The organism is Geodermatophilus sp. SYSU D00742, assembly GCF_054049935.1.
In genome coordinates this window covers 1-114204 of record NZ_JBJGYJ010000002.1, presented here as the reverse complement: position 1 = coordinate 114204, position 114204 = coordinate 1, and the positions used below count along the sequence as shown (strand labels likewise).

100 protein-coding genes and 2 rRNA genes (1 of these 102 only partly in view) are annotated in these 114204 nt (G+C 75.9%); 53 read left to right on the top strand and 49 right to left on the bottom strand.

Features of this window, described 5'->3' with window-relative positions; genetic code table 11:
- A protein-coding gene (locus tag ACI78V_RS01960) for a MaoC family dehydratase (RefSeq protein ID WP_456848386.1) crosses the window boundary here: on the bottom strand, window positions 1–402 show its 5' end (the start). 453 nt of this gene lie to the left of the window's left edge; 402 of the gene's 855 nt are visible here — the first part of the coding sequence; the start codon lies at window positions 400–402; the stop codon falls past the left edge of the window.
- Window positions 402–1682 (bottom strand): acetyl-CoA C-acetyltransferase, encoded by a 1281-nt coding sequence (locus ACI78V_RS01955; protein WP_456848385.1) that lies wholly within the window; start codon window positions 1680–1682, stop codon window positions 402–404. The genes ACI78V_RS01960 and ACI78V_RS01955 overlap by 1 nt, the downstream gene beginning before the upstream one ends.
- A gap of 92 nt (window positions 1683–1774) precedes the next feature.
- Between ACI78V_RS01955 and ACI78V_RS01950 the strand changes: the two genes are divergently transcribed.
- Together ACI78V_RS01950 and ACI78V_RS01945 are read left to right on the top strand one after the other, a co-directional pair.
- Window positions 1775–2428, top strand: coding sequence for a TetR family transcriptional regulator (locus ACI78V_RS01950; RefSeq protein WP_456848383.1), 654 nt, complete (start codon window positions 1775–1777; stop codon window positions 2426–2428).
- Window positions 2425–4452, top strand: coding sequence for an acyl-CoA dehydrogenase family protein (locus ACI78V_RS01945; RefSeq protein ID WP_456848381.1), 2028 nt, complete (start codon window positions 2425–2427; stop codon window positions 4450–4452). Before ACI78V_RS01950 ends, ACI78V_RS01945 begins: the two co-directional genes overlap by 4 nt.
- Before the next feature lie 56 nt (window positions 4453–4508).
- Here the strand turns inward: ACI78V_RS01945 and ACI78V_RS01940 are convergent, their stop codons facing one another.
- Complete coding sequence (locus tag ACI78V_RS01940) at window positions 4509–6044, bottom strand: amidase (protein ID WP_456848380.1); 1536 nt, start codon at window positions 6042–6044, stop codon at window positions 4509–4511.
- 107 nt (window positions 6045–6151) lie between these two features.
- On the opposite strand from ACI78V_RS01940, the gene ACI78V_RS01935 reads away from it, so the two are divergent.
- Entirely contained in the window at window positions 6152–6883 is a 732-nt protein-coding gene (locus tag ACI78V_RS01935; protein WP_456848378.1) for a trimeric intracellular cation channel family protein, read from the top strand.
- A 53-nt stretch (window positions 6884–6936) separates the two neighbouring features.
- Here ACI78V_RS01935 and ACI78V_RS01930 read toward each other — a convergent pair whose 3' ends face one another.
- Window positions 6937–9780 (bottom strand): SpoIIE family protein phosphatase, encoded by a 2844-nt coding sequence (locus tag ACI78V_RS01930; protein ID WP_456848377.1) that lies wholly within the window; start codon window positions 9778–9780, stop codon window positions 6937–6939.
- A 177-nt stretch (window positions 9781–9957) separates the two neighbouring features.
- Here ACI78V_RS01930 and ACI78V_RS01925 point away from each other — a divergent pair, with 177 nt between their 5' ends.
- A complete protein-coding gene (locus tag ACI78V_RS01925; RefSeq protein WP_456848375.1) occupies window positions 9958–11052 on the top strand; it encodes an EAL domain-containing protein in 1095 nt (364 codons plus the stop codon).
- Between the two features lie 37 nt (window positions 11053–11089).
- On the opposite strand, the gene ACI78V_RS01920 is transcribed toward ACI78V_RS01925, so the two are convergent.
- Window positions 11090–12013 (bottom strand): aldo/keto reductase, encoded by a 924-nt coding sequence (locus ACI78V_RS01920; RefSeq protein ID WP_456848373.1) that lies wholly within the window; start codon window positions 12011–12013, stop codon window positions 11090–11092.
- A gap of 187 nt (window positions 12014–12200) precedes the next feature.
- Between ACI78V_RS01920 and ACI78V_RS01915 the strand changes: the two genes are divergently transcribed.
- From ACI78V_RS01915 to ACI78V_RS01890, 6 genes are all read left to right on the top strand, one after another.
- Window positions 12201–12485 (top strand): HU family DNA-binding protein, encoded by a 285-nt coding sequence (locus ACI78V_RS01915; RefSeq protein WP_456848371.1) that lies wholly within the window; start codon window positions 12201–12203, stop codon window positions 12483–12485.
- Window positions 12486–12696: 211 nt separating this feature from the next.
- On the top strand, window positions 12697–13953 hold the full coding sequence (locus ACI78V_RS01910; RefSeq protein WP_456848369.1) for a serine hydrolase domain-containing protein: 1257 nt from the start codon (window positions 12697–12699) through the stop codon (window positions 13951–13953).
- A gap of 150 nt (window positions 13954–14103) precedes the next feature.
- Entirely contained in the window at window positions 14104–14964 is an 861-nt protein-coding gene (gene folP, locus ACI78V_RS01905; RefSeq protein ID WP_456848367.1) for a dihydropteroate synthase, read from the top strand.
- A gap of 104 nt (window positions 14965–15068) precedes the next feature.
- Window positions 15069–15449: a VOC family protein gene (locus ACI78V_RS01900; RefSeq protein WP_456848365.1), complete on the top strand. Its 381-nt coding sequence runs from the start codon at window positions 15069–15071 to the stop codon at window positions 15447–15449.
- 66 nt (window positions 15450–15515) lie between these two features.
- Window positions 15516–15941 carry a PaaI family thioesterase gene (locus ACI78V_RS01895; RefSeq protein WP_456848363.1) on the top strand — a complete coding sequence of 142 codons (426 nt, stop codon included), beginning with the start codon at window positions 15516–15518 and terminating at the stop codon, window positions 15939–15941.
- A gap of 77 nt (window positions 15942–16018) precedes the next feature.
- The gene (locus ACI78V_RS01890) at window positions 16019–17632 is read left to right on the top strand and encodes a 4-coumarate--CoA ligase family protein (RefSeq protein WP_456848361.1); all 1614 of its coding nucleotides are present in this window, start codon (window positions 16019–16021) and stop codon (window positions 17630–17632) included.
- Window positions 17633–17673: 41 nt separating this feature from the next.
- Here the strand turns inward: ACI78V_RS01890 and ACI78V_RS01885 are convergent, their stop codons facing one another.
- The gene (locus tag ACI78V_RS01885) at window positions 17674–18660 is read right to left on the bottom strand and encodes an AraC family transcriptional regulator (RefSeq protein WP_456848359.1); all 987 of its coding nucleotides are present in this window, start codon (window positions 18658–18660) and stop codon (window positions 17674–17676) included.
- A gap of 152 nt (window positions 18661–18812) precedes the next feature.
- Between ACI78V_RS01885 and ACI78V_RS01880 the strand changes: the two genes are divergently transcribed.
- Window positions 18813–19493 (top strand): NAD(P)-dependent oxidoreductase, encoded by a 681-nt coding sequence (locus ACI78V_RS01880; RefSeq protein WP_456848357.1) that lies wholly within the window; start codon window positions 18813–18815, stop codon window positions 19491–19493.
- Between the two features lie 247 nt (window positions 19494–19740).
- Window positions 19741–20730 carry an NAD(P)H-quinone oxidoreductase gene (locus tag ACI78V_RS01875; protein WP_456848355.1) on the top strand — a complete coding sequence of 330 codons (990 nt, stop codon included), beginning with the start codon at window positions 19741–19743 and terminating at the stop codon, window positions 20728–20730.
- Window positions 20731–20960: 230 nt separating this feature from the next.
- Here ACI78V_RS01875 and ACI78V_RS01870 read toward each other — a convergent pair whose 3' ends face one another.
- The gene (locus ACI78V_RS01870) at window positions 20961–22184 is read right to left on the bottom strand and encodes a cysteine desulfurase-like protein (RefSeq protein WP_456848353.1); all 1224 of its coding nucleotides are present in this window, start codon (window positions 22182–22184) and stop codon (window positions 20961–20963) included.
- Window positions 22185–22273: 89 nt separating this feature from the next.
- Here ACI78V_RS01870 and ACI78V_RS01865 point away from each other — a divergent pair, with 89 nt between their 5' ends.
- Entirely contained in the window at window positions 22274–22828 is a 555-nt protein-coding gene (locus tag ACI78V_RS01865; protein WP_456848351.1) for a bacterial proteasome activator family protein, read from the top strand.
- 235 nt (window positions 22829–23063) lie between these two features.
- Here the strand turns inward: ACI78V_RS01865 and ACI78V_RS01860 are convergent, their stop codons facing one another.
- From ACI78V_RS01860 to serS, 3 genes are read right to left on the bottom strand one after another with little or no spacing between them, the layout of a single operon-like run.
- Window positions 23064–23867, bottom strand: coding sequence for a Cof-type HAD-IIB family hydrolase (locus tag ACI78V_RS01860; protein ID WP_456848349.1), 804 nt, complete (start codon window positions 23865–23867; stop codon window positions 23064–23066).
- Window positions 23860–24774 (bottom strand): HAD family hydrolase, encoded by a 915-nt coding sequence (locus tag ACI78V_RS01855; protein ID WP_456848347.1) that lies wholly within the window; start codon window positions 24772–24774, stop codon window positions 23860–23862. The genes ACI78V_RS01860 and ACI78V_RS01855 overlap by 8 nt, the downstream gene beginning before the upstream one ends.
- Window positions 24771–26063 carry a serine--tRNA ligase gene (gene serS, locus ACI78V_RS01850; protein ID WP_456848345.1) on the bottom strand — a complete coding sequence of 431 codons (1293 nt, stop codon included), beginning with the start codon at window positions 26061–26063 and terminating at the stop codon, window positions 24771–24773. Before serS ends, ACI78V_RS01855 begins: the two co-directional genes overlap by 4 nt.
- A 120-nt stretch (window positions 26064–26183) precedes the next feature.
- On the opposite strand from serS, the gene ACI78V_RS01845 reads away from it, so the two are divergent.
- The 3 genes from ACI78V_RS01845 (at window position 26184) to ACI78V_RS01835 (ending at window position 28407) form a co-directional block, all read left to right on the top strand.
- Complete coding sequence (locus ACI78V_RS01845) at window positions 26184–27626, top strand: GuaB1 family IMP dehydrogenase-related protein (protein WP_456848343.1); 1443 nt, start codon at window positions 26184–26186, stop codon at window positions 27624–27626.
- A gap of 10 nt (window positions 27627–27636) precedes the next feature.
- Complete coding sequence (locus ACI78V_RS01840) at window positions 27637–27984, top strand: metallopeptidase family protein (protein ID WP_456848341.1); 348 nt, start codon at window positions 27637–27639, stop codon at window positions 27982–27984.
- A gap of 93 nt (window positions 27985–28077) precedes the next feature.
- Entirely contained in the window at window positions 28078–28407 is a 330-nt protein-coding gene (locus ACI78V_RS01835; protein ID WP_456848339.1) for a GroES family chaperonin, read from the top strand.
- 16 nt (window positions 28408–28423) lie between these two features.
- On the opposite strand, the gene ACI78V_RS01830 is transcribed toward ACI78V_RS01835, so the two are convergent.
- Entirely contained in the window at window positions 28424–28891 is a 468-nt protein-coding gene (locus ACI78V_RS01830; RefSeq protein ID WP_456848337.1) for a MarR family winged helix-turn-helix transcriptional regulator, read from the bottom strand.
- Window positions 28892–28969: 78 nt separating this feature from the next.
- Between ACI78V_RS01830 and ACI78V_RS01825 the strand changes: the two genes are divergently transcribed.
- Complete coding sequence (locus ACI78V_RS01825; RefSeq protein WP_456848335.1) at window positions 28970–31099, top strand: MMPL family transporter; 2130 nt, start codon at window positions 28970–28972, stop codon at window positions 31097–31099.
- A gap of 49 nt (window positions 31100–31148) precedes the next feature.
- On the opposite strand, the gene pheA is transcribed toward ACI78V_RS01825, so the two are convergent.
- Window positions 31149–32087: a prephenate dehydratase gene (pheA, locus tag ACI78V_RS01820; RefSeq protein ID WP_456848623.1), complete on the bottom strand. Its 939-nt coding sequence runs from the start codon at window positions 32085–32087 to the stop codon at window positions 31149–31151.
- A gap of 119 nt (window positions 32088–32206) precedes the next feature.
- On the opposite strand from pheA, the gene ACI78V_RS01815 reads away from it, so the two are divergent.
- The 3 genes from ACI78V_RS01815 to larC all read left to right on the top strand — a co-directional run bounded on the left by ACI78V_RS01815 (window position 32207) and on the right by larC (window position 38039).
- The gene (locus ACI78V_RS01815; RefSeq protein WP_456848333.1) at window positions 32207–33862 is read left to right on the top strand and encodes a GGDEF domain-containing protein; all 1656 of its coding nucleotides are present in this window, start codon (window positions 32207–32209) and stop codon (window positions 33860–33862) included.
- Between the two features lie 140 nt (window positions 33863–34002).
- Entirely contained in the window at window positions 34003–36705 is a 2703-nt protein-coding gene (locus tag ACI78V_RS01810) for a diguanylate cyclase domain-containing protein (RefSeq protein ID WP_456848331.1), read from the top strand.
- 161 nt (window positions 36706–36866) lie between these two features.
- Window positions 36867–38039: a nickel pincer cofactor biosynthesis protein LarC gene (gene larC, locus ACI78V_RS01805; RefSeq protein WP_456848329.1), complete on the top strand. Its 1173-nt coding sequence runs from the start codon at window positions 36867–36869 to the stop codon at window positions 38037–38039.
- On the opposite strand, the gene ACI78V_RS01800 is transcribed toward larC, so the two are convergent.
- On the bottom strand, window positions 38024–39118 hold the full coding sequence (locus ACI78V_RS01800) for an MFS transporter (RefSeq protein WP_456848327.1): 1095 nt from the start codon (window positions 39116–39118) through the stop codon (window positions 38024–38026). The genes larC and ACI78V_RS01800 overlap by 16 nt on opposite strands.
- 348 nt (window positions 39119–39466) lie before the next feature.
- On the opposite strand from ACI78V_RS01800, the gene ACI78V_RS01795 reads away from it, so the two are divergent.
- From ACI78V_RS01795 to ACI78V_RS01785, 3 genes are all read left to right on the top strand, one after another.
- Complete coding sequence (locus ACI78V_RS01795; protein ID WP_456848325.1) at window positions 39467–40069, top strand: TMEM165/GDT1 family protein; 603 nt, start codon at window positions 39467–39469, stop codon at window positions 40067–40069.
- A gap of 122 nt (window positions 40070–40191) precedes the next feature.
- Window positions 40192–41652: a diguanylate cyclase domain-containing protein gene (locus ACI78V_RS01790; protein ID WP_456848323.1), complete on the top strand. Its 1461-nt coding sequence runs from the start codon at window positions 40192–40194 to the stop codon at window positions 41650–41652.
- Window positions 41653–41804: 152 nt separating this feature from the next.
- Window positions 41805–42185, top strand: coding sequence for a hypothetical protein (locus ACI78V_RS01785; RefSeq protein ID WP_456848321.1), 381 nt, complete (start codon window positions 41805–41807; stop codon window positions 42183–42185).
- Between the two features lie 64 nt (window positions 42186–42249).
- Here the strand turns inward: ACI78V_RS01785 and ACI78V_RS01780 are convergent, their stop codons facing one another.
- Window positions 42250–43155: a haloalkane dehalogenase gene (locus tag ACI78V_RS01780; RefSeq protein ID WP_456848319.1), complete on the bottom strand. Its 906-nt coding sequence runs from the start codon at window positions 43153–43155 to the stop codon at window positions 42250–42252.
- Between the two features lie 11 nt (window positions 43156–43166).
- Complete coding sequence (locus tag ACI78V_RS01775) at window positions 43167–43811, bottom strand: DinB family protein (RefSeq protein WP_456848317.1); 645 nt, start codon at window positions 43809–43811, stop codon at window positions 43167–43169.
- 146 nt (window positions 43812–43957) lie between these two features.
- Between ACI78V_RS01775 and ACI78V_RS01770 the strand changes: the two genes are divergently transcribed.
- Window positions 43958–44713 (top strand): MerR family transcriptional regulator, encoded by a 756-nt coding sequence (locus ACI78V_RS01770; RefSeq protein WP_456848315.1) that lies wholly within the window; start codon window positions 43958–43960, stop codon window positions 44711–44713.
- A gap of 110 nt (window positions 44714–44823) precedes the next feature.
- Here the strand turns inward: ACI78V_RS01770 and ACI78V_RS01765 are convergent, their stop codons facing one another.
- Window positions 44824–45618, bottom strand: coding sequence for a methyltransferase domain-containing protein (locus tag ACI78V_RS01765; RefSeq protein WP_456848313.1), 795 nt, complete (start codon window positions 45616–45618; stop codon window positions 44824–44826).
- A gap of 98 nt (window positions 45619–45716) precedes the next feature.
- On the opposite strand from ACI78V_RS01765, the gene ACI78V_RS01760 reads away from it, so the two are divergent.
- Together ACI78V_RS01760 and ACI78V_RS01755 are read left to right on the top strand one after the other, a co-directional pair.
- Complete coding sequence (locus tag ACI78V_RS01760) at window positions 45717–46805, top strand: aromatic acid exporter family protein (RefSeq protein ID WP_456848311.1); 1089 nt, start codon at window positions 45717–45719, stop codon at window positions 46803–46805.
- Between the two features lie 64 nt (window positions 46806–46869).
- Window positions 46870–47961, top strand: coding sequence for an FUSC family protein (locus ACI78V_RS01755; protein ID WP_456848309.1), 1092 nt, complete (start codon window positions 46870–46872; stop codon window positions 47959–47961).
- Between the two features lie 69 nt (window positions 47962–48030).
- Here the strand turns inward: ACI78V_RS01755 and ACI78V_RS01750 are convergent, their stop codons facing one another.
- Window positions 48031–49563, bottom strand: coding sequence for a glycerol-3-phosphate dehydrogenase/oxidase (locus ACI78V_RS01750; protein ID WP_456848307.1), 1533 nt, complete (start codon window positions 49561–49563; stop codon window positions 48031–48033).
- A 16-nt stretch (window positions 49564–49579) separates the two neighbouring features.
- Between ACI78V_RS01750 and ACI78V_RS01745 the strand changes: the two genes are divergently transcribed.
- Entirely contained in the window at window positions 49580–51286 is a 1707-nt protein-coding gene (locus tag ACI78V_RS01745; protein ID WP_456848305.1) for an FAD-binding oxidoreductase, read from the top strand.
- A 195-nt stretch (window positions 51287–51481) separates the two neighbouring features.
- Here ACI78V_RS01745 and ACI78V_RS01740 read toward each other — a convergent pair whose 3' ends face one another.
- Window positions 51482–52933 (bottom strand): FAD-binding oxidoreductase, encoded by a 1452-nt coding sequence (locus ACI78V_RS01740; protein WP_456848303.1) that lies wholly within the window; start codon window positions 52931–52933, stop codon window positions 51482–51484.
- Between the two features lie 174 nt (window positions 52934–53107).
- Between ACI78V_RS01740 and ACI78V_RS01735 the strand changes: the two genes are divergently transcribed.
- Window positions 53108–56503 (top strand): BTAD domain-containing putative transcriptional regulator, encoded by a 3396-nt coding sequence (locus ACI78V_RS01735; RefSeq protein ID WP_456848301.1) that lies wholly within the window; start codon window positions 53108–53110, stop codon window positions 56501–56503.
- Window positions 56504–56578: 75 nt separating this feature from the next.
- Here the strand turns inward: ACI78V_RS01735 and ACI78V_RS01730 are convergent, their stop codons facing one another.
- The gene (locus ACI78V_RS01730; protein WP_456848300.1) at window positions 56579–57202 is read right to left on the bottom strand and encodes a hypothetical protein; all 624 of its coding nucleotides are present in this window, start codon (window positions 57200–57202) and stop codon (window positions 56579–56581) included.
- A 55-nt stretch (window positions 57203–57257) separates the two neighbouring features.
- Here ACI78V_RS01730 and ACI78V_RS01725 point away from each other — a divergent pair, with 55 nt between their 5' ends.
- Both ACI78V_RS01725 and ACI78V_RS01720 read left to right on the top strand, forming a co-directional pair.
- Window positions 57258–58496, top strand: a complete 1239-nt coding sequence (locus ACI78V_RS01725; protein ID WP_456848299.1) for an arginine deiminase — start codon at window positions 57258–57260, stop codon at window positions 58494–58496.
- 295 nt (window positions 58497–58791) lie between these two features.
- The gene (locus ACI78V_RS01720) at window positions 58792–60225 is read left to right on the top strand and encodes a M20/M25/M40 family metallo-hydrolase (protein WP_456848297.1); all 1434 of its coding nucleotides are present in this window, start codon (window positions 58792–58794) and stop codon (window positions 60223–60225) included.
- Between the two features lie 81 nt (window positions 60226–60306).
- On the opposite strand, the gene araA is transcribed toward ACI78V_RS01720, so the two are convergent.
- The 8 genes from araA to ACI78V_RS01680 form a co-directional block, all read right to left on the bottom strand.
- Complete coding sequence (araA, locus tag ACI78V_RS01715) at window positions 60307–61818, bottom strand: L-arabinose isomerase (RefSeq protein ID WP_456848295.1); 1512 nt, start codon at window positions 61816–61818, stop codon at window positions 60307–60309.
- A 10-nt stretch (window positions 61819–61828) separates the two neighbouring features.
- Window positions 61829–62563 (bottom strand): L-ribulose-5-phosphate 4-epimerase, encoded by a 735-nt coding sequence (locus tag ACI78V_RS01710; protein ID WP_456848294.1) that lies wholly within the window; start codon window positions 62561–62563, stop codon window positions 61829–61831.
- Window positions 62560–64236: a xylulokinase gene (locus ACI78V_RS01705; RefSeq protein WP_456848292.1), complete on the bottom strand. Its 1677-nt coding sequence runs from the start codon at window positions 64234–64236 to the stop codon at window positions 62560–62562. The genes ACI78V_RS01710 and ACI78V_RS01705 overlap by 4 nt, the downstream gene beginning before the upstream one ends.
- 94 nt (window positions 64237–64330) lie before the next feature.
- On the bottom strand, window positions 64331–65377 hold the full coding sequence (locus ACI78V_RS01700; protein WP_456848290.1) for a LacI family DNA-binding transcriptional regulator: 1047 nt from the start codon (window positions 65375–65377) through the stop codon (window positions 64331–64333).
- 84 nt (window positions 65378–65461) lie between these two features.
- Entirely contained in the window at window positions 65462–66727 is a 1266-nt protein-coding gene (gene mmsB, locus ACI78V_RS01695) for a multiple monosaccharide ABC transporter permease (RefSeq protein ID WP_456848288.1), read from the bottom strand.
- Window positions 66724–68262, bottom strand: a complete 1539-nt coding sequence (mmsA, locus tag ACI78V_RS01690; RefSeq protein ID WP_456848286.1) for a multiple monosaccharide ABC transporter ATP-binding protein — start codon at window positions 68260–68262, stop codon at window positions 66724–66726. Before mmsA ends, mmsB begins: the two co-directional genes overlap by 4 nt.
- A gap of 171 nt (window positions 68263–68433) precedes the next feature.
- Window positions 68434–69567 (bottom strand): multiple monosaccharide ABC transporter substrate-binding protein, encoded by a 1134-nt coding sequence (gene chvE / locus ACI78V_RS01685; protein WP_456848284.1) that lies wholly within the window; start codon window positions 69565–69567, stop codon window positions 68434–68436.
- Between the two features lie 345 nt (window positions 69568–69912).
- A complete protein-coding gene (locus tag ACI78V_RS01680) occupies window positions 69913–70851 on the bottom strand; it encodes a DUF5926 family protein (RefSeq protein WP_456848282.1) in 939 nt (312 codons plus the stop codon).
- Window positions 70852–70942: 91 nt separating this feature from the next.
- Between ACI78V_RS01680 and ACI78V_RS01675 the strand changes: the two genes are divergently transcribed.
- Both ACI78V_RS01675 and ACI78V_RS01670 read left to right on the top strand, forming a co-directional pair.
- Window positions 70943–72151, top strand: a complete 1209-nt coding sequence (locus ACI78V_RS01675) for a cytochrome P450 (RefSeq protein WP_456848280.1) — start codon at window positions 70943–70945, stop codon at window positions 72149–72151.
- Window positions 72152–72233: 82 nt separating this feature from the next.
- Window positions 72234–73850 carry a long-chain fatty acid--CoA ligase gene (locus tag ACI78V_RS01670; RefSeq protein WP_456848278.1) on the top strand — a complete coding sequence of 539 codons (1617 nt, stop codon included), beginning with the start codon at window positions 72234–72236 and terminating at the stop codon, window positions 73848–73850.
- Window positions 73851–73907: 57 nt separating this feature from the next.
- Here ACI78V_RS01670 and ACI78V_RS01665 read toward each other — a convergent pair whose 3' ends face one another.
- A complete protein-coding gene (locus tag ACI78V_RS01665; protein WP_456848621.1) occupies window positions 73908–74237 on the bottom strand; it encodes a rhodanese-like domain-containing protein in 330 nt (109 codons plus the stop codon).
- A gap of 58 nt (window positions 74238–74295) precedes the next feature.
- Between ACI78V_RS01665 and ACI78V_RS01660 the strand changes: the two genes are divergently transcribed.
- Window positions 74296–74805: a PH domain-containing protein gene (locus ACI78V_RS01660; protein ID WP_456848276.1), complete on the top strand. Its 510-nt coding sequence runs from the start codon at window positions 74296–74298 to the stop codon at window positions 74803–74805.
- Entirely contained in the window at window positions 74802–76283 is a 1482-nt protein-coding gene (locus tag ACI78V_RS01655; RefSeq protein WP_456848274.1) for a PH domain-containing protein, read from the top strand. Before ACI78V_RS01660 ends, ACI78V_RS01655 begins: the two co-directional genes overlap by 4 nt.
- A gap of 117 nt (window positions 76284–76400) precedes the next feature.
- Here the strand turns inward: ACI78V_RS01655 and ACI78V_RS01650 are convergent, their stop codons facing one another.
- From ACI78V_RS01650 to ACI78V_RS01640, 3 genes are all read right to left on the bottom strand, one after another.
- Complete coding sequence (locus ACI78V_RS01650; protein WP_456848272.1) at window positions 76401–77771, bottom strand: glutamate mutase L; 1371 nt, start codon at window positions 77769–77771, stop codon at window positions 76401–76403.
- Window positions 77768–78868 (bottom strand): saccharopine dehydrogenase family protein, encoded by a 1101-nt coding sequence (locus ACI78V_RS01645; protein ID WP_456848270.1) that lies wholly within the window; start codon window positions 78866–78868, stop codon window positions 77768–77770. Before ACI78V_RS01645 ends, ACI78V_RS01650 begins: the two co-directional genes overlap by 4 nt.
- An 83-nt stretch (window positions 78869–78951) precedes the next feature.
- Complete coding sequence (locus tag ACI78V_RS01640; RefSeq protein WP_456848268.1) at window positions 78952–79638, bottom strand: response regulator; 687 nt, start codon at window positions 79636–79638, stop codon at window positions 78952–78954.
- 68 nt (window positions 79639–79706) lie between these two features.
- Between ACI78V_RS01640 and ACI78V_RS01635 the strand changes: the two genes are divergently transcribed.
- Window positions 79707–80453: a sensor histidine kinase gene (locus ACI78V_RS01635; protein WP_456848266.1), complete on the top strand. Its 747-nt coding sequence runs from the start codon at window positions 79707–79709 to the stop codon at window positions 80451–80453.
- 171 nt (window positions 80454–80624) lie between these two features.
- The gene (locus ACI78V_RS01630; RefSeq protein ID WP_456848264.1) at window positions 80625–81485 is read left to right on the top strand and encodes a manganese catalase family protein; all 861 of its coding nucleotides are present in this window, start codon (window positions 80625–80627) and stop codon (window positions 81483–81485) included.
- Here the strand turns inward: ACI78V_RS01630 and ACI78V_RS01625 are convergent.
- Window positions 81478–81624, bottom strand: coding sequence for a hypothetical protein (locus tag ACI78V_RS01625; protein ID WP_456848262.1), 147 nt, complete (start codon window positions 81622–81624; stop codon window positions 81478–81480). The genes ACI78V_RS01630 and ACI78V_RS01625 overlap by 8 nt on opposite strands.
- Here ACI78V_RS01625 and ACI78V_RS01620 point away from each other — a divergent pair.
- Window positions 81619–81849, top strand: a complete 231-nt coding sequence (locus tag ACI78V_RS01620; RefSeq protein WP_456848260.1) for a hypothetical protein — start codon at window positions 81619–81621, stop codon at window positions 81847–81849. The two genes, ACI78V_RS01625 and ACI78V_RS01620, sit on opposite strands and share 6 nt — an antisense overlap.
- Before the next feature lie 121 nt (window positions 81850–81970).
- On the opposite strand, the gene ACI78V_RS01615 is transcribed toward ACI78V_RS01620, so the two are convergent.
- Both ACI78V_RS01615 and ACI78V_RS01610 read right to left on the bottom strand, forming a co-directional pair.
- Window positions 81971–83614 (bottom strand): solute symporter family protein, encoded by a 1644-nt coding sequence (locus ACI78V_RS01615; protein WP_456848258.1) that lies wholly within the window; start codon window positions 83612–83614, stop codon window positions 81971–81973.
- Entirely contained in the window at window positions 83607–84002 is a 396-nt protein-coding gene (locus ACI78V_RS01610) for a DUF485 domain-containing protein (RefSeq protein WP_456848256.1), read from the bottom strand. The genes ACI78V_RS01615 and ACI78V_RS01610 overlap by 8 nt, the downstream gene beginning before the upstream one ends.
- 159 nt (window positions 84003–84161) lie before the next feature.
- Here ACI78V_RS01610 and ACI78V_RS01605 point away from each other — a divergent pair, with 159 nt between their 5' ends.
- Window positions 84162–85469 (top strand): Rieske 2Fe-2S domain-containing protein, encoded by a 1308-nt coding sequence (locus ACI78V_RS01605; protein WP_456848255.1) that lies wholly within the window; start codon window positions 84162–84164, stop codon window positions 85467–85469.
- Between the two features lie 16 nt (window positions 85470–85485).
- Here ACI78V_RS01605 and ACI78V_RS01600 read toward each other — a convergent pair whose 3' ends face one another.
- Entirely contained in the window at window positions 85486–86109 is a 624-nt protein-coding gene (locus ACI78V_RS01600) for a MarR family transcriptional regulator (RefSeq protein WP_456848253.1), read from the bottom strand.
- Window positions 86110–86270: 161 nt separating this feature from the next.
- Here ACI78V_RS01600 and ACI78V_RS01595 point away from each other — a divergent pair, with 161 nt between their 5' ends.
- Window positions 86271–87488 (top strand): MBL fold metallo-hydrolase, encoded by a 1218-nt coding sequence (locus ACI78V_RS01595; RefSeq protein ID WP_456848251.1) that lies wholly within the window; start codon window positions 86271–86273, stop codon window positions 87486–87488.
- Window positions 87489–87535: 47 nt separating this feature from the next.
- On the opposite strand, the gene ACI78V_RS01590 is transcribed toward ACI78V_RS01595, so the two are convergent.
- From ACI78V_RS01590 to ACI78V_RS01575, 4 genes are all read right to left on the bottom strand, one after another.
- Entirely contained in the window at window positions 87536–88177 is a 642-nt protein-coding gene (locus ACI78V_RS01590; protein ID WP_456848249.1) for an HAD family hydrolase, read from the bottom strand.
- A gap of 52 nt (window positions 88178–88229) precedes the next feature.
- Window positions 88230–89102, bottom strand: coding sequence for an Fpg/Nei family DNA glycosylase (locus tag ACI78V_RS01585; RefSeq protein ID WP_456848247.1), 873 nt, complete (start codon window positions 89100–89102; stop codon window positions 88230–88232).
- Window positions 89103–89199: 97 nt separating this feature from the next.
- Window positions 89200–90699, bottom strand: a complete 1500-nt coding sequence (locus ACI78V_RS01580; RefSeq protein WP_456848245.1) for a malic enzyme-like NAD(P)-binding protein — start codon at window positions 90697–90699, stop codon at window positions 89200–89202.
- 56 nt (window positions 90700–90755) lie between these two features.
- A complete protein-coding gene (locus ACI78V_RS01575; RefSeq protein ID WP_456848243.1) occupies window positions 90756–91220 on the bottom strand; it encodes a hypothetical protein in 465 nt (154 codons plus the stop codon).
- 26 nt (window positions 91221–91246) lie between these two features.
- Between ACI78V_RS01575 and ACI78V_RS01570 the strand changes: the two genes are divergently transcribed.
- Both ACI78V_RS01570 and ACI78V_RS01565 read left to right on the top strand, forming a co-directional pair.
- Entirely contained in the window at window positions 91247–92134 is an 888-nt protein-coding gene (locus tag ACI78V_RS01570; RefSeq protein ID WP_456848241.1) for a CPBP family intramembrane glutamic endopeptidase, read from the top strand.
- Window positions 92135–92191: 57 nt separating this feature from the next.
- Complete coding sequence (locus tag ACI78V_RS01565) at window positions 92192–95395, top strand: BTAD domain-containing putative transcriptional regulator (protein ID WP_456848239.1); 3204 nt, start codon at window positions 92192–92194, stop codon at window positions 95393–95395.
- A 25-nt stretch (window positions 95396–95420) separates the two neighbouring features.
- Here the strand turns inward: ACI78V_RS01565 and ACI78V_RS01560 are convergent, their stop codons facing one another.
- Genes ACI78V_RS01560 through ACI78V_RS01550 form a run of 3 tightly spaced genes read right to left on the bottom strand, consistent with a single transcriptional unit; the run spans window position 95421 to window position 97209 of the window.
- Complete coding sequence (locus ACI78V_RS01560) at window positions 95421–95861, bottom strand: SRPBCC domain-containing protein (RefSeq protein WP_456848237.1); 441 nt, start codon at window positions 95859–95861, stop codon at window positions 95421–95423.
- 10 nt (window positions 95862–95871) lie between these two features.
- On the bottom strand, window positions 95872–96672 hold the full coding sequence (locus ACI78V_RS01555; protein WP_456848235.1) for a class I SAM-dependent methyltransferase: 801 nt from the start codon (window positions 96670–96672) through the stop codon (window positions 95872–95874).
- 33 nt (window positions 96673–96705) lie between these two features.
- Window positions 96706–97209 (bottom strand): DUF309 domain-containing protein, encoded by a 504-nt coding sequence (locus tag ACI78V_RS01550; RefSeq protein ID WP_456848233.1) that lies wholly within the window; start codon window positions 97207–97209, stop codon window positions 96706–96708.
- A 158-nt stretch (window positions 97210–97367) separates the two neighbouring features.
- On the opposite strand from ACI78V_RS01550, the gene egtA reads away from it, so the two are divergent.
- The 9 genes from egtA to egtE all read left to right on the top strand — a co-directional run bounded on the left by egtA (window position 97368) and on the right by egtE (window position 105953).
- Window positions 97368–98642 (top strand): ergothioneine biosynthesis glutamate--cysteine ligase EgtA, encoded by a 1275-nt coding sequence (gene egtA / locus ACI78V_RS01545; protein ID WP_456848231.1) that lies wholly within the window; start codon window positions 97368–97370, stop codon window positions 98640–98642.
- Entirely contained in the window at window positions 98639–99940 is a 1302-nt protein-coding gene (egtB, locus tag ACI78V_RS01540; protein WP_456848229.1) for an ergothioneine biosynthesis protein EgtB, read from the top strand. The genes egtA and egtB overlap by 4 nt, the downstream gene beginning before the upstream one ends.
- Window positions 99940–100629, top strand: a complete 690-nt coding sequence (egtC, locus tag ACI78V_RS01535; protein WP_456848227.1) for an ergothioneine biosynthesis protein EgtC — start codon at window positions 99940–99942, stop codon at window positions 100627–100629. The genes egtB and egtC overlap by 1 nt, the downstream gene beginning before the upstream one ends.
- A gap of 16 nt (window positions 100630–100645) precedes the next feature.
- Entirely contained in the window at window positions 100646–101614 is a 969-nt protein-coding gene (gene egtD / locus ACI78V_RS01530; protein ID WP_456848225.1) for an L-histidine N(alpha)-methyltransferase, read from the top strand.
- Window positions 101615–101854: 240 nt separating this feature from the next.
- Window positions 101855–102670 (top strand): DUF4397 domain-containing protein, encoded by an 816-nt coding sequence (locus ACI78V_RS01525; protein ID WP_456848223.1) that lies wholly within the window; start codon window positions 101855–101857, stop codon window positions 102668–102670.
- Between the two features lie 25 nt (window positions 102671–102695).
- Window positions 102696–103364: a sortase domain-containing protein gene (locus ACI78V_RS01520; protein WP_456848221.1), complete on the top strand. Its 669-nt coding sequence runs from the start codon at window positions 102696–102698 to the stop codon at window positions 103362–103364.
- A gap of 44 nt (window positions 103365–103408) precedes the next feature.
- On the top strand, window positions 103409–103999 hold the full coding sequence (locus ACI78V_RS01515) for an RNA polymerase sigma factor (RefSeq protein WP_456848219.1): 591 nt from the start codon (window positions 103409–103411) through the stop codon (window positions 103997–103999).
- A complete protein-coding gene (locus tag ACI78V_RS01510; RefSeq protein WP_456848217.1) occupies window positions 103980–104762 on the top strand; it encodes an anti-sigma factor in 783 nt (260 codons plus the stop codon). The genes ACI78V_RS01515 and ACI78V_RS01510 overlap by 20 nt, the downstream gene beginning before the upstream one ends.
- A gap of 60 nt (window positions 104763–104822) precedes the next feature.
- Window positions 104823–105953, top strand: a complete 1131-nt coding sequence (gene egtE / locus ACI78V_RS01505; RefSeq protein ID WP_456848215.1) for an ergothioneine biosynthesis PLP-dependent enzyme EgtE — start codon at window positions 104823–104825, stop codon at window positions 105951–105953.
- On the opposite strand, the gene ACI78V_RS01500 is transcribed toward egtE, so the two are convergent.
- The 5 genes from ACI78V_RS01500 to ACI78V_RS01480 all read right to left on the bottom strand — a co-directional run bounded on the left by ACI78V_RS01500 (window position 105948) and on the right by ACI78V_RS01480 (window position 111442).
- Entirely contained in the window at window positions 105948–107324 is a 1377-nt protein-coding gene (locus ACI78V_RS01500; protein WP_456848213.1) for an 8-oxoguanine deaminase, read from the bottom strand. The genes egtE and ACI78V_RS01500 overlap by 6 nt on opposite strands.
- Window positions 107325–107404: 80 nt before the next feature.
- The gene (locus tag ACI78V_RS01495; protein ID WP_456848211.1) at window positions 107405–107707 is read right to left on the bottom strand and encodes a DUF4333 domain-containing protein; all 303 of its coding nucleotides are present in this window, start codon (window positions 107705–107707) and stop codon (window positions 107405–107407) included.
- A gap of 88 nt (window positions 107708–107795) precedes the next feature.
- Entirely contained in the window at window positions 107796–108911 is a 1116-nt protein-coding gene (alc, locus tag ACI78V_RS01490; protein ID WP_456848209.1) for an allantoicase, read from the bottom strand.
- Window positions 108912–108975: 64 nt separating this feature from the next.
- Window positions 108976–110289, bottom strand: a complete 1314-nt coding sequence (allB, locus tag ACI78V_RS01485) for an allantoinase AllB (RefSeq protein WP_456848207.1) — start codon at window positions 110287–110289, stop codon at window positions 108976–108978.
- Between the two features lie 7 nt (window positions 110290–110296).
- Window positions 110297–111442, bottom strand: a complete 1146-nt coding sequence (locus tag ACI78V_RS01480; protein WP_456848205.1) for an epoxide hydrolase family protein — start codon at window positions 111440–111442, stop codon at window positions 110297–110299.
- 103 nt (window positions 111443–111545) lie between these two features.
- Here ACI78V_RS01480 and ACI78V_RS01475 point away from each other — a divergent pair, with 103 nt between their 5' ends.
- From ACI78V_RS01475 to ACI78V_RS01465, 3 genes are read left to right on the top strand one after another with little or no spacing between them, the layout of a single operon-like run.
- A complete protein-coding gene (locus ACI78V_RS01475; protein WP_456848203.1) occupies window positions 111546–111908 on the top strand; it encodes a GntR family transcriptional regulator in 363 nt (120 codons plus the stop codon).
- On the top strand, window positions 111905–112819 hold the full coding sequence (locus ACI78V_RS01470; RefSeq protein WP_456848201.1) for an ABC transporter ATP-binding protein: 915 nt from the start codon (window positions 111905–111907) through the stop codon (window positions 112817–112819). The genes ACI78V_RS01475 and ACI78V_RS01470 overlap by 4 nt, the downstream gene beginning before the upstream one ends.
- Window positions 112816–113514, top strand: a complete 699-nt coding sequence (locus tag ACI78V_RS01465) for a hypothetical protein (protein WP_456848199.1) — start codon at window positions 112816–112818, stop codon at window positions 113512–113514. The genes ACI78V_RS01470 and ACI78V_RS01465 overlap by 4 nt, the downstream gene beginning before the upstream one ends.
- A 350-nt stretch (window positions 113515–113864) precedes the next feature.
- Here ACI78V_RS01465 and rrf read toward each other — a convergent pair.
- Window positions 113865–113981: ribosomal RNA gene (gene rrf, locus ACI78V_RS01460) — 5S ribosomal RNA — on the bottom strand.
- Between the two features lie 134 nt (window positions 113982–114115).
- Window positions 114116–114204: ribosomal RNA gene (locus ACI78V_RS01455) — 23S ribosomal RNA — on the bottom strand; the annotation flags it as partial.

Genomic DNA, 114204 nt, shown 5'->3' with positions numbered 1-114204 from the left:
GACCGAGGCGCACAGGTCGACCGTGGCCCCGCTGCGGTGCCGGGCGAGCCGCTCGGCCCAGACCTCGAGGTCCAGGGCCTCGCTCCGCGCGACCGGGCGCAGCGCGTCGATCCGGTTGCGCACGTGCACCAGCCCGGGCAGCGCCAGCGGGAACGAGCGGTCGGCCATGAGCGCGACCTGCAGCGGGAAGGCGAGCACGTGCGGGTGGGTCACCGGCAGCGTGTCGGTGAGCCCGAACCCGCAGACCCGCGCGTAGGCGGCCACGTCGACGGGGTCGACGACCACGCCGGTGCGGACCAGCCGGGTGTCGGGCAGCCCGCCGCCGCGCCCCCGCGCGGTCGCCGCCGCCCGCGCGAACAGCGCCGCCGTGGACGGCGCCTCCTCGAGCTCCCTGCGCGTCATCAGGACTCGAGGACCGCGACGACGCCCTGGCCGCCGGCCGCGCAGACGGAGATCAGGCCGCGCTTGCCGGGGCCCGCCTCGTGCAGCAGCTTCGCCAGCGTCGCGACGATGCGGCCGCCGGTCGCGGCGAAGGGGTGCCCCGCGGCCAGCGACGAGCCGTTGACGTTGAGCCTCGTCCGGTCGATCGGGCCGAGGGGCGCGTCGAGGCCGAGCTTCTCCTTGCAGAACGAGGGGTCCTCCCAGGCCTTCAGCGTCGAGAGGACGGTGGAGGCGAAGGCCTCGTGGACCTCGTAGAAGTCGAAGTCCTGCAGTGTGAGGCCGTTGCGGGCCAGCAGCACCGGGACGGCGTGGGCGGGGGCCATGAGCAGCCCCTCGCCGGCGTGCACGTGGTCGACCGCGGCGGTCTGGGCGTCGACGAGGTGGGCGAGAACGGGCAGCCCACGCGCGGCGGCCCACTCGTCGGAGGCCAGCAGGACGGCGGAGGCCCCGTCGGTCAGCGGGGTGGAGTTGCCCGCGGTCATCGTGCCGCCCTCGCCTCCGAAGACCGGCTCCAGCCTCGCGAGCTTCTCCACCGAGGTGTCCGGCCGCAGGTTCTGGTCGCGGGTGAGGCCCAGGTAGGGCGTCACCAGGTCGTCGAAGAAGCCCCGGTCGTAGGCGGCGGCGAGGTTGCGGTGCGAGGCGACGGCGAGCTCGTCCTGCTCCTCGCGGCCGATCCCCCACTCCTGCGCCGTGATCGCCGCGTGCTCGCCCATCGCCAGACCGGTGCGCGGCTCGGCGTTCCGCGGCCTCTCGGGCACGAACATGCCCGGCCGCACGCCGGCGAGGGCCTTCAGCCGCTGCTGCACCGTCCTGGCGCTGCCCAGCGCGATCAGCACGCGGCGCATGTCGTCGTGGATGGCCAGCGGGGCGTCGGAGGTGGTGTCCACGCCGCCGGCGATGCCGGACTCGATCTGCCCGAGCGCGATCTTGTTGGCGACCAGCACCGCCGCCTCGAGCCCGGTGCCGCAGGCCTGCTGGACGTCGTAGGCAGGGGTGGCCGCCGACAGCCGGGAGCCGAGGACGGACTCCCGGGTCAGGTTGAGGTCGCGGGAGTGCTTCAGGACGGCGCCGGCGACGACCTCCCCCACCTGCTGAGCCTGCAGGCCGAAGCGGGCGACCAGGCCGTCGAGCGTGGCCGTGAGCATGTCCTGGTTCGAGGCGGAGGCGTAGGCCCCGTTCGACCGGGCGAAGGGGATGCGGTTGCCGCCGACGATCGCGGCCTTCCGGGTCTGCGGAGCCATCAGGGACCTCCCGGGTCGTCGCTACCGGAGGGCGGGGACGGCCGTCCCCGCCCTCGTGTGCGAAACCGACGGTATCAGGTACCGTCCGTCCCATGAAGTTGGGAGACGTGGTGACGCACCGGCGGGACCGCCGGGACTCCCGGTGGGACGAGCACCGCCGCGCCCGGCGCGAGCAGCTGGTCGACGCGACCCTCGCCGCCGTCGGCCGGCACGGGGCCGGTGTGGGCATGGACGAGATCGCCGCCGCCGCCGGCACCAGCAAGGCTGCCGTCTACCGCCACTTCGCCGACCGCAGCGAGCTGCACGTCGCCGTCTGCGCCCGGGTGGCCGAGCGGCTCACCGCGCAGCTGCGCGACGCGATGGTCTCCAGTACCGGCTCCCGCCAGATGGTCGCCGCCGCGGTCGACACCTACCTGGCGTTCCTCGAGGCCGATCCCGAGGTCTACCGGTTCGTCGTCCGGCGGCCCGCCGCCGACCGCCCGCAGACGCCGGACCCGATCGGCACCCTCTCCGACCTGGTCGGCGACCAGGCCGCTGCGCTGCTGGCCGTCGCCCTCGAGCAGTCCGGCCGCGACCCCGCCGCCGCCGCGCCCTGGGGTCACGGCCTCGTCGGCCTGGTCCGCTCCGCCGCCGACTGGTGGCTGCAGGCCGACCGGCCCATGCCGCGCGCCGACCTCGCCGCCCACCTGACCGATCTCGCCTGGGCCGGCCTGTCCGGCGTCGTCCCCGAGGAGGACCCGACGTGACCTCGACCCTGCCCACCGCCGTCGACCCGGCGGCGCTCACCGAGGTGCTCGACGGTCGCTGGGCCCACGTGCGCCGCGACGCCCGCGAGAACCTGCACGACCGCGACGTGCTGCCCGTCTACGGGGAGACCGTCGCCGAGGCGCGCGCACGCGTGACCCGGGCGGCGCGCACGCTCGCCGACTCCGGCCGGGTGCACCGGGGCTTCCCCGAGGAGTACGGCGGGGAGGACGACGCCGGCGGCTCCGTGGTGTCGGTGGAGATGCTGGCCTTCACCGACCTCTCGGTCATGGTCAAGGCCGGTGTCCAGTGGGGGCTGTTCGGCGGCGCGGTCCAGCTGCTGGGCACCGAGCGGCACCACGCGGCGTACCTGCGCGACATCATGGGCTTCGACCTGCCCGGCTGCTTCGCGATGACCGAGACCGGCCACGGCTCCGACGTCCAGCAGCTGCGGACGACGTGCACCTACGACCCCGCGACGCAGACCTTCGACCTGCACACGCCGCACGAGGCCGCCCGCAAGGACTACATCGGCAACGCGGCGCAGGACGGCCGGATGGCGGTCGTCTTCGCCCAGCTGGTCACCCAGGGCCGCGGCCGCGGCGTGCACGCCTGGCTGGTGCCGATCCGCGACGAGCAGGGCCGGCCGCTGCCCGGGGTCACCATCGGCGACGACGGCCCCAAGGCCGGGCTCAACGGCGTCGACAACGGCCGGCTCGCCTTCGACCACGTGCGCGTGCCGCGGGACATGCTGCTCGACCGCTACGGCTCGGTCGCGCCCGACGGCACCTACACCAGCTCCATCGGGAACGAGACCCGCCGCTTCTTCACCATGCTGGGCACGCTGGTGCGCGGCCGGGTGAGCGTCGGCGGGTCCGCGTCGTCGGCCACCAAGCTCGCCCTCGACATCGCCGTCCGCTACGGAGAGGTCCGGCGGCAGTTCACCGCCCCCGGGGCCGACCGCGAGGTCGCCGTCAACGACTACCTGGTGCACCAGCGCACGCTGCTGCCCGCCCTGGCCGCCACCTACGCGTACTCCTTCGCGCAGGAGGAGCTGGTCGGCACGATGCACGACGTCCAGGGGGCGGACGAGGTGGACGAGCGGGCGCAGCGCGAGCTGGAGTCGCGCGCCGCCGGGCTCAAGGCCGCACAGACCTGGCACGCCACCCGCACCATCCAGCTGTGCCGCGAGGCCTGCGGCGGCGCCGGCTACCTGCAGGAGAACCGGCTGCCGCACCTGAAGGCCGACACCGACGTCTTCACCACCTTCGAGGGCGACAACACCGTCCTGCTGCAGCTGGTGGCCAAGGGGCTGCTCACCGGCTACCGCGACGCCTTCGGCTCCCTCGACGGCTGGGGCCGGATCGGGTTCGTCGCCGACCTGGTCCGCGAGACCGTGCTGGAGCGGACGGCGGCCCGCGGGCTGATCGCCCGGCTGGTCGACGCCGTCCCCGGCCGGGACGACGAGGTGCCCCTGCTCGACCGCGGCTGGCAGCTGAAGGTGTTCGAGGACCGCGAGAAGCACGTCCTGGACAGCGCCATCCGCCGGCTGCGCCGGGGCGCCGGGACGCCCGGCGCCGATCCGTTCGACGTCTTCAACGACGTCCAGGACCACGTGCTGCAGGCCGCGCAGGCGCACATCGACCGGATCGTGCTGGAGGCCTTCGTGGCCGGCATCGAGCGGACGACGGACGGCGGGGCCCGCGCGCTGCTGGACCGCCTCTGCGACCTGTACGCGCTGTCGACCGTCGAGGCGCACAAGGGCTGGTTCCTCGAGCACGGCCGGCTTTCCGCACCCCGGGCGAAGGCGCTCACCGCCACGGTGAACACGCTGCTCGCCCAGCTGCGGCCGCACATGGTCACGCTGGTCGACGCCTTCGCCATCCCGGCGGACTGGAAGCGCGCCCGCATCCTGGAGGAGGAGCCGGGGCGGCAGGAGGCCATGGCCGCCCACGACACGGTCACCCGCCACACCGGGCTGCGCGCGGGGACGGCGACGGCCGTGGAGGTCCCGCCCGCCCAGTAGAGGCCCCCTGCCCCCCGGTCACGAGCTCGCGGTGGGGGCAGGGGGCCGCGACGGGGTCAGCGGGCCGGGGGGCTCGGGAAGCCGCCGACCAGCCGCTCGAAGGCGTGCGCCACCTTCAGGCAGGTGGTGTCCTCGAACCGGCGTCCGACCAGCATCATCCCGACCGGCAGGCCCTGCGAGAGCCCGGCCGGCACGCTCGTGGCCGGGTGACCGCTGACGTCGAACGGCGCGCAGTTGACGATCATCTCCAGCGCCCTGGCCACGCGGGTCTCCAGCGGGTCGTCCGGCGCCGGGATCTCGGGGGCCACCATCGGCACGGTCGGCATCACCAGCAGGTCGACGTCGGCCAGGGCGGCGTCGTACTGCCGGCGGACCTCGACCGCCAGGTTCCGCGCCATCGCGTAGTGCCGGGTCTGCTCCTGCTCGAACGACCAGCGGCCGGCCAGTGCCACCGCGGTCACCGTCGGCGACCACCGGTCGACCACCTCGCGCCGCTGCCGGCCGTAGTGGGCGACCAGGTCCGGGTCGTAGCGGCCCTCGTAGTTCCAGCCGTAGGCGTTGCCCTCGATCATCTGCACCGTGGCGCCGTCGGTGGCGATGACGTTCCAGACGTGCAGCGCGTGCCGGTGCCACGGCAGGTCGACGTCCACGACCTCGATGCCCAGCTCGCCCAGCCGCTGCGCCGCGGCCCGGACGGTGTCGTCCACACCGGTCTCGGAGAGCTCCTCCCAGCCGAAGCCCTGCGCGACGACGCCGACCCGCAGCCCGGCGACGTCCGCACCGAGCGCGGCGGCGTACTGCTCGGGGGCGAGATCGGCCGGCTGGCGGGGGTCTTGGCCGTCCCGCCCGGCGAGGACGTCGAGCATCATGGCGGCGTCGGCGACGGTGCGGGTCATCGGGCCCAGGTGGTCGAGGGTCAGCTCGATCGGGAAGGCGCCGGTATAGGGGACCAGGCCGTGGGTGGGCTTGTGGCCGACGATGCCGGAGAACGCCGCCGGCATGCGGATCGAGCCGCCCTGGTCGCCGCCGACCGCGAGGTCGACCTCACCGGCGGCCACGAGCGCGGCGCTGCCGCTGGAGCTGCCGCCCGTCGTCCGGGACGGGTCCCAGGGGTTGCGCACCGGGCCGGTGACGGAGGTGTGGCTGCCGCCGGAGAAGCAGAGGTCCTCGCAGACGGCCTTGCCGCGGATCGTCGCGCCGGCCGCGAGCAGCCGGGTGACCACGGTGGCGTCCTCCCGGGGGACGAAGCCCTCGACGGTGTACGAGCCGTTCATCATCGGGACGCCGGCGACCTCGACGTTGTCCTTGACCGCCACCGTCCGCCCGGCCAGCGGCCCCTCGGCGGCACCGCGGATCTCAGTGGTGACGTACCAGGCGCCCAGCGGGTTGTCGGCCTCGGCCGGGCGGGTGCTCGGCCGGTCCTCCGGCGGCTGCGGGGCGATGTCGGCGTAGAGCTCCTCCACCGCGTCGTAGGAGCTGAGGAACGCGGCGACGATCGGCGTGTAGGACGCGACCTCCTCCGCGCTGGGCCTCATGCCGTAGCTGGCGGCGAGCGCGGCGACCTCGTCCTCGTCCGGCGGGCGTACGGGCACGGTGACCTCCCTGGGCAGCGGCGGGTGTGCTGGGCAAGCTAGCGACGCCGCCGCCGTCCTGTCACCGGGAACGGGACCGGCGGGTGGACCGGGGAGAATGCCCGCCCGTGGAGACGATCGCCGCGGCCGCCGAGGCGCTGCGGGTACCGGCCGCCGTGGACCTCGCCGCGATCGTCGTCGGCGCGCTCACCGGGGGCCTGCTCGCCGCACGGGAGGGGTTCGCGGTCTCCGGCGTCCTGCTGCTGGCGGTCAGCGGCGGGCTCGGGGGCGGGCTCATCCGCGACGTCCTGCTGGCCCAGGGCCCGCCCGTGGCGCTGACCAACCCGGCCTACCTGCCCACGGTGGCGATCACCGCGATGGTCACCTTCTACTTCTCCGGCTGGCTGTCGCGGCTGACCGGACTGCTGGTCGTGCTCGACGCGGTCACCCTGGGCTTCTTCACCGTCATCGGCGCGCAGAAGGCCCAGCTCGTCGGCCTCTCCAGCGCCGCGGTCGTCTTCGTCGGCACGGTCACGGCGGTGGGCGGCGCGGTGATCCGGGACGTGCTGCTGGCCCAGCGGGCCGAGATCGTGCAGCCCGGGCCCTACAACGCGGTCGCGGCGCTGATCGGTGCCACCGCGCTGACCGTCCTGGCCGGGCCGCTGGGGGTCGACCCGATCCCGGTGGCCGCGGTGGTCATCGTGCTGGTCGCCGCGCTGCGCGTGCTGTCGGTGTGGCGCGGCTGGGAGGCGCCGGTGGCCGTCGACCTGCCGGGGCGGGCGCGCAGCCGGCTGGGGCGGGTGCGCGGCGCGCGGACCCCCGGCCGTCGGACGAAGCTGCGGCGGCGCGACCGCGACTGAGACAGGCCCCCTCGCGGGCTCGGGAGGGGGCGGCAGGACCGGGGAGCCGGACGTCACGTCCCGGCGCCGGCCTCCGGGTGCACGTCGGGCGCCGGTGCGATGCCCGGGGGCACGATCTGCGGGCCGGCCTCGGCCGGCCGGGGCCGGGTCTGGGTGTGCAGGCGGACGGCGAGCAGGGCGACGTCGTCCTCCGCGTCGGGCAGGAAGAGCCGCTCGAGGACGCGGTCGCACAGCTCCTCCAGCGGCAGCCCGGCGGACTCGCGCAGGACCCCCACCAGTGCGGCGGTGCCGGCGTCCAGGTCGCGGTCGCGGCGCTCCACCAGCCCGTCGGTGTAGAGGAACACCGTCGTGCCGGCAGGGAGGACCGCCACCCGGTCCGACCGCGACCGCGACGGGTCCACGCCCAGCAGCAGGTCGGCGGGCTGCCCCTCGAGGGCCTGCACCCCGCCGTCGGGCGAGACGACCACCGGCGGCGGGTGCCCGGCACTCGACCAGCGCAGCCGGGTGCAGTCCCGCCGCAGGTCGGCGTCGCCCTGCTCCAGCCGGGCGACCAGCGCGGTGGCCACCGTGTCGAGGGCCAGCCCGCGGATCGCACGGTCCAACTCCCCGAGCACCTGCGCGGGCGTCGCTCCGCTGGAGTAGCTGATACCGCGCAGCAGGCCCCGCAGCTGCCCCATGGCCGCCGCCGCCCGGCTGTCGTGGCCGGCGACGTCCCCGATGGCCAGCACGGTGGCGCCGCCGGCCTCCAGGAAGGCGTCGTACCAGTCGCCGCCGATCTCCGCGCCCGCCGCGGCGGGGACGTACCGGACGACGATCTCGCAGTGGTCGGGCTCCGGCGGGGCGGTGAGCATGCTGTGCTGCAGGGCGTCGGCCAGCACGCGCTGCTGGCCGTAGAGCCGGGCGTGGTGCAGCGACAGCCCGGCCCGACGGCCGACCTCCACCGCCGTGTCGATCTCGGCCTGGGAGTGCGGTCCGCGCTCCGCGCCGTTGAACAGCCCCAGCGCGCCGAGGGTCTGCCCGCGGGCGACGAGGGGCACGATCACGCCGGCGGCCACGCCCAGCCGGTCCAGCAGCTGCCGGGTCGCCGCCTCCGGGAGGGCCCGCTCAATCCGCTCGGCGTCGATCTCGGGCAGCACCAGCGGCCGGCCGGTGCGGGTGACGACGTTGGCGGCGGCCTGCTCGGTCATGACGGCGACCATGGAGTGCACGTACAGCTCCAGCTCGGCCTGCAGCCCCCGGTCGCGGTGTGCCGAGGCCATCTCGTGCAGTCGCCCCTGCTCGTCGGTGACCACCAGCCAGCACCAGTCCCCGAGGGTGGGGACGACGAGGTCGGCGAGCTGGCCGACCTGCTGGGTGATGTCGAGGCTGCCCGACAGCACCCGCCCCGCGTCGGCGAGCAGCTGCAGCCGCGAGTTGGCCTCCGCCATCGCGGCGACGGCCTGGGCGCGCACCTGGTCGGCCTGCAGGCGGGACGCGGTGAGCGCGATCTGCGCGGTCAGCCCCTCGAGCAGTTCGACGTCGGACCCGGTGAAGGCGTGCTCGGTGGTCCAGGCGACGATGAAGCTGCCGATCAGCCGGCCCTCCACCCGCAGCGGCAGCGCGGCCAGCGCCCGCGTGCCCAGCACCGCGTTGACCTCGGCCATCCGCGGGAACCGCGTCTCCGCCTCGGCGGCGTCGGCGAAGAGCAGCCGCTCGCCGTGGCGGGCCACGTACTGGGTGGGGAGCGCGTCGTCCAGCGGCGTCTCGACGCCCCCAGGCGGCAGCTCGACGTCGGCCCCGCTGGCGACGGCGTCGACGATCCGCCGGGTCAGGTGCAGGTAGAGCTTGTCGTCCTGCGGGTCGAACACGGCCAGCCCGATCGACTCCGCCCCCAGGACCGCGGCGCCGCGCAGCGCGATCTCGGCCAGCTGGGTGATGCGGGTGGCGTTCGCCAGCTCCGCCGCGACCTCGGCGATCGCGGCCGCCCGCTGCACCGCCGAGATCCGCCGCTCCGACTGCTCGCGGGCGGCGGTGACGTCGACGGCGGTGCCGAGCACGCGCACCGCCCGGCCCGACGGGTCCGACACCACCCGACCGCGGGAGACCGTCCAGCGCACGGTGCCGTCGACGTGGAGGACCCGCGCCTCCACCAGGTACTCCCCGGTGCTGGTGAGGGCCTCGCGCATCGCCTCGGTGACCGCGACACGGTCGTCGGGGTGGATCCGCTCGGTCATCATGTCCTCGACCGAGTCGATCTCCACCGCGCCCTCGAGCCCGAAGATGGCCGCGCAGCGCTCGTCCCAGTACACGGCTCCGGTACGCAGGTCGCGTTCCCAGATGCCGATCGAGCTGGCCTCCAGTGCGATGTCGAGCCGGGCCAGCGAGGTGCCGATCGCCGTCCGGGCCGACGACAGCTCCAGCTCCGCGGTGACCGAGGCGGCCAGCTGCTCCAGCAGGGCGGCGTCGTCGTCCGACCACGCCCGGGGCACGGGGTCGTAGACCGCCAGGACGCCGACGACGTGCCCCGACCCCGCCACCAGCGGCACGCCCAGGTAGGCCGCGACCTGGCCGGAGGTGACCGCCGGCAGCTGGGCCACCGCGGGCAGGGCGGCGGCGTCGGGCACGACCAGCGGTGCCCCGCGGCGCACCGTGATCGCGGAGATGGCGCCGGTCAGCAGCGCGGGACCGCCGATGACGCCGGGCGGCAGGCCGTACCCGCCGACGATGGTGTCCTGGTCGGTGAACAGGGTGACCTTGGCGTGCCGGGCGCCCACCAGGCGGGCGGCCAGCGCGGAGAGCCGGTCGAAGGCCGCCGGGCCCGACACCTCGACCAGCAGCCGGCGGGCGGCGGCGATGCGGTGGGGGTCGCGCAGGACGTCGGGGTCCCCCGACGACGGGGACGGCAACGGCGACGCCATGCTCTCCCCCTCCGCTGCGCAGCGGACTCCGTGTGCTGACCGCGACACCCCATGCTGTCACGCGCGACCACCGGCACCGGACCGCCTGTCGGGCGCGTCACGGGGATTGCTCCCCCCACCGGGTGGGACGGCGCGCCCGGCGGTCGAGCACCCGCCGGGCCGGGCCGATGGGACGGCATGCCAGTTGCACGGACCAGCGACCTCCCGGACTGCCGTCCGTTGCTCGCCGGCCCCGACGACCTGACGCTGGTCTTCCAGCCGATCGTCGACCTCTCCACCGCCCGCGTCGCCGGGTACGAGGCGCTGTCCCGCTTCCCGGGCACGGCGGGGCCGGGCGTGTGGTTCGCCGCGGCCGCCGAGTGCGGCGTGGCCGCCGAGCTCGAGTCGCTGGCCGTCGTCAAGGCGCTGGCCGCTGTCCCGTCGCTGCCGGACGACACGTTCCTGAGCGTCAACGTCAGCCCCCACCTGCTGGGCTCCCGCCCGGTCCAGGAGGCGCTGGCCACGCGGCCGGACCTCACCGGCGTCGTCGTGGAGCTCACCGCGCACGCGCCGGTCGGCGACCTGGCCGCGCTGCAGCGGCAGACCCGGGCGCTGCGGGCCCGCGGTGCCCTCATCGCCCTCGACGACGCGGGCTCCGGCTGCGCCGGCCTGCAGCAGATGGCCACCGTGCGGCCGCAGCTGGTCACGCTGGACCGCGCCCTGGTGACCGACGTCGACACCGATCCGGTGCGGATGGCCCTGACCGAGGTGCTCGGCGGGTTCGCCGGCCGGATCGGTGCCCGGGTGCTGGCCGAGGGGATCGAGACGGCCGGCGAGCTGGCTGCGCTGGCGCGGATGGGCGTGCCGCTGGCCCGGGGCTGGCTGCTCGGCCGGCCGGCGCCGGGGTTCGCGCCGCTGGCGCCGGAGGTCACCCGCCTGGTGCGCGCCCAGGTCACCCGCGCCCGGCTCTCCGAGAGCGTGGCCGTCCTGCTGCGCCCGGTCCGCCAGGTCCCCGCGACCGAGCCGCTGCCCGGCGTCCCCCCGGCCGTGCTGGTGGGCCCGCTCGGCGAGCCCGTCGGCCTGCTGCTGGCCTGCCCGCGGACGACGGAGGTGTACACGGCACCGGTGTCGCTGCGGGTGCAGCCGTCGGCCGACGTCAGCGAGACCCTCCGGCGAGCGCTGACCCGGCCGCCGGCACAGCGGTTCGACCCCGTGGTGTGCACCGACCCGACCGGCGCCGTGCTCGGCCTGCTGCGCGTGGAGGACCTCGCCGCCCTCCGTGCGGCGGGGTGACCCCTGTCCCCGGCCGCCCGCGGGTCCCCTCCACGGCTCAGGACGACGCGTCGGTGAGCAGCTGCCGCTCGTCGTCGGTGAGCACGAGGTCCTGCATCGGCAGCAGGTCGGCCAGCTGGTCGACCGACCGGCCGCTGGCGATCGGCGCCACCACGGTGGGCTGGTCGGCCAGCCAGCGCAGCGCCACCGCGGCACCGGTGACCCCGTGGGTCCGTGCCACCTGCTGCAGGGCGGCCAGCACGCGGTCGCCCCGCTGTCCCACGTACGCCGCCGCTCCCCTCGCACGCGGCGAGTCGACCTGCGCCCCCGGCCGGTACTTGCCGGTGAGGAAGCCCCGGGCCAGCGCGAAGTACGGCAGCACCCCCAGGCCGCGCCCGGCGGCGACGGCGCGCAGCTCGTCCTCGTAGGCCGGCCGCTCCACGAGGTTGTAGTGCGGCTGCAGCGCCACGTAGCGGGTCAGGCCCAGCCGCTCGGAGGTGTCCAGGGCCTCGGTCAGGCGCGTCGCCGAGTAGTTCGACGCCCCCGCGTGACGGACCTTGCCCGCCTGCACCAGCTCGTCGAACGCCTGCAGCGTCTCCTCCAGCGGCGTCGACCCGTCGTCGTAGTGGGCGTAGTAGAGGTCGATGTGGTCGGTCCTCAGGCGGCGGAGCGACCGCTCCGCCGCGGTGCGGATCTCGGCCGCGGACAGCGGGTGCTCCTTCTCCAGCGGGGAGGCCTTGGTCGCCACCACCACCCGGTCACGCACCCCACGACTGGCCATCCAGTCGCCGAGGATCTCCTCCGAGCGCCCCTTGCCGTAGGACTCCGCGGTGTCGACGAACGGCGCCTGCGTGCTCGGGGTCGCGTCGGCGAAGCGGTCCAGCAGCGCGAAGGACGTCGCGTCGTCCGCCGTCCAGCCGAAGACGTTGCCGCCGAGGCACAGATCGCTGACGGTCAGGTCGGTCCCGGGCAGCCGTGGCATGCCCTCACGCTAGGTGCGCCGGACCCGCGTCGCCGTCCGATTGGGTGGGACCGATGGGGCGTGAGGGACCCGTCCGACCCCCCTCTGTGGCGGATCGTCAGACCGGCATGGCACCGTGCCCCCGGTCCGACCTCGGCCGATCCGCCGCGGTCGCACCGCCCACAGCCACTCTCCGAGAGGAAGACCGTTGAACAAGGCCGAACTCGTCTCCGCCATCGCCAAGCGCGCCGACGTGCCCCCCTCGACCGTCGACTCGGTGCTCGCCGGGCTCCAGGACGAGCTCGTCGACGCCATCACCCGGGGCGAGAAGGTCGCCGTCTCCGGCCTGCTGACCGTCGAGCGCACCCAGCGTTCCGCCCGGACCGGCCGCAACCCGCAGACCGGTGAGTCCATCGACATCCCCGCCGCCAACACGGTCAAGGTGACCGCCGGCTCGAACCTGAAGAAGGCCGCCAGCAACGTCCCCGTGTGACCGCAGGCGTCGTGGCGACGTCCCCGTGTGACCGCAGGCGTCGTGGCGACGTCCCCGTGTGACCGCAGGCGTCGTGGCGGCGTCCCGGTGTGACCGGTCCCGGTCCGTCGGGGCCGGCGACCGCACCCGTGTGGCCTGACCCACAGCGTCGTGGGCCAGGATGCGGGGCGGACGCCGCCCGACGGCGGGGGCGCCGGGGAACGGAGGGCACGTGACGACGGGACTGCAGGTGGACACCGACCCGGCCGAGGTGGGTTTCGACCCCGGCCGCCTGGTCCGCATCGACCGGCGGCTGGCCCGCTGGGTGGACGACGGCCGGCTCCCCGGCTTCCTCGTGACGGTGGCCCGCCACGGCCGGCTGGTGCACGTGGGCCGCTACGGCCACCGGGACGTCGAGGCCGGTCTGCCGGTCGAGACCGACACCCGCTGGCGCATCTACTCGATGACCAAGCCGATCACCTCGGTCGCGGCGATGATGCTGTACGAGGAGGGCGCCTTCCAGCTCTCCGACCCGATCGCCACGTGGCTGCCCGAGTTCGCCGAGACCCGCGTGTACGTGGCCGGTTCGGCGCTGAAGCCGGTGACCGCCCCGCAGACCGAGCCGATCCGGGTGTGGCACCTGCTCACCCACACCGCGGGGCTGACCTACGGGTTCCACCACGCCCACCCGGTCGACGCCATGTACCGGGCCGCCGGCCACGAGTGGGGCACCCCCGCCGGCGCCGACTCCGCCGAGGTCTGCCGGCAGTGGGCGGCGATGCCCCTGGTCTTCCAGCCGGGCTCGGAGTGGAACTACGGCGTCTCCACCGACGTCCTCGGCCGGCTGGTCGAGGTGCTCTCCGGCCAGCCGCTGGACGAGTTCTTCGAGCAGCGCATCTTCACCCCGCTGGGCATGCGGGACACCTCCTTCGGGCTGCGGGAGGGGGACGACCCCGAGGCGCTGGCCCGCCTCTACACCGCCGTCCCCGGGCAGCCCGGCGGGGCGCCCACCGGCTACGCCCCGCTCGACACGATGGGCGCCGCGGCGCTGCGCAAGCCGGTGTTCCTCTCCGGCGGCGGCGGGTTGGTCTCCACCGCCGGTGACTACCTGCGGTTCGTCGAGCTGCTCCGCCGCGGCGGCGCCCACGACGGCGGCCGCCTGCTGGGCCCGCGCACGATCGCGCACATGACCCGCAACCACCTCCCCGGGAACACCGACCTCGAGACCTTCGGCCGCCCGCTGTTCGCCGAGACCCCGCTGCGCGGGGTGGGCTTCGGGCTGGGCTTCTCGATGGTCATCGACCCGGCCCGCTACGGCGTGGTGGCCAGCGCCGGCGACTACAGCTGGGGCGGCGCGGCGTCCACCGCCTTCTACGTCGACCCGGTCGAGGACGTGACGGTCGGCTTCTACACCCAGCTGCTGCCCTCCAGCACGCTGCCGATCCGCAACTACCTGCGCGCGCTGGTCAACCAGGCCCTCGTCGACTGAGCCCGTGTGCCTCCGCGGGTGCGCCCCGTGCGCATCCGCGGAGGTGCACGGGCCCGGTCACGGGTAGCGGGAGGAACGGCCGGTGCCCTCGGCGGAGAGGTCCGCTGGTTGGCTGACTCCACCACAGAACACACGGGGACGGAGGACGCGGTGCTGCGCCTGGGAGCCCTCGACGTGCCGCCCGGGCGGTTGGTCGTCATGGCGATCGTCAACCGCACGCCGGACTCGTTCTACGACCGTGGCGCCACCTACGAGCTGGCCGCCGCGGTCGAGCGGGTGCACCGGGTGGTCGCCGAGGGCGCGGACATGGTGGACGTCGGCGGGGTGAAGGCCGCCCCCGGGGAGGACGTCGACGCCGCCGAGGAGATCCGCCGCACCGTCGACCTCGTCGCCGCCATCCGCGGGGCGCACCCGACGCTGCCGATCTCGATCGACACCTGGCGCGCGGAGGTGGCGCGCGAGGCGCTGGCCGCCGGCGCCGACGTGGTCAACGACGCGTGGGGCGGGGTGGACCCGGAGCTGCCTGCCGTCGCCGCCGAGGCGGGCGCGGGCCTGGTCTGCACCCACGCCGGCGGGCTGCCGCCGCGCACCCGGCCGCACCGGGTCACCTACGACGACGTGGTCGCCGACGTCGTCGTCCGGACGACGGCGCTGGCCGAGGCCGCCGTGGCGGCGGGTGTGGACCGGGAGCGGGTGCTGGTCGACCCCGGGCACGACTTCGGCAAGAACACCCGCCACTCGCTGGAGGCGACCCGGCGGCTGGACGAGCTGGTGGCCACCGGCTGGCCGGTGCTGGTGGCGCTGTCGAACAAGGACTTCGTCGGCGAGTCCCTCGACGTCCCCCTGGAGGAGCGGTTGACCGGCACGCTCGCGGCGACCGCGGTGAGCGCCTGGCTGGGCGCGACGGTCTTCCGGGCGCACGACGTCGCGGCGACCCGGCAGACGCTGGACATGGTCGCGGCCATCCGGGGCGACCGCGCGCCGCTGCGCACCACCCGCGGTCTGGCCTGAGGGACGACCGCTGCCCCACCCACCCGCGCACGCTCGGGGCGCTTACCCGCGAGGGGGCAGGAGGTCTAGCCTGCCCCGCACCCATCGGGCGAGGAGGTGGCCACATGAGCGGCCGGGTCGTGCACTTCGAGATCCCGTTCGACGACGGGGACCGCGCACGCAGCTTCTACAAGGAGGCCTTCGGCTGGCAGGTCCAGGAGATGCCGGGCATGGACTACACGCTGGTCACGACCGGCCCCAGCGGCGACCAGGGCCCGACCGAACCGGGCTTCGTCAACGGCGGGATGCTGGCCCGGGGCACGGCCGCGGCGACCGGCCCGGTCGTGGTGGTCGACGTGGAGAGCATCGACGTCGCGCTGGAGCGGGTCGGCGAGCTCGGCGGGTCCACCGTCGCCGGCAAGCAGCCGGTGGGCGACATGGGGTTCGCCGCGTACGTGCGCGACCCGGAGGGCAACGTGGTCGGCCTCTGGGAGACCGCCGGCTGACCGCTCCGACGACCGGGTGACCTGATCGTCGCGGGTCCCCCGAGCGCGGTCGATAGGTTCCGCGCCATGGCCGCCACCGGGTTCCACACCGCCGACGAGCTCAACGCGCTGCTGCCGGGCACCCTGCCCGGCCTGCTGGGGCTCACGATCACCGCGCACGAACCCGGCCGGCTCGAGTCGGCCCTCGACGTGCGCCCGGAGCTGCTCGCCCCCAACGGGTACCTGCACGCCGCCACCGTGGTCGGCCTGGCCGACACCTCCTGCGGGCTGGCCACCCGCGCGCTGCTGCCCGAGGGGTCGACCGGGTTCACCACCATCGAGCTCAAGAGCAACTTCCTGGGCACCGTCCGGGAGGGGCGGATCACCGCGGTGGCCACCAACGCCCACGCCGGCCGGACGACGCAGGTGTGGGACGCCGTGGTGACGGCGGCGGGCTCGGGCAGGACGATCGCCCTGTTCCGCTGCACGCAGTCGGTCCTGTGGCCCCGGTGACACGATCCGGTACCGGCGGGTAACCCCCCTGTGGCACAGGCCACTCCTAATGTGAGACTGGCGCCACACCTGACGAGATGAGGAGCTCCTCCGTGGCGCTGGCCAGCCTGTACCCCGACGTCGAGATCCCCGACCTGTCGGTCCCCGCCTACGTCCTGTCCGCCGGCGCGGCGCGCCCGGAGGCAGCGGCGCTGGTCGACGGGCTCACGGGCGACACGATCACCCACGGCCAGCTCGCCGCCTACGTCGACCGGGTCGCGGCGGCGCTGCACGCCCGGGGCCTGCGCAAGGGTGACGTCGTCGCCGTCTTCTGTCCCAACACCCCGTGGTACCCGGTCGTCTTCCACGGCATCGCCGCGGCCGGCTGCGTGATGTCGCCGGTCAACTCGCTCTACACGCCCGACGAGATCGCCTTCCAGCTGCGCGACTCCGGCGCGAAGGTGCTCATCACCGTCTCGCCCTTCCTCGAGCGCGCGATGGCCGCCGTCGACGAGGCGCCGGTCGACGAGGTCGTCGTCATGGACGGCGCGGAGGGCCACGCCTCGCTGCTCGACCTGCTCAGCAGCGACGCCCCGTCGGCGCAGGTGGACCTCGACCCGGCCACCGACCTGGTCACCCTGCCGTACTCGAGCGGGACGACCGGCCTGCCCAAGGGCGTCATGCTCACCCACCGCAACCTGGTGGCCAACGTGCTCCAGATGCGGCCGATCATGAACGCGCACGAGGGCGACGAGCGGATCATCGCCGTCCTGCCGTTCTTCCACATCTACGGCCTGACCGTGCTCATGAACCAGGGCCTGGTCGCCGGCACGGTCGTCACGCTGCCCCGCTTCGACCTCGAGGAGTTCCTGCGGGTCATCCAGGACCAGAAGATCACCCGCGCCTTCGTCGCGCCGCCCATCGTGCTCGCGCTGGCCAAGCACCCGCTGGTCGACCAGTACGACCTCTCCTCGCTGCGCACCATCACCTCCGGCGCCGCCCCGCTGGACGAGGGCTTGGCCCTGGCCGCGGAGCGGCGGCTGCGCCGGGGCGCGGACACCGGCGTGACCATCGCGCAGGGCTACGGGATGACCGAGTTGTCCCCGGTGTCCCACAGCACCCCCGACGCCGGCATGGAGCCGCCCGGCTTCGCCGGTCCGGTGCCGAAGGGCTCGGTGGGTCTGGCGGTGCCGAACACCGAGTGCCGGCTGGTGGACCCGGCCACCGGGCAGGACGTCGGCCCCGGCGAGCGGGGTGAGCTGTGGGTGCGCGGGCCGCAGGTGATGAAGGGCTACCTGAACAACCCGCAGGCCACCGCCGACACCCTGGACGACGAGGGCTGGCTGCACACCGGTGACGTCGCGGTCGTCGACGAGAGCGGCGTCTACACCGTCGTCGACCGGGTCAAGGAGCTGATCAAGTACAAGGGATACCAGGTGGCCCCGGCCGAGCTCGAGGCCGTGCTGCTCGGCCACCCGGAGATCGCCGACGCCGCCGTCATCGGGGTCAAGGACGACGAGAGCGGCGAGGAGCTGCCCAAGGCCTTCGTCGTCCGGGCCGCCGGTTCGGCGCTGACCGCCGAAGCGGTCATGGACTACATGGCCGGCAAGGTGGCGCCGCACAAGAAGGTCCGGCTCGTGGAGTTCATCGAGCAGGTGCCGAAGTCCTCGGCCGGCAAGATCCTCCGCAAGCAACTCAGGGCCGCCAGCTGACCGACCACCCCGTCCCCACCCTCGCGGGCCGGGGGCGGGCCTCACGAGGCGCCGGCCGCACCCGCTGCGGTCGGCGCCTCGCGCTGTCCCGGACCGTTCCGGACCGCGCCCGGCGACACCCCCACCACCCGCTTGTACGCGCGGGAGAACGAGGCCTCGGACTCGTAGCCGAGTCGGCGGGCGAGTTCCCCGGCCGCCGTCCCGGAGGAGAGGGCGACGGTGGCCAGGTGCATCCGCCAGCGGGCGACGTAGTGCATCGCCGGCTCGCCCGCCAGCTCGGTGAAGCGGGCCGCGAAGGCCGAGCGGGACATCCGCGCCTCGCGTGCCAGCCGTTCCACCGTCCACGCCTCGCCCGGCGAGCGGTGCACCCGGGCGACCGCGCGGCCGACCTGTGGATCGCGCAGCGCGCGCAGCCACCCGGGGCCGGTGGCACCGGAGTCCAGCCACGTCCGGACGGCGTGGATGACGACGACGTCGGCCAGCCGGGTGACCACGGCCTCGGTTCCGGGCCGGTCGTGCCGTGCCTCGTCGGCCAGCAACCCGAGCAGCACCGGCAGCCAGCCCGCGCGGGCGGCGTCGTCCCCCTCGACGTGCAGGACGGGCGGCAGCAGGTCCAGCAGGTGCGCGGCCCCGGGCCGCTCGGGCTCGACCACGCCGCAGACCAGCCCGGCCGGCGCACCGCCCCCGCCCAGCCGCATCACGGTGAAGTGCTCCCCGACGGGCTCCTGGGGCAGCACGTCGGCCCGGCCGGCGATCCGGGCGCCGGGCCCGCTGCGCAGCAGGTGCCCGCGGCCGTGCGGGACCAGGGCGAGGTCACCGGCCCGCAGGGGGTGCGTCACACCGTCCACCTCCAGCAGGCAGCTGCCCTCGGTGACGACGTGGAAGCTCATGCACCCCTCGAACGGCGGCATCTCCAGCCCCCACGGCGCGGAGGCCTCCACCCGGCAGTGGAAGGTGCCCCGGACCCGCAGGTCGAACAGCACCCGGCCGACCGGGTCGACCGGGGTCCACGGCGGAACGGTGCTCATGGCGCCACCCTCACCGGCGCACGGCCAGGCGTCCAGGGTGGCTGGACGAACGGTCACGGACGCTGGACGGGCGGGCATGGGCGGGCAGCGCGGGCCTGCACAGGATCGGTCGTGCCGGCCGGGAGGGCCGGCCCAACCGGGAGGAGCAGGTCATGCGCGTGCTGGTCGTGGGGGCCACGGGAGGATCGGGCAGGGCGGCGGTGGACGCGCTCGTCGCCCGCGGGCACGAGGTGACGGCGTTCGCGCGCCGGGCGGAGGCGGGGCTCGGTGGCCGCGCCGGGGTACGGCCGGTCGACGGGGACGTCACCGTCGCCGCCGACGTCGATCGGGCGGTGCGAGGGCAGGACGCCGTCGTCGTCACCCTCGGCATCAGCGAGCACCCGGTGCGCGTGCGCCTGCTGGGTCCCGCGGGCACGGCCCCGGACGTCCGGTCGCAGGGCACGCGGCAGGTCGTCGCGGCCATGCACCGGCACGGCGTCCGGCGGCTGGTCGTGCAGTCGTCCTACGGCGTCGGGGACACCCGGGCCCGGCTGCCGCTGTCCAGCCGGCTGGTCCTCGCCCTGCTGCTCCGTCCGCAGATCGCCGACCACGAGCGCCAGGAGCGGCTGGTCCGCGACAGCGGTCTGGACTGGGTCCTCGTGCAGCCCGTGAACCTGACCGACGGGGACGAGCCGGCGGCGGTGTCCACCGCGGGCGCGGTCGAGGAGTGGCGGGTCTCCCGCCGTGCCGTGGGGACCGTCCTCGCCGACGCGGTGGAGGGCGACCGGTGGCTGGCCGGCAGCGTCGCGGTCTCGGGCGCCGCACCGGCGCCCGCGCCGGCCGGCCGGCGGTGAACCGCTCCGGGTGCACCGGCTCGGACGGGGTCCCGCCTCGGCTCCTGGCCCCGTCCCGGGCCCCGCGCCGAGCCTGCGAGGAGTGCGCAGGACGGGTCCCGCCTCGGCTCCTGGCCCCGTCCCGGGCCCCGCGCCGAGCCTGCGAGGAGTGCGCAGGACGGGTCCCGCCTCGGCTCCTGGCCCCGTCCCGGGCCCCGCGCCGAGCCTGCGAGGAGTGGGGAGGACGGGGTCCTTCTAGGGTCGGGGCATGCGCGCGGTGACTCTCAGTGGACCGGGTGGGCCCGAGGTGCTGCAGTGGGGGGAGGTGCCCGACCCGGTGCTGCGGCCCGGCGAGGTCCTCGTCGACGTCGTCGCCACCGCGGTCAACCGGGCCGACCTGCTGCAGCGCGCCGGCAACTACCCGCCGCCCCCCGGCGCCAGCGAGATCCTCGGCCTGGAGTGCAGCGGGGTCATCAGCGAGGTGGGCGAGGGCGTGACCGGCTGGTCGGTCGGCGACGAGGTGTGCGCGCTGCTCTCCGGCGGCGGCTACGCCGAGCGGGTCGCCGTCCCCGCCGGGCAACTGCTCCCCCGCCCGGCCGGGGTCGAGCTGGCCACCGCCGCGGCGCTGCCCGAGGTCGTCTGCACCGTCTGGTCGAACGTGTTCATGCTCGCCCGGCTCACCCGCGGCGACGACTTCCTCGTGCACGGCGGCTCCAGCGGGATCGGCACGATGGCGATCCAGCTGGCCGCCCGCGCCGGCGCCCGGGTGTTCACCACCGCCGGCACCGCCGCCAAGCTCGACGTCTGCCGGGAACTCGGCGCCGACGTGCTGATCAACTACCGCGACGAGGACTTCGTCGAGTGCGTGCGCGAGGAGACCGACGGCGCGGGCGTCGACATCGTCCTGGACAACATGGGTGCCGAGTACCTGGCCCGTAACGTCGACGCGCTCGCCACCGGCGGGCGCCTGGTCTGCATCGGCATGCAGGGCGGGACGAAGGCCCAGCTCGACCTCGGCAAGCTGATGCGCAAGCGCGCCACGGTCCACGCCACGACACTGCGGGCCCGCCCCGCGACCGGCCCCGGCGGCAAGGCCGAGATCGTCGCCGCCGTGCGACACGACGTGTGGCCCGACGTCGAGCGGGGCGTCGTGCGGCCGATCGTCGACCGCCGGCTGCCGATGTCCCGGGTCGCCGATGCCCACCGGGTGGTCGACGCCAGCGAGCACGTCGGCAAGGTGCTGCTGGTCAACGACTGACCACCGGGTCACAGGGCGCCCCCACCGGCCGGGCGCCCCGCCCGTCGCCCGTCGAGCAGGACGACGGAGGGCACCGCGCCGGTGTCGACGCCGGCCCACCCCCGCGGGGCACCGCCTCCGTCGTCGTCGACCGCCACCGGCCGGCCGTGTGCTCCCTGCCGTCGCGGTCGAGGGCCACCGGCCGGCACAGCCCGTCGCGCGCCGGTCCGGCGACGGCGACGTCGGGGACCTCAGCGGAAGCGGAGCGCGGCCACCGAGTCGATGAGGTAGCCGACCTCCTCGGCGGTGTTGTAGTGCATCAGGCCCAGCTGCACCGCGCCGCCCTGCTCGTTCACGCCCAGGGCGTCGAAGAGCTCGCGGGCGTAGAAGTCGCCGTCCCAGGCGCAGATCCCGCGGCGGGCGAGCTCGACGGCGACCTGCCGCGGCCGCATGCCGGCGACGGTGAACGACAGCGTCGGTGTGGTGTCGGCCGCCGAGCCGAGGACCTGCACGTGCCGCATCGCGCGCAGCGCCTGGTCCAGCCAGGCGAACAGGTCGCCCTCGTACTCGGCGACGGCGGCCATCGAGGCGCGCAGCCGCTCGCGGCGGGACCCGGTCGCCTGGTCACCGAGGCCGGCCAGGTGCTCGACGGCGGCGGTGACCCCGGCCAGCAGCTCGAACGGCGGCGTCCCGCTCTCGAACCGGTCCGGGACCCGGTCGGGGACGGGCGCGAGCTTCTCCGGGTGCAGCTCGCCGAGCAGCGCCGGGTCGGCGACGACCGCGCCCACGTGCGGGCCGCACCACTTGTCCGCCGCGACCGCGAGGAAGTCCGCGCCGAGCGCCGTGACGTCGAGCAGGGCGTGCGGGGCGGCGTGCACCCCGTCGACGTAGACCAGCGCCCCCACCGCGTGCGCCCGCTGCGCGATCGCCGCGACGTCCGGGCGCGTCCCCAGGGCGCTGCTGGCGGCGGTGAGGCTGACCAGCCGGGTGCGGCCGGTCAGGAGCTCGTCGTACTGCCAGGCCGGCAGCTCCCCGGTCTCGATGTCCACCTCGGCCCACCGCACCGTGACGCCGTGCTGCTCGGCGAGCTGCACCCAGGGACGGATGTTGGCGTCGTGGTCGAGGCGGCTGACCACGATCTCGTCGCCGGGCCGCCACGTCCGGGCGAGGGCGCGGGCCATCGTGTAGGTCAGCGCCGTCGTGCTGGCCCCCAGGACGACGCCCGGGGAGACCCCGCCGACGAGGTCGGCGACCGCGGCACGGGCACTGGCGACCAGCCCCTCGGCGCGGGCCGACGACGGGAAGACCCCGCCGCGGTCGGCCACCGGAACCCGCATCGCCTGGGCCACGGCCAGCACGACGCTCTCGGGGAGGAGGGCGCCGGCCGGCCCGTCGGCGTGCACGAAACCGTCGGAGAGGCCGGGGAACAGCCCGCGGACGCGCGCGACGTCCAGCCGTCCCTCCCCCGGTCCCATGGCCTTCGACCCTAGACGTTGCGCACCCGGCGCCCGCGCGGCTCCCGGGTCCCCGGCGGGCGCCGACCCGTTCGGGGGAGGATGGGGACATGACCGCACCGGGAAACGGGAGTGAACGCCCTCAGCAGGTCGTCGTCGTCGGCCCCGACGGCCGGCCGGTCGGCACGATGCCCGTGCCACAGGGGCAGGACACCGACGGCGACGGCGGCGGCGAGGCCACCATCGGCGACATGGTCGAGCAGCCGGCGAAGGTCATGCGGATCGGCACGATGATCAAGCAGCTGCTCGAGGAGGTCCGGGCCGCGCCGCTGGACGAGGCCAGCCGGCAGCGGCTGCGCGACATCCACGCCTCGTCCATCCGCGAGCTGGAGCAGGGCCTCGCGCCGGAGCTGCGCGATGAGCTGGAGCGGATTACGCTGCCGTTCGCCGAGGACGAGACCCCCTCGGACGCCGAGCTGCGGATCGCCCAGGCCCAGCTGGTCGGCTGGCTGGAGGGCGTCTTCCACGGCATCCAGACCGCGCTGTTCGCCCAGCAGATGGCCGCCCGCGCCCAGCTGGAGGAGATGCGGCGGCGCGCGCTGCCCGGCGGTCACCAGCCGCCGCAGCAGCCGGACTTCCGTCCTGGTGGCGGGCAGTACCTGTAGCAGTCATCCCGTGACGCTGCGGAGCGGGCCGTTCCCCTGACGGGGTGAACGGCCCGCTCCGGTCGTTTCACCGGCACCGGCGCCGCCCACCCCCCGTGCACCGGGCCGGAGATGCCGGCCGCCGGGAGCGGAGGCGCCGGCGTGGGGGCCGTCGACGCCCGCACCCCGGGCCGGGCCGGGCGACGGCGCCGTCCCCCGCGGGGGTGGGGACGGCGCCCTCGTGCTGCCGGCGTCCTCAGAGCGACGCCAGGAAGGCAGCCACCCCGTCGTCGTCGTTGGTGCCGGTGACGTCGGTCGCCGCGGCCAGCAGGTCGGGGTGGGCGTGGGCCATCGCCACCGCACGGCCCCCGGCCTCGCGGACCCAGTCGAAGGCGGCGATGTCGTTGGGCATGTCGCCGAAGACGACGACGTCCTCCGGCCCGACACCGTGCTGGGCGGCGACCTTCGCCAGACCGGTGGCCTTGGTGACGCCCAGCGCGGAGATCTCGGCCAGCGCGTCGCTGGAGGAGTTCGTCACCGTCGCCCGGCCGTCGACCACCGTCTCGACCAGGGCGACGAACTCGTCCCGCGGCAGGTCCTCGTGGCGGGCCAGCAGCTTGGCCACCGGCGCGGCGACCAGCTCGTCCAGCGTGGCGACGGAGACACCGGGGGCGTCGACGTCCCAGCGGGGCTGGTAGACCGGCTCGTGGCGGAACTCCAGGCCGTACTCGACGGCGAACCAGGTGTCCGGCTGCTGACGGCGCAGCTCGGCGGTGACCTCCTGCAGCACCTCGGGCTCGAGGTGGTCCTCGTCGAGGATCTCGAAGCTCCCGAGGTCCAGCAGCACCGCGCCGTTGCAGCAGACGGCGGTGCCGTGCCGCAGCACCTCGCGGATGCGGGTCATCCAGCGTGGCGGCCGGCCGGTGGCCAGCACGACGGGCACGCCGTCGGCACGCCAGCGCTCCAGCTCGGCCAGGGTCGCCGCGCTGACGGTGTCGTCCCGGTGCAGCAGCGTGCCGTCCATGTCGCTCGCGATCAGCTTGGGCCGCCAGTCAGACACCGAGCACCGCCTCCAGGTAGCGGGCCACGCCGTCGGCGTCGTGCCCGCTGGTGACCAGCGGCGTCGCCGCCCGGACGTCGGCGTGGGCGTTGGCCACCGCGACCGCCCGCCCGCCCGCGGCGTGCACCGCCTCGAGCATCGGCAGGTCGTTGGGCATGTCGCCGAAGACCAGCACGTCGCCGAAGCCCACGCCGTAGCGCTCCAGCGCGATCGCCAGGCCGGTCGCCTTGGTGACCCCCGCGGGCAGCACCTCGATGAACCCGAGCCCGGCGTGGGTGACCTCGGCCTCGGCGGGGTCGACCACCGTGCGGGCGCGGGCCAGCAGCTCGTCCTGCCCGAGCGTGGAGGAGCGCAGGAAGACCTTGAGGACCGCGCCGGTGGGCAGCACCTGGTGCCGCGGCAGCAGGTGCGCCGGCTCGGGGTAGGGCCAGTCGAAGCCGTGCTGCACCCGCAGCGGGGCGTGCGCCCGGGACTCGCCCTGCTCGGCGGCGTCCTCCACGGCGACGATGAGGTCGCCGGCGACCGACTCGATCCGCTCGATGACCGCGGTGGCCTGCGCGCGGGGCAGGCCGACGGTGCGCAGCACCTCGTCACGCTCCAGGTCGACGACGAAGCCCCCCTGCGCCAGGACGGCGATGCCGCGCCCGTCGAGCGCGTCGCGCACGCTGTCGAGCAGCCGCGGACCGCGGCCGGTGACGCCGACCACCGGGATGCCGGCGTCCCAGCACGCGGTCAGCGCGGCGCGGGTGCGCGGGCTGACCTCCCCGTCGGAGTTGAGCAGCGTGCCGTCGAGGTCGCTGGCGACCAGCTTGGGCCGCCACGTGCCGACGTCCCCGAGGTCGACGACGACGTCCGAGCCGGCGTGGCCACCGAAGGACGGCAGCACCGCCGGCCGGTCAGCGCTCATGCGGGCACCGGGGCCGCCAGCGTCATGCCGGGGGTCAGCACCTCGTGGCCGCCCAGCCACGGGCGCAGCGCCACCGGGACGTGCACCGACCCGTCGGCGCGCTGGTGCACCTCGAGCAGGCAGGCGATGGTGCGGGCGATGGCGCACAGGGTGCCGTTGAGCGTGGCCGCGGTCTGGTTCCTCCCGTCGGCGTCGCGGTAGCGGATGGCCAGCCGCCGGGCCTGGAAGGTCGTGCAGTCCGAGGTGCTGGTGAGCTCGCGGTAGGTGCCCTGGCTGGGGAACCACGCCTCGATGTCGTACTTGCGGGCCGCGCTGGTGCCCAGGTCGCCGGCGGCGATGTCGACCACCCGGTAGGGCAGCTCCAGCGCCTGGAGGAACTCCTCCTCCCAGGCCAGCAGCCGCAGGTGCTCCTCGGCGGCCTCCTCGGGCCGGCAGAAGCTGAACATCTCGACCTTGTCGAACCAGTGCACGCGGATGATGCCGCGGGTGTCCTTGCCGTAGGAGCCGGCCTCGCGGCGGAAGCAGGAGGACCAGCCGGCGTAGCGACGCGGGCCCGCGGAGAGGTCCAGCACCTCGTTGGCGTGCATGCCGGCCAGCGCCACCTCGGAGGTGCCGACCAGGTACAGGTCGTCGCGCTCGACCCGGTAGACCTCCTCGTCGTGCTCGCCGAGGAAGCCGGTGCCCTCCATCGCCTCGGGCCGCACCAGCGCGGGGGCCACGACAGGGGTGAACCCGGCCGCGACCGCGCGGGTGACGGCCAGCTGGGCGAGGGCGAACTCGAGCATCGCGCCGGGGCCGGTGAGGAAGTAGAAGCGGGCGCCGGAGACCTTCGCCCCGCGCTCCATGTCGATCGCGCCGAGCGCCTCCCCGATCTCCAGGTGGTCGCGCACCGGGAAGTCGTAGGCGGGGACCTCGCCGACGGTGCGCATCGTCACCGCGTCGTCCTCACCGCCGGGCGGCACCGCGTCGTGGACGACGTTGGGGATCCGCAGGTGCGCCGCCCGCAGCGCGGCGTCGGCGGTCCGCAGCGCCTCCTCGGCCTCCTTCACCTCGGCGGCGAGGGCCTTGGCGCGCTCGAGGACGGCCGGCCGCTCCTCGGGGGTGGCCTTCTTCACCGCCTGCGAGGCGGACTTCTGCTCGGCACGCAGGTCGTCGGCGCGCTTGACCGCCTCGCGGCGGGCGGCGTCGGCGGCGAGCAGGTCGTCGACCCGGGACTCGTCGGCCCCGCGGGCGCGCTGGCTGGCCTTGACGAGGTCGGGGTGCTCACGCACGAGTCGCAGGTCGATCACTCAGCCGATGGTACGGCCGCGCCGCGCCGGGACGCCCCGCCCGGCGGGGTGACCCGCCCCTCCGTCCCGCCCGATCGGCGGTGACGCCGCGGGGGCCCTCGTGTCAGGGACACTGGGGCCATGCGTTTCCTGGGTGGCACCCGTCCGGCGACCGACCTCACCTACGCCGACGTGTTCATGGTGCCCAACCACTCCACCGTGGGCTCCCGGCTCGAGGTCGACCTGACCACGCCCGACCGGGTGGGCACGACCATCCCCGTCGTGGTCGCGAACATGACCGCGATCTCCGGACGCCGGATGGCCGAGACCGTCGCCCGCCGCGGTGGGCTCGCCGTGCTCCCCCAGGACATCCCGGTGGACGTCGTCGGCGAGGTCGTGTCCTGGGTGAAGTCCCGGCACCCCGTCTACGACACCCCGATCACGCTCGACCCGTCGTCCACCGTCGCCGAGGCGCTGTCGCTCATGCACAAGCGGGCGCACGGCGTGGTCGTGGTGGTCTCCGACGGCCGCCCGGTCGGGATCGTCACCGACGGTGCCTGCCAGGGCGTCGACCGCTTCACCCAGCTCTCCCAGGTCATGAGCGAGCCGCTGACCGTCCCGGCCGGCACCGACCTGCCCAAGATCTTCGACGTCCTGTCCGACGAGCGGGTCAACGCCGCGCCCGTCGTGGAGGGCGACCGGCTGGTCGGGATCATCACCCGCAAGGGCGCGCTGCGCTCGGCGCTCTACCAGCCGGCGGTGGACGCCGACGGGCACCTGCTCACCTCGGCCGCCGTCGGCATCAACGGGGACGTCGCGGGCAAGGCCCGGGCGCTGCTGGCCGCCGGCGTCGACGTCCTCGTGGTCGACACCGCGCACGGCCACCAGGAGAAGGCGGTGGAGGCGGTCCGCGCGGTGCGCGCGGTGGCCGCCGGGGTCGGGCGGGGGACACCGATCGTCGCGGGCAACGTGGTCACCGCCGAGGGCACCCGCGACCTCGTCGAGGCCGGCGCGGACGTCGTCAAGGTCGGCGTCGGCCCCGGCGCGATGTGCACCACCCGGATGATGACCGGGGTCGGCCGGCCGCAGTTCTCCGCCGTCGAGGAGTGCGCCGCCGCGGCCCGGGCGCTCGGCCGGCACGTCTGGGCCGACGGTGGGGTCCGCCACCCGCGCGACGTCGCGCTCGCGCTGGCGGCGGGCGCGGCGAACGTGATGGTCGGCTCCTGGTTCGCCGGCACCTACGAGTCGGCCGGCGACATCCACGACGACGGCTCCGGCCGGCAGTACAAGGAGTCCTTCGGCATGGCCTCGGCCCGCGCGGTCAAGGCCCGGACGTCGGCGCAGAGCGGCTTCGAGCGGGCCCGCGCCGGCCTGTTCGAGGAGGGCATCAGCTCCTCGCGGATGTACCTGGACCCGGCCCGCCCGGGCGTCGAGGACCTCGTCGACCAGATCGTGGCCGGGGTGCGGTCGTCGTGCACCTACGCCGGCGCGCGCACCGTGGACGAGCTGCACGAGCGCGCGGTGCTCGGCGTGCAGAGCGCGGCCGGCTACGAGGAGGGCCGGCCGCTGCCGACGAGCTGGTGACGCGACACCGGTGAAGCCGCTCCCGCTGCCGGTGTTCGAGGCGCTGGTGGCCGATGCCCTCGACGAGGTGCCGGCCGAGCTCATGGCGCTGCTGGACAACGTCGTCGTCCTGGTGGAGGACCGCAACGCCGACGAGCCCGAGCTGCTCGGGCTCTACGACGGCTACGCGCTGACCGAGCGTGGCTGGCAGTACGGCGGCGCCCTGCCGGACCGGATCATGATCTACCGCGAGGCGATCTGCGACATCTGCTCGACCGCCGAGGAGGTCGTGGAGGAGGTCACGATCACCGTCGTCCACGAGATCGCGCACCACTTCGGCATCGACGACGAGCGGCTGCACGAGCTCGGCTGGGGCTGACGGGGACCCGCTCCTCCCTGCCGCCCGCACACTCGCGGCGGGTCCCGGGAGCGGGCCGTTCCAGCAACCCACCACCGCGTAACGTGACCGGGCGTGGCTGACGTCAAGGGCTCCGGACTGCCGATCAAGATGCTGCACGACCGCATCCTGGTCGCGCTCCGCAAGGAGGACGGCGAGCGGCGCTCCACCGGCGGCATCCTCATCCCGGCGACCGCCCAGGTGGCCAAGCGGCTGGTGTGGGGCGAGGCACGCGGGGTGGGCGCGAACGTCCGCCAGGTGAAGGTCGGCGACCAGGTGCTGTTCTCCCCCGAGGACCAGCACGAGGTCGAGGTGCACGGCGAGGAGCTGATCATCCTGCGGGAGCGCGACGTGCACGCCGTCGCGGCCGAGCGGATCGAGGAGTCCTCCGGCCTCTACCTCTGATATCTCTGAGGCCCGGTCACCTCCCGGCGCGGGCGTGCTGCTCGATCACCCCGGTCATGTCCTCCAGGAACCGGCGGACGACGGCCAGCTCCTCGTCCGAGTAGCGGCCCATCGCCGCGGTGAGGTCACGCTGCAGCCCGCCGAAGTACTCGGCGCCGGCCGCCATCGCGTCCTCGGACATCTCCAGGGCGACGCGCCGCCGGTCCGCGGGGTCGCGCACCCGGCGCACGTGGCCGACGCGCTCGAGGCGGTCCACCAGCGCGGTGACCGACGCCGAGCTCAGCTCCACGGCCGAGCCCAGCGCGCCCGCGGTCAGTGCCTCCCCCCGCCGGGCGGCGTCCATGATCGCCACCAGCGCCCGGACGTCGGTGCGGTTGAGCCCGTGCAGCACGGCGAACCGCTGCCCGACCGCATCCAGCTCGACGGTCAGCCGGCGGAGGAGCAGCGCCACCTCCTGCCGCGCCCGGTCGACGTCCTCGGACACACACCACCTCCGTTGGCGCGCGGCAGCCGCCCGCCGTAATATCTCGACAATCGAGATGATCGACCATCGAAGGACATCATGCCCCGCACGAAGTCCGTCGCCCGCTGGCTCCTCCCGGCCCTCGTCACCCTCCTGTGGCTCGGGCTCGCCGGTTCCCTGGGCCCGGTCAGCGGTGAGCTGACCACCGTCCAGGAGAACGACTCCGCGGCGTTCCTACCGGACAGTGCGGAGTCCACCCGCGTCACCGAGCTGCAGGCGGGGTTCCGCACCGAGCGCAGCCTCCCCGTCATCCTGCTGTGGGAGAGCGAGGACGGCGCGCTCGACCCGACCCAGCTCGCCGAGGTCGCCGAGCGCACCGGGGAGGCGGTCGCGCTCGCCGACGAGGCCGACGCCCTCACCGGTCAGGCGTCGCCGCCGATCCCCGCGGAGGACGGCGCCGCGGTGCAGGCGGTGCTGCCGCTGCGCCCCGACCTGGGCGACGCGCTGGGCGAGGTCGTCGGGGAGCTGCGCGCCCTGCCGCCGGTGGACGGCACCACCGCCCACGTCACCGGACCGGGAGCGGCCTTCAACGACTTCCGCGAGGGCTTCTCCGGCATCGACGGCCTGCTGCTGCTCGCGGCGTTCGGCGTCGTCCTGCTCATCCTGCTGGTCGTCTACCGCAGCCCTCTGCTGCCGCTGCTGGTCATCGCCACGGCAGGGATGGCGCTGGTGGTCTCCCTCGCCGTCGCCTACGTGCTGGCCGACCGGGGGTGGATCGCGGTCAACGGCCAGAGCCAGGGCATCGCGTCGATCCTCGTCGTGGGGGCGGCCACCGACTACGGCCTGCTGCTGGTCGCCCGCTACCGCGAGGAGCTGCGCCGGGAGGAGTCCCGGTTCACCGCGATGCGGATCGCGCTGCGGCAGTCGTGGGAACCGATCGTGGCCAGCGGCGCCACCGTCGTCCTCGGCGTGCTGTGCCTGCTGTTCTCCGACCTCGGCTCCAACCGCGGCCTCGGCCCGATCTCCGCGGTCTGCATCGCCGTCGCCGTGCTGGCGGCCCTGACCTTCCTGCCGGCGGTGCTGGTGCTCCTCGGCCGGGCGGCGTTCTGGCCGTTCCGGCCGCGCCACGGCGACGAGCAGGCGCACGGGCGCGGGTGGCAGCGGGTCGCCACCGGCGTGGGTCGGCGTCCGGTCCGGGTGCTGCTGGGCAGCACCGCCCTGCTGGTCGTGCTCGCCGCGTTCACGCCGACCTTCGACGCCGGGGGCATCGCGCTCTCCGACGCCGTCCGCGGCGGCTCGCCGTCGGCCACCGGGCAGGAGGCCCTGGCGCGGCACTTCGACGCCGGCGGCGCCAGCCCGGCGGTCGTCCTCACGCCGGCCGACGACTGGCCGGCGGTCGCCGCGGCGGCCGCCGGCCTCGACGGAGTCACCGCTGTCGCGCCCTTCACCGGCGAGCAGACCGGCCCGCCCGGGGCCGGCTCGGGGCAGCCGGTCGTCGTCGACGGGCTGGTCCGGCTCGACGCCACCCTCGCCGACGCCCCAGACAGCGAGGCGGCCCAGGACGTCGTCGCCGACCTGCGGACGACGGTGCGCGACGTCGACCCCGACGCCCTGGTCGGCGGCACCACGGCCGGCGACCTGGACACCCAGGAGACCGCCGCCCGCGACCTGGCGGTCATCGTGCCCCTGGTGCTGCTGGTGATCACCGTCGTCCTCGCCGTGCTGCTCCGGGCGCTGGTCGCGCCGGTGCTGCTGGTGGCCACGGTCGCGCTCAGCGTGCTGTCGACGGTCGGGGTCAGCGCGCTGGTGTTCGACCACCTCTTCGACTTCCCCGGCAGCGACCCGCAGGTGCTGCTGATCGGGTTCGTCTTCCTCGTGGCGCTGGGGATCGACTACAACATCTTCCTCATGACCCGGGCCCGGGAGGAGTCGGTCCTCCACGGCGCGCGCGACGGCGTGCTGCGGGCCCTGGCGGTCACCGGCGGCGTCATCACCAGCGCGGGCCTGGTGCTGGCGGCCACCTTCGGCGCCCTGACCGTGCTGCCGTTGGTGATCCTCACCCAGCTCGGGTTCCTGGTCGGCTTCGGCGTCCTGCTGGACACCTTCCTGGTCCGCTCGCTGCTGGTGCCGGCCGCGGTGCACCTCGTCGGCGACCGGGTGTGGTGGCCCGGCCGGCTGGCGCAGGGACCGACGCGACCGGAGCCGGAGCGCGAGTTCCAACCCGCCTGAGGGCCGCCCGCAGGTGCCGCCGCGGGCGTGCCGGCGGTGGGGGCCCGGCTCAGACGCGGCCCTCGCGCACGGCCTGCAGCCAGCCGGCCGCCTCGGCGAAGGCGTCGTCGGCGGCGGTCGGTGGCACCGGCTTGTTCTCCCGGCCGTCGGCGCGCGGGTAGGAGCCCAGGAACCGGACGTCGTCGCACACCCGGTGCAGCCCCGCCAGCGCCTCCCCCACCCGGGCGTCGGCGGCGTGGCCCTCGCAGTCGAGCGAGAACGAGTACACGCCCAGGCGCTCCCGGGTGGGACGCGACTCGATGCGGGTCAGGCTGATCCCGCGGACGGAGAACTCGCGCAGCAGTTCCAGCAGGGCGCCGGTGCGGTCGCCGACCACCGCGACCAGCGAGGTCTTGTCGTTGCCGGTCGGGGCGGGCAGGGGCCCGGGCGGGGCGACGAGCACGAACCGGGTGACGGCGCCGGGGTGGTCGGCGACGTCGTCGACCAGCGGGGTCAGCCCGTACCGCTGCGCGGCGATCGGCGCGCAGACCGCGGCGTCGACCTCCCCCTCGGCCACCTGCCGGGCCGCGCCCGCGGTCGACGTCGCCGGCAACGGGACGATGCCCGGGAGCAGCTCGGCCAGCCGGCGGGCGGTCTGCGCGAGCGCGTGCGGGTGGCTGGCCAGGCTGCGGACGGCGGCCAGGTCGGTACCCGGCCGCACGGCGAGGACGAAGGAGACCGCCCGGAACACCTCGCGGGTGATCAGCAGGGGCGGACCGTCGGCCAGCGCGTCCATGGTCGCCGGCACCGAGCCCTCGACGGAGTTCTCGATCGGCACGAGCGCCGCGTCCGCCGCCCCCGACCGGACGGCGGCGAGCGCGGCCGGGACGCTCACCGCGGGCTGCCGGGACCCCTCGCCCGGGGGAACGACGCTGCTCAGGGCCGCTTCGGCGAAGGTACCCTCGGGCCCGAGATAGGCGAACCGAGTCGGAGGCCGCCTCGAAGGCATCGCAGGCATCCGACGAGGGTAGTGCGGGAGGGCCGGAGCGCCTGCCCCGCCCGGGAGAGCTGCGTCACTCCGCGTATCCGGGCGGCCCCCCGGTCGTTGACCCGTCGATGGAGGGATGCGTGACCGCCGGCCCGGACCGTCTCGTCGAGGAGGGTCTCGACGACGCGCTCTGGCGGCTGCTGGCGGCCAGCCACCACGACGACCCCACCGTGTTCGCCCGCGAGCACGACCGGGCCGAGCCCGCGCTCCTGGCCACCACCGAGCCGCACTGGACCGCGTGGCAGCACGCGTTCGCCGCGCAGCGGGGCCTGCTCGAGGGGGACCGGGAGGCCGCCGCGGTCGGTGTGCGGGCGGCCCGCGACGCGTTGGTCCGGTGCCCACCCTCGGCGGGGACGGCGCTGACCCTGGCCTACCTGGCCCACGTCGAGGTCGCCTCCGACCACGTCGACGCCGCGATGCTGATGGCCATCGACGCCAGCCTGATCGCCGAGAGCCCGAGCGCGGGCGGACCGTCGCGGGCGCTGCACCAGACCCACCGGTGGCTGTCGCTGACCCTCACCGCGCTGGACCTCGAGGAGCTCGCCGTCGCCCAGGCGCTGTCGGGTCACCGGGTCGCCGCGGCGCTGCCCGACCTCGCCGACCAGTGGCGGCTGCTGCAGCTGTGCGCCCAACAGCACGCCGAGCTGGCCCAGACCCTGCACCGGCGCGGCGACCTCGACCGGTCCCGCGAGCTGGCCGACGTCGCCGTCGAGTGCGCCGGGACCGCCCGTGCCCTCGACTGGGAGCCCACGCCCGCCGAGCAGGACCTGCTGGACGTCGTCCAGGCGTGGGGCCTGACCTGCCGCGGCGACCTCGACGACGCCCTCGGGCCGCTGCGCAGCGCCCACCGGCGGGTCCACCGCGACGGCGGCATCTGGCTGCGCGGGTACACCGACCTCGTCCTGGCCCGGCTGCTCACCCGGCTCTCGCGCTCCCAGGCCGGCGGCGGGCACGGCGCCGAGGCCACGGACCTGCTGGTCGACGCGGCGGGGGCCTTCGCCGCGACGGGGGACCGCCGGCGCTACCGCCAGTGCCTGCTGGAGCTGGGGCAGAGCACCGCGGCGATGGGCCGCCCCGCGGAGGCGCTGCACTGGCTGGAGGCCTACCGCGCCGACACCGGGCGGGCCCACGCCCGCGGCCGGGAGCTGTGGGCGGAGATGTTCGTGCGGCGCAGCCGGCTGCGCGAGGCCGAGCGGCAGACCGCCGTCCTCCGGCGGCACGCCATGGAGGACCCCCTCACCGGCCTGGGCAACCGGCGCAGCGCGGAGCGGCGGCTGGGCACCCTGCGCCTGGGCGAGGAGCCGCTGTCGCTGGCCGTGGTCGACGTCGACCGCTTCAAGGAGGTCAACGACGACACCTCGCACTCGCACGGCGACGAGGTGCTGCGGCGGGTGGCCGCGCTGCTGCTGGAGCACAGCCGCGCCGGTGACGAGGTGTACCGCTGGGCCGGCGACGAGTTCCTCGTCGTCCTGCCGACGGCGACCGAGAGCCAGGCGCTGGTCGCCATGGAGCGGCTGCGCGCCGCCGTGGCCGGCGCCGACTGGGAGGACCTGCAGCTGACCGAGCCGGTGACCGTGAGCATCGGGGTCGCGACCGCGGCGGGCGCCGGCGAGGAGCCGGTCCCGTGGCGCTCCCTGTTCGACACCGCCGACCTGCACCTGTTCACCGCCAAGCGCAGCGGTCGCAACCGGGTGCGCGCCCCGGGCGGGCAGGCGCCGCACGAGGACGCCTCGTGAGCACGCAGCCCGGATGGGACGGCTGTGACGAAACGGACGACGGTCGTCACAACCGTCGGCGCGCCCCACGAGCGGTGCTCGACTCCGCGGGGGACGACGTGCACAGTGCGCTCGTGCCACCGGGGACCCTGCACCGACGGGTGACCGCTGCGCTGGCGAACTGGCAGCTCGACGACGCCGAGGAGCTGCTCGCCGACGTCGAGACCGACGTCTCCCCCTACGAGGCCTCCGCCCGCGACGACGCGCCGGCCACCCTGGGCCGCGCCTGGGCCGACACGCTGCGCGCCGAGCTGCTGGTGCGGCGGCTGCGGGTCGCCGGGTTCACGCTGGTCGGCGACCCGGTGGAGCCGCCGCACGGCACCGGGAGCCCGCCCGCCCTGGACCTGCACGCCGGGGTGGCCGGGCTCCTCGACGGCCCTCCGACCGGCCCCGGGGCGGGCGAGGACGGCGACCCCCGGGCGGAGTCGGCGTCCCGCGCGGCCCTGGCGATCGCGCTGGTGCGCTCGGCCAAGGCGGCGTTCGACGCCAGCGACGACGACCTGCAGCGCGCGGCCGGCCTGGCCCGGCACGCCCGCATCGAGCTGCTGTCGCGCCGCATCGACGCCGCGATGGACGAGGCGGTGGAGGCCGCCAGCCTGCTGGACGCCGCGCTGCCGCCGTCCCCGCTGCTCATCGACACCCTCGGCACCCTCGCCGCGGTGCTCGCCGACCTCGAGCTCATGCCCCTGGCGCTGGACTACCAGCGGCGGGCGCACGAGGCCGCCGGCGCGGCCGCGGCGACGCCCGGGGTGCTGACCCCCGACGACGGCGGACCCGACGTGCTCGTGGCCCGCACCGCCACCCGGCTCGGCGAGCTGTGCGCCGAGCTGGGCGAGGCGCTGCTGGACGACGGCGTCCCCGAGGCCGCCGAGGCGCACTTCGCCGAGGCACGCGTGCTCGCCGAGCGGGCACTGGCCCTGCTGCCGCCCGAGGCCGCCGAGGCGGTCGTCGCGGCCCAGGTGGTGCACGGCTGGGCGCTGGTGGGTCTCGGCGAGCACACCGCGGCGGCCGCACCGCTGCGCGCCGCCGTCCGCGTGACCTCGGCCGACGGCGACCGCGGCCTCCTGTCGGCCGCGCTGCTGGCCGTGGGCCGCGCGCTGCGCCGCCAGGGCGACGGCCACGGCGCCGACGAGCACCTCGCCCGGGCCCTGGCCACCGCCACCGAGCACGGGCTGCCGCGGCTGCGCCGGGCCGCGCTGCGCGAGCTGTGCACGCTGCACTCGGAGCTGGACGACGCCGGCCGCGCGCTGCCCTACCTGCAGGCCTACCTCGCCGACGAGCTGGACCGGGTCGACGAGCGGCGGACCCGCTGGGTGGAGCTGTTCGGCCGGCGCAAGAGTCTGCTGGAGACCGAGCGCGCCGCCGGGCAGCTGCGCCGGCAGGCCTACGAGGACCCGCTCACCCACCTGCCCAACCGGCGCTACGCCGAGGCGCGGCTGGACGTGCTGCTGTCCTCCGGCGCCGCCCCCGCCCTGGCCGTCGTCGACGTCGACCGCTTCAAGGAGGTCAACGACACCGCCGGGCACTCGACCGGTGACGCGGTGCTGCGCACGGTGGGCGAGCTGCTGATCGCCGGCGTCCGCGACACCGACGAGGTCTGCCGCTGGGCCGGTGACGAGTTCGTCGTCCTGCTGCCCGAGACCACCGCCGAGCAGGCCGAGCGGGCGCTGGAGCGCACCCGTCGCGCCGTCGCCGCCCACGACTGGGCGAGCCTGGGTGTGGAGCTGCCCGTGACCATCAGCGTCGGCATCGCCTCGGCCACCCGCGGCGACGACCGCCGCACCCTGTTCGCCGCCGCCGACGGGGTGCTCTACGACGCCAAGCGCCGCGGCCGCGACCGCGTCGTCCGGCTGTCGGCGAAGACGCAGACCCGCGCCGGCGACCGTCCGCTCGACGCGCTCTCCGGCCCGTCGACGTCGGCTGCGACGCCTGTGACGGACGGGTCCGGAGGGGAGGACACGGCCCCCGCCGGTACCCGGGTGACGACCGTGGCGGCGCCTAGGGTCCCTGCCGTGCAGCCTTCCCCGCTGGACGACCCGGCCGGTGACCCCGGCGGCTTCGCCCCCCTCCTCGTCGAGCCCGTCGACCCGCCGCTGGGTCTGGGCAGCCCGGCCGAGCCCGCCCTCGGCCCGGTCCCGCCGGCCGCGGTGGCGGCTCCCCCGGCCGCGGCGCCGCTGCCGAGCGCCCCGGCCGAACCCGACGTCATCTGGGCCACCGGGCGCAGCACCGAGCAGGTCCTGTCGCTGGTCCGCGAGGCGCGCCGGCACTTCCCCGACCGGCCCGCGGTGGTCGTGCGGGCCACCGCCGAGACCCTGGTCGCGCTGGCCAGCGAGCACGACGCGTACACCACCGTCGACGCCGCGGCGATGTCGGCGGCGGTCGGCCCGCTGCCCGAACCCGCCGGCCGCATCGGCGTCCTCTGCGGCGCCGGCGGTGACCTGCCCGTGGCCGCCGAGGCGGCCTTCGCCGCCCGGGTCACCGGCACCGAGGTGGTGCGGGTGGACGACGTCGGCGGCGGTCGCATCCGGCACGGGCTGCCCGACCGCGCCCTGCTCGACGACGTCGACTGCCTGGTCGTCGTCGCGGGCATGGACGCCTCGCTGGCCGGCGTGGTCGGCGCGACGACCGACGTGCCGGTCGTCGCCGTCCCGACCTCCACCGGGCAGCCCGGCTCGTTCGGCGGGTTCAGCGCGCTCCTGACCATGCTGAACTCGGCGTCGCCCGGCGTCGTGGTGAGCAACATCGACAACGGTCACGCCGCCGGCGTCTTCGCCGCCCGGATCGCCCGCAGGACCCGGCGGTGACACCGTCGCCCCGCCGGGCGACGGCCGCACCCGGGCCCGGCACGGCCTTCGGCCGGGGTGGACCGGTCGCGGGGGCCGGAGGGCTCCGCACCGGGACACGTGCGGCTCCACGCACGAGGGGGACGGCACCTGGCCGCGGTGTGCTCCGGTAGGACGACAGGGTGATCGGGTGGCTCGACCTGGCTGCCGGGGCGTCGGGTGACCTGTTGCTGGGGGCGCTGGTGGACGCCGGGGTGCCGCTCGACGTCCCGGCCGCCGCGGTCGCCGCGCTGCCGGTCGAGCGCGTCGGGCTGAGCACCGAGCAGGTCACCCGGCACGGCCTGGGTGCCACCCGCGTGCACGTGCACGCCCCGCCGTCGGCCGGGCACCGCACCTGGGCCGACGTCCGTGCCCTGCTCGCCGCGGCCGACCTGGCCCCGGCGGTGCGCGAGGGCGCGCTGGCGGTCTTCGAACGGCTGGCCGTCGCCGAGGGACGGGTGCACCGGGTGGCGCCGGAGAGCGTCCACTTCCACGAGGTGGGTGCGCTGGACGCGCTGGCCGACGTCGTCGGCGTGGTCGCCGCGTTCGAGCACCTGGCGCTGGACCGGCTGACCGCCTCCTCCGTCGCCCTGGGCAGCGGCTCGGCCCGCAGCGCGCACGGTGTGGTGCCCGTCCCGGCGCCGGCGGTGCTGGACCTGCTCGCCGGCGTGCCGGTGCACGCCGGCCCCGTGCCGGCCGAGGCCTGCACGCCCACGGGCGCCGCCCTGCTGGCCGCACGGGTGGACGAGTGGACGACGCTGCCGCCGATGCGGGTACACCGCGTGGGCGTCGGCGCGGGCGCCCGCGACCCCGAGCAGCTGCCCAACGTCGTCCGGCTCGTGCTCGGGGAACCGGCGCACCCCACCCCGGCGTCCCCCGTCGTGCTCGAGGCCAACGTCGACGACCTCGACCCGCGGCTGTGGCCCGGCGTGCTGAAGGCGCTGCTGGCCGCCGGGGCCTCCGACGCCTGGCTGACACCGATCCTGATGAAGAAGGGCCGGCCGGCGCACACGCTGTCGGCGCTGTGCCCGCCGGCTGCGGTCGACGCGGTCCGGCGGGCCGTCTTCACCACGACCTCAACGATCGGCCTCCGGGTCGTGCCCGTCGGCAAGGTGGAGCTGGAGCGCGCCACGACGGCGGTCGAGCTGCTCGGCGGCCGCGTCGGGGTCAAGCTCGCTCGCGACCACGGGCGGCTGGTCAACGTCAGCGTGGAGTTCGAGGACGTCGCCGCGCTCGCCCGCGACCGCGGCCTGCCGGTCAAGGAGGTGCTGCGCGCGGCCACCGCCGCCGCCCAGGCCGCCTACCCGTCGGCCTGAGCCGGCGCGCGGGCCCGCAGACCCGCTCCGACCAGGGGGACGACGACGAGGACGACGAGCGCCACCCCGGCCAGGTCGCCCACCGCCCACGCGGCGAACACCGGCAGCGAGGCGATCTCCACACCGAGACCGGCCACCGAGGTGATCGTCGCGCGGTGCGGCCCGGTGATGCGGTGCTGCAGGCGGGCCTCGCCGACCACCAGGACGGCGGTGTACAGGCCGTAGGCCGCGGCCAGCGCCGCCAGCGCCGCCGGCCGCGCCCACAGCGCCGGGACCACCAGGAGCAGCCCCGCGAGGCCGAGCAGCGCCGGCAGCGCACGGTCGGGCAGCCGCTCGGCCCGGCCGGCCAGGGCGCCACCCAGTGCTCCCGCCAGCGCGGTGGCGAGCACCGCGAACGGCACGGCGGCGGTCGGGACGCCCCAGTCGCCGGCCAGCACCGGGAAGTACTCCTCCATCGCGTCCAGGCCACCGAGCAGCGCGACGGCGAGGACGGTGAGCCGCAGGCCCGGACGGCGCAGCGCCTCGACGACCCCCTGCCACAGCGGGACGGTCGCCTCGTCGCCCTCCTCCGCGGCCACGTGCCCGGTCTCGGGGAAACGCAGCGCGAGGGCGGCGGCGGCCAGGCACACGCCCACGCTGGCCCAGCCCACCAGGGGGTAGCCGCCGACGGCGAACAGCGCGCTGGCCGCGAACGCCGTCGGGACCTGCACGAGCAGCTCGGCGGCGGTCATCCAGCCGTTGACGCGGGCGTACGTGCCGGCCGCGCCCACCGCGGCCAGCCCCTCGTACACCAGCGCCTCGGCCGCGCCGGACACCAGCGCGGAGGACGCCCCCCACAGCACGAACCCGACGGCGAAGGCCGCGGTGGCGGGGGCGGCGGTCCACACCACGAAGCCGGCCGCCTGGAGCACGCCGCCGGCCACGACGACGCCGCGGCGCGACCACCGGTCGGCCAGGATGCCCGCCGGGACCTCGGTGAGCAGGCCGCTGACCGACCAGACGGCGAACAGCGCGGAGACCTGCGCTCCGGAGAGCCCCGTGTCGAGGAACAGGAGCGCGTAGAGCGGGTAGTAGGGCACCAGCTCCGACAGTGCGGCCCAGCCCACGGCCAGCCGCGCGACGGGCCGTGCCGCAGGGGGCAGGGAGGCCGTGGACCGGCGTCAACGGAACGGCATGCCGCGGACCGTAGCGCGGCGCCGGCCCGCCCGCACCGGGTCCGCCGGGCCCTCGGTTAGGCTCTGCGGTCGAGAAGGGGAGTAGCCCCCCGTCCGCTGGTCGACATGCTGGCGCGCCACCCCGGTGGCCGCCCGGTCAGCGGGCCCACGCCTGCGCGTGGGTGGGCGAGACCTTCGACCGGAGCAGTCCCGCACTGCCGGTCGGAGGCTGCCCGCACCCGCCCGGCAGTGCCGAGCGGAAAGAGAGTCCCCGTGCTGTCCCTGACGGTCATCGCGACCGCGTTCGCCCTCGTCCTGCCCGTCGAGCTGCCGGACAAGACCCTGTTCGCCAGCCTGGTGCTGGCCACCCGGTTCGCCCCCCTGCCGGTCTTCGTCGGCGTCGGGACGGCGTTCGGGCTCCAGGTGGCCATCGCCGTCACCGCCGGGAGCCTGCTCTCACTCCTCCCCCAGGCGCTGGTCAGCGGTGTGGTCGCGGTGCTGTTCCTGGTCGGCGCCGTCCTGCTGTGGCGCAGCGCGCGCAGCGGGCCGGAGGACGCCGGGGAGGCGGCCGAGAGGCGCGAGCAGACATCGTTCCTGCGGGCGGCGTCGATCTCCTTCGGGGTGCTGTTCGCCGCCGAGTGGGGCGACCTGTCCCAGCTGGCCACGGCCGGGCTCGCCGCCCGCCTCGACGACCCCGTGTCGGTGTTCGTCGGCGCCTGGGCCGCGCTGCTCACCGTCTCCGGGCTCGCGGTGTTCCTCGGCAAGAAGCTGGCCGACCGCCTCCCGGTCGCGCTCATCCGGCGGGTGGCGGCCGCACTGTTCCTGGTCTTCGCCGTCGTGGCCGCCGTCGAGACGGTGCGCATCCTCACCTCCTGATCCGAGACCACCCCGTCCGGGGGAGCCCCGCTCAACCGGACCGGGGGTGGCGTCGATGGGGCAGCAGGACGAGCCGAGGCGCCGTCCTGCGTCAGCACGACACCCGAGGAGCCGTGGGACCCGTGACCGAGCCGGCGGACGGACGCGCCGCAGACCGCGCCGCGCTGTTGCGCGAGCTGGAGGTCCTCGGCGTCCGCCGCGACCCCGAGGTGGACGGCGTGGTCCGGGTGGCCGCCGCGGTCACGGACGTGCCGTACGCGACGGTGCACCTGCTCGGCGGGGACGACCAGCACCAGCTGTCCCCGCACGGGTTCCCCGGTGGCGTCTCGACGCGGGACACCTCGATCAGTGCCGAGCTGGCCGGGTGGGCGCCGGGCGTCCACGCCTTCGAGGACCTCGCCGCGGACCCCCGCTTCGCCGGCAACCCGTGGGTGGACGGCCGCCGGAGCCGGATCCGCGGGTACGCCAGCGCGCACCTGGTCATCGACGGCGTCACCGTCGGGACGCTGGCCGTGATGGACGAGCGGCCGCACCGCTTCACCGACGACGAGCGCGACCGCCTCGGGGACCTCGCCGACGTGATCGTCGCGATCCTCGAGCGCCGCCGCGTCGTCCGTCAGCTGGCCGACGTCGCCGCGGCCACCACCATCGCCCGCCGGGAGGCCGAGCAGGCGCACGCCGAGCTGGTCCGCTCCGAGGCGTTCGTCCGGGCGCTGCTCGAGGCGCTCCCCGTCGGCGTCGTCGCCGCCGACGCCGACGGCCGGGTGGTCGCGTTCAACGAGGTCAGCCGGGAGTGGCACGGGGTGGACGCCGACCCCCGGATCGACGTCGCCGACCTCCCCCCCGCCTTCTCCCTCACCGAGCCCGACGGGCGTCCGCTGGCCCCGCACCGCGTCCCGCTCACCCGGGTGTTCAGCGAGGGCCGGATCGCGCACGTGGAGCTGGGGATCGCGCCGGCCGGGGGCGCCGTGCGCCGGGTGGTGGCGTCGGGCACGTCCATCCGGGACGACGACGGGACGCTGCTCGGTGCGGTCGTCGCGCTGGCCGACGTCACGGCTCAGCGCGAGCTGGAGCAGGCACTGCGGGCGGCGGCGCTGCACGACCCCCTCACCGGCCTGCCCAACCGCGCGCTGCTGATGGACCGGCTGGGCCAGCTCCTCGAGCCCACGCGGCGGGCAGCGGAGCCGCTCACGGTCCTGTTCTGCGACCTCGACGGCTTCAAGCCGGTCAACGACACCGCGGGCCACGCCGTCGGCGACGAGGTGCTGGTCCAGGCGGCCGGCCGGCTGCAGGCGGCGGTGCGCCCCGGCGACACCGTGGCGCGTCTGGGCGGCGACGAGTTCGTCGTGCTCTGCCCCGGGCTGGACCGTCCCGGCGCGGCACGGTCGGTGGCCGACCGGGTGACGGCGGCCTTCGACGCGCCCCTGACCGACGCCCGCGGCGGGGAGCACCGCGTCGGCGTGAGCGTGGGGACCCGGGTCTGCGACCGTGGGGACACCCCGGAGTCGGCGCTGGGTGCCGCCGACGCCGACATGTACCGCGTCAAGAGCGCCCGGCGCTCAGCCGGCGCCGTCCCCGCCTGAGGCGACCGGCGCCACCAGGGCCGGGCGGCAGACCGGCGCGGTGGTGAGGGAGCCGGCACGCGGGCGGCCGGGGTCGGTGGGGGCACAAAGCCACTCCACGCGCGTCGAGGGCGGCCCTAACCTCCGGCTCACGAGCTGTGGAGGAGGCTGCCGTGCCCATCATCCCCGACCTGCCGTGGAAGGCCGATGCCGTCGGTGACGGCCCAGGCGTCGTCGTGCTCACCCAGCTGCACCTGCGTCGCTTCCGCGACGTCCCCGCCTTCCTGCGGGACTCGCTGGCGATCCGGCAGCAGGCCATGCGCTCCCCCGGGGCGCGCTCTCTGTTCCTCCGGGCCCGGCCCCTGGCCCGCCACTTCACCACCGTGTCGTGGTGGGACGACCAGGCCGCGATGGTGGCCTTCGTCCGGACCGACCCGCACCGGTCGGCGATGCGGCGCTGGGGTCCGGGGATGAGGGAGTTCAGCAACCGGTCGTTCCCGGGCACCGAGGGCGTCGTCCCCACCGTGGCGGCGGCCGAGGCCCAGCCGGCCTGACCGGCAGTCCGGCCGGGGCCCGCGCCCCGCCCACGACCGGTCCGGTCGGCGGGGCCCGGACGGCTCAGCGCAGGGTCGGGAGCCAGTCGGCCAGCGCCCGGCCGATCTCGTGCGGGGAGTCCTCGGGCACGAAGTGCGCCCCGGGCACGGTCACCTCGGTCAGCGCCGCCCACTTCCGCACGAAGGCGCGGGGTCGGCCGACCAGCAGGAAACCCGGGTCGGCGTTGAGGAACAGCTTGGGCACGTCGCTGGTGCGCAGCCACTGCCCGTACCGGGCGACGACGTCGCGCACCTTGGGGGGCACGTTCTCGATCGGGATCTGACGGGGCCACTCCAGGGTCGGCCAGCGCTCCTCGGGGCTGCGGAACGGCTCCCGGTAGCGCTCGTGTGCCTCGGGGCTCAGCCCGCGGGCGACCGAGGCCGGCAGGAGCCGCTCCACGAACACGTTCTTCTCGAGCACGGCCGCCGGTCCGTCCGGCCCGCGCATCGTGCGGAAGATGTTCCGGGCCGGGGCCGGCCAGTCCGCCCAGGTCAGCGGGGTGACGATCGCCTCGGTGAAGGCCAGGGCGCGGACGGCGCCGGGGTGCCGGTGCGCCCAGTCGAAGCCGAGGGCCGACCCCCAGTCGTGCGCCACGATGGTGACCCGCTCGGTCGCGCCGACCGCGTCGAGGAAGCGCTCCAGGAAGCCGGCGTGGGCGGCGAAGGAGTAGCTGCCCGGCCCGGGGTCGGGCAGCTTGTCCGACTCCCCCATGCCGATGAGGTCGGGAGCCAGGCAGCGGCCCAGGTGCTGCACGTGCGGGAGGACGTTGCGCCAGAGGTAGGACGACGTCGGGTTGCCGTGCAGGAAGACGATCGGATCACCCTCCCCCACCTCGACGTAGGCCATCTGGAGGTTGCCGTCGGCCCGCCGGTCCACCCGCACGCGCTTGCGGGGGAAGGGGTCCTCGGGGGAGACGTCGTCGACGGCCATGCCTGCGATCCTCACCCATCCCCCGGAGGGACACCCGTCGGGCCGGTCGCACCGCCGGCGGCCTGCCGCGCGGCCGCACCGCGGGCGGCCTGCCGCGCGGCCGCCTCGATGCGGTCGCGGAAGGCCGCCCACTCCGCGTCGCTGCGCTCGGGGAGGTTCGCGTCGGCCGCGCTCATGCCGGCCACGCCGTCGATGGACTCCCGGACGACGTCGGCGTGCCCGGCGTGCCGCGCGACCTCGACGCACGTGTGCACCAGGAGGGTGTGCAGCGTCGGGTGACGGCGCTCCTGCGGCCACCACGGCACCTCGCCGACGGCGTCCAGGGGCAGCGCCTCGATGGTGGCGTCGGCGTGCGCGGCGGAGAACCGGTACAGCTCCACGACGTCCTCACGGAGCTCACCGGCGGGCACCCACATGTCGGCGTCGTCCTCGGCGCCGTCGCCCTCCCACGGGGAGGTGACGCCGCTCGGCCGGCCGAGCACCTCGCCGAAGTAGCCGAGCTGCACGTACGCCACGTGCTCGACCAGGCCGAGCAGGTTCGTGCCGGTGCGCGTCATGGGCCGGCGGACCGAGTACTCGTCGAGACCGTCGAGCTTGCCGAGCAGGTCTGCCCGGCGCCGCCGCAGGTAGGAGTGCAGCGTCGCCTTCTCGTCCATGGCCGCGCACCCTGCCGCAGACAGGACCCGCCTGCCCCCCGTGCCTCGCCGGCTCGGCGCGGGCCCCTGCAGGCGGGCCGGGATCGCGCTTGACCCTGACGCGACGTCAGGCTGTGCACTCGTCCCCGTCGGAGAGAGGAGGGACCGTGAACGTGGGAGAGGTGGCCGGCCTGGCCGGTGTCACGGTGCGCACGCTGCACCACTACGACCGGATCGGGCTGGTCTCGCCGTCCGGGCGGACGGCGGCGGGGTACCGCCAGTACTCGCCGGCCGACCTGGACCGGCTGCACTCGGTGCTGCTCTACCGCGACCTCGGTTTCCCCCTCGAGGAGATCGCGACCCTGCTGGACGACCCGTCGGCCGATCCCGCCGTGCACCTGCGGCGACAGCACCGCCTGCTGCAGGACCGGCTGGAGCGGACCCGGGCCATGGTCGCGGCCGTGGAGAAGGAGATGGAGGCGAGAGCCGTGGGGATCGACCTGACCCCCGAGGAGAAGTTCGAGCTGTTCGGCGACTGGCTGCCCGAGGAGTACGAGGCCGAGGCCGAGCAGAGGTGGGGCGACACGGAGGCGTGGGCCCAGTCGCAGCGGCGGACCCGCGCCTACACCAAGGACGACTGGGTCCGGGTCAAGGCCGAGGGGGAGGACGTCGAGTCGCGGTTCGCGACCGCGCTGCGCGACGGCGTCCCTGCCGACTCCGCGACGGCGATGGACCTCGCCGAGGAGCACCGGCAGCAGATCAGCCGGAACTTCTACGACTGCACGTACGAGATCCATGCCGGGCTCGGCCGCATGTACGTGGAGGACGAGCGGTTCACCGCGCACTACGAGCGGATCGCGCCGGGGCTGGCGCAGTACGTCAGCGACGCGATCCGGGCCAACGCCGCCCACCGAGGAGCCTGAGGCCGGCGCTCCGGTGCGTTCCACGTGCAACCGGGCACCTGGAGGACCCGGAGCACGAGGGGCGCCCCGGGAGGGGCAGGGACGGCCCCGTCCCTGCCCCTCCCGGGTGGTCAGACGCGGACGAGCAGCTCGCCGTGCAGCATGCCGAGCCAGCCGTCGTCCGCGGCGGCCCAGCGCAGCCAGGCCGCGGCGATCTCCTGGAGGTCGCCCGGCGTGGCCAGGCCGTAGGCCACCGCCTGCTCGGCGAAGGCCGACGCCGTCGCGCGCCCGGCCCACGAGGTGCCCCACCACTCCCGCTCCGCCGGGGCGGCGAAACACCAGGAGCTGGTCGTGGCCGTGACGTCGCGCAGCCCGGCGGCGTGCGCCCAGGCCAGCAACCGGCGCCCGGCGTCGGGCTCGGCGTCGTTGCGCCGGGCCACCTGCTGGTACAGCGCCAGCCACCGGTCCAGGCCCGGGTCGGCCGGGTACCAGGCGGTGACGGCGTAGTCGACGTCCCGGACGGCGACCACCCCGCCCGGCCGGCAGACCCGGGCCATCTCCCGCAGCGCGGCGACCGGGTCGGTGAGGTGCTGCAGCACCTGGTGGGCGTGGACGACGTCGAAGGACCCGTCCGCCGCGTCGACGGCGTAGACGTCGCCGACCGCGAAGGTCACGTCGACGCCCGCCGCGGCGGCCGCCGCCCGGGCCTCCCCGAGCGGCGCGGGTGAGAGGTCGAGCCCGAGGACCCGGCCCGGGGCGACGCGCGCGGCGAGGTCGACGGTGATCGTGCCCGGACCGCAGCCGACGTCGAGCAGGTCCAGCCCCGGGCGCAGGTGCGAGAGGAGGTAGCCGGCCGAGTTCTCCGCCGTCCGCCAGCGGTGGGACTGCAGGACCGGTTCGGCGTGCCCGTGCGTGTAGGTGTCCACCCCGGCAGCCTGCACCTCGTGCCCACAGGGTGGAACAGCGTTCTCGCAGAATGGGACACCGACGTCGTCCGGCCGTGGTCGTCGGGAGGCTGGTCCCCATGACTGCCCTGCGCGCACTGCTCCGCGACCAGACGGTCCAGCGCGGGGTCCGGGCGGCCGTCGCGGCCGGGCTGGCGTGGCAGGTCGCCGTCCTGCTGCCGTCCGACCTCGCCGAGTACGCGTACTACGCGCCGCTCGGCGCCATCATCGCCGTCCACCCCACCATCGCCGACGCCGCGAGCGCCTCGTGGCGCACGGTGCTGGCCATCCTGCTCGGCCTCGGCCTCGCGGTCGCCGTCCACGAGCTGACGGCCGGGCTGCCGGAGGCCCTCGTCCTGGCCCTCCTGGTGGCCCTGGCCGTCGGCCTGGAACGCTGGTCGCTGCTCGGCTCGAACGCGAGCTGGGTGAGCGTGGCCGCCGTCTTCATGCTCACCGTCGGCGCCGGGGACCCGGCCGACTTCGTCGCGGCGTACGCCGGGCTGGTGCTGCTCGGGGCGGCCGTCGGGGTGCTGGTCACCGCCCTGTTCCCGCCGCTGAACCTCACGCCGGCCCGGCGCGCGGTCGACGCCACCCGCGCCCTCCTCGCCGAGCACCTCTCCGCCACCGCCGCCGAGCTGCGGGCGGGCCGGTCCCCGACGCTGGAGGAGGAGCTGCGGCGGGCCACCGCCCGCGACGCCGTCCTCGGCCGGATGCGCGAGGCCGCGCGGACGGTCGAGCGGGCGCAGCGGGCCAACGCGCGGGCCCGCCGCTGGCAGGACGCGAGGATGCGCATCCAGGAGCAGGCCCGGGCGCTGGAGCGCGTCGCCGTCCTCCTCGACGACGTCACCGTCCTGCTGGCCGAGTACGAGCCGCACCGCCGTGGGGGCGAGCGCCCGGACCTGGGCACCGCGGTGCGGATCGCCGACGCACTCGAGGGGGTCGCCGGCGTCATCCGGACGCCGTACCACGCCGTGGACGCGACCCGGCCCGACGAGCGCGACCGCCAGGTCCGGGTCGCCGACGACGCGCTGGCCGCCCTGGTCGACCGGCTGCGGGCCACCACCCTCGACGAGGACCCCGGGTTGCTCCCGCTCAGCGCGGTGGCGGTCGGGGTGGAGCGGGCACTGACCGTGCTCGACGCCCTGCACGGCGAGGAGCGGGCGGCCTGACTGCGACCAGACTCACGTCCCCGCGTCGGCGCCGGGACCGGCGCGGCGGTCATCCTGGGTGCCCGTGGACACCCTGCTCGCGCTGCTCCGCCGTCCGGCCGTCCAGCGGGGTGTCCGGGCGGCGGTCGCCGCGGGTCTGGCCTGGCAGGTCGCCGTCCTGCTGCCGCCGATGCTGTCGGACCACGCGTACTACGCCCCTCTCGGTGCGGTCATCGCCGTCCACCCCACGATCGCCGACTCGGCCAGCGCCGCGTGGCGCAGCGTGCTGGCGATCCTCACCGGCTTCGGGCTCGCCGTCGCGGTCTACGAGCTCACCCGGGCGGTGCCCAACGCCCTGACCATCGCGCTCATCGTGGCGCTCGCGATCGCCGTCGAGCAGTGGGGCCTGTGGCGGGAGCAGGCCGGCTGGGTCAGCTTCGCCGCCGTCCTCATGATCACCGTGGGTCTCGACGACCCCGGCGCCTACGTGCTGCGCTACGCCGGGCTGACGCTGCTGGGCGCCGCGATCGGCGTGCTGGTCACCACCGTGCTGTTCCCGCCGCTGCAGCTGACCGGCGCCGTGCAGCAGATCGGCCGGACCCGCGCCGTCCTCGCCGCGCACCTCCACGACATCGCCGCGACGCTGCGCGAGGGCCGGGTGCCCGACGCCGCCGAGTGGGCCGCCCGCGCCGGGCGGCTGGACCGGGAACTCGACCGCATGCGGGCGGCCGAGGCGCGGGTCGAGCGCTCCCGCCGGGCCAACCCGCGGGCCCGGCGCTGGCGGGGCAGGGCCACCGGCATCCGCGACGAGTCCCGCGCGGTCGACCGCGTCGCCGTCCTCGTCGACGACCTCACCTCCCTCGTGGTGGAGTTCCAGCCGCACCGCCGGGGAGTCGACCTCGTCGACGCCGGCACCGGCTGGGTGCTCGCCGACGCCCTCGACGGCCTGGCCGCCGTCGTGCGCACGCCGCACCACGGCTCCGACGGGACGACCCCGGACCAGCGCGACGCCGCCATCGCCACCGCCACGGCCGCCCTCGACCGGCTGGTCGGCCTGCTGCGCACCGCGACGGTCTCCGACGACGAGGGCTTCTTCGCCCTGGGCGCGGTCGCGGTCGGCGTCCGGCGCGGACTGCTGGCCCTCGACGCCCCCCTCCGGCAGCAACCGGTCGCCTGAGGGGGGCGCCGTCCCCCTCCGCTCGGGGCGGACGACGCGACGGGGCGCGGGAGCGGTGGTCCCGCCCTGCTACAGCTCCTCGGCGAGCACCCGCGCGGCCACCGGGACCGCGCGCTCGCGGTCGGCCGGCACCAGACCGATCCGCACCCGCCGGTCCAGCAGGTCGGCGACGGTCCGCGCGCCCTCGGCGCGGACGGCGAACCGCAGCTCGCCCACCGTCTCGGGCCGCCCCTCCACCACGGGCTCGTCGCCCAGTCCGGCCACGACCGGGGCCTCGGTGCCGTACCGCGCCACCAGCCGCCGCGGCGCCTCGACGCGCTCCAGGGCCCGCCGAGGCGCGGCGCCGACCAGCGGCAGGCGCGCGGTGCACGACCGGCGGTCACCGCGGCCCAGCCGCGTGACCACGGCGTCGACGGCCTGCTCGGCCATCGCGCGGTAGGTGGTGAGCTTGCCACCCACCAGGGTGAGGACCGGTCCGTCCCACCGCAGCAGGTGCCGGCGGGAGAGGTCGGCGGTCGCGTCTCCGGGTCCGGTGCCGGCCGACGTGGGCAGCACCAGCGGCCGCAGCCCGGCGTAGGCGCCCACGACGTCGGCGCGGGTCAGCGGCTCGGCGAGCACCTCGTTCACCGTCTCCAGCAACTGGGTCACCTCGGCGTCGCCGGGCACCGGGTCCTCGTCGCCGACCGGGCCGGGCACCGGCTCGTCGGTCAGGCCCAGGTACACCAGACCGCCGGGCTGGGGCAGCGCGAAGACGTACCGCGACCGCGACCCCGTCAGCGGCACCGTGAGCGCCGCCGACGGCGAGCCCAGCCGCGCCGCCGGCACCACCAGGTGCGAGCCGCGCGAGGGCACCAGCCGCACCCCGGGTGCCAGCCGTTGCGCCCAGACGCCGGTCGCGTTGACGACCACACCGGCGCGCAGCGACAGCGCCTCGCCGTCGTCGGTCTCCACGTGCACGTCGGCGCCGTCGACGGCCCGGACCGCCGCGCCGGTCAGCACCCGCGCCCCGCACTCCGCCGCCGTCCGGGCCAGCGCCACCACCAGCCGGGCGTCGTCGCTGAGCCGGCCGTCCCAGAACACCAGTCCGCCCCGCCGCCCGCGGACCCCCGGGGTCAGCCGGGCCACCTCGGCGGCGTCCACCCGGCAGGTGCCGGGCAGCGAGCGGCGGCCACCGGGCACCGACGCCCGGACGGCGTCCCCCAGCCGCCCGCCGAGACCGGCCAGCGCGCTGACGCCGCGCCCGGCGACGTCGGGGACGAGGAAGGCGAGCGGGTGCACCAGGTGCGGTGCGGTCGCCCCCATGAGCACGGCGCGCTCGCGGGCGCTCTCCCGCGCCAGGGCGAGCTCGCCGTGCGCCAGGTAGCGCAGGCCGCCGTGCACCAGCTTCGACGACCACCGGCTGGTTCCCGCGGCGAGGTCGGTGCGCTCCAGCAGCGCGACCGAGAGCCCCCGGGCGGCGGCGTCCAGGGCCACGCCCGTGCCGGTGACCCCACCGCCGACGACCACCACGTCGACCGAACCACCGGCCACGGCGTCGAGGTCGGTGGCCCGCCGTGAGGCGGAGAGCACACCGGCGCCGTCGGCAGGTCCCCCGCGCAGCACCCGGCAGACTGTAGCCGTGCCCGGACAGCCCGAACTGACGATCCAGGGCTGGGGTGCCCCCACCAGCCCCCGCGACGCGACGGTGGCCGCCGCAGGGGAGGGCGACGACGGCACCCTCGAGCTCGCCCCGTTCCCGCCGCTGGCCGAGGTGCTGCCCAAGGCGGCGCGCAAGCACCTGGCGAGGGAGCTCGGCTGGACACCGCGGCCCACGCCGCCGGTCGCCGTCCGGGAGATCCGGCTGGCGCCGTCCCGGCTGGCCGAGGAGTGCCGGCTGCGCCTGGTCGGACTGCTCGGCGAGGAGCACGTCCGCACCGACCGCGACAGCCGGCTGCGGCACGCCGGCGGCAAGAGCTACCTGGACCTGCTGCGGCGGCGCGAGGGGGACGCCTCCGACGCCCCGGACGCCGTCGTCACCCCCGGCAGCACCGGCGAGACCGCCGCGCTGCTGGCGCTGTGCAGCGAGATGGGCGTGGTCGTGGTGCCCTTCGGCGGCGGCACCAGCGTCGTCGGCGGGCTCTCGGGCATCGACGCCGACGACCGGCCGTCGATCTCGGTCGACCTCGGCCGGATGGCGGGGGTGATCGACCTCGACGTGCCGTCCTCCCTGGTGACCGTGGGCCCCGGTATGCGCGGGCCGGCGCTGGAGGAGCACCTCGGCACGCACGGGCTCACCCTCGGCCACTTCCCGCAGAGCTGGGAGTTCGCCTCCCTCGGCGGGTACGCGGCCACCCGCTCGGCAGGGCAGGCCTCCACGGGCCTGGGCCGGTTCGACGACCTCGTGGCCGGGCTGACACTGGCCACGCCGACGGGGGTGCTGGAGCTGGGACGTCCGCCGGCGTCGGCCGCGGGACCGGACCTGCTGGGCCTGGCGCTGGGCTCGGAGGGGGCGCTGGGCGTCATCACCGAGCTGCGGCTGCGGGTGCGGCCCCGGACGCGCGCCGGGTCGTACGAGGGCTGGTCGTTCCGGTCCTGGGCGGCGGGGCTGGCCGGGCTCCAGCGGCTGGCGCGGCACGACCTGCTCCCCGACGTCGTCCGGCTGTCCGACCCCGACGAGACCCGCGCCACCCTGCTCATGAGCGGCGGTGCCGGCGCGCGGACCCTGCGCGGCTCGCTGCGCGCCCGGCGGCACGGCGAGGGCTGCCTGCTCGTGGTCGGCTGGGAGGGCCCGCCGCAGCTGGCGCGGGCGCGCCGGCGGGCCGCGGCGTCGGTGCTGCGCGACGGCGGGGCGATCCGCGTGGGCCGGCGGGTCGGGGAGTCCTGGCGCAGGCACCGGTTCGGCGCGCCCTACCTGCGCGACTCGCTGATGGACGCCGGCCTGCTGGTCGAGACGCTGGAGACCGCGGCCACCTGGACGGCGCTGCCCGGGGTCTACGACGCCGTCCGGGGGGCCCTGCGCGAGTCGCTGGGCCGCCGGGGCCGGACGCCGCTGGTGCTCAGCCACGTCTCGCACGGCTACCCCACCGGCGCCTCGCTGTACGTCACCGTGCTCGCCGACCGCGACGACGACCTGCCGATCCAGCAGTGGCTGGTGGCCAAGCGGGCCGCGACCGACGCGCTGGTGACCGCCGGTGGCACCCTTACCCACCACCACGCGGTCGGGGCCGACCACCGCCCGTGGCTGGAGCGCGAGATCGGCCCGCTCGGCGTCGACGTGTTGCGGGCGGTCAAGCAGCGGCTGGACCCGCGGGGCGTGTGCAACCCCGGCGTCCTCCTGCCCGACTGAGGGAGGCCGCCGTTCCGGGGACGGCGCCGTCAGGGGCGGCCGGCGGGCTCCTCACCGGCCGGCTCGCCGCCGTCGGCGGGAGCGTGGACGGGGTGGCCGTCCCACCCGGGCACGGGCGGCCGGCGGCGGCGGAGGTGCCTGGGGAGGCGGCGGGGCCAGGAGTCCTGGTCCCGCCGCCGCTCGTCGTCGTCCTCGTCAGCCACGGGGGTCGAGCGCGTGCCCGGAGCTGAAGACGCCCGCGGGGTCGACCTCCTGCTTGAGGGCGAGCAGCCGCTCGGCCACCGCCGGCGGGTAGGCCGCGGCCACCTCGGCGGGGCCGGCGACGTCGCCCAGGAAGTTGACCATGCACCCGGGCGCCGCCCAGGGCCGCAGCGCGGCGAGCACCCCCCGGCCGACGTGCGGCAGGACGTCGGCCAGCTCGGGCACCGCCGGGCCGAGGACCATGACCGACCAGGCGGCGTCGCGGCCGGCCACGGCGTTGGGTGATCGCGGCTGGCGGGCCAGGGCACCCCCCAGCAGCCGGAGCTCGGCCATGACCAGCGGCACCTCGACCCGGGGGCCGGCGGCGGCGAGGAACGCGTCGACGGTCTCCTCGGTGAGCTCGGCCAGCAGCATGCCCTTCTCCCACCCGGGCATGGGGTCCTCCGGGTCCATGTGGACGGCGTCCATCTCGGTGGTCAGCAGCGGGCCGATGAAGCCGAGCACGATCCGGCCGGCCGCCTTCATCGGCTCCACCAGCCGCTCCCCCTCGGCGGGGTCGTCGCCGCAGTAGGCGTAGCGCAGGTGGACGACGGTCTGCCCGCGCAGCGGCTCGGGCAGGTCCGGCAGCGGCGGCAGCCGCAGGACGGCGATCGAGGTGCCGACCTCCTCGGGCAGCGTCGGCGCCCAGGTGCGGAAGGCGTGCAGGACGGCGGCGGCGTCCTCGGCGGCGAAGAAGATGCCCCCGCCGACGAGGGAGCTCACGGGCACCAGCTCGAACTCCAGCGAGGTCACGATGCCGAAGTTGCCCTTGCCGCCGCGCACGGCCCAGAACAGCTCGGGCTCGGTCTCGGCGCAGACGGTGCGCAGCGTGCCGTCGGCGGTGACGATGTCGAAGGAGACCACGGTGTCGGCGGCGAAGCCGTACCTGCGGCCGAGCGACCCCATCCCGCCGCCGAGGGTGTAGCCGACCACCCCGACGTCGGACGACGAGCCGCACAGGCCGGTCAGCCCGTGCTCGGCCGCGGCGGCCAGGACCCTCTCCCACTTCACGCCCGCCTCCACCCGGGCGGTGCGGCGGACCGGGTCGACGGTGACGCCCTGCATGCGTCGGGTGGAGACGAACACGGTGCCGGCGGCGTTGCGCACCGGCCCGTGCCCGGTGGCCTGGACGGCGACCGGCAGGTGGTGCGCGGCCGCCCAGGAGACGGCGGCGGCGACGTCGGCGGCGCAGGTGGCCCCCACCGCGACCGCCGGGGTGTGCCGCACGGCGAGGTTCCAGGCGGCGACCTCGGCGGCGATGCCCTCGTCTCCGGCGGCGTAGACGGGGCCGTGGACGCGGCTGCGCAGCGCGTCGACGTCGGCAGCCGGGACGGCGGCCGGCAGCAGCGGGTCGGTGGCGGGGCGCGGTGCGGGGACGGTCGCGGGGCGGGCCTCGGTGACGCTCATGGCGGGGTTCCTCGGAGGGCGGTGGCGGCGGTGCCGCGGGTCGGGATCTGACGGGCCCGACCCTCGCGGCGCGGACTTGCCGGGCACTTGCAGCCGGCTTGGGTGGCGACTTGCACCGCTGCGCGCGGCCGGAGGGGTCCCGCTCCCGGCTGGGACCTGGGAGGATCCCGCCCCGTGCGCTACCGCGTCCTCGGGCCGCTCGAGGTCACGGGTCCCGACGGTCGGCCGCTGGACGTGGGTGGCGCCAAGCCGAGGGCGCTGCTGACGCTGCTGCTGGCCGAGCCCGGTCGCGCGGTGGCCGTCGACCGCATCGTCGCGACGCTGTGGGGGGACGACCCCCCGCCCACCGTCACGGGCACCCTGCAGGCCTACGTCTCCCACCTGCGGCGGGTGCTCGAACCCGACCGCGGCCCGCGTGAGGCCCCGACGGTGCTGCTCACCCGCCCACCGGGGTACCTGCTGCAGGTCGACGCCGCCGGTCTGGACAGCCTGCGCTTCGCCCAGCTCGTCGACGAGGGCGACCGGGCGGTGGACGGCGGCGACCCCGCACGCGGCGTGGCCCTGCTGGACCAGGCCCTCCAGCTGTGGCGGGGCCAGCCCCTGGCGGAGCTGGGCGACCAGCCGGCCGCGGCCACCGACCGGCTGCGGCTGACCGAGCTGCACGTGCGGGCCCGCGAGCGTCGCGGCGACGCGCTGCTGGCGATGGGCCGCGCCGACTCCGCCGTCACCGACCTGCAGCACCTCGTCGCCGAGCACCCGTTGCGCGAGCGGCTGTGGGCCCGGCTGGTCACCTCCCTCTACGCCGCGGACCGGCAGGCCGACGCGCTCGACGCGCTGCGCCGGTGCACCGGGCTGCTCCGCGACGAGCTGGGCATCGACCCGGGACCGGAGCTGCGCGACCTGGAGCGGGCGGTGCTCCGGCAGGACCCGAAGCTCACCGACCGGCTGCCCCGCCCGGTGCTGTCGGTCGTCCCGCCGCCGGCCCCCGTGCCGCCGGTGGCCCCGGGCAGCGAGGCCCTCGTCGGCCGGACGGCGGAGCTGGCCCACCTGCGGGCGGTCTCCGAGCAGGCGGCGGCGGGGCGACCCGGCATCGTGGTCCTCGGCGGGGAGGCCGGCATCGGCAAGACCCGGCTGGCCGAGGCCGCGGCCGACGCCGGGCGGGCGGCCGGGTGGTCGGTGGCGTGGAGCCGCTGCGCCGACGACGCGGGCGCCCCGGCGCTGTGGCCGTGGACGCAGGTGCTCGAGCAGCTCGGCCAGGAGCCGCTGACCCCACTGCCCGACGACGCCGGTGCCGACGCCGACGCGGCCCGCTTCGGGCTGTTCCAGGACCTGCGGGCCCGCCTCGCCGCCGCGGCCGGCCGCCCCGTGCTCGTCGTCCTCGACGACCTGCAGGGCGCGGACACGACGTCGGTGCAGCTGCTGGGCCTGCTGGCCCGTCACCTGCCGCGGGTGCCGCTGATGCTGATCGTCACCGTCCGCTCGGTCGGCGAGGACCTCCCGCCGGCGGTGGTCGACTGCCTGGCCCGGCTCAACCGGGAGCCGGCGGCCAGCCGGATCCTGCTGTCGGGGCTGGACACCGAGGACGTCGGGTTGCTGATGGCCGGCCAGCTGGGTGCGGTGGGCGGGCGGTCGCTGGCCGGCGCCGTGCACGACCGCACCGCCGGCAACCCGTTCTTCGTCGTCGAGCTCGCCCGCTGGATGATGGGTGCCCACGACCTGCACCTGGACCGTGTGCCGGTGCCGCCGTCGATCGGTGAGGTGCTGCGCCACCGGCTGGAGCGGCTGCCGGCCGGCACCCGGGAGGTGCTCGAGCTCGCCGCCGTGGCCGGGCGCGAGGTGGGGCTGGACCTGCTGGAGGCCTCCGGCACCCCGGCCGAGGAGGCGCTGGCGGCGCTGGACTCGGCGACGGCCTCCGGGCTGGTCGTCGAGGGCAGCCGGCCCTGGAGCTGGCGGTTCACCCACGCCCTCGTGCAGGAGGTGCTGTACGCGGACCTGCCGCGGCTGCGCCGGGCCCGCCTGCACGCCCGGGTGGCCGCCGCGCTGGAGCGGCGCACCACCGGCGGCCGGGCCGACGACGCGCTGGTCGAGCGGCTGGCCCACCACTTCGTCGAGGCGGTGCCGCTGGCCGGTCCGGGGCCGGCGCTGCGCTACTCGACCGCCGCCGCGCAGGCGGCCCGGGAGCGGCTGGCGCACGGCGAGGCCGCCGCGCACGTGCGGCGGGCCCTGTCGCTGCTCGACCCGGCCGGACCCGGCGCCGCCCGCACCCGTCACGACCTGCTCACCGCGCTCGGCAACGACCTCCTGCGCAGCGGCGAGCGCACCGAGGCCCGCGAGGTCGTCGCCGAGGCGATCGCGGTGGCCCGGGAGCTCGGTGACCGCCGCTGCCTCCTGGAGTCCGCGGCCGTGTGGGGCTCGCCGACGCTGTGGAACTGGCGGCCGCACGGCGTCGTCGACCACGAGATGGTCACCCTCCTGGAGGAGCTGCTCGAGCACGCCGACGAGATCGCGCCGGACGCCTCGGCCGAGGAGCGCGACCGGCTCACCGCCCGGCTGCTGGGCACGCTCGGCGTCGAGCTGGCCTTCAGCGAGGACCTCCAGCGCGGCCCCCGCCACGCCGAGCGCGCCGTCGCGCTGGCCCGCGAGGTGGGCGACCCCGAGCTGCTGGGCCGCACGCTGAACAACCACTCCCTCGCCGTGTGGGGGCGCCCGGGCGCCGCCGAGCTGCGGCTGGCGGCCACCGACGAGGCCCTGGCGCTGGCCGGACGCGGCCTGCCGCGGCGCACCGAGTTCTACGCGCGGCTGCACCGCGCGGCGATCCGGCTGCACCTGGCCGACCTGCGCGGGTTCGAGGCCGACATGGACGCCGGACGCCGGCTGTCCATCTCGCTGTCCGGGCCCGAGGTGCGGCCGCACGTGCTCTGGCAGCAGGCAGGCGCCGCCTGGCTGCGCGGGGACGCGGCTCGCGCCGAGGAGCTCACCACCGAGGCCTACGAGCTGTACCGCAAGGTCACCCCGCACGCCATGCACGCCTACGCCGCCCACCAGTTCACCCTCCGGCGCGGCGACCACCGGCTGCCCGAGGCGATCGACGTGCTGATGCGCACCGGCGACGAGGGCAACCCCCTGCTGCAGCTGATGGCGGTGCTGGCCGCCGCGGAGTCCGGGGACCTCACCGAGGCGCGGCGGCTGCGCAGGCGGTGGGGGCGCACGCACGTCCGGGACTGGGCCAGCGACGTCGGCACGCTGCTGGAGGCCGAGGTGGCGCTGCAGATCGGCGACGAGCCCGAGATCGAGACGGCCACCGTCCAGCTGCTCCCGTTCCGCGGGCGACAGGCGGTGCTCGGGACGCCGTCGTTCAGCCTGGGCGCCTACGACGAGCTGCTGGGCCGGATCGCCGAGCGCACCGGGGACACGGTCGCCGCGCGCGAGTGGTGGCGCGCGGCCCGCCGGCAGGGCGTCGCGGTCGGGTCGCCGCACCAGGTGGCGCTGGCCGACTCGCACCTCGCTCGGGTGCCCGAGCAGACGGCCACCCGCCCCCGCCGGAAGCGCCCGGCCCCCCGGTCGGCCTGAGCGCCCCCGAGGACCAGGGGACCCGACCACGGGGACCCGACCTCACGACCAGCGGTGGGGCCGGGCCCGGGACGGTCAGGTCACCTGGTCGTCGCCGTCCGCCAGCTGGACCGTCGTCGTCACCCGGGCGAGGCTCGGCTCCGGCGGCACCGAGCCGAACCCGAACGTGACCGGCGGGCGCACCGGGGCCAGCGCACCCAGGCGGACGCCGTCCCACGAGGCGTCGACCGCCGTCACCGCGTGCAGGTCCTGGACGCCGTACCACTCCGTGCGCCCGTCGCCGGCCGACCCGGTGGTGCGCAGCCCGGTCAGCACCCGCGCCGGCCGGTCGAGCACGCCCACCCAGGCCGGCGTGCGGGCCAGCGGCGGGGGGACGGCGCGCAGCAGCCACCCGAGCGCGGACCGGCGTCCCGTGACGGCCCGCAGCCGGAGGGGGCCGGCCGCGACCGTCCAGGTCCGGGCGTCCGGCCGGTGCACCGCCACCGGGGTCACCTGCACCTCGTCGAAGGTGTAGGTGCCCGCGATGAACGCGCCGGCCTCCGACGACGGGGCGAGCAGCACCCGGGCGCCGTCGTCCCGCTGCACCATGACGTCGGAGAGCGGCCCGAGCGGGGAGCGCGGCCAGTGCCCGACGACGAGGCGGGTACCCGACGCCGTCCCGACGCCGAGGATCCAGCCGTCGAACCGGAGCCGGGGCACCGTCCGAGGATGCCCGTCCGGCGGGAGGGGCGCTCCCTGTGCCAGCCTCGCCCCCATGACCGCCGTCGAGACCGCCGTCCCCGGCGCGACCAGCGAGGTCGGGCCGTTGCGGACCGTGCTGCTGCACCGCCCGGGCGCCGAGCTGCGCCGGCTGACGCCGCGCAACAACGACCAGCTGCTCTTCGACGGCGTCCCGTGGGTGCGGCGGGCCCAGGAGGAGCACGACGCCTTCGCCGCCGAGCTGACCGCACGCGGGGTGGAGGTGCTGTACCTGGACCGGCTGCTGGCCGAGGTGCTGACCGTCCCGGCCGCCCGCGCCGAGCTGATCACCGCCGCCGTCGACGACCCCCGGCTGGGGGCCACCCTCAAGCGGACCACCGCCGCCCACCTGGCCGACCTCTCCCCCGACGACCTCGCCGGCGCCCTCATCGCCGGGCTCGCGCACGACGAGCTGCCCGGCGGCCGGGGCCTCCCGTTCGAGCTGATGGGCCGCGGCGACTTCGTCGTCCCGCCGCTGCCCAACCTGCTGTTCACCCGCGACTCGTCGGTGTGGGTGGGCGACGAGGTCGCCGTCACCTCGCTGGCGATGCCGGCCCGGCACCGGGAGAGCACGGTCACCGCCGCCGTGTACGCCCACCACCCGCGCTTCGCCGGCACCGAGCAGCTCTACGACGCCTCGCTGGAGCACCTGGAGGGCGGGGACGTGCTGCTCCTGGCACCGGGGGTCGTGGCGGTCGGCGTGGGCGAGCGGACGACCCCCGGCGGCGCGGAGCGGCTGGCCCGGCGGGTCTTCGCCCGCGGGCTGGCGCACACGGTGCTCGTCGTCCCCATCGCCCAGGAGCGGGCCACCATGCACCTGGACACCATCGCCACGATGGTCGACGTCGACGCGTTCGTCATGTACCCGGCGGTCGCCGACTCGCTGGTCGCCTGGACGGTCACCCCCGGGGCGGGCGGGGCGGGCGACCTGCACGACGACGACACCACCGACCTCGCCGTCCGGGGGCCCGCCCCCTTCCTGGAGGCCGCGGCCGCCGCGATGGGGGTCGACCGGCTGCGCCTGATCGACACCGGCCTGGACCCGGTCACCGCCGAGCGCGAGCAGTGGGACGACGGCAACAACACCCTCGCGCTCGCGCCGCGGCTGACCGTGGCCTACGAGCGCAACACCGTCACCAACGCCGCGCTGGAGGCCGCCGGCATCGAGGTCGTCCGGATCGCCGGCTCGGAGCTGGGGAGCGGCCGCGGCGGCCCGCGGTGCATGTCCTGCCCCGTCGCCCGGGACCCCCTGTAGCGGCCGCCGTGACCCCGCCGAGGGGAACGCCGCCCGGCCACGAGGCCGCCGCAGCGGGAGGGCGGTCACTACGCTCCGGACCTCCGCACCACCGCCGGTGGGGCCGCGGGAGGGGACGACGGATGACGGGGACGGCGCGGGCGCGCGGACGCACCACGGGCACCGGCGGGGCCGGCCCCCGGACGACCCCGGCCGCGGCCCTTCTCGTCGCCCCCCGGCCGGCCTCCTCCGACCCGACGGACGCCGCCGACCTGCGGTCGGTCGCCCCGGCCACCACCGACCCCGGGGACCCGGCGTGAGGGGCGCGCTCGCCGCCGCGGCGTGCGGGGCGGCGGTCTCCGCGGCGGCGCGGCGGGTCGCCCGCTTCCGCCCACCCGAGGTCACCGCACCGCCTGCCGACCTCGACGGGCTGGACGCCGACGCCGCGGCCGCCCGCCTGGCCGAGCTGGTCCGCATCCCGACGGTCTCCTCCCGCGATCCCGGCGAGGTGGACGCCGCGGCGTTCGAGCGGTTCCGCGACCGGCTGACCGAGCTCTACCCCCGGACCGCCGCGACGCTGGAGCGGGAGGTCCTGGGCGACGGCGCCCTGCTCTACCGGTGGCGCAGCGGCACCGATCGGCCGCCGCTGGTGCTGATGGCCCACTACGACGTCGTGCCGGTGGCCGGCCAGGACTGGTCGCGGGACCCCTTCTCCGGGCTGGTCGAGGACGGCGTCGTGCACGGGCGCGGCGTGATCGACGACAAGGGCGCCCTGGTCGCGGTCCTCGAGGCGGTCGAGTCCCTGGTCGCCGCCGGCTTCACCCCGGCACGCGACGTCCACCTCTCGTTCGGCAACGACGAGGAGGTGTTCGGCGTCGGCGCGCAGCTCGCGGTCGAGACCCTCACCGCGCGCGGCATCCGCCCGTGGGCGGTCCTCGACGAGGGCGGCGCCGTGGTGCGGGGCGTCTTCCCCGGCGTCCCGGGCCCGACGGCGGTCGTCGGCCTGGCCGAGAAGGGCCTGCTGGACGTCGAGCTGGTCACGACCGACCCGGGCGGGCACGCCTCCGCCCCCGGCCGCGGCGGTGCCCCGGCCCGCCTGGCGCGCGCCATCCTGCGGATCGAGGAGCACCCCTTCCCGGCCCGCCTGCACGACGTCGTCCTGGGGATGGTGGACGCGCTGGGCCGGCACTCACCGATCGGCTACCGGGCGGTCTTCGCCCACGCCGAGTACCTGCGGCCCGCGTTGGCGGCGCTGCTGTCGCGAGCCGGCCGGGAGGCCGACGCGCTGGTCCGCACCACCGTGGCGATCACCCGGCTCGAGGGCAGCCGGGCGGCCAACGTGCTCGCCACCCGGGCGAGCGCGCACGCCGACATCCGGATCGCGCTCGGCGAGACCGTCGCCTCGACCGTCGAGCGGCTGCGCCGGGTCATCGACGACCCCCGCGTCGAGCTCCGGGTGGTCGCGGGCACCGACCCGTCGCCGGTCTCGCGGGCCGACAACGAGGCCTTCGCCCTGGTGGGCGCCGCCATCCGGTCGGTCTACCCCGACGCGGCCGTGGCGCCGTACGTGATGGTGCAGGCCAGCGACGCGCGGCACTTCAGCCAGGTGTGCGACAGCGTGTACCGGTTCATGCCCTTCGACCTGACGCGGGACCAGCTGGCCACGCTGCACGCGGCCGACGAGCGCATCACCGTCGCGGCACTGCACCGGAGGGCCGGCTTCTACCGGTACCTCCTCCGCCACCTGTGACGCCCCCCCACGCCGTCACTCCCCGCCGGCGCCTGCAGGGTCGCACCGCGACCCGGCGACCGGCGGGGAGCAGGGGTCCTCCTAGAGACCCTGGGCGAGGCGGTGGTAGGCGGCGCTCCAGCGCAGCTCCTTCGCCAGCGACCGGCGCGTGGTCTCGGCGTCGATGAGCACCAGCTCGGTCGAGAACACCTCGGCGAGGTCGGTGAGCTCGTCGGCGCCGATCGCCGTCGACAGCACGGTGTGGTGCGGGCCGCCGGCGGTCAGCCAGCCCTCGGTCGCCGTCGCGAAGTCCGGTCGCGGCTGCCACACGGCGCGGGCGACCGGCAGGTTCGGCAGCGGCTCGGCGGGCTCGACGACGTCGACCTCGTTGGCCACCCAGCGGAACCGGTCGCCCAGGTCGCACCAGCCCACGACGACGCCCTCGCCCGGCGCCGCGGTGAACACCAGCCGCGCGGGGTCCTCGCGACCGCCGATGGCCAGCGGGTGCACCTCCACCCGGGGCCGGTCCCCGGCGATGGTGGGGCAGACCTCGAGCATGTGCGCGCCGAGGATCTGCGGGGTGTCGGTGGCCAGGTGGTAGGTGTAGTCCTCCATGAAGGAGGTCCCGCCGGGCAGCCCGTGCGCCGCGACCTTGAGGGTGTGCAGGAGGACCGAGGTCTTCCAGTCGCCCTCGCCGCCGAAGCCGTAGCCGTCGGCCATGAGCCGCTGGACGGCGAGGCCGGGGAGCTGGCGCAGCCCGCCGAGGTCCTCGAAGTTCGTGGTGAACGCCCCGAACCCGCCGTCCTCGAGGAAGCTGCGCAGCGCGGCCTCGATCCGGGCCTGGTAGCGCACCGCCTCGTGCGTCGGGCCGCCCGGGCGGGCGTCGTCCGCGAACTCGTAGAGGTCGCCGTACTCCTGCACCAGCGCGTCGACGGCCTTCTCCTCCACGGCCTCCACCACGGACACCAGGTCGTTGACGCCCCAGGTGTTCACCGAGGCGCCGAACCGGATCTCCGCCTCGATCTTGTCACCCTCGGTGACCGCGACGTTGCGCATGTTGTCGCCGAAGCGGGCCAGCTTGAGGGAGCGCACCGCCGCCGCAGCCGCCGCGGCCCGGGCCCACGAGCCGACCCGCGCCCGCACCCGCGGGTCGGAGACGTGCCCGGCCACCGTCGTCCGCGGCATCCGCAGCCGGGTGAGGATGAACCCGTACTCGCGGTCGCCGTGGGCGGCCTGGTTGAGGTTCATGAAGTCCATGTCGATCGTCGCCCACGGCAGGGCGGCGTCGGCCTGGGTGTGCAGGTGCAGCAGCGGCTTGCGCAGCGCGTCCAGGCCCGAGATCCACATCTTCGCCGGGGAGAAGGTGTGCATCCAGGTGATGACGCCGACGCAGGCGGGGTCCTCGTTCGCCTCGCCCATCGCCCGCCGGATCGCGCCGGCGTCGGTGAGGACCGGCTTCCACACCACCCGGATCGGGACCTCACCGGCCTCGTCGAGCGCGGCGGCGACGCGCTGGGACTGCTCGGCGACCTGCTGGAGCGTCTCCTCGCCGTAGAGCCCCTGGCTGCCCGTCAGGAACCACAGCTCCTGCCCGGCGAACGGGTCCGTGCGCATCAAGCCTTCCTCACTGTCCGTAGACGTTCTGGTAGCGGGCGTACAAGGAGTCGACGTCGGCCTGGGCGATCGGCAGCGGCTCGCCGAGCTGGCGCGAGAAGTGCACGGTGCGGGCGACGTCCTCGGTCATGACGGCGGCCTTCACCGCCGCCTTCGCCGAGGGACCGATGGTGAAGACGCCGTGGTTCTGCATGAGGACGGCGGGCGAGCGGGAGCCGCGCAGCGTGGCGACGATGCCCTGGCCGATCGAGTCGTCGCCGATGAGCGCGAACGGCCCGACCGGGACGGGGCCGCCGAACTCGTCGGCCATCGCGGTGAGCACGCACGGGATCGGCTCGGCGCGGGCCGCCCAGGCCGTGGCGTACGGGCTGTGCGTGTGCACCTGGCCGTTCACCTCGGGCATGTGCCGGTACACGTACGCGTGCGCGTCGGTGTCGCTGGAGGGCTTCTTGACCCCGTCGACGGCGTTCCCGTCAAGGTCGCAGACGGTGACGCCCTCCCAGGTCAGCTCGTCGTACTCGACCCCGCTGCCCTTGATGACGAAGAGGTCCTCCCCCGGCACCCGCTCGGAGACGTTGCCCGACGTCCAGGTGACCAGCTCGTAGCGGGTCAGGTACGCGTGCAGGCGGGCGACGTGCTCGCGCTGCTCGCGGTGGGTGCCGCGCTCGGTCGGCGTGGACCCGCTGGGGTTCCCCGCGGGGACGTGGCGCGCAAGCGGGGCCTCGTGGGCTGGGGCTGGGTTCATGCCGGCTGCTCCTCGGTCAGGGCGGCGGAGGTCGTCTCGGTGTCGGCGGTCTGCGGCCCGGCCCGCCGGGAGCCGTTCCCCACGTGGTCCACGGCGGCCCGCTCGACCGGGAGTGCCGCGGTGTACCGCTGCATGAACGCGTCGAAGCCCGCGACGTCGGCCGGCTCGGGCTCGGTGGTCTCCAGCGCGGCGCCGGTGAAGACCGCGGTGTCCAGGTAGTCGGCGAGGGTCTGCTCCGGCGAGCGCCGGGTGGCGAAGGCGGCGAGGACGGCCATCCCCCAAGCGCCACCCTCGGCCGCGACGTCCCCGACGGAGACCGGCGTGTCGATCGCCGCGGCCAGGAAGCGCTGCGCCACGCCCCGGGTCTTGAACAGGCCCCCGTGCGCGAACATGCGGTCCAGCCGCACGCCCTCGGTCTTCTGCAGGACGTCCATGCCGATCCTGAGGGTGGCCAGGGACGAGAACAGGTGCGTCCGCATGAAGGTGCCCAGGTCGAACGTGCTGTCCGGGGACCGCAGGAACAGCGGCCGCCCCTCCTCGAAGCCGGTGATGGGCTCGCCGGAGAGGTAGTTGTAGGCGAGCATCCCGCCGCAGTCGCCGGCACCACCGAGCGCGGCGGTGAACAGGGTCTCGAAGACGGCCGACGGCTCGGCTGCGGCACCCAGTGCCCGGGCGAACTCGGCGAACAGCCCGACCCACGCGTCCAGTTCGCTGGCCCCGTTGTTGCAGTGCACCATGGCCACCGGATCCCCGGCCGGCGTGGTGACCAGGTCGAGTTCGTGGTGCATCCGGCTGAGCTCGTGCTCGAGCACGACCATGGCGAAGATGCTGGTCCCGGCGGAGACGTTGCCGGTGCGCGGAGCGACCGAGCCGGTGGCGACCATGCCCGTTCCCGCATCCCCCTCGGGCGGGCAGAGCGGGGTGCCGGGACGCAGCCGCCCGGTGGGGTCGAGCAGCTCGGCACCCGCGTCGGTCAGCGTGCCGGCCGGCTGGCCGGCGAGTGCGATCGCCGGCAGCAGGTCCTCCAGGGTCAGCTCCGCTCCCGCCTCGGCCGCCAGCTGGTCGAAACGGGTCAGCATCGCGGCGGAGTACCCGCCGGTGTCGCCGTCGATCGGGAACATGCCGCTGGCATCGCCGATGCCGAGCACCTTCTCCCCGGTGAGCTGCCAGTGCACGTAGCCGGCCAGGGTCGTCAGGTGGTCCAGCCGACCGACGTGCTCCTCGCGGTCCAGCAGCGCCTGGTAGAGGTGCGCGACGCTCCACCGGTGCGGGATGTTGACGCCGAACTCCGCGCTGAGCCGCTCCGCTGCCGGGCCCGTGTTGGTGTTGCGCCAGGTGCGGAAGGGCGTCAGGAGCTCACCGGCGGCGTCGAAGGCCAGGTAGCCGTGCATCATCGCCGACACGCCGAGCGCGCCGACCCCTGCCAGGTCGACCCCGTGGCGTCGCCGCACGTCGTCCGCCAGGGCCGCGACGCTCTGCCGCACGCCCGCCCAGACGGCGTCCAGCGAGTACGTCCACAGCCGGTCCACGAACTGGTTCTCCCAGTCCGAGGTGCCGACGGCGAGCGGCGCGTGGTCCGGACCGATCAGCACGGCCTTGATGCGGGTCGACCCCAGCTCGATCCCGAGGGCCGTGCGGCCTCCGGTGATCGCTGCGCCGGCATCCATCGTCATGTCGGGAGACCTCTCCGCCACCGGTGGCAGCCCTGGGCCCAGCGATCCGGTCGACCGCGGGACGGTGTCGATGTTAGCGCTAACATGTCCGTGGTCACACCGGGGCGTGGAGTGCACGGACCGGCACGGGGCCGGTGCTCCCCCGGACCAGCAGCGTCGCCGGAACGGGGTCGGGGTGCAACTCCTCACCCCGGAGCCGGGCGAGCACCAGCCGCACCCCGCGGCGACCGAGCTCGGCGAAGTCCTGGCGGACGGTGGTCAGGGGTGGGGTGAAGTAGGGCGCCTCGGGCAGGTCGTCGAAGCCGACGACGCTCACGTCACGCGGCGACTCCAGCCCCTCCTCGTGGAAGGCGGCGAGGAGCCCGAGGGCCATCTGGTCGTTGGCCAGGAACACCGCCGTCACCTCCTCACCGGCGTGCACGCGCGCGGCCAGCTCCTTGCCGGCGGCGTACCCGGACGACGGCGTCCAGTCGCCGCGCAGGTACGGCGGGACCGGTGCCCCGTGGGCGCACAGCTCCGCCCGCCAGCCGGCGATGCGGTCGCGCGCCTCCTGGGAGTCGCCGGGACCGGTGACGTGGTGGACCGTTCGATGGCCGAGGTCGAGCAGGTGCCGGGTGGCCAGCCGCGCACCGGTCACCTGGTCCACGCCCACGGCCGGCTCCTCCACCGCGCCACCGCTCTGCACGGTGATCAGCGGCAGCGGGGTGTCGATCCGGTGCAGCGCCTCGGCAGCGTCGTCGTAGGTGGCCTGCGCGACGACGGCGTCGACCGACTGCCTGACGAACCGGTCCACCGCGTCGCGCATCGCCTCGGCGGTCGCCTCGTCCAGGACGGTCACCGACAGCGAGTAGCCCGCGGTGCGCGCGGCCTGCTCCAGCCCGACCAGCGTCTGCGCCGGGCCGTACTGGTTGATGTTCACGGTGACGAAGCCGATGGTGCGGGTCGAGCCGGTGACCAGCGCCCGCGCGGCGGGGTTGGGCCGGTACCCGAGCTCCTGGATCGCCCGCTCGACGCGCTCCCGGGTCTGCGGAGCGACGTTGCGGTGCCCGTTGATGACCCGGGAGACCGTCTGGTGCGAGACCCCGGCGCGGGCCGCGACGTCCGACATGACCAGCGCTCGCGTCGCCCCCTCGGGCTCCACCGCCACCCCTCCCGTTGACGGGGCACCGTCGCCCCGTGCTGGCGAGGGCGGCCCCGCGGTGTCCCCGCGGGGCCGCCCGGCGACTCAGCGCGAGGCGCCGGCCCGCCGCTTGTTGTAGACGTCGAAGGCCACGGCCAGGAGCAGGACCAGGCCCTTGACCACCGACTGGATGGACTGGTCGATGCCCATGAGCTGCATGCCGTTGCTCATGACGGCCATGATCAGACCGCCGACCATGGCGCCGAAGACCGTGCCGACACCACCGGTGACGGCGGCACCGCCGATGAAGCAGGCCGCGATCGCGTCGAGCTCGAACATGTTGCCCGCGCTGGGCTGGGCGCCGTTGGACCGCGACGAGAAGACGATGCCGGCGATCGCGGCCAGGAAGCCCATGTTGACGAAGATCCAGAAGTTGACCGCCCGGACCTTGACACCCGACAGCGTCGCCGCGGCCAGGTTGCCGCCGATCGCGTACACCTGGCGCCCGAAGACGGTGCGCTTGGTGATGACGCCGTAGGAGATGATCAGCACGGCCAGGATGATCAGCACGATCGGCAGGCCGCGGGCGTGCGCCAGCTGCCAGGCGAAGGCCATGACGACGGCGCCGACGGCGACGATCTTGGCGACGAACAGCGGGAAGGACTCGACCGGCTGCTGGTACTTGATCCGGGCGACGCGGGTGCGGAAGTTGCTGTACGCGTAGCCGGCGACCGCGATCGCGCCGATGAGCAGGGTGAACGCGTCGTAGCCGTTGCCCCCGATGAGCCCGTTGAGGAAGCCGCTGGCGATCCGGCCGTACTCGCTGGGGAACGGGGACAGCGAGATGTTGTCGAGCACCTGCAGCGTGAGACCGCGGAACAGGAGCATGCCGGCGAGCGTCACGATGAACGCGGGGATGCCGACGTAGGCGACCCAGAACCCGTGCCAGGCGCCGATCGCCAGGCCCACGGCGATGGCGGCGAGCGCGCCCGCCCACCACGGCATGCCCTGCCGGATGACCAGGACGGCGGAGACCGCCCCGGTGAGCGCGACCACCGACCCGACGGACAGGTCGATGTGCCCGGCGATGATCACGATGACCATGCCGATGGCCAGGATGAGGATGTAGCTGTACTGCAGGACGATGTTCGTGACGTTGCCGGGGCTCAGCGAGGTGCCGCCGGTGAGGACCGCGAACAGGGCGACGATGACCACGAAGGCCACGTAGATGCCGCTCTGGCGCAGGTTGCTCGTGAGCAGGGCCCGGACGTTGCTGGTCCCGGTGTGCAGGGCGACAGCGGGGGCGACGTCCTTGGGAGCCGTGGCGGTCTGGGCCTCCGGCTCCGACGAGGGGGGAACGGTCCTGGTCATGCCGCGAGCTCCTTCTCCTTGGTCATGAGCTCCATGAGGTTCTCCTGGGTTGCCTGCGCGACGGGCACCTCACCGGTGATCCGGCCCGCCGACAGCGTGTAGATCCGGTCGCAGATGCCCAGCAGCTCGGGCAGCTCGGAGGAGATGACCAGCACCGCCTTACCGGCGGCGACCAGCCGGTTGATGATCGTGTAGATCTCGTACTTCGCACCCACGTCGATGCCGCGGGTGGGCTCGTCGAGGATGAGCACCTCGGGGTCGGTGTACAGCCACTTGCTCAGCACGACCTTCTGCTGGTTGCCACCGGAGAGCTTGCCGACGATCGAGGTGACGCTCGGCGCCTTGACGTTCATGCTCTTGCGGTAGCCCTCGGCGACCTTGATCTCCTCGTTGCCGTTGACGAAGCCCTTGCTGGCGAGCTTGTTCAGAGCGGCGGCGGAGACGTTGCGCCGGATGTCCTCGATGAGGTTCAGGCCGTAGTGCTTGCGGTCCTCGGTGGCGTATGCGATCCCGGCGTCGATCGCCTCGGAGACGTTGCGGGGCCGGACCTCCTTGCCGTGCACGAACATCCGTCCGGAGATGTTCCGCCCGTAGGCGCGCCCGAAGAGGCTCATGGCCAGCTCGGTGCGCCCGGCGCCCATGAGGCCGGCGATGCCGACGACCTCGCCGGCGCGGACGGTGAAGCTGGCCCCCTCCACGACCTTGCGGTCCTGTGTCGGGTGCCAGACGGTCCAGTCCTCGACCCGCAGGACCTCCTCGCCGGGGTGCGACTCGCGCTCCGGGTAGTAGCTCTCCAGGTCGCGGCCGACCATCCCGCGGATGATCCGCTCCTGGGTGACCTCGCCGGCGTGCAGGCTCAGCGTCTCGACCGTCTTGCCGTCGCGGATGACGGTGACGTTGTCCGAGACCGCGGTGATCTCCCCGAGCTTGTGCGAGATCATGATGCAGGTGATCCCGCGCTCCCGGAGCCGGCGCATCAGGTCGAGCAGGTGCGCGGAGTCGTTGTCGTTGAGCGCGGCGGTCGGCTCGTCGAGGATCAGCAGCCGCACGTCCTTCGACAGCGCCTTGGCGATCTCCACCAGCTGCTGCTTGCCGACGCCGAGCTGGCCGACCGGGGTGACGGGGTTCTCGGCCAGGCCCACCTCGGCGAGCAGGCGGGCGGCCTCGGCGTTGGCCTTGTTCCAGTCGATGAGCCCGCCGCGGCCACGGCGCTCGTTGCCGAGGAAGATGTTCTCGGCGATCGACAGGTAGGGCACCAGGGCGAGCTCCTGGTGGATGATCACGATCCCGACGTGCTCGCTGTCGCGGATCCCGGAGAAGCGGACCGGCTCGCCGTCGTAGACGATCTCGCCCTCGTAGCTGCCGGTGGGGTAGACCCCCGACAGGACCTTCATCAGCGTCGACTTGCCGGCGCCGTTCTCGCCGCAGATGGCGTGGATCTCGCCGCGGCGGACCTTCAGGTTCACGTCCGACAGCGCCTTCACGCCGGGGAACGTCTTGGTGATGGAGCGCATCTCCAGGATGTGGTCGTCCATGGGACCTCGTCGTCCTGTCGTCGGTACGCGCCCGGCGCGCCCGCGGGATGGTGGAGAGAGTGTGCGCCACCCCGGCGCGGGGTGGCAGGTCGTACGGGACGGACGTCCCGTGGGGCCGGCCGGGCCCGACAGCGACTGCTGCCGGGCCCGGCCGGGCTCACCTGGCGCGGGTCAGTCCGCCTGGCCGGTCTGGACCTCTTCGGCCGTCCAGTACTCGGAGTCGATCAGGACCGACTGGATGTCGTCGGCGAAGACCGTCTCGACCGGGAGCAGGTACGACGGGACGACCTTGACGCCGTTGTCGTAGGTCTCGGTGTCGTTGGCCTCGGGCTCGTTGCCCTCGGCGAACGCCGAGGCGGCCGCGACGGCCTGCTCGGCCAGCAGGCGGGTGTCCTTGAAGATCGTGGAGCTCTGGACCCCGTCGGCGATCAGCTTGACCGAGGCGATCTCGGCGTCCTGGCCGGTGACGACCGGCATCGGGTTGGCGGCGTCCAGGGTCGGGCCGTACCCGGCGTTCTGCAGGGCGGTGATGATGCCGCGCGAGATGCCGTCGTAGGGCGAGAGGACGCCGTCGACCCGCGAGCCGTCGTTGTAGGTGGAGGTCAGCAGGTCCTCCATGCGCCGCTGGGCGGTCTCCTGCTGCCAGCGCAGGATCGCGGCCTGCTCGATGTCGGTCTGGTTCGACTTCACGACCAGCGTGCCGTCGTCGATCTTCGGCTGCAGGACCGACATGGCGCCGTTGAAGAAGAAGAACGCGTTGTTGTCGTCCAGCGAGCCGGCGAACAGCTCGATGTTGAACGGGCCGGTGGCGCTGCCGGGCGAACCGTCGGGGTTCAGCACACCGAGGCCGGTCAGGAGCGCGTTGCCCTGGGCCACACCGACGGCGAAGTTGTCGAACGTGACGTAGAAGTCGACGTTCTCGCTGTCGCGGATCAGCCGGTCGTACGCGATGACCGGGATGTTGTTCGACGCCGCGTTCTCCAGCTGGCCCGCGAGCGCGGTGCCGTCGATCGCAGCGATGACGAGGATGTCGGCACCCTCGGTGATCATCTGGTCGATCTGCTGCGACTGGGTGGGGATGTCGTCGTTGGCGTACTGCAGGTCGACGCTGTACCCCTCGGCCTCCAGCTGCTCCTTGACGTTGTTGCCGTCGGCGATCCAGCGCTCGGAGGTCTGGGTCGGCATCGAGACGCCGATCGTCAGGTCCTCCGCGTCGCCGCCGCCCCCGGCGCCACCGCTGCCCCCGGCACCCTCGCCGCCGCAGGCCGCCAGCGAGAGCGCCAGGACCGCGCTCGTGGCGGTCAATCCGAGCCTTGTCCGCACTGCCATCTCCTCCTCGAGACGTCTGCCCGCCGAATGACCCGGCGCTCAGGCTCGCCCCGGGGCGAGCGCATAAGTGTGAGCGTTAACAACCGCGATGCGTCAACTCCTCGCGGACAAGAAACCGTCACGTTCTCGTAACGCCGAATTCCTCTGGGTGCACCGTGTCCCGCCGACGTCGCAGCGCGTCGCGACCACGGCCCCCTCCGTTCCCTCCCGGGCGCCCCGCCGGGTGGGGCGGCGGCCGCCCCGGACGCGCGCGTGCCCCGCCCACCGGGGTGGACGGGGCACGGAGCTCGCCGGCGTGCCGCCCGGGCGGGCGGCGGGCCGTCAACGGATGGTGATCTGGCGGGAGAGCAGGCCCGCGCGGGCCCGACGCTCGTCGGCGGTCAGCGGGTCGGTGACGGCCAGCGCCTGCTCCAGCCGCTCCCCGAACTCGCGGGCCGGACCGGCCCACTCCGCGGCCGGGGTCTCGGCCGGCAGGTCCCACACCGGGACGACCAGGCCGTGGGCGCGGAAGGCGCCGGCGTACCGCGTGCCCTCCCCGAGGGTGATCTGCTCGGCGGCACGCAGCCGGGCCAGCGCGTCGAGCAGCGGCTCCTCGGCCTCCGGCCGCACCCAGCGCAGGTGCGCCCGCTCACCGCCGGGGCGCACCCAGTAGGCCGCGCCGAGGTCGGGGAGCAGCTCGGTGGGCAGCACGGCCGCGTTGGCCTGCTCGAGGCCGGCCTGGGCGGCGGGCCCGGCGTCGGTGCCCTCCAGCCAGAAGCCGAAGTCGGGGTGCACGGTCACCTCGAGCGGGGCCTCGAGGTCCAGCAGCTCCTGCAGCCGCGGCCCCGCCGAGCCGGCACCACCGATGGGGCCCGGCTCGACCGGTGCGCCCTTCGGCGCCTCGAGGGCGGCCGCGAGCGCGGTCCCGAGGTCGCGGCTGACGTCGTCGGACGAGCCCTGCAGCTGGACGCCGAGCAGGATCTCGCCGTTGGCCCGCACCAGCGCCGGCGCCCCGCCGGGCAGCACGCTGGCGAGGGTGACGTCGCGCCCGTCGGCGGTGGTCAGCGGTGCGGTCGCCGCGGGGACCAGCTCGCGCAGCGCCACCCAGTGCGGCTCGCCCGGCAGGCCCTCGAACGGGCGGGTCACCGGCGGGGCGTAGCCGGAGCCGTGGCAGTGCTTGTACCGGCGGCCGGAACCGCAGGGGCACGGCGCCTTGGGGTTCACGCCCCCGTCGGCGGCGGGGGCGGCAGCGGGACGGCGGCGGGTCGCGGAGCGGGCCATGGGCCCCAGGCTAGGCGGCCACCGCGCAGGGTCCCGCCACGAGCCTGCGAGCGGCGGGGGCGAGGGGGTCGCCTCTCTACGCTGTGGACCCGTGACCAGCACCGCCCTCCCGCTCGACCTCACCGACCCCGCCGTCGTCGCCGACCCCTATCCGGCGTTCGCCCGCGCGCGCGAGGTCGCGCCGGTGCAGTGGCACGAGGGCCTGGGCCTGTGGCTGGCCTTCACCCACGCCGGGTCCAACGCCGTCCTGCGCGACCGGCGGCTGGGCCGGATCTGGCGCGACCGGCAGCCGGCCGAGCGGTTCGGCGACTTCAACCTCATCCACCGCAACGCCATCCTCGAGATGGAGCCCCCCGACCACACCCGGCTGCGGCGGCTGATCAGCACCGCGTTCGCCCGCGGCCACGTCGAGCGGCTGCGGCCGTGGGTGGAGCAGCTGGCCGGCCGGCTGGTCGACGAGCTGGTCGAGCGGTCCGGCGGGGTGGAGCCGGTCGACGTCCTCTCCGGCATGGCCGAGCAGCTACCGGTCGACGTCATCGCGGAGCTGCTCGGCGTCCCCGAGGCCGACCGGCCGCTGCTGCGCCCGTGGTCGAACGCGATCGTGAAGATGTACGAGTACGGGCGGACGACGGCCGTGGAGGAGGCCGCCGAGCGCGCCGCGGGCGAGTTCGTCGCCTACCTGCGCGAGCTGGCCGCCGACCGGCGGAGGGACCTCGGCGACGACCTCGTCAGCCACCTGGTCACGGTGCGCGACACCGAGGGCGACCGGCTCACCGAGGACGAGCTGGTCACCACCTGCATCCTGCTGCTCAACGCCGGCCACGAGGCGACGGTCAACGTCACCGGCAACGGGTTGCTCGCCCTGCTCCGCTCCCCCGACCAGCTGGCCCGGCTGCGGGCGGACCGGGCGCTGCTGCCGACGGCGATCGAGGAGCTCATGCGCTTCGACTCGCCGCTGCAGCTGTTCGAGCGGACCGCCACCGAGGACGTGGAGATCGGTGGCGTGACCGTGCGCGAGGGGCAGAGGATCGCCGCCCTGCTGGGGTCGGCCAACCACGACCCCGCCGTCTTCGCCGACCCGGAGGCCCTCGACGTCGGCCGCACCGACAACCCGCACATCACCTTCGGCGCCGGCGTCCACTTCTGCATCGGCGCCCCGCTGGCCCGCGTGGAGCTGCAGGCGTCCTTCGGCGCACTGCTCGACCGCACCACGCGACTGGAGCTGGGTGGCGAGCCGGTGCGGCGTCCGGAGTTCGTCATCCGCGGTCTGGCCCGGCTCCCCGTCGTCCTCTCGGGGTGACCCGGAGCGGCGGATGTGGCCGTCTCCGCCCCCCGCCCGGGACCGGTGGAGCGTGAGCGGGGTCACTGGCACGATCGGGGCCATGCGTGGGCTGATGCAGGACTACCCCCTGACCATCGATGCGATCTTCCGGCACGTCGAGCAGCACTACGGCGACGGCACCATCGCCACGGCCGGGCCCGCCGGGATCACCCGCACGACGTACGCGGAGTGGGCCCAGCGCACCAGGAGGCTGGGCGGGGTGCTGGACACGCTCGGCATCAGCGCGGACGGCCGGGTGGGCACGTTCGGCTGGAACAGCCAGCGCCACCTCGAGCTCTACTTCGCCGCGCCGTCCACCGGTCGGGTGCTGCACACCCTCAACATCCGGCTGTTCCCCGAGCAGCTCACCTACATCGCCAACCACGCCGAGGACGAGGTGGTCTTCGCCGACCGCACCGTGCTCCCGCTCCTGTGGCCGCTGATCGACACCATGAAGACGATCCGGCACGTGGTGGTCATGGACGACGGCGGCTCCAACGAGATCCCCGACGACCCGCGGGTGCTCGACTACGAGACACTCCTCGCCGAGGCCCAGCCGGTCGACTTCCACGTCGACGACGAGTGGCGGGCCGCCTCGATGTGCTACACGTCCGGCACCACGGGCAACCCGAAGGGCGTCGTCTACTCGCACCGCTCGACCTGGCTGCACACGATGGGCGTGATGGCGCCCAACGCGTTCGGTCTGGGCATCCAGGACGTCGCGATGCCGGTCGTGCCGATGTTCCACGCCAATGCCTGGGGCATCGCGCAGGCCGCCCCGGCTGCCGGCGCCTCGCTCGTCATGCCCGGCCCGATGATGCAGCCCGAGGCCCTGGCCGACCTGATCGTCGAGGAGGGCGTCACCTTCACCGCCGGCGTCCCGACGATCTGGCAGGGCGTCCTGCCGCACCTGGCCGGTCGCTCCCACCAGCTGCGCGAGATCGGCTGCGGCGGCTCGGCGGTGCCACGGGCGCTGAGCGAGGCCTACCGCGAGCAGGTCGGCCTGCCGATCCTGCAGGCCTGGGGCATGACCGAGACGCACCCGGTCGCGTCGTCGGGCATCCTGCCCCGGCGGTACGCGGACGCCGACGACGACACCAGGGCCGCCCAGCGGGCGCGCGCCGGCATCCCCTTCCTCGGCGTGGAGGCGCGCATCGTCGACGCCGAGACGTTCGAGCCCCAGCCGTGGGACGACCGGGCCACCGGTGAGCTGCAGGTGCGCGGGCCGTGGTGCGCGCAGGACTACTACAACCCCGACGCCGGGGTGGAGCTGACGACGCCGGACGGCTGGATGCGGACCGGTGACGTCGCCGCGATGGACGAGTTCGGCTCGATCCGGATCGCCGACCGCACCAAGGACCTCATCAAGTCCGGCGGTGAGTGGATCAGCTCGGTCGACCTCGAGAACGCGATCATGAGCCACCCGAAGGTCAAGGAGGCCGCGGTCGTCGGCATCCCGCACCCCAAGTGGGACGAGCGCCCGCTGGCCTGCGTCGTCCTCAGGGAGGGCGAGTCGATGACCGAGGACGAGGTCCTGGAGCACCTCAGGCCGCAGGTGGCCAAGTGGTGGCTGCCCGACGCCGTCACGTTCATCGACGAGGTGCCCAAGACCAGCGTCGGCAAGTTCTCCAAGAAGGACCTGCGCGCCCGCTTCGCGGAGATGGAACTGGACGGCTGAGCCCGCCGGGCACATCCGCGGTCGGGCTGCGTGCACATCCGCGGATGTGCACGGCGGTCAGCGCACGAAGGGAGGCCGGCCGGTCTCGCTCACCATGGGCCGGCCGGCCGCCTCCCACTGCCCCATGCCGCCGCCGACGTTCACCGCGTCGTAGCCGTTGACGTTGAGCCACGCCGCGACCCGCGCCGAGCGCCCGCCGCTGCGGCACACGACGTACACCGGGTCGCCCTCGGGCACGTCGTCGAGCCGGGCCGGGACCTCGCCCATCGCGATGTGCGTCGCCCCCTCGATGTGCCCGTACACCCACTCGTCGTCCTCACGGACGTCGAGGACGACGGCGTCCTCGGGGACCTCGCTGGCGGACACGGTGGGGACCTGCTGCGGCATCACGCACCCCATCGTGACACGGCGGCGACGGGACGCGGGGCTGCGAGGATGGGCCGCGATGAGCACCGACGCGGTCACCCCCGTGCGCGACCCCGCCTGGTCCCTGTCCCGCTCCGCGATCGGGCTGTGGGTCACCGAGGGGGTGATCGGCACGCTCGTCTACGGGGCGCTGGCAGCGGCGTTCGTCCTCTTCGTCCCCGTCGGCGGGCCCGTGCCGGTGCTGCGGTGGGTGCTGCCGGCGCTGGTGGTGGGCTACGCGGTCGTGGCGATCGGCATCCGCCCGTGGTTCCGCCACCGTGTGCACCGCTGGGAGGTCACCGACGAGGCGGTCTACACCCTCACCGGCTGGCTGACCCGCACGTGGACGCTGGTGCCGGTCTCCCGCATCCAGACCGTCGACGTCACCCGCGGGGTGCTCCAGCAGCTGTTCGGCCTGGCCACCGTCGCGGTGCTCACCGCCTCCAGCCAGGGCACCGTGCGCGTCTGGCACCTGGAGGCCGACGTCGCCGCGCGGGTGGCCGACGACCTCGCCCGCCGCGCGGAGCTCGTCCGCGACGAGGCGACGTGAGCGGGCCGGGGACCGAGGTCCCGCCCGGACGGCGGACCTCCCCGCGGATCGTGGCCGTGCACACCGCCACCTTCCGGCAGGCCCGCCAGCTGGTGCCGGCGCTGATCCCGCTCGCCGCGGTCATCGGCTTCGACGACGGGCTGAGCACGGTGGTCCTGCTGGCCACGGCGATCACCGCGGTGTCGCTGGCGGCCGCCGTGCTGAGCTGGTGGCGGTTCAGCTACGCCGACGGGCCGACGGCGGTCGTGGTCACCCGGGGCCTGCTGGCCCGGTCGGTGCGCACGGTGCCCAACGACCGCATCCGCGGCGTGGAGGTCGAGACACCGCTGCTGCACCGGGTGTTCGGGCTGGTGCGCGTGCGCATCGACGCCGCGGCGGGGTCGGTCGGCGTCAACGAGGAGGAGGTGGTCGTCGACGGTGTCCCGCGCGCCGAGGGCGACCGGCTCCGGGAGACGCTGCTGGCCCGGCGGAGCACCGCGCCGGGGGTGGCCGCCGCCCCGGCGGACGGCACCGCCGCGGGGGTCCCGGAGGAGGAGTTCGCCCGCTTCGACAACCGTTGGCTGCTGTACGCGCCGCTGGTGGGCAGCTACCTCGTCGTCCCCCTGGCCGCCGTCGGCACGCTGTTCCGGTTCCTCGACGAGCTGCCCGACCGCCTCGTGCCCGAGCTCGACGGGCCCGACCTCGCCGACGTCCAGGTGGCCGTGGCCGCGCTGCTGCTCGCGGCGGTGCTGCTGGCGCTCGCGGCGGTGGTCGGTGCGGCGGTGGTCAACTGGCGCTTCCGGCTGGTGCGGCGGGGGGCGACGCTGGTCGCCGTCCGCGGGCTGGTCACCCGGCGGCACACCGAGCTGGAGGTCGACCGCATCCGCGGCGGCACCCTCAGCGAGGGCGTCGGCATGCGCTGGGTGCGGGCGGCCCGGGTGAACGCGCTGGTCACCGGCCTCGGCCAGGCCAGCCGCCGGGGCCAGCTGCTGCCGCTGGGACCGCGGACGGCGGCCGAGGCGCTGCTGCGCCGGCTGGTCGAGGACCCGGGGCGTCTGGTGGGCCACCCGCCCGCGGCCCGGCGCCGGCGACTGGTCCGCGCCGTCGGGGCCGGCCTGCTGCTCACCGCCGCGGGCGGCGTCGCGACGGTCACCCTCGGCTGGTGGTGGGTGCTGGCCGCCGGGGTGGTGCTCACCGTGCTCGGCGTCCCGATCGGGATCGGCCGGTACCACGCCCTGGGGCACACGGCCGGCGCGCGCACGTTCAGCGTGCGCAGCGGCTGGCTGGTGCGGGAGCAGGCGGTGCTGCAGCGCCGCGCGGTCGTCGGCTGGCAGGTCCGGCAGAGCGTCGTGCAACGCCGTGCCGGCGTGGCCACGGTCGTGGCCTGCGTCGGCGCCGGCAGCGGCGGCTACGCCGCGATCGACATGGCCGCCGCGGACGTCGCCACCTTCACCGCCGCGGCGTCGTCGGGGACGTGGGCCGGGACCCTCGCGTCCTGAGGTCGGGACGCCCCACGCCCGGCGGGGGTCCGGCGGAGCGCCGAGGGTGCCGGCACGACGGCATGGCGTCCGCGCCCGGTCCCCGTGGCCCACGGCCGGCCGGCGCGCAGTCCTCGGTCACCTCCCCGCCGGCGGGCCGGCGGCTCCCGCACCGGACAGCCCGCCGACCAGGCCGGCCGCCGCCGCCGGGTGCCGGGCGGCCAGCAGCCCGGCGGCCGCCAGCACGTACCGCCGGTCGACGACGACGGTCGCCCCGGCGAGCACGCCGCCGGCTCCGCCCCGGTCGGCGGCGACCCCGGCGACCGCGGCCTCGAGCGCGGCCGGCCCGGCGTGCCGGAACACCCCGCCGGAGAGGACGACGAGCCCCGACCCCCGGGCGCCCGCGCCGCCCGATCCGTAGGCCTGCTCGGCGCGCAGGTGCCGGCGCAGCGCGATCGTGGCGGCCGCGACGCCGAGGTCCAGCGCGTCCTCGCCGGGCACCGGCACGTCCTCGGCGGCGGCGGCCGCCCGCAGCGCCGCGACGCTCGCCGCGACGCCGAGGTCACCCTCGACCGTGCGCCGCGCGGCCGGGACGCCGACCGCCTCGCGGCCCAGGCTCGCCTGCTCGGCGTCCGGGTCGGGTACGCAGTACACGTCCGTGGTCGCGCCCCCGACGTCCACCACGACCACCCCCGGTGCGGGTGCCCCGGAGCGCGCCGCCGCCAGGACGGTCACCCCCGCGAGGACGGCGTCCGGGGTCACGGTCTGCACCCACTCCCGCAGCCGGGGATCGGTGGAGAGCCGGTCACCGCCGATCACGTGCCGGAGGAAGACCGCCCGGATCGCCGCCCGCGCCGGTCCCGGGGCCAGCCGGCCGATGTCGGGCAGCACGTTGTCCGTCACGGTCACCGGCAACCCGCCGTCCCGCAGCACGGCCGCCACCTCCTCGCGGACGGCGGCGTTGCCCGCCAGCACCACCGGCACGGACCGACGCAGGACGCCGCGGCCCCCCGGCACCCGGGGAGGGACCCCCGCGTCCTCAGCACGCTCGGGGCGGGACCCGGGCGGGGACCGCCGCTCCAGCGCGGCCGAAGCAGCCAGGGCACCGGCGTTGTGCCGCAGCACCGAGGCCTCCCCGCCGTCGGTGCCGCCGACCAGCAGGACGACGTCCGGCTCCGCCGCCGCCAGCCGGGCGAGGTCCTCGCCGGCCAGCCGCCCCGCCGCCACGTGGACGACGCGGGCGCCGGCCGACAGTGCCGCCCGGTGCCCCGCCTCGGCGCTGATCAGCTCCTCGTAGCCGATCACCGCCAGCCGGAGCCCGCCACCGGCACTGGAGCAGGCGAGCACCGGGACACCGGTGAAGCCGGCGGTCGCGGCCAGCACCCCGCGGACGACGTCCTGGGGGTCGGTGGGCGCCTGCGCGGTGGCGAGGAGGTCGCCGTCGGGCAGCCCGACGAGGGCGGCCTTGGTCCAGGTCGAGCCGATGTCGACGCAGGCGACGCGGCTCATGCGCGGTGCAGCCCGGCCGCGGTGGCGCCGGCGGTCAGCGCGTCCAACCCGAAGGCCTGCACCGGACCGAGCGCGCCGACGCCGCGCAGGCCGTGCTCGGCGGCGTGCGTGGCACCCCAGGCCAGCAGCTCGGCGGTGAGGCCGTAGGGCTCGGGCCCGGCCAGCTCGACGCGGCCGAGCACCGCACCGGTGCGGTCCCGGACCTCGGCCACCGTGCGGGTGCGGGCCTCGGCGAGGGTCCGCTCCGAGGGCGCCTCCCCGACCCGGGCAGCGACCGCCGCGGCCAGCCGCTGCGTGCCCCGGCGCACCAGCGGCAACCGCCCTGCGGGCGGCACCAGCGGGGCCAGCCGGTGCGCGACCGGTGTCAGCGCGCCGAACCAGTCCAGGTGGACGCCGACCTCGCGCAGCCCGGGCGCGAGGCCCGGCAGCGTCAGGTGCTCGGCGCCGCCCACCGACAGCCCGCGCCGGGGCCGCCCGCCGGCCTCGAACCGCCACACCCGCCGGCCCGCCGCCTCCTCTCGCAGCCGGCCGCCGGTGAAGGCGAAGCCGGGTTCGAGCAGCACGCCGGCCAGCGAGACCAGCGTGCCGCGCGAGAACGCCTGTCCCGAGGTGCCGTCGAGGGCGTACCCGACGTCGACCCGGTGGGCCCGGTCGCCGGCCTCCACCAGCGCGAGCGCTGCGGCGAGCGTGCCCGGGACGTAGTCCAGACCGAAGGCGGGCACCAGCCCGGCGCCGGTGGCCGCGGCGCGCGGGCCGGCGTCCTCGAAGACCCGGCGGACGAACGGCGGCTCGCCCGTGGAGTCCAGGTAGACCGCCCCCGCGTCGACCGCGGCCTCGACCGCCGGGCCGCCGAGCCGGAGGAACGGGCCGACGGTGCTGACCAGCACGTCGCCGGCGCCGAGCAGGGCCCGCACGGACGCCGGGTCGCCGACGTCGGCCCGCACGGTCTCCAGGCCGCCGAGCCGGTCGGCCAGGGCCGCGAGGCGGACGGGGTCGCGGCCGGCGAGCACCGGGTGGGCACCGCGTACGGCCAGCGCCTGCGCGGTCCGCGAGCCCGTGTAGCCGGTCGCACCGAGGAGGACGATCCGCGCGGTCACCGGGCCGACCCTAGCCAGGCGTGTTGATCGAGGTGGTCGGGTAGCGGGCCCGCGATGCGCCCCGATCGGTTGCCTCACGCAACTCACTGCTGCGGAGCGCCGGTGCCCCTGCCCAGGTTCACCCTGCCCGCCAGCGCGGCGGCCTCCACCCGTGTGGCGACGCCGAGGCTGCGCAACAGGTGGGCGACCAGCCGCTTGGCGGTGCGCTCGGACACGTGCAGCGTCGTGGCGATGTCCATCGTGCTGGTCCCGTCGGCGACCAGCCGCCACAGCCGACGCTCGTCGGCGGTCAGCCGGTCGGCGATGGTCTGCTCGCCGGTCGGGGCGGCGTCCTCGAGCAGCCGGCGCAGCAGGTCCTCCGGCAGCACCGACCAGCCGTCCAGGACGGCGAGCAGGGGCCGCACCAGCGCCTCCGGGTCGGCGGTCTTGGGCAGGAAGCCGGCCGCGCCCGCGCGCAGCGCCTCGATGGCGCCGTCGGCCTCGGCCAGTCCCGACAGCGCCACGACCCGGACCATGGGGTCCGCGCGGCGCACCGCGGCGATCGCCCGCGTCCCGCCGGGCGGCGGCATGTGCAGGTCGATCACGGCGACGTCGGCGTGGTACCGGCGCACCAGCGCAGCGGCCGCCGAGGCGTCATCCGTCGTCCCCACGATCCGCACCCGCCCGTCACTCACCTCGGGCAGCAGCAGAGCCAGCCCCCGGCTGAACAGCGGGTGGTCGTCGACGAGCACGACGTCGACAGGACGGCGCCCAGCCCCGGCGTCGGTCAACCCGATCTCTCCCCAGACGGTCGCTGCGCCCGGCGCGCTGCTGGCCGGACCGCACGACGGAGGTGCCCATGACCCTGGCCGCCAACCCACCGACGCCGCACGCCCGCCACCGGCTCCTCGCCGACCTGTTCCACCTCGTCCGCACCCACCTGCACCGGACCGGGGTCCCCGAGGAGGCACCGGCCACCCCCGAGGACGCCGTCGTCCGGGCGCTGTGCCACGACATGCGCTCCCCCCTGGCGTCGCTGGAGGCGGCGCTCGGGTCACTCGGCCGGGGCGGGAGCGCGTCGGGGCAGGCAGCCGACCCCGCCGAGCTGCTGGAACTGGCCCGCGCCCAGACCGCGCACCTGTCGTCGATGCTGCGCACGGCCGCGGCCACGGGCGGGGCGATCGGCCGCGGCCGCGGGGCGCGCACGCTGGGCGACGTCGTCCGCGTCTCCGCCACGACCTCCGGCCTGCCCCCGCGGCAGCTGACCGTGCGCTTCGACGACGGTGCGGAGGAGGTCGGCGTCGCCGACGCCCGGGTCCAGCGGATCCTGGTCAACCTGCTGGAGAACGCACACCGCCACGGGGAGGGTGCCCCCGTCCAGGTGGTGGTCTCCCGGCGGCCCGGCTGGGCGCACCTGGCGCTCACCCAGGCCGTCGCCCGGCCCGAGCGGCTGATCGGCCACCTCGGCACCGAGCTGCCGCCCCCGGACCTGACCGGCCTGGGTCTGTGGTCGGTGCGCCGGCAGACCCGGGAGCTCGGCGGCCGGGTGGTGTGGGAGGTCGACGGCCCCGCGCTGACCCTCACCGTGCAGCTCCCCGACCGCTGAGAGAGGACCCCTCCGCCCCCCACGCCTCGCGAGTCGGCGCGGGTCCCTGCAGAGGGGGCCGGATTGGCACCGGCGGGCCACCGCTCGGCACGGGCGGGCCACCGGGCGCGGGCAGATCCGTGGTGTCACCGCATCGGCGGTGCTCGCGACGACGCCAGGGAGAACACGGACATGTTCACGCACACCCACGCCCTGCAGTACGAGGCCAAGCCCGACGGCCCCGACCCGGACTTCGCGCGGAAGATGCAGGAGATCCTCGGTGGCCAGTGGGGCGAGATGACCGTCGCCACGCAGTACCTGCTGCAGGGCTGGAACTGCCGGCTGCCCGGCAAGTACAAGGACCTGCTCCTCTCGATCGGCACCGAGGAGCTGGCCCACGTCGAGATGATCGTGACCATGATCGACCGGCTGCTCGACCACATCCCGCTCAAGCCGGACGCCGCCGACCGCACCAAGGAGGCCGCCGCCGGGTACGGCCAGCACAACCCGCAGCACCCGATCGTCAACGGCGCCGGCGCCTCGTACATGGACAGCATGGGCAACCCCTGGACCGGCGCGTACGTCACCGCCAGCGGCAACCTCATGGCCGACTTCATGTACAACGCGACCGCCGAGATGCAGGGCCGGCTCCAGGTGGCCCGGCTCTACAACATGACCGACGACCCCGGCGTGAAGGACATGCTGCGGTTCCTCATCACCCGCGACCACTACCACCAGCAGCAGTGGCTGGCCGCGTGCGAGGAGCTCAAGGACGACGGCATCGAGGGCATCCCGGTGCCCGAGGCGTTCCCGCTGGAGGAGGAGGTCGGCGACCTCGGCTACACCTTCATCGACGCCTCCGACGGCCCCGAGGCGGCGTCGGGCCGCTGGGCGTCGGGTCCGTCGGTCGACGGCCGCGGTCAGTTCTCCGCCCGGCCGATCGAGGCGACCGCGGACGCCCCGATCCTGCCCCCGGGTGACCCGCGGCTGTTCCCGACGCCGCAGCAGCCGGGGCAGTCGATGCTGCAGAAGGCCAAGGACATGCTCAAGTGAGCCGGCCCACCAGCTCACCCGGGCAGCAGAGCAGCTGACCACCCCCGTCCTGCGCCGTCGCCGCGCCGGTGACCGGGTCCTCGGTGACCCGGCCGCCGGCCGGCGGGACGCCTCCACCCCCGGAGGAAGCACCGTGCACCTGCACCTCCCCGCCGTCCTGCTGACGGTGGTCTACGCCGCGGCCGTCGCCGTGGCGGTCACCGCGCCCGGCGAGCACGCCCTCGCGGGTCTCGTCGTCCTCGCCGGCCTGGTCACCCGCTGGGCCGTCCGCCACCGCCGCGCGGGGGTCACCCCCGCCCCCGCGGCGCCCGCCGTCGACGCCGTCCTGGCGCCCGACACAGCTCCCGCCCGGGCCGCCGCCTGAGGGCCGCCCACGACGCGCGAGGCGCGCGTCCCCGTGTGGGGACGCGCGCCTCGGCCGTGCGGACCGGCCCCGTCCCGGGTCCCGCCCTGAGCGTGCGAAGGGCGGGGAGGACGGGGTCCTTCTAGTGCTGGACGGCCTTCTCCGCACCGATCCCGGTGAACGCCCGCACCTCGAGCTCGGCCCACTTGGCCTCGTCGGGCTTCTCCTTGGAGAGGATCGTGCCCAGCCAGCCGAGGAAGAACGACAGCGGGATGGACACCAGGCCCGGGTTGTTGAGCGGGAACCAGGAGAAGTCGACGCCCTGGATCAGCGAGGTGCTCTTGCCCGTCGCCTCGACGATCGGCGCGCCCGACACCACCGGCGAGAAGATGATCAGCGTGATGCACGCGATCAGGCCGCCGTACATCGACCACAACGCGCCCTGGGTGGTGAAACGCTTCCAGAACAGCGTGTAGAGGATGGTCGGCAGGTTCGCCGACGCCGCGACGGCGAAGGCCAGCGCCACCAGGAAGGCGATGTTCAGCCCGGCCTGCAGGGCCAGGATGCCCAGCCCGATGGAGATCGCGCCGATGACGACGGCGGTGATGCGGGCGATCCGCACCTCGCCGTTGGGCGGCACCTTGCCCTTCTTGATCACCGAGGCGTACACGTCGTGCGCGAACGACGCCGACGCGGTGATCGTCAGGCCCGCGACGACCGCGAGGATCGTGGCGAAGGCGACGCCGGCGATGACGCCCAGCAGGATCGTGCCGCCGAGCTCGAAGGCCAGCAGCGGCGCGGCCGAGTTGACCGCACCGGGGGCGCCGAGGATGGTCTCCGGGCCCACCAGCGCACCGGCGCCGTAGCCGATGACCAGGCTGAACAGGTAGAAGATGCCGATCAGCCAGATCGCCCACACCACCGAGCGCCGGGCGTCCTTCGCCGTCGGCACGGTGTAGAAGCGCATGAGGACGTGCGGCAGGCCCGCCGTCCCGAGCACGAGCGCCAGGCCCAGGGAGACGAAGTCCAGCTTCGAGGTGTTGGTCGCGCCGTACTGCGCGCCGGGCGCCAGGACGTCACGGCCGGCCACGGCGTTGTCGACCGACCCGCCGAGCAGCGAGGACAGGTTGAAGCCGAACTTCGCCAGCACCCACACCGTCATGACCAGCGCGCCGGCGATGAGCAGGGAGGCCTTGATGATCTGCACGTAGGTCGTGCCGCGCATGCCGCCGACGAGCACGTAGATGATCATCAGCGCGCCGACCAGGATGACGACCAGCGCCTGGGCCGCCTCGCCGGTGACCCCGAGCAGCAGGGTCACCAGCCCACCGGCGCCCGACATCTGCGCCAGCAGGTAGAACAGCGACACCGCGAGGGTGGAGATCGCCGCCGCCGTCCGGACCGGGCCCTGCCGCATCCGGAAGGCCAGCACGTCGGCCATCGTGAAGCGCGCGGTGTTGCGCATCAGCTCGGCGACCAGCAGCAGCGCCACCAGCCAGGCGACGAGGAAGCCGATCGAGTACAGGAAGCCGTCGTAGCCGAAGACGGCGATGGCGCCGGCGATGCCGAGGAAGGACGCCGCCGACAGGTAGTCGCCCGCGATGGCCAGCCCGTTCTGGGTGCCGCTGATGTTGCGCCCGGCCGCGTAGTAGTCCGCGGCGCTCTTGTTGGTGCGGCTGGCCCGGAACGTGATGACCAGGGTGACGGCGACGAACGCGGCGAAGATCGAGATGTTGACGGCGGGTTCGCCGATGGTCGCCGAGTCGGCGGCGAGGAGGTCATCCACGGGACGCACCCCCGCTGACCGAGCTGTCCGGGCCGGGCCGGCCGTGGGCGTACTCGTGGTGCTCCAGGCGGTTGCGCATCTCGTCGGCGATGGGGTCGGTCTGCTTGTTCGCGTGCGCCACGTACAGGTGCGTGATGACGAACGTCGTCAGGAACTGCGCCAGGCCGAGCAGGATGCCGAGGTTGACGTTGCCGAACACCCGGGTCGACATGAGGTCCGGCGCGTAGGTCGACAGGAGCACGTAGAGCAGGTACCAGGCGAGGAAGGCGACGGTCATGGGGAAGGCGAACCGCCGGAACCGCCGCTTGAGCTCGGTGAACTCGGGTGAGTCCTGGGCCTGGCGGTACTCCTCCGGTGTCAGCAACCTGCGTTCGTCGGGTGGTGTCACGGGGCGTCCTCCCCTGTCGGACCGGCGACCAGCGAAATCGTGATCGGGATCACTGTAGGAGGCGCCCACCGGCCCCGTCTTGTCGTCGACACCGATCCGTGTCGCACGACCGTTGCCTGCCGGTGACCGTGCGGGAACGCGGCGACGCTGCAATGGGTCATGGCTGCATCCGGAGGGACGTCGACGGGCTGGTTCCCGGTGGCGCGCGCCGTCGAGGTCGGGACGACGCCGGTGCCGGTGGGCGCCGGTGGGCGGGCGTACGTGGTGGTCCGCCTGCGACCCGGCGGGGAGGTGAGCGCCTTCCCCGCCCGCTGCCCGCACCGCCTGGTGCCGCTGGCGGCGGCGACGGTGACCGGGGGTCGCCTCCAGTGCCCGTACCACGGGTGGCGGTTCGACGGCGAGGGCCGCTGCACGTCGATCCCCTCGCTCGGCGGCGACGGCACCCCGCCCCCGCGTGCCGACCTGGCGATGCCCTGGGCGGTCGACGAGCGACACGGCTGGATCTGGCTGGCGCCCGAGCGGACCGCCGTGCCCACGCCGCCGCGGCCGACGGCCGACACCCTCGCCGAGCCGGCACCGCCGCCACCGGAGCCCCGGGGGCCGGCGTTCGGCAACCTGGCGCCCGCGCTGGAGCACGCGTGGCACCCCGTGGCCCTGTCCGGCGAGCTGCGCGCGGGCGGCTGGCTGCAGGTCCGGCTGCTGGGCCGCACCTGGCTGCTCCGCCGCACCGAGGAGGGTCTGCAGGCCGATCCCCCGGCGTTCGCGGTGCGGGAGCGGCTGGGCGTGGTCTGGTTGGCGCCGGCCGAGCCGCGGGACGTGCCCCTGGACGTGCCCGAGGACGGCGACCGGCGCTTCGTGAGCACCTGGCTGCCGCCGGTGCGCTCCCCCGGTCCGGCCGGCCCGCTGGCCGACACCTTCCTCGACGTCGCGCACGCCCCGTTCGTGCACAGCCGGATCGGTGGCCGGCCGGAGGAGGCGGAGGTCCCGCCGTTCGAGGTGACCCCGGAGCGCGGCGGGTTCCGGGCCGCGCTGGAACGGCCGTACGAGACCCCGCACCACCCGGACGGCATCGACGGCCCGCCGGTCCGGCGAGGGGCCACCTACACCTACCGGGCACCGTTCCAGCTGCGGCTGCGGCTGGACTCCCCGGAGACCGGCGCGGTCACCACGGTCCTCTGCCTGCTCCAGCCGGAGGACGCCGACTCGACCCGCGTCTACACGCGGATGCTGCTGTCCGCGGGCCCGGGCGCGCGCCTGCCCTGGCCCGACGACGTCGCCCGCGAGGTGGCCATCCAGCGGCAGGTGCTCGCCGAGGACCTCGCGGTCCAGGCCCTGCTGCCCGACCGCGGCCTGCCACTGGACCTGCGCGAGGAGCTGCACGTGCGGTCCGACCGGCTCGGCGTGGCCCTCCGGCAGGCGCTGTGCGACTTCGCCGACACGGTGCCCCGGCTCCGTGGCGTGGCCTGATCGGCTGCCCTGGGGCTCACTCCGCGGGGAGCAGCTCCCCGCACGCGGGACAGTGCGTGGGCGGGTCCTCGTCGGCCATCCGCCCGCAGGCCGGGCACACCCGCTGCAGCCAGCAGGGCGGGTCGCCGCCCTCCGGCTCGACCGGCCGGCGCGGCGCGGGGTCGGCGGCGGACGACGCCGCCCCGGGGCCGGCCGGCGCTGCCGGACCGGCCGGCCCCGGCCGCGTGCCGCCCAGCGCCCTCCCGTACTCCGACAGCGCGTCCAGGACGGCGGCGCGACGATCGGCGGGGAGCCCGTCGAGCGCCACGCGCAGCTCGGTCAGCCGCAGGTCGTCGTAGCGGTCGAGCAGCGCCCGCCCCGCTCCGGTGGGGCGCAGGACGACCTCGCGGCGGGTGTGCGGCGCCGGCTGCCGGTCCGCCAGGCCCGCGACCACCAGCCGGTCGACCAGCCGGCTGGCCGCGGACACGCCGGTCCCCAGCACGTCGGCGAGCGCGGCCAGCTTCCCGCCGTCGAGGCCGGCGAGCACGGTGAGCGCCCGCAACTGGGCGACCGGGACGCCGCCGAGCCGGCCCGCGGCGCGGGTGGAGACGCCCACGACCGCGCGGGCGAGGGTCAGCAGGACCTCGTCGTCGTCTCGCACGACCACACCATGACGATCCCGTTGCAGGACGGCAACGGTCGGCATCCGGCTCGCCGCCGAGGACCGGACCCCGGCGCCGCCGTTCGGCTCCCCCGACCCGGCCGGCGACGTCGACCCCTGACCGCCACCCCGGGGCGCGGCGGCCTGGGATGCTGGCGGTCGTGCCGTCCCCCGCCGCCCGCCGCACCGCCTTCGCCGTCGTCGCCACCCTCGTCGGCCCCGCCGTCTGGGTCGCCCGGGCCGCGTGGGGGCTGCCCACCGCCCTCGGCGCCAGCCGCCGCGAGGTGCGCTCCTACGCCGCGGGCTCCCCCCAGTTCACCGACGGCCGCTTCCACAACCGCCTGTCCACCCCGCAGCTGCCGCCGGCCAACGCCCGGCGGGGGCTGCTGCGGCAGATGCACGAGGAGCGGCACACCGGCCTGCCGGCCCGGCCGGTGCCGTTGGCCGGCCCCGAGTTCCCCGCCGAGGCCGGGGCCCTGGCGGTCACCTGGTTCGGCCACTCCAGCGCGCTCGTGGAGGTCGACGGCCGACGGGTGCTGGTCGACCCGGTGTGGGGCGAGCGCGTCTCGCCGTCCCCGCTGCTGGGACCGACCCGGCTGCACCCCGCGCCGGGACCGCTCGCCGAGCTGCCGCCGGTGGACGCGGTCCTGGTCTCGCACGACCACTACGACCACCTCGACCTGCCGACGGTCCGCGAGCTGCTGCGCACGCAGACGGCGCCCTTCGTCGTGCCCCTGGGCATCGGTGCGCACCTGCGCGGCTGGGGCGTGCCGGAGGAGCGGATCGTCGAGCTCGACTGGGACGGTTCGGCCGAGGTCGCCGGGCTGACGCTGACCTGCACCGAGGCGCGGCACTTCTCCGGCCGGTTCCTCACCCGGGACACCACGCTGTGGGCCTCCTGGGTGATCGCCGGGCCGCGGCACCGGGTGTTCTTCGGCGGCGACACCGGCTACACCCCGGCCTTCGCCGGCATCGGCGCGCGACTGGGACCCTTCGACCTCACCCTGCTGCCGATCGGCGCCTACAACGACGCCTGGCAGTACATCCACATGACGCCGGAGGAGGCCGTCCGCGCCCACGGCGACCTCGGCGGCGGGCTGCTCGTGCCGGTCCACTGGGCGACGTTCAACCTGGCCTTCCACCGCTGGGCGGAGCCGGTGCAGCGGCTGTGCGCGGCCGCCCGGCGCACGGGGGTCGAGGTGGCGGTGCCGCGGCCGGGCGAGCGGGTCGACGTGCTCGCGCCGCCGCCGCTGCGCGACTGGTGGACGCCCGTGGGCTCGCTCGCCGACGAGCCGGGTGAGGAGGGTGACGCCGGCGTGGGCAGCTCGGTGCTGGCGCGGGCGGCGTCCTGGCTGGTGGCCCGCCGGCAGGCCGACTGACCTCTCCACCTCCCGGGAGCTCGGGGCGGCCCTGCACGGGGCCGTGCTCAGCCCAGCAGCCGACCCACCTCGGCGAGGCCGGCCGCCTCGCGTCGCGGGGTCCCCCCGTCGGGGTCGAGCGTGTGGCCCGGGCGGCGCAGCCGGACGACCTCGATGCCGGCCGCCAGGGCCCCGCGCACGTCGCGGGCGGACGTCGCCACGTGCGTGAGCTGCCCGCCGGCCCGCGCCAGCGCCCGCCGGTAGATCCGGGCGTCGGGCTTGTAGGCGCGCAACCGCTCGGAGGTCAGGACGGCGTCGTCGTCGACCAGCGGCGCGACGCGGGTGCGGGCGAAGACGGCGTCGTCCACGTTGGACAGGACGCCGACCCGGTGCCGGCCGGCCAGCGCGGCCAGCCCCTCGGGGACGTCGGGCCACAGGGGCCAGTCGCCGACGGACGCCAGCAGCGCGGCGCTGTCGGCGGTGGCGTCCCGGTCGACGCCGAGCCGGGCGTAGGTGGCCGCCAGCGCGCGACGGCTGTGCTCGGCGAACGGGATCCAGTCGGACTCGTCGCGCTGGGAGGCCTTGTTGGCGGCGTCCCAGGCGTCGTAGAGCCGCCGGCCGTCCCCTCCGGTGAGGCGGGTCAGCGCGGCGGACCCGCCGGTGCGGGAGTCGATGAGCGCGCTGAACAGGTCGACGGTGAGCAGTGCCACGGCGCGGATCCTGCCCCGCTCAGCCGGGCGTGGGGCACGACGCGCGCCGGGATCAGCGCAGCAGCTTGGACAGCCGCCGGTCGGCCAGGGGCTTGCCGCCGGTCTGGCACGTCGGGCAGTACTGCAGCGAGGTGTCGGCGAAGCTGACCTCGCGCACGGTGTCGCCGCAGACCGGGCAGGGCAAGCCGGTGCGCGCGTGCACCTGCAGCCCCGACCGCTTCTCGCCCTTCATCGTCGCCGCCTGCTGGCCGACCTGGCGTGCCAGCGCGTCGGTGAGCGTTCCGCGCACCGCCTCGTACAGGCGGAGGACCTCGTCGTCGCCGAGCTTGTCGGCCATCTTGAACGGCGACAGGCGGGCGGCGTGCAGGATCTCGTCGGAGTAGGCGTTGCCGATGCCGGCGATCAGCGTCTGGTCGGTGAGCGCGCCCTTGAGCTGGCCTGAGCGGCTGTGCATCAGTGCCGCGAACGTCTCCGGGTCGACGGCCAGCGCGTCCGGGCCGAGGCGGGCGATGCCGGGAACCTCGGCCGGGCTCCGGACGACGTGGACGGCCAACCCCTTGCGCGTGCCGGCCTCGGTGAGGTCGAAGCCGGGGGCGGGCGGGTCGGAGTCGAGGGGGTCCAGGTGGACCCGGACCGCCAGCGGGCCCTTGCCCGGCTTCGGCGGCGCGGTGGGCAGCCCGGTGCGCCAGTGCAGCCAGCCGGCCCGGGCCAGGTGGACGACCAGGTGCAGGCCGGAGACGTCCAGGTCGAGGAACTTCCCGTGCCGGGCGACGCCGGTCAGCTCCAGCCCGCCGAGCGCGGACAGCGGCGGGTCGAAGGTCTTGATCGCCTGGACGGCGGCGAGGTCGATCCGCGTCACCACCCGGCCGACGGCGTTCTCGCGGAGGAACGCGACCAGCGCCTCCACCTCGGGCAACTCGGGCACCGGGTCATGATCCACCGGATCCGCGACGCGCGCCGTCCCCGATCGGGTGCAGTTCCGCGGATGGGCCCGGGGGCCCGTCCGCGGACGTGCGCGCAGCTCAGGAGACGCCGGCGTCCTCGGTGAGCGCGACGGTGGCACCGGGCTCGTGCCGCGCCTGGTCGGCGACCGCGGCGGCCACCGCGTGGGTGACCTCGGGGTCGAACACGCTGGGGATGATGTAGTTGGCGTTGAGCTGGTCGTCCTTGACCACGGCCGCGATCGCCTCGGCCGCCGCGAGCAGCATGCCGTCGCTGATCTCCCGGGCGCGCGCGTCGAGCAGGCCGCGGAAGACACCGGGGAACGCCAGCACGTTGTTGATCTGGTTGGGCAGGTCCGAGCGGCCGGACGCGACGATGGCCGCGTGCTGCCGGGCCCGCACCGGGTCGACCTCGGGGGTCGGGTTGGCCATCGGGAAGACGACGGCCCGGTCCGCCATCCGGGCGAGGTCGTCGACGTCGAGCACGTTGCCCGCGCTCACGCCGATGAAGACGTCGGCGCCCTCGAGCGCGTCGGGCAGCTCCCCGCGCACGCAGGCGGGGTTGGTGCGCTGCGCCAGGTCGCGCTTCGCGGAGGAGAGCCGCTCGTCGTCGGGGGACAGGATGCCCTCGCGGTCCCACACCAGCACGTGGCGGGCGCCGGCCTTGAGCATGAGGTGCACGATCGCCGTCCCGGCCGCACCGCCACCGGCGACGACGATCCGCACGTCCTCGAGCCGCTTGTCGACGACGCGCAGGGCGTTGCGCAGCGCGGCCAGCGCGACGATCGCCGTCCCGTGCTGGTCGTCGTGGAACACCGGGATGTCGAGCTTCTCCCGCAGCCGGGCCTCGATCTCGAAGCAGCGCGGGGCGGCGATGTCCTCGAGGTTGATGCCGCCGAAGCCGGGGGCGAGCAGTTCCACGGTGCGCACGATCTCGTCGACGTCCTGGGTGTCCAGGCAGATCGGCCAGGCGTCGATGTCGGCGAACCGCTTGAACAGGACCGCCTTGCCCTCCATGACCGGCATCGCGGCACCCGGGCCGATGTCGCCCAGACCGAGGACGGCGGACCCGTCGGTGACCACCGCGACGGTGTTGCCCTTGATCGTCAGCCGGCGGACGTCGTCGGGGTTCTCCGCGAGCGCCAGGCAGACCCGGGCGACACCGGGGGTGTAGGCCATCGACAGGTCGTCGCGGGTCTTCAGCGGCACCTTGGACGCCACCTCGAGCTTGCCGCCCAGGTGCAGCAGGAACGTCCGGTCGCTGACCTTGCGGACCTTCACCCCGGGGACGGCGCGCAGGGCGTCGACCATCTCCTCGGAGTGCGCGGCGTCGGCGGCCGAGCACGTGACGTCGACGGTGAGCCCGTCGGAGCGGGAGTCGACGACGTCGATCGCGGTGACCGCGCCGCCGGCCGAGCCGACCGCCGTGGCGATCCGGCCGATCGACGCCGGGTCGCCGTCGGCGGTGAGCCGCACGGTGATCGAGTACGAGGCCGAGGTCACCGGCCCGCGGGGCGGCGTCGCCGGCTCGCCGAGGGAGGTGTCGTCGGTGCTGGGCGTGGCTGCGGTGTCGGTGCTCATGGCGGGCTCCATGGTCCCACTCCGCCCGCCGCCGGACCCCCTTGCGGTCACAACGGTCACGTGGGTTCGAGCACGAGTTCGAGACCGCCGTCGGCGGCCAGCGCCACCCGGGCCGCGTCGTCGAGGGCCGGCCGGTGCGCGAGGTCGGCCACCGCCCGCTCCGGTCCGGCGGGGAAGGCGACCACGACCACCCGCGCCGGCCGCTCGCCCGCCCGCAGCGACCAGGCCGTACCCCGGGGGCAGACCGCCGTCCCACCGCGGGCCAGCACGCGGGGGACGTCGTCCCCCAGGGAGAGGACGGGACGACCGGCGAGGACGACGAGCACCAGGTCCGCGCGCCGCGCGCGGCACCGGCGCAGGACACGCCCCGCGGGCACCGACACGACGACGGCGCCGGGGACGTCGGGCAGCTGCATGCCGGCACGCTCGCCCACCCCGCTGGTGGGGCGCTGGTGGACGGCGACCAGCGCCCCACCAGCCCGGGACCAGCGCCGCTCCCGAGGCTCCTCGGCGACCGACATCCCCCTGCCTTGGAGCTGGAACCGAGATGACCACCACCCCGCAGTTGTCCGCGCCGGCGGCGCCGACGCGGAGCCCGTCACCGCGGAAGGAGATCGGCGTCTTCCTCGGGACGACCGCCGCCCTCCTCGCGGGCACCACCACCGTCGCGGCGTCGCAGGGTGCCGACGCCGCCCACGTGGACCAGGCGCCGCCGATGGTGCAGGCCGTCCTGTACAGCCAGGCCCTGATCCCCCTCCTCGCCGCCGTCGTCGCCCGGCTGGCGGTGACCGGCAGCCTGCGGCGGCCCGGCTGGGGCTTCCGCCGCGTCCCGCTGCGTGTCCTGGGACGTGCCTGGCTGTGGGCCCTGCTCACGACCCTGGCCGGCGGCGTGCTGCTGTGGGTCACCGGCCTGGGCGGCGTCGACTCGGGAGGCCTCGGCGTGATGCCCGTGCTGGGCCTGACGGTCCTCGTCGGGCCCTACGTGCTGCTGGCACTCGCCGAGGACGTCGGCTGGCGCGGGCTGCTGGTGACGCGGCTGGCCCAGGTGGCCGGCCCGCGCACGGTGGTGCTGGTCAGCGGTGTGGCCTGGGCGCTGTTCCACTGGCCGCTGGTGCTGTTCCTCGGCGGGGCCCCCGCCGGCCTGCCGGTGGCCTTCGCCCTGCTGTGCACGACCATCGGGAGCACCGCGCTGGGCGCCGCGCTGGCCGGCATGCAGCTGCGGTGGGGGATCTGGCCCGGGGTGCTCGCGCACGCCGTCGCCAACGCGACCCTGTACCACGTGCTGGTGCCGCTGACCGCCGAGCGCGAGCTCACCGCCTGGTTCTCGGCCGAGACGGGCCTGTTCGGCTGGCTGGTCCTGGTCGCCGGGGCAGCGGTCTGGTGGCGGCGGTACCCCCTGACGCGTGCGTCGGACGGGTCCACCGTCCCGGGCTGAGCCGCCGCCCGCGCGGGGGACGCCGGAGGACCGCTCCACCGCCTACCCTCCGCACCCGTGGACCTGCGGGTGAGCGTGCTCGGCGCGACCCGGGTGACCCGGGACGGGGAGGAGCTGGACCTCGGCGGGCGCCGGCCCGCCGAGGTCCTCGCGCTGCTGGCGGCGGCCGAGGGCCGGGCGGTGCCGGCCGACGTCCTGGCCGACCGGCTGTGGCGTGGCCGGCCGCCGGCGACGGCGGCCACCACCCTGCAGGGCCACGTCGCCCGGCTGCGCCGCCTCCTCGACCCCGGGCGCACCGGCCGGGAGGCGACGGTCCTGGTGACCCGCGGCGGCGGGTACGCGCTCGACCTCCCGCGGACGGCGGTGGACGCCCACGCCTTCGCCGACGCGGTGGCCGCGGCGACGGTCCGCGGCGACGCCGCGGCCGCCGGGCTGCTGCCGGCCGCGCTGGCCCTCTGGCAGGAGCGCCCGTTCGCCGACGTCGCGGACGTGCCGGAGGTCGCCCCCGTCGTCGCCCGGCTGGAGGAGCTGCACCGGGGAGCCGTGGAGCGGCTCGCGGAGGCACGCCTGGCGCTCGGCGGCGGCGCCGAGCTGGTGCCCGACCTCGCCGCGGCCGCCGCCGCCGAGCCGCTGCGCGAGCGCACCGCCGCCCTCCTGGCCCGCGCCCTCTACCGGGCCGGCCGGCAGGGCGAGGCGCTCGACGTGCTGCGGAGCACGCGCGAGCGCATCGCCGACGAGCTGGGCCTGGACCCCTCCCGCGAGCTGCGGGACCTCGAGGCGGCGCTGCTCCGGCAGGAGCCCACCCTGGCGCCGACGCCGCCACCGGCGCCGTCCCGGCCCCCGGTCCAGGCGGACGCCCCGGTGCCGGACGGCTTCGTCGGCCGCGCTCCCGAGCTCGCCGCCCTGGAGACGGCGTGGGCGGCGGCCGCCGCCGGGCGCGGGACCGCGGTCGTCGTCACCGGGGAGCCGGGGATCGGCAAGACGCGACTGGTCGAGGCCTTCGCCGCGCGCACCGGGGCCGCCGTCCGCTGGGGCCGCTGCGCCGAGATCGGCGGCGCCCCGCCGTACTGGCCGTGGCAGCAGGTGCTCGGCGGGCTGCCGGAGGCGGCGGTCGGCACCGACACCGGCGCCCGCTTCGCCCTCGGCCTGGACACCGCGCGGCGGCTGCGCGCCCTGGCCACCGGGGTCCCGCTGCTCGTCGTCCTCGACGACCTGCAGTGGGCCGACGGCGACTCGCTGCACGTGCTGGAGGTCGTCCTCTCCCAGCTGCACGACAGCCGGGTGCTCGTGGCGCTGACCTGCCGCGAGGAGGCCACCGGCGACCCGGCGCTCACCCGGGTCCTCGGCCTGGCCGCGCGGCTGCCGGCGGCCCGCCGGCTGCGGCTGTCCGGCCTGGCCGCGGCGGAGGTGGCCGAGCTCGTGACCGGGCTGCGCGGGCGGCCCGCCGACGCCGCGACCGCCACCGCCGTGGCCGAACGCTCCGGGGGCAACCCCTTCTTCGTGACCGAGCTGGCCGCCCTGGCCGGGCAGCCCGGCGCCGTGCCGGCCGGTGTGCGCGACGTCGTCCGGCTGCGGCTGCAGGACCTCGACGACGCCCCGCGCGCGGCGCTGGCCGTGGCCGCCGTCGCCGGCCGCGATCTCTCCGTCGGGCTGCTGGACGCCGTGCTCGACGGGGCCCCGGACGACGGGGTGCCGTCCGCGCTGCGGGCGGGGCTGCTGGTCGAGCCGGCGCCGGGCCGGGTGCGGATCGCCCACGACCTGGTCCGCGAGGTGCTGCTGGCCGACCTCGGCCCGGGCCGGCGGGCGCAGCTGCACCGGCGGCTGGCCGACGCGCTGGCCGCCAGCCCGGCCGCGGCCACCTCCGCCGCCGCGGTCGCCGTCCACCGGAGCGAGGCCGCCGCCGGCGCCGCCGACCCGGCCGCCGCGCACGCCTGCCTGGTCGCCGCGACCGAGGCGCTGGACCGCGCCGGCGTCGACGAGGCCGCGGCGCTGGCGGCCCGGGGGCTGACCCACACCGCGCCGGACGACGTCGCGACCGCCGCCGACCTGGAGCTGGTGCGCGGTGCGGCCCTGCGGCGGCTGGGCCTGATCGAGCAGAGCGGCGCCGCCCTCACCGCCGCCGCCCGCCTGGCCCGGGGGTGCGGCGACGCGGGACGGCTGGCCCGCGCCGCGGTCACGTCGGCCGGCGGTGGGCTGGGCGGCTACTGGGCCACCTCCGGCGCGCTCACCGCCACCGACGTGGGCCTGCTGGAGGAGGCCGCCGAGCGCGCCGACGACCTCGACCCGGAACTGCGCTCGGCCGTGCTGGCCGCGCTGGCGGTCCAACGCGCCTCGGTCGGCTCCGAGGGTGGTCCCGAACTCGCCGACCGTGCCCTCGCCGCCGCCGGCGACGCACCCGCGGCCCGCGCGCGCGCGACCGTCGCCCGGTTCGTCGCGCACTGGACGCCGGCGTGGGCGGCGCAGCGGGTCGAGTGGGCCCGGGCGATGCTGCGGCAGCGCACCGGCGACCCGGCGGCGGAGGCCACCGCCCTGCACCTGCTCCGCTGCGCGCTGCTGGAGACCGTGCAGGCCGAGGAGGCCGCCGCCGTCTCCGCGCGGTTCACCGACCTCGCCGTCCGCCGCGGGGACGGCGACCTGCTGCAGCTGGACGCCTGGTGGCAGGCCGGGCTGGCCCTGGCACGGGGTGAGGCCGACCGTGCCCGGCAGCTCGCCGACGCCGCGGTCGCCGACGCACCCACCGCCTCCCCCGCCGCCGCCGACGTCACCCGCATGTCGCGGCAGACCATCGAGGGGATCGCCGCCTGGCACGAGCACCGACTGCCCGCCGTGGTGCCGGAGGTGACCGACCTGGCCGCGACGGTGGACCCCGACTGGCTCGGCGTCCTCGCCCAGGCGCACGCGCAGGCCGGCCGCCGGGACGCGGCGCTGGCCGCGGCCGACCGGATGCTGGCCTCCCCCGGGCACGGCGTCCGCGAGCCGGTGCGGACGATCCTGATCAGCGACGTCTACCTGGAGCTCGCGGACGCGGAGCGCGCGGCGACCGTGCTACCGGCGCTGCGCTCCTACGGCGACACGGTCGTGGCCCTGTGGCCGGGGACGACGGTGCTGGGGCCGGTCGCGCTCTACCGCGGCGGTGTGATGGCCCTCCTCGGGCTCCCGGGGGCCGCCGCCGAGCTGCACCGGGCGCTGACGATCTGCGACGGGTTCGGCTTCGCCCCGTTCGCCGCCCGGGCACGGGCACTCCTCGACGACCACTGCTGACCGCCGACCGGACCGCGTCGCCGGCTCAGGTCGGCGGCCGCGACACCCGCCCCTCGGCCAGCGCCTTGAGCCCGTCGCAGAACTGGCGGAACGACGGGTTGAGGTCCGGCGTGGTGCGGTCGAGCACCACGGCCAGCGGCCCGGTGTGGTCCTCCCGCACGGTGAGCACGGTGCCGCCGTCGTCCTGCTCGTCGAGCCGGTACGTGCGCTCGATGACCGCCAGGCCCAGGGGCAGACCGGCCCGCCAGCGCATCACCTCGCGGGGCCGGATCTCGGTGACGGTGACGACGAACGGGCGGGTGCGGATCATCGTGGCGTAGAGCGTCAGCCGCTCGCCCAGCGCGACCCGGCCCTCCACCCGGTCGACGCCGGAGTCCCAGTCCCGCCAGCCGCCGACGTCGACCAGCAGCGCCCACACCTGCTCGGGGGGCGCCTCGATCCGTGCCGCCGCCTCGAAGCTCCTCATCGATCCCCCCTCACCCGGCGCGCACGCCGGTGACCTGCAGGTAGGTGTTGGGGACGACGATCCCCGGCCCGCCGCCGCGGGTGAAGCTGCCCCACATGTCGCCGAACTCCTGCTGGAGGGCGACCCGGCCGTCGTCGTCCAGGCGCCGCCAGGCCACGTGCACGGGCCCGAACCAGTCCCGGTAGCGCTGCCACTGCGCCTCGACCGAGGGGGCGGTGAACTCGACGGTCCGCTCGGTGTGCCGCACCTGCCGCAGCTCCCCGCGACCGAAGAGCGCCTCCACGCCGTCGGGCGTCCCCCAGACCAGCGGGTCGCCGGTGGCGCCCTCGGGGTCGTGCCGGGCCACCAGCGCGATCAGCCGGCCACCGGGTGCCTCCGGCCGCCAGGCGGTCAACCCCAGCCGGCCGCCGGGCCGCAGCACGCGCAGCAGCTCACGCGCGGCCTGCGCGGCGTCGTCGGCGAACACGACACCGAAGGTCGAGACGACGACGTCGAACGACGCGTCCGGGAAGGGCAGGTCGCAGGCGTCGGCGGCCTCGGTGGCGAACGCCAGCCCCTCGACCTCGGCGCGGCGGACGGCGTAGTCGAGCAGCTCGGGGACGATGTCGCTGCAGACCACGTCGGCGTCGCGGCGGGCCGCGGCCAGGGCCGTGTTGCCGGTGCCGCCGGCGACGTCCAGCAACCGGTCGCCCGGGCGGACGCCCAGGTCGGCGACGAGCTGCTCGCTGGCCGGGACCAGCCGGACGCCGACCTTCTGGTAGTCCCCGGCCCCCCAGACCTCGCGGGTGCGCTCCGAGGTGGTGGCGGCCATGCCCGCAGTGTGCCCCGCATCACGACGGGCGGGCTAGGGGCGGGTCCCCGCGCCGGGCCCCTCACCCCCGCTGCGCAGCCGCGGCGGCGCGGCGCGCAACGGCCGGCCCGCGGCCGCGTCGCCCGCCAGCGCCCGGGCCCACGCGACCAGGCCGGCGACGTCGATCCCGTGCGGTGGGTCGGCGGCGGAGCCCTCGACGTTCCCGGCGCCGCGCTCGAGCAGCGTGGCCGCCCCCTGCGCGTTGCCGCGGGCGGCGTGGGTGAGCCCCACCGCCAGCTGGGCCAGGCCGCGCCACAGCCGGCGCTCCTCCTCCGGCGCGGACTTCCAGGCGTCCTCGAGCACCTCGTGGGCGTGGAAGGGCCGACCGGCGTCGAGCAGCCGTTGCGCCTCGGCGAGGGACTCACCCGGCGTGCGCAGCACCCCCTCCGGCGCCCGCTCCACCCCGGCGGCGCCGTAGGGCAGCGGTCGGCCCAGGGCGTCGCGCGGCCGGGCGTTGCGGGCACGGCCCTGGGGGTCGCGGTCCCGGTCGGTGTCCACCCCCCGATCCTGGCGCGCCCGGCCACCGGCGGCCGTCCTGTCGGTGGCCGGGTGCAGGATGAGCGGAGAGGACGGCCGCGCGAGTGGGAGCGACGGGCCGCCCCCGCACCGACCCGCGGTCGACGTCGACCGGTCCGGACCTGGAGGGGGTGGGGCCCGTGGCCCCGGTCATCGAGGAGCGCACGGCCGTGCTCGACGTGGAGGCCGCGCGGGCGCAGGTCGCCGGGTCCGCGCTGCGCCCGGGCCCTGTGGGCCGGGTCGGGCTCGAGCTCGAGGCGCACCTGGTCGACCTCGACGCGCCGGCCTCGCGGGTCCCGTGGTCCCGCGTCCGCGGGGTCCTCGACGCCGTGCCCCCGCTGCCCGGGGGGAGCCGGGTCACCGTCGAGCCCGGCGGGCAGGTGGAGCTGTCGGGGCCGCCCCTGGCCGACGTCGCCGCGGCGGTGACCGCCCTGCGTGCCGACCGCGACGTGCTGGCCGCCGTGCTGCGTGCCGAGCGGCTGGCCCTGGCCCCGGTGGGCGCCGACCCGCTGCGACCACCGCGCCGGGTGAACCCGGCCGCCCGCTACACGGCGATGGAGGAGCACTTCACCGCCGTGGGCTGCGCCGCGGCGGGGACGGCGATGATGGCGGGGACGGCGTCCCTGCAGGTGAACCTGGAGGCCGGGCCGGCCGGCGGGTGGAGCGAGCGGGTGGCGCGGGTGCACCAGCTCGGCCCCGTGCTGGTCGCGGTCTCGGCCTGCTCGCCCCTGGCCGCGGGACGCGTCACCGGCTGGGCGTCGCACCGCCAGCAGGTGTGGGGCGACCTCGACCAGGCCCGGTGCGGCCCGCTGCTGGGCGGCGCGGACCCCGCGGGCGAGTGGGCGGAGTACGCGCTGGCGGCCCCGGTGATGCTGGTCCGCGACCCCGTCGACGGCGGCGCCGCTCCGGTGCGGGCCCGCGTGCCGTTCGCGGCGTGGGCGGGCGGCGAGGCGCCGCTGGGCGGCCGGCGTCCCACCGCCGCGGACCTCGACTACCACCTCACCACGCTGTTCCCGCCGGTCCGGCCGCGTGGCTACCTGGAGATCCGCTACCTCGACGCCGCCCCGGAACCCTGGTGGCCGGCGCTCGCGGCGGTGACCGCGACGCTGGTCGACTCCCCCGCCGCGGCCGACCGGGCCGCCGAGGCGAGCGCACCCGTGGCCGGGGCGTGGGACCGCGCGGCCTCCGCCGGCCTGGCCGACCCCGCGCTGCACGCGGCCGCGCGCGCCTGCCTGGCCGCGGCGTGCGACGCGGTGCCCGCGCCGCTGCGGTCCGAGGTGGCGGCGCTCGCCGACCTCGTCGACCGCGGCCTGAGCCCCGGCGACGCCCTGCTCGCCGCCGCCGGCTCCGGCGGTCCGGCCGCCGCCCTGCTGGCCGCGACCGCCCCGTCCCTGTCCGCACCGGAGGCCCCATGAGCGACCTGCGGGAACTCCTCGCCCGTGAGCTGACCGCCGCCCGCGACCGCACGCTGCGGCTCACCGACCACGACGAGCCCGAACTGCTGGCCCAGCACACCCCGCTGCTCAGCCCGCTGGTCTGGGACCTCGCGCACATCGGCCAGCAGGAGGACCTCTGGCTGCTGCGCGGGGGCGACGCCGCGTGCCCGGGCCTGCTGCCGCCCGACGTGGAGGCCCTCTACGACGCGTTCCGCCAGCCGCGGGCCGTCCGCGCCCGGCTGCCGCTGCTGCCGCCGGTGGAGGCGCGGGCCTTCTGCGCGGAGGTGCGTGGGCGGGTGCTCGACCGGCTCGACGGGTTCGGCGCCGACCACGATCCCTTCCCCGTCGCGATGGTGGTCAGCCACGAGCAGCAGCACGACGAGACGATGCTGCAGGCACTCGGGCTGCGCCCCGGCCCGCCGCTGCTCGCCGCGGGCGGTCCCCTGCCGCCGGGCCGGCCGGGGGTGGCGGGCACGTCGGTCCTCGTGCCCGGTGGCGAGTTCGTCCTCGGCGTGGACGCCGACGACGAGCCGTTCTCCCTCGACAACGAGCGCCCGGCACACCGGGTGGACGTGCCCGCGTTCCGGATCGGGCGGGTGCCGGTGACCAACGCCGAGTACGCCGCCTTCGTCGCCGACGGCGGGTACGCCGACCGGCGGTGGTGGTCGGCGCGCGGCTGGGCGCACCGGGTCGAGGCCGGGCTGGCGCGACCGCAGTACTGGGGCGCCGACGGCACCCGCACCCGCTTCGGCGTGGTGGAGGAGGTCCCCGGTGACGAACCGGTCCAGCACGTCACCTACTTCGAGGCCGAGGCGTACGCGGGGTGGGCCGGCGGCACGGGCGTCGTCCCCGCCGGAGCCCGGCTGCCCACCGAGGTCGAGTGGGAGAAGGCCGCGGTCTGGGACCCCGCCGCCGGGCGCCGCCGGCGCTTCCCGTGGGGCGCCGCCGAGCCGACCGGGGCGCTGGCCAACCTGGGTGGGACGGCGCTGCGGCCGGCGCCCGTGGGCGCCTACCCGGCCGGGGCCTCCGCGTACGGGGTCGAGCAGCTCATGGGCGACGTCTGGGAGTGGACGTCGTCGTCGTTCGATCCGTGGCCCGGTTTCCGGCCGATGCTCTACGCCGACTACTCCGCGCCGTTCTTCGGCGGGGACCACCGGGTGCTGCGCGGCGGGTCGTGGGCGGTGGCGGCGTCGATCCTGCGGCCGAGCTTCCGCAACTGGGACCACCCGATCCGCCGGCAGGTCTTCAGCGGCGTCCGACTGGCCTGGGACGCCTGATGTGCCGCCACCTCGCCTGGCTGGGCCGGCCGCGGTCGCTCGCGTCGCTGGTGCTGGACCCGCCGTCGTCCCTGCTGGTGCAGTCGTGGGCGCCGCGGCGGCAGCGGTACGGCACGGTGAACGCCGACGGCTGGGGGGTCGGCTTCTTCTCCCCCGGCCGGACCGCGCCGGCGCGCTGGCGGTCGTCGCGCCCGCTGTGGGCGGACCCCTCCTTCGCCTCCGTGGCCCCGGTGGTGAGCTCGGGGTGCGTGGTGGCCGCCGTCCGATCGGCGACGGTGGGCATGCCCGTGGAGGAGAGCGCCGTCGCCCCGTTCACCGACGGCCGGTGGCTGCTGTCGCACAACGGCCGGGTCGACCGCGCGGTGCTGCCGCCGGTGCGGGACGCCGAGTCCACGGTGGACAGCGCCCTGCTGGCCGCCCTCGTGTTCGCCCGCGGTCTGGAGCACCTGGGGACGACGGTGCGCGAGGTCGCGGCCGCCGACCCGGGCGCGCGGCTGAACCTGCTCGCCGCCGACGGCTCCCGGCTGCTGGCCAGCACCTGGGGCGACACCCTCTCCGCGCTGGTCACGGCCGAGGGCACCGCGCTGGCCAGCGAGCCCTGGGACGACGACCCCGCGTGGCGCGACGTGCCCGACCGCCACCTGGTCGAGGCGACCCCCGACGGCCTGACCCTCACCCCGCTCGACTGACGTCCCGAGGAGCCCCGTGCCGAACTCGCTGACCAGCCACCTCGACCCCGGGGACGCCGCGGCTGCGCTGCGCGCCGACGCGCTGGCCGGGCTGACCGCGACGCCGAAGTCGCTGCCGCCGCGGTGGTTCTACGACACGCGCGGCAGCGAGCTGTTCGACCGGATCACCCGGCTGCCGGAGTACTACCCGACCCGCGCCGAGCGGGCCATCCTCACCGTCCGCGCCGGGGAGGTGGCCGCGGCGTCCGGTGCCGACGTGCTCGTCGAGCTCGGCAGCGGGACGTCGGAGAAGACCCGCCTGCTGCTCACCGCGCTGCGGGAGGCCGGCACGCTGCGCCGGTTCGTGCCCTTCGACGTCGACCCCTCGGTGCTGCGGGCCGCCGCGGAGGCGGTCACCGACGAGTACCCCGGGGTCGAGGTCGACGCGGTGGTCGGCGACTTCACCCGGCACCTCGCCGAGCTGCCACGGTCGGGACGGCGTCTGGTCGCCTTCCTCGGCTCCACGATCGGCAACCTGGAACCGGAGCCGCGGGCGGCGTTCCTGGCCGAGCTCGCCGGCACCCTGCGGCCCGGCGACTCCTTCCTGCTCGGCACCGACCTGGTCAAGGACAGCGGCCGCCTGGTCCGAGCGTACGACGACGCGGCGGGCGTGACCGCCGAGTTCAACCGCAACGTGCTCACGGTGCTGAACCGGGAGCTCGGGGCGTCGTTCGACCCGGCCGCCTTCGAGCACGTCGCCGTGTGGGACCCCGCGCACGAGTGGATGGAGATGCGGCTGCGGTCGCGGACCGACCAGGTGGTGCGGGTGGCCGCCCTGGGCCTCGACGTCCGCTTCGCCGCGGGTGAGGAGCTGCGGACCGAGGTGTCGGCGAAGTTCCGCCGCGAGGGCGTGGCGGCCGAGCTGGCCGCCGCCGGGCTGCGGCTCACGCACTGGTGGACCGACCCGGACGGCGACTTCGCCCTCTCCCTGTCCGTCCCTGCCTGAGCGCCGTCCGCGCCCGCTGCCGCCCGGGGACCGCGACGCCCCCCGCGCGGCCGGCACCGCCTCCTCGCGTCGTACGGCTCCGGGTGCAGCCGCACTCGGGGACCCAGCACGCGCGGAGGTGTCCAGGCGGCGGTGTCCAGGACGTCGGGCCGGACGCACGATGCCGTGCATCCGCGGTGGGGGGAGGGCCGGAAGGAGGGGTGACAGACACCCACCGCACCGCCCGAAGGGACCCGCACCGTGACCCGGACCCGTACCGCGTTCGTCCTCGCCGCCGGCACCACCGGCACCCTGCTCGCCCTCGGGGCCTCCCCGACGCTGGCCGCCGACACCGCCACCGTCTCCGTCCTGCACGGCGTGCCGGCCACCCCCGTCGACGTCTACGCCAACGGCGAGCGCCTGATCGACGACTTCCAGCCCGGCACGCTGACCGACCCGCTCGAGCTGCCCGCCGGCACCTACGACCTCGCGCTGTACCCGGCCGACGCGCCCGACGCCTCGGGTGCCCCGCTGCTGTCCGCCGACGGGGTCGCCGTCCCTGCGGGTGCCGACGCCACCGTCGTCGCCCACCTGGACGCCGGGGGCGCGCCGGCACTGACGCCCTTCGTGAACGACACCTCCGCCGTCCCGGCCGGGCAGGCGCGCGTGGTCGTGCGGCACACCGCGGCCGCCCCGGCGGTCGACGTCCGGGCCGGCGGGAGCGTCGTCGCCCCCGGCCTGACCAACCCGGACGAGGCCACCCTCACGGTGCCCGCCGGCACCGTGAGCGCCGACGTCGTGCTGGCCGGCACCGACACCGTGGCGATCGGTCCGGCCGACCTGTCCCTGCCCGAGGGCGCGACCACGGTCGTCTACGCCTGGGGCTCGCAGGACGCCGGCTTCCAGCTCGCCGTCCAGACGGTCTCCGGAGGCCACTCCGCCCCCTCGGGCGTCCCCGGCGGCTCGGCGGGCCTGGTCGAGGACGGCGCGTTCCCGGTGCCCCTGGCCGCCCTCTCGGTGGCCGGTCTGGCGGCAGCGGGTCTCGCCGCCCGCCGTCTGGTCGGCGCGCGGGCCTGACCTGCGCGGTCCGGAGGGGACACCGATGGTGCGACCCGCTGCCGCCGGCGTGGTGCTGGGTCTGGCCCTGGCGCTCGGTGCGCCGGTCGCCTGGCTGGGGACCCGCGAGCCGGCGGCGGCGGGCGCACCGCTCGAGCAGGTCCTCCCGGCCCCGGCGCCGTCGCCGGCGGGCACCCCGGCACCGCCGGGGCCGGTCAGTCTCCCGGCGGTGACCACGCGGGTCGCCGCGCCCACGGCGGAGTCCGCCGCACCGCCGCCGGTCGCCCTCGCCGTGCCCAGCGCCGGCATCGAGGCCCCGGTCGACGCGGTCGGCGTCGACGACGACGGCCAGATGGCCCTCCCCGGGGACGTCGACCGGGTCGGCTGGTACCGGTTCGGTCCGGCGCCCGGAGCCGGCGGGTCGGCGGTGCTCGCGGGCCACGTCGACGACGTCGAGCAGGGGCTGGGGGTCCTCGCGCCGCTGCGGGACACCGCGGCCGGCGCCGAGGTGCTGGTCACCGACGCGGCGGGGACCGTCAGCCGGTGGCGGGTCGTGTCGCGGGACACCGTCGAGAAGGAGGCGCTCGCGCTGGACCGGCTGTTCACCCGCGACGGCCCGTCCCGCCTGGTGCTGGTCACCTGCGGCGGCCCGTTCGTGCCCGAGTTGCGCAGCTACCGGGACAACGTGGTCGTCGTCGCGGAGCCCGCGCCGTGACCGGGGTCCTGGAGCGCGGCTCCGCAGGGCCTAGGGTCGGGCGCGTGCCCCCCGTCACCGTGCCGCCGGCGGGTGAACCGGACGACGCCGAGGTCGGCCGCCGGTTCGCCGCCGGTGACGAGCAGGCCCTCGCCTGGGCCTACGAACGCTGGGCCGGTCAGGTCCACGGCATGGCGGTGCGGGCCTTCGGTCGGGGGCCCGATGCCGAGGACGTCACCCAGCAGACCTTCGTCTCCGCCTGGACCGGCCGCGCCGGTTACCGCCCCGACCAGGGCCCGCTGCCGGCGTGGCTGGTGGGCGTCTGCCGCCACAAGATCGCCGACACGTGGGCCCGCCGCGACCGGCAGCGCCGCACCGCGGAGGCGGCCGTCGCCCAGGCGCAGGCAGCGCCGCAGGCCGGCGGTCCCCTGGTCGACGCCGCCGTCGCCGACCGGGTGCTGCTGCTGGGCGAGCTGGACCAACTGGGGCAACCACAGCGGGGCATCATCGAGATGGCCTTCTTCGAAGACCTCACCCACGCCCAGATCGCCGCGCGCACCGGGTTGCCGCTGGGCACGGTGAAGAGCCACATCCGGCGCACCCTGGAGCGCCTGCGGACCCGGTTGGAGGTGGACGGTGCCGCACTGCACGCCTGAGCAGCTCGCCCTGGCGGCACTGCGCGAGCCGCTGCCGGCCGCCGACGCCGCCCACCTGGACGGCTGCGCCCGGTGCCGGGCGGAGGTGGCGTCCCTGCAGCGCGGGGTCGACGCCCTCGCCGTCCCGGCGCTGGCCGCCCCCGGCACCCCCGTACCGCCACCGCCGGCGGTCTGGGCGGCGATCGCCGCCGCCACCGGCGTGAGCAGCGCACCCCGGCCGGAGGTCGTCGCCGGGACGGCACCCGCGCCGGCCGCCGCAGCGCCGGCCGGACCACCGCCTCCGGCGCCGGGACCGGCCGTGGCGGCGGTCACCCCGCTGCGGCCGCGCCGCTCCCGGCTGCTGCTGGCCGCCGCCGCGGCCCTCGTCGTCGGCGCCGGGATCGGCGCGGGCTCGGTCGCACTCGGCAGCCGGGACGACGACAGCGGCGTCGCGGTGGCCGCGGCCGCGCTCGACCCGCTCGACGACAGCGGTGCTTCCGGACAGGCGCGGGTCGTGGAGCGGGACGACGGCACGCGCGTGCTCGTGGTCGACCTCACGGCCGAGGACCGCGCCGACGGCTTCTACGAGGTCTGGCTGATCGACGAGGCCGTGCGGGACATGGTGTCCGTCGGCGTCGTCCAGGGTGGCCGCCGGGTGACCCTGCCGCTGCCCTCCGGTCTCGACCTGGGGCAGTACCCGGTGGTCGACGTCTCGGTCGAGCCGCTGGACGGCGACCCCCTGCACTCCGGCGAGTCGGTGGCCCGGGGGCTGCTCGACACCTGACGGTCGCCCGGGGTCCTCCCCGGCGACCGTCGGGACGGTGCGCGCGCCTAGCGTGGAGCGGTGACAGTGCTCGAACCCGACCTCGTCCACGAGGACCTCGGCGCCACGTGGCGCTCCGCCCGCCCCCGCCCGGCCGGCCGGCACCTGGACTCCGCCGCCTGCAGCCGGCAGAGCCACCGGGTGCTGGAGGCGGTGGCGCACCACGCCCGGCACGAGGCCGAGCTGGGCGGGTACGTGGCCGAGGCGACCGCCGACGACCTGCTGCAGCAGGGCCGCTCGGTCATCGGCGGGCTGGTCGGGATGGCCGCGGCCGACGTCGCCTTCGTGGAGTCGGCGCAGGCCGCGCTCGTCACGTTCCTCTCCGGCTGGCGGCTGCCGGCGGGCGCGCGGGTGGCCTGCCTGCCCGGCGAGTACGCCCCCAACGTCGCCCAGCTGCGCGCGGCCGGGCTGACCCCGGAGCCGTTGCCGGTCGACGACCTCGGCCGCGCCGACCTCGACGGCGTGGCCCGGCTGCTGGCCACCGCCCCACCGCGGTTCGTGCACCTGACCCACATCGGCAGCCACCGGGGGATCGTGCAGCCCGCCCGCGAGGTGGCCGTGCTCTGCCGGGAGGCGGGGGTGCCGCTGGTGCTGGACGCCGCGCAGTCCCTCGGGCACGTCGACGCCGACCTGGGCGCCGACGTCGTCTACTCGACGTCCCGCAAGTGGCTGGCCGGCCCGCGGGGCGTCGGGGTGCTGTGCGTGCGCCCGGCGATCACCGCGCAGCTCACCCCGGTGCTGCCCGAGCCGGCCGACGTCCCGCCGCTGCGGGCGTTCGAGTCCGGGGAGGCGCACGTCGCGGGCCGCGTCGGTCTGGTGCTGGCCGTCGGGGAGCACCTGGCGGCCGGACCGGAGCGGGTGCGGCAGCGGCTGTCGGCCCTGGGCCGGACCGGCCGCGAGGTGCTCGAGGGGGCGGCCGGCTGGCGGGTGGTGGAGCCGCGGGACGAGCCGACCGCCACGACCACGCTGCGCCCGCCGGACGGTGTCGACGTCGTCACCACGCGGGCCCGGCTGCTCACCGAGCACGGCATCGTGACCACCGCGATCGGCCCCGAGCGCGCGCCCGGCGAGATGACCGGCCCGGTGCTGCGGGTCTCACCGCACCTGGACGCCACCGTCGACGACCTCGAGGCACTCGCCGCCGCACTATGAGGACACGGCCGCCTGCATCGCGGCCGACACCCGCCGGTGGACGGCGAGCTGCTCGTCCAGCCGCGGGTGCACGGGGACGCCGTCGGACACCACCGCCCGCCCGGCGACCACGGTGTGCCGGGCGGACACCGGCCCGCAGCGCAGCCAGGCCTCCACCGGGTCCGAGAGCGCACCGGCGAACCGGACGCCCTCCAGCGGCCACACCGCGAGGTCGCCGCACGCCCCGACCGACAGCTCGCCGATCTCGCCTCCGCGGCCGAGGCACGCGGCGCCGCCGCGGGTCGCCATGACCAGCGCGTCGCGGGCCGACATCGCGCCCGCGCCGTGCCGGAGCTTGCCCTGCAGCATCGCCGTCCGGGCCTCCAGCCACAGGGAGGCGGAGTCGGCCGAGGCGGAGCCGTCGACGCCGAGGCCGACCGGGGCGCCCGCGGCCCGCAGCTCGGCGACCGGCGCCAGCCCGCTGCCCAGGACCATGTTGGACGACGGGCAGTGCGCCACCCCCAGCCCCGCGGCGCCCAGCCGCTGCGTCTCGGCCGGCGAGGGCCACACGACGTGCGCCAGCCACGCCCGGCCGGTCAGCCAGCCGACGTCGGCCAGGTACTCCACGGGACGGCGGCCGAAGCGGGCCGCGCAGAAGGCGTCCTCGTCCCGCGTCTCGGACAGGTGGGTGTGCAGCCGGACCTCGAGCGTCTCGGCCAGCTCGGCGGTGCGCGTCATGAGCGACGTGGAGACGCTGAACGGCGAGCACGGCGCCAGCGCGATCCGCGTCATGGCGTGCGGCGAGGGGTCGTGGTGGGCCGCCACCAGCCGCGCGGAGTCGGCCAGGATCTCGTCGTCGTCCTGGACGACGGAGTCCGGCGGCAGCCCGCCGTCCTTCATCGACAGCGACATCGAGCCACGGGTGGCGGTGAGGCGGACGCCGAGGTCGCGGGCGGCGGCCACCTCGGCCCCGACGAGGTCGCCGCCGCCGCGCGGGTGCACGTACAGGTGGTCGCTGGAGGTGGTGCAGCCCGACAGCGCCAGCTCGGTGAGGCCGACGTAGGCGCTGACGTACGCGGCCTGCTCGTCCAGTCGCGCCCACAGCGGGTAGAGGGTGACCAGCCACTCGAACAGGCCGCCGGTCAGCGCGGGCGCGAAGGCGCGGGTGAGGTTCTGGTACAGGTGGTGGTGGGTGTTGACCAGCCCCGGGGTGACCAGGCACCCGCGGGCGTCGATCCGGCGGACGGCGGCCGGCTGGGGGTCCGCCGGCCCGCCGACCCCGCTGACCACCCCGTCGGTCACCGCCACCCAGCCGCCGGGGATCTCGCGGCGGTCGTCGTCGACGGTGGCCAGCAGCTCGGCGTCGTGCACGACCAGGTCGGCGGTGTCCACGGCCGCATCGTGCCCGCGGCGGCGCCCTCGCGGGGAACGGTTGCCCGCGACGGCCGCGGCGGACCGCGGACGTCAGCGGGTCACTCGACCGTCTCGATGTCGAACTCGGCGGTGCCGTCCTCCACCGAGGTGACGGTGATCCTCAGCGCGATCTCCTCGCCGGTGTCCGGGTCCGTGGCGGTGCACTCGGTGGTCGCGTCCACCTCCGCCTCCAGGTCACCGGGGCAGGAGACCTCGGGCGTGACGCCGAACTCGGCCTCGATCGCGCTGGCCACCTGGTTCTCGAGCTCCCCCTGCTCGATGGCCGAGCTGCACGCCGTCAGTCCGAGGGCCAGGGCGGGGGCGGCGAGGAGCAGGGCCGGGCGACGGCCGGGACGGGACACGGGGCGCTCCTGGGGGACGGTGCGGGGAGATCACCTGACCCTAGCGCCGGGCCCCCGACGGCCTCCGCCGGGCCGGGTGGGTCCTCCGTCAGGCGCCGAGGACCAGCCGGGCCACGGCCGCCGGCACGTCGTCCCCCAGCGGACGGTGCCCGACCAGCCGGCCGGCCTCGGCCGGGGGGACGCCGGCGGCCTGCAGCACCTCCAGCGCCTGGACGTCGGGCAGCGCCTGGAACCACCGCCGGCCGAGCGCGGCCCGCCCCGCCGCCGTGGGCCGGCCCCACAGCCGCAGGCGCGCCATGCCGCCGTCGGGGAACACGTCCAGGCGCACCCGGTCGACGGCCGGCCCGCCGGGGAGGGCGAACCGGTGCCGGGTGTCGGGCTGCAGCCGGGTCCGGGGCAGGACGACGACCTCGCCGTCCGGACCGCTCCCGGTGACGGAGGCCGAGCCGGGGGCGTTGCCCAGGAACCAGGTGGTGTCCAGCTCGGCGAGGGTGACCACACCCTCGCAGGCCAGCGAGAGCTCCACCCAGTCGTTGCCGTCGCCGCGCCGCCGGCGGGTCTCCCAGCCCTCGCCCATCGAGCGGGCCGGGCCGGGGCCGATCAGCTGCTGCGGCCGGCCGTAGAACTCGTCGCTCACCCCGGTCACCCGCCCGCCGTTCTCGAGCGCGGCCAGGTCGAGCGCGCCGGCGTCCACCAGCCGCGGGTCGGGCAGCACGGTGCCGTGCACCCGCAGCCGCGCCACGCCGCCGTCCGGGTGGATGGTGAGCCGCACGTGGGTCACCCGCCGGTCGGAGCCGACGGGGAAGGCGTGCGCGGTGTCGGGGGTGAGGTCCGACAGCGGCAGCAGGGGTTGCCAGTCGGCCCGGCTGAGCTCGGCCACCGTGGGGTGGCCCTCCACCGCGGCGCCGTCGACCGACGCCCGGGACGGGGCGTTGCCGGTGAAGTGGGCGGTGTCGACGACGACCCCGGACACGACCCCCGGGGCGCCCAGCCGGATCACGGCCCAGTCGGCGCCGGGGGTGCGCCGTCGGCGGGTCTCCCAGCCGTCGTACTCCTTGCCGCGCGGCCCGAAGTCCGTGCGCGCGACGGCCGGGTGCGGGAGCACGAGGTTCTCCTTGGCCGCGAAGAACTCGTCGCTGGCCGCGACGACGGCACCTCCCAGCGCACGGCTGGCCAGGTCGGTCAGGGAGAAGGGCTCGGTCATCGGGCTCCTCGGGTCCGGGCCGCGCGGGCCACTGTGCCACGGCGGTCTCCGGGCCGGGACGGTCTCAGGGGTCGCCGCGCACCAGCAGCCGGCCGATCGGCGAGCCGTCGGCGACCTCCCCGCGCAGCCACGTCCGGCGGACGACGCCCGCGAGCCGGCGGCCGGCGTAGGGCGTCAGCGGGTGCCGGTGCTCCAGGCGCCCCACGGTCGTGGCCGCGTCCGGGGCGAACGCCACCAGGTCGGCGTCCTTCCCGACCGCGAGGGCGCCCTTGCGCGGCAACCCCGCCAGCCGCGCCGGCGCCGCGCACATCCACTCGACCACCCGGGCCAGCGACAGCCCGCGCGCCCGCGCCCCCGTCCACACCGCGGGCAGCCCGACCTGCAGGGAGGCGATGCCACCCCAGGCCAGGCCGAGATCACCGGTGTCGAGGTGCTTGAGGTCGGGCGGGCACGGCGAGTGGTCGCTGACGACGAGGTCGACGTCCCCGCCGGCCAGCGCGGCCCACAGCGCCTCCCGGTGCCCGGACCGGCGGATCGGCGGGCAGCACTTGTACACGGGGGCGCCGTCGGGCAGCTCCTCCGCGGCGAAGGTCAGGTAGTGGGGGCAGGTCTCCACCGTCATGCGCACCCCCTCGGCGCGGGCCCGGCGCAGCAACGGCAGCGCGCCGGCGTCGGCCAGGTGGACGACGTGCACCCGCCCGCCGGTGTCGCGGGCCGCCGACACCAGCCGGGCGATGGCCACCTCCTCCGCCGCCTCGGGGCGGGAGGCGAGGAAGGCCGCGTAACCGGGCCCGCGGGGCGGGGGCGCGGCCGCGACGACGTCGGCGTCCTCGGCGTGCGCGGCCAGCAGCCCGTCGACGCCGGCCAGCTCGGTGAGGACCGCCCGCACGCCGGCGTCGTCCAACGGCGGGAACTCCGGGACGCCGGAGTCGAGCAGGAAGCACTTGAACCCGACGACGCCGGCCTCGTGCAGGAGCCGCACCTGCGCCAGCCCGCCCGGCACGGCGCCGCCCCAGAACGCGACGTCGACGGCGACCCGACCCCGCGCGGCCTGCTGCTTGCCGTGCAGCGCCTCGAGCGTGGTCGTCGGCGGGAGGGAGTTCAGGGGCATGTCCACGATCGTGGTGACGCCCCCGGCCGCCGCGGCCCGCGTCGCGGTCGCGAAGCCCTCCCACTCGGTGCGCCCCGGCTCGTTGACGTGCACGTGGGTGTCGACCAGCCCCGGCAGCAGGACCTCGTCGTCGGCGAGGGTCACCGCACGGGCGGGAGCGTCGTCGAAGTCGGTGATGCCGGCGATCCGCCCGCCGTCGGTGTGCACCGCGGCGGCGCGCTCCCCGGCGGGGAGGAGCACCCGACGCGCGCGGACCACGAGGCTCATGCCGAGCTCACCGCAGCGGCCGGAAGAACTCCCGGACGTCGGCAACGAGCAGCCCGGGCTGCTCCATCGCGGCGAAGTGCCCGCCGCGGTCGTGCTCGCGCCACAGCCGCAGGTCGGAGAACTGCTCCTGCGCCCACTCCCGGGGCGGTTGGAAGATCTCGTGGGGGAACAGCGACACCCCGGTGGGGACCCGGACGGCCGGCGTCCGCCCGGCCGGGGCCTGCGCCATCTCCCAGTACATCCGGGCCGACGACGTGGCCGAGGCGGTGAACCAGTAGGTGCTGACGTGGTCGAGGACGCGGTCGGCGCCCAGCACCCCCACCGGGTCGCCGCCACAGTCGGCCCAGGCGTGGAACTTCTCCAGGATCCACGCGCACTGGCCGGCCGGGGAGTCGGTCAGCCCGTAGCCCAACGTCTGCGGGCGGGTGCGCTGCTGCTGGTTGTAGGCGGCCCCCTGGGTGCGGAAGCGGCGCTCCCGGTCCAGCGCCCGCTGCTCGCGCTCGGTGAACTGCGTCCGCCCGGCCGGCGGCCCGGTGACCACCATGTTCAGGTGGATGCCCACCACCCGGTCGGGGTGCCGGGCGCCCAGGCCGGCCGAGACGAAGGAGCCGATGTCCCCACCCTGGGCGCCGAACCGGTCGTACCCCAGCCGGTCCATCAGCTCCGCCCACGCGTCGGCGGTGCGCTCCAGGCCCCACCCCGGCGAGGACGGCTTGCCGCTCCAGCCGAAGCCCGGCAGCGAGGGGACCACGACGTCGAACGCGTCGGCCGGGTCCCCGCCGTGCGCCGCCGGGTCGGTCAGCGGCCCCAGGACGTCCAGGAACTCCGCGACCGACCCCGGCCACCCGTGGGTGAGCAGCAGCGGCAGCGCGCCCTCCCGGGAGGACCGCACGTGCAGGAAGTGGACGGGCAGCCCGTCGACGTCGGTGACGAACTGGGGGACGGCGTTGAGCCGCGCCTGCCGGGCCGGCCAGTCGTAGCCGTCGGCCCAGTACGCGCACAGGTCCTGGAGGTCGCGGAGGGGCACGCCCTGCGACCAGTCCTCGACGGTGGCCGGCTCCGGCCAGCGGGTCGCGCGCAGGCGCCGGTGCAGGTCCTCGACGTCGGAGGCCGGCACGTCGACGGCGAAGGGCCTGATGACGGCGTCGTCCACGGCCCCACCGTAACGGGGCTTGCCGACGACGGCCGAGTGGTTCTACGGTTCATTACATGAGTAATGAACTAGCGGACCGACGGGGCCCGACGCGGGACCCCTCGTGAACGAGGACGGCGGCCCGATCTTCCGGCAGGTCGCCGAGCAGATCGAGACCGCGATCGTCGACGGCTCCCTCCCCGAGGAGAGCCAGGCGCCCTCGTCCAACGAGCTGGCCGCCTTCCACCGGATCAACCCCGCCACCGCGGCCAAGGGCCTCAACCAGCTGGTCGCCGACGGGGTCCTCTACAAGAGACGAGGAGTGGGGATGTTCGTCGCCCCGGGCGCCCGTGAGCAGCTGCTCAACCGGCGACGCAGCGAGTTCGCCGACGTGTACGTCCGCCCGCTCATGACCGAGGCGCAGAAGCTGGGCATCTCCAGCCGGGAGCTGACGGCCATGATCGACCGCTGGGGAGAGACCCGATGACCGCCGCGGCCACCCTCACCGACGTCACCGTGCGCTTCCGGGAGCACACCGCCCTGGACGGCGTGACGACCGCCTTCGAGCAGGACGCCATCACCGGGCTGCTGGGTCGCAACGGCGCCGGCAAGACCACGCTGATGCAGCTGCTGACCGGCCACCGCGTGCCGACCAGCGGCCGGGTCGAGGTCCTCGGCGCCGCGCCGTACGAGAACGACGACGTCCTGCGCCGGATCTGTTTCGTCAAGGAGGGGCAGCGCTACCCCGACCACTTCCGGGTGCGCGACGCGCTGGAGTCGGCGGCGATGCTCTTCCCCCGGTGGGACGCCGACCTCGCCGCCGCCCTCCTGCGGGACTTCGACCTGCCGGCGAAGCGGCCCGTCAAGAAGCTCTCCCGCGGCATGAACTCCGCCGTCGGCATCGTCATCGGTCTCGCCTCCCGAGCGCCGGTCACGCTCTTCGACGAGCCGTACCTCGGTCTGGACGCCGTCGCCCGCCAGCTGTTCTACGACCGGCTGCTCGCCGACTACGCCGAGAACCCGCGCACGATCGTGCTGTCCACGCACCTGATCGAGGAGATCAGCTCGCTGCTCGAGCGCGTGCTGCTGGTCGACCGGGGCCGCGTGCTGCTCGACGCGGACGCCGAGTCGCTGCGGGGCAGCGCGCTCACCGTCACCGGTCCGCGGGACCGCGTCGCGGCCTTCGCCGCGGCCAACGAGCTCCTGCACACCGAGACGCTCGGCAGCACCAGCCGGGCCGTCGTCCGGCTCCGCCCCGGTACGGACGGCGACGACGCCCGCGCGGCCGGCCTGTCGTGGGAGCCCACCACCCTGCAGCAACTGGTCGTCGCCATGAGCCTGCAGCCGGCCGAGGCCCGCCCGGCCGCCCCCTCCGACCTCGAGGAGGTCTCCCGGTGAGCCGTGTCCTGCCCGCCGCCCGGCTGCACCTGGTGCGCCCCCTGGTCGTCTTCGGGGTGCCGTGGCTGGTCGGGACGATCAGCTTCGTCATCAACTGGGCCGTGTGGGCGCTCGCCGACGTGGCCGAGCACGCCCCCGACAACGTCACCGGCGGCGTCTCGGCCCTCTACATCACCGTGTGCGTGGTGTTCGTCCAGGCGCTCACCCAGATGCTGCCCTTCGCGATGGGCGTCAGCCTCAGCCGCCGCGCCTACTGGCTCGGGACCGCGCTGGTCGGGGTCCTGTCGGCGCTCGGCTACGGCATCGCGCTGGCCGTCCTCAACGAGATCGGGCAGGCCACCGGCGGCTGGGGCGTCGACCTGAACTTCTGGGTACCGACACCACTGCTGGCCGACAACTTCCCCCTGCAGGTGCTCTACTCCGGCGGACCGATGCTGGCGCTGTTCTTCGTGGGCATCGCCATCGGCGTGGTGCAGAAGCGGTGGGGCACCAACGGCCTCTGGACGCTCACCATCGTCAGCGTGGTCGTCATCGGCGGTCTCGCCGTCCTGGCGACCGGGCTGAGCGCGTGGGGCGACGTCTGGGGCTGGCTGATCGACCGGTCGGCCACCACCCTGGCCGCCGGGCTCCCCGCGGCCCTCGCCGTGGTGGTCGCCGTCCTCTCCTACGGGGGCATCCGGCGCGTCGTGCCCTGACGCGCCACTGGGTCGCACCCAGCGCCTCCTCCGTCACGTGACGGAGGAGGCGCTGCTCGACCCGGTGAGGCATCCGCAGGGGCCACCGCACGACGCCGTGCGCCGCACGGCGTCACGGGATCCCCGCGGTCGGGACCCTCGCTGCACCGCGGAGCGGGCCGCAGCCGTCCCGGCGCCCACCTCGGGTGGCGGGAGTCGGGAGCACGTCGACGCCGCGTGGCGGTCGGGGCGCGGGCACCAGCACCGCCGCCGGGCCGGCGTCGGGGCGGAGTGTCCGGGTGGCCCGGGCCTGCCCCGGGAATGCCGAAAGGGCTTCCAGCGGGTGCTGGAAGCCCTTTCGGGGAATGGTTGTCCGGCGGCGTCCTACTCTCCCACCCCGTCTCCAGGGCAGTACCATCGGCGCTGAGAGGCTTAGCTTCCGGGTTCGGAATGAGACCGGGCGTTTCCCTCTCGCCATGGCCGCCGTAACGCTGTGAACCTGTACGAACCGGCACCAGGATCGCTTCGCCTGGTGGCTGGGTCGTGCGTTCAGAACTACACAGTGGACGCGGATGCTGCATTTCCTTCAACCGAACACCCGGAGCGCGGCTCGTGTGGGTGTGTGGTCAAGCCCTCGGCCTATTAGTACCGGTCAGCTCCACGCCTTGCGGCGCTTCCACTTCCGGCCTATCAACCCGCTGGTCTGGGCGG

Coding starts and splice junctions, on each gene's coding strand:
- ACI78V_RS01955 (WP_456848385.1), bottom strand. CDS start 1,682: ATGGCTCCGCAGACCCGGAAGGCCGCGATCGTCGGCGGCAACCGCATC.
- ACI78V_RS01950 (WP_456848383.1), top strand. CDS start 1,775: ATGAAGTTGGGAGACGTGGTGACGCACCGGCGGGACCGCCGGGACTCC.
- ACI78V_RS01930 (WP_456848377.1), bottom strand. CDS start 9,780: ATGGCGTCGCCGTTGCCGTCCCCGTCGTCGGGGGACCCCGACGTCCTG.
- ACI78V_RS01925 (WP_456848375.1), top strand. CDS start 9,958: ATGCCAGTTGCACGGACCAGCGACCTCCCGGACTGCCGTCCGTTGCTC.
- ACI78V_RS01920 (WP_456848373.1), bottom strand. CDS start 12,013: ATGCCACGGCTGCCCGGGACCGACCTGACCGTCAGCGATCTGTGCCTC.
- ACI78V_RS01900 (WP_456848365.1), top strand. CDS start 15,069: ATGAGCGGCCGGGTCGTGCACTTCGAGATCCCGTTCGACGACGGGGAC.
- ACI78V_RS01895 (WP_456848363.1), top strand. CDS start 15,516: ATGGCCGCCACCGGGTTCCACACCGCCGACGAGCTCAACGCGCTGCTG.
- ACI78V_RS01890 (WP_456848361.1), top strand. CDS start 16,019: ATGAGGAGCTCCTCCGTGGCGCTGGCCAGCCTGTACCCCGACGTCGAG.
- ACI78V_RS01885 (WP_456848359.1), bottom strand. CDS start 18,660: ATGAGCACCGTTCCGCCGTGGACCCCGGTCGACCCGGTCGGCCGGGTG.
- ACI78V_RS01880 (WP_456848357.1), top strand. CDS start 18,813: ATGCGCGTGCTGGTCGTGGGGGCCACGGGAGGATCGGGCAGGGCGGCG.
- ACI78V_RS01875 (WP_456848355.1), top strand. CDS start 19,741: ATGCGCGCGGTGACTCTCAGTGGACCGGGTGGGCCCGAGGTGCTGCAG.
- ACI78V_RS01870 (WP_456848353.1), bottom strand. CDS start 22,184: ATGGGACCGGGGGAGGGACGGCTGGACGTCGCGCGCGTCCGCGGGCTG.
- ACI78V_RS01865 (WP_456848351.1), top strand. CDS start 22,274: ATGACCGCACCGGGAAACGGGAGTGAACGCCCTCAGCAGGTCGTCGTC.
- ACI78V_RS01855 (WP_456848347.1), bottom strand. CDS start 24,774: ATGAGCGCTGACCGGCCGGCGGTGCTGCCGTCCTTCGGTGGCCACGCC.
- ACI78V_RS01845 (WP_456848343.1), top strand. CDS start 26,184: ATGCGTTTCCTGGGTGGCACCCGTCCGGCGACCGACCTCACCTACGCC.
- ACI78V_RS01825 (WP_456848335.1), top strand. CDS start 28,970: ATGCCCCGCACGAAGTCCGTCGCCCGCTGGCTCCTCCCGGCCCTCGTC.
- pheA (WP_456848623.1), bottom strand. CDS start 32,087: ATGCCTTCGAGGCGGCCTCCGACTCGGTTCGCCTATCTCGGGCCCGAG.
- ACI78V_RS01780 (WP_456848319.1), bottom strand. CDS start 43,155: ATGGCCGTCGACGACGTCTCCCCCGAGGACCCCTTCCCCCGCAAGCGC.
- ACI78V_RS01775 (WP_456848317.1), bottom strand. CDS start 43,811: ATGGACGAGAAGGCGACGCTGCACTCCTACCTGCGGCGGCGCCGGGCA.
- ACI78V_RS01760 (WP_456848311.1), top strand. CDS start 45,717: ATGACTGCCCTGCGCGCACTGCTCCGCGACCAGACGGTCCAGCGCGGG.
- ACI78V_RS01740 (WP_456848303.1), bottom strand. CDS start 52,933: ATGAGCGTCACCGAGGCCCGCCCCGCGACCGTCCCCGCACCGCGCCCC.
- ACI78V_RS01725 (WP_456848299.1), top strand. CDS start 57,258: ATGACCGCCGTCGAGACCGCCGTCCCCGGCGCGACCAGCGAGGTCGGG.
- araA (WP_456848295.1), bottom strand. CDS start 61,818: ATGCGCACGGACCCGTTCGCCGGGCAGGAGCTGTGGTTCCTGACGGGC.
- ACI78V_RS01710 (WP_456848294.1), bottom strand. CDS start 62,563: ATGAACCCAGCCCCAGCCCACGAGGCCCCGCTTGCGCGCCACGTCCCC.
- ACI78V_RS01705 (WP_456848292.1), bottom strand. CDS start 64,236: ATGACGATGGATGCCGGCGCAGCGATCACCGGAGGCCGCACGGCCCTC.
- mmsB (WP_456848288.1), bottom strand. CDS start 66,727: ATGACCAGGACCGTTCCCCCCTCGTCGGAGCCGGAGGCCCAGACCGCC.
- mmsA (WP_456848286.1), bottom strand. CDS start 68,262: ATGGACGACCACATCCTGGAGATGCGCTCCATCACCAAGACGTTCCCC.
- ACI78V_RS01680 (WP_456848282.1), bottom strand. CDS start 70,851: ATGGCCCGCTCCGCGACCCGCCGCCGTCCCGCTGCCGCCCCCGCCGCC.
- ACI78V_RS01670 (WP_456848278.1), top strand. CDS start 72,234: ATGCGTGGGCTGATGCAGGACTACCCCCTGACCATCGATGCGATCTTC.
- ACI78V_RS01665 (WP_456848621.1), bottom strand. CDS start 74,237: ATGCCGCAGCAGGTCCCCACCGTGTCCGCCAGCGAGGTCCCCGAGGAC.
- ACI78V_RS01660 (WP_456848276.1), top strand. CDS start 74,296: ATGAGCACCGACGCGGTCACCCCCGTGCGCGACCCCGCCTGGTCCCTG.
- ACI78V_RS01650 (WP_456848272.1), bottom strand. CDS start 77,771: ATGAGCCGCGTCGCCTGCGTCGACATCGGCTCGACCTGGACCAAGGCC.
- ACI78V_RS01635 (WP_456848266.1), top strand. CDS start 79,707: ATGACCCTGGCCGCCAACCCACCGACGCCGCACGCCCGCCACCGGCTC.
- ACI78V_RS01630 (WP_456848264.1), top strand. CDS start 80,625: ATGTTCACGCACACCCACGCCCTGCAGTACGAGGCCAAGCCCGACGGC.
- ACI78V_RS01605 (WP_456848255.1), top strand. CDS start 84,162: ATGGCTGCATCCGGAGGGACGTCGACGGGCTGGTTCCCGGTGGCGCGC.
- ACI78V_RS01580 (WP_456848245.1), bottom strand. CDS start 90,699: ATGAGCACCGACACCGCAGCCACGCCCAGCACCGACGACACCTCCCTC.
- ACI78V_RS01575 (WP_456848243.1), bottom strand. CDS start 91,220: ATGTCGGTCGCCGAGGAGCCTCGGGAGCGGCGCTGGTCCCGGGCTGGT.
- ACI78V_RS01570 (WP_456848241.1), top strand. CDS start 91,247: ATGACCACCACCCCGCAGTTGTCCGCGCCGGCGGCGCCGACGCGGAGC.
- ACI78V_RS01560 (WP_456848237.1), bottom strand. CDS start 95,861: ATGAGGAGCTTCGAGGCGGCGGCACGGATCGAGGCGCCCCCCGAGCAG.
- ACI78V_RS01555 (WP_456848235.1), bottom strand. CDS start 96,672: ATGGCCGCCACCACCTCGGAGCGCACCCGCGAGGTCTGGGGGGCCGGG.
- egtB (WP_456848229.1), top strand. CDS start 98,639: ATGAGCGACCTGCGGGAACTCCTCGCCCGTGAGCTGACCGCCGCCCGC.
- egtC (WP_456848227.1), top strand. CDS start 99,940: ATGTGCCGCCACCTCGCCTGGCTGGGCCGGCCGCGGTCGCTCGCGTCG.
- ACI78V_RS01520 (WP_456848221.1), top strand. CDS start 102,696: ATGGTGCGACCCGCTGCCGCCGGCGTGGTGCTGGGTCTGGCCCTGGCG.
- alc (WP_456848209.1), bottom strand. CDS start 108,911: ATGACCGAGCCCTTCTCCCTGACCGACCTGGCCAGCCGTGCGCTGGGA.
- allB (WP_456848207.1), bottom strand. CDS start 110,289: ATGAGCCTCGTGGTCCGCGCGCGTCGGGTGCTCCTCCCCGCCGGGGAG.
- ACI78V_RS01470 (WP_456848201.1), top strand. CDS start 111,905: ATGACCGCCGCGGCCACCCTCACCGACGTCACCGTGCGCTTCCGGGAG.